The sequence below is a fragment of the Chryseobacterium lacus genome (assembly GCF_003336205.1).
GTDB classification, from domain to species: domain Bacteria; phylum Bacteroidota; class Bacteroidia; order Flavobacteriales; family Weeksellaceae; genus Chryseobacterium_A; species Chryseobacterium_A lacus.
Window position 1 is genome coordinate 115,344 of sequence record NZ_QPIE01000001.1, and the last position, 115,343, is coordinate 230,686.

107 protein-coding genes, 5 tRNA genes and 1 other RNA gene (2 of these 113 cut by a window edge) are annotated in these 115,343 nt (G+C 39.0%); 48 read left to right on the forward strand and 65 right to left on the reverse strand.

Annotated elements, in window-relative coordinates:
* A protein-coding gene (locus DQ356_RS00530) for a S41 family peptidase (RefSeq protein WP_114302521.1) crosses the window boundary here: on the reverse strand, window positions 1-779 show its 5' portion. It extends 658 nt beyond the left edge of the window; only the first 779 of its 1,437 coding nucleotides appear in the window; its start codon is at window positions 777-779; the stop codon falls past the left edge of the window.
* A 352-nt stretch (window positions 780-1,131) separates the two neighbouring features.
* Between DQ356_RS00530 and DQ356_RS00540 the strand changes: the two genes are divergently transcribed.
* The gene (locus tag DQ356_RS00540) at window positions 1,132-1,623 is read left to right on the forward strand and encodes a site-specific integrase (RefSeq protein ID WP_126723211.1); all 492 of its coding nucleotides are present in this window, start codon (window positions 1,132-1,134) and stop codon (window positions 1,621-1,623) included.
* A gap of 224 nt (window positions 1,624-1,847) precedes the next feature.
* Here DQ356_RS00540 and DQ356_RS00545 read toward each other — a convergent pair whose 3' ends face one another.
* From DQ356_RS00545 to DQ356_RS00570, 7 genes are all read right to left on the reverse strand, one after another.
* Window positions 1,848-2,387 carry a hypothetical protein gene (locus tag DQ356_RS00545; protein ID WP_114302524.1) on the reverse strand — a complete coding sequence of 180 codons (540 nt, stop codon included), beginning with the start codon at window positions 2,385-2,387 and terminating at the stop codon, window positions 1,848-1,850.
* Between the two features lie 96 nt (window positions 2,388-2,483).
* The gene (locus tag DQ356_RS11280) at window positions 2,484-3,002 is read right to left on the reverse strand and encodes a transposase (RefSeq protein ID WP_228420576.1); all 519 of its coding nucleotides are present in this window, start codon (window positions 3,000-3,002) and stop codon (window positions 2,484-2,486) included.
* Window positions 2,999-3,841 carry an IS110 family transposase gene (locus DQ356_RS11285; RefSeq protein WP_228420578.1) on the reverse strand — a complete coding sequence of 281 codons (843 nt, stop codon included), beginning with the start codon at window positions 3,839-3,841 and terminating at the stop codon, window positions 2,999-3,001. The genes DQ356_RS11280 and DQ356_RS11285 overlap by 4 nt, the downstream gene beginning before the upstream one ends.
* Window positions 3,842-4,480: 639 nt before the next feature.
* Window positions 4,481-4,858: a hypothetical protein gene (locus DQ356_RS00560; RefSeq protein ID WP_088470034.1), complete on the reverse strand. Its 378-nt coding sequence runs from the start codon at window positions 4,856-4,858 to the stop codon at window positions 4,481-4,483.
* 57 nt (window positions 4,859-4,915) lie between these two features.
* Window positions 4,916-5,434 carry a transposase gene (locus DQ356_RS11290; protein WP_228420576.1) on the reverse strand — a complete coding sequence of 173 codons (519 nt, stop codon included), beginning with the start codon at window positions 5,432-5,434 and terminating at the stop codon, window positions 4,916-4,918.
* Window positions 5,431-6,273, reverse strand: a complete 843-nt coding sequence (locus DQ356_RS11295) for an IS110 family transposase (protein WP_228420578.1) — start codon at window positions 6,271-6,273, stop codon at window positions 5,431-5,433. The genes DQ356_RS11290 and DQ356_RS11295 overlap by 4 nt, the downstream gene beginning before the upstream one ends.
* Before the next feature lie 636 nt (window positions 6,274-6,909).
* On the reverse strand, window positions 6,910-7,419 hold the full coding sequence (locus DQ356_RS00570; RefSeq protein WP_114302526.1) for a hypothetical protein: 510 nt from the start codon (window positions 7,417-7,419) through the stop codon (window positions 6,910-6,912).
* Window positions 7,420-7,723: 304 nt separating this feature from the next.
* Between DQ356_RS00570 and DQ356_RS00575 the strand changes: the two genes are divergently transcribed.
* Window positions 7,724-8,671, forward strand: a complete 948-nt coding sequence (locus DQ356_RS00575; protein WP_228420579.1) for a tyrosine-type recombinase/integrase — start codon at window positions 7,724-7,726, stop codon at window positions 8,669-8,671.
* 257 nt (window positions 8,672-8,928) lie between these two features.
* On the opposite strand, the gene DQ356_RS00580 is transcribed toward DQ356_RS00575, so the two are convergent.
* The gene (locus tag DQ356_RS00580; protein ID WP_114302527.1) at window positions 8,929-9,684 is read right to left on the reverse strand and encodes a hypothetical protein; all 756 of its coding nucleotides are present in this window, start codon (window positions 9,682-9,684) and stop codon (window positions 8,929-8,931) included.
* A gap of 330 nt (window positions 9,685-10,014) precedes the next feature.
* Here DQ356_RS00580 and DQ356_RS00585 point away from each other — a divergent pair, with 330 nt between their 5' ends.
* The 3 genes from DQ356_RS00585 (at window position 10,015) to DQ356_RS00595 (ending at window position 12,503) form a co-directional block, all read left to right on the forward strand.
* A complete protein-coding gene (locus DQ356_RS00585) occupies window positions 10,015-10,995 on the forward strand; it encodes a hypothetical protein (protein ID WP_114302528.1) in 981 nt (326 codons plus the stop codon).
* A gap of 374 nt (window positions 10,996-11,369) precedes the next feature.
* Window positions 11,370-11,567 (forward strand): hypothetical protein, encoded by a 198-nt coding sequence (locus DQ356_RS00590; protein ID WP_114302529.1) that lies wholly within the window; start codon window positions 11,370-11,372, stop codon window positions 11,565-11,567.
* 282 nt (window positions 11,568-11,849) lie between these two features.
* Complete coding sequence (locus tag DQ356_RS00595; protein ID WP_228420581.1) at window positions 11,850-12,503, forward strand: response regulator transcription factor; 654 nt, start codon at window positions 11,850-11,852, stop codon at window positions 12,501-12,503.
* Between the two features lie 151 nt (window positions 12,504-12,654).
* Here DQ356_RS00595 and DQ356_RS00600 read toward each other — a convergent pair whose 3' ends face one another.
* The 9 genes from DQ356_RS00600 to DQ356_RS00640 form a co-directional block, all read right to left on the reverse strand.
* Window positions 12,655-14,157, reverse strand: a complete 1,503-nt coding sequence (locus tag DQ356_RS00600) for a carboxypeptidase-like regulatory domain-containing protein (protein ID WP_114302801.1) — start codon at window positions 14,155-14,157, stop codon at window positions 12,655-12,657.
* Window positions 14,158-14,161: 4 nt separating this feature from the next.
* Window positions 14,162-15,529: a CsgG/HfaB family protein gene (locus DQ356_RS00605; RefSeq protein ID WP_114302530.1), complete on the reverse strand. Its 1,368-nt coding sequence runs from the start codon at window positions 15,527-15,529 to the stop codon at window positions 14,162-14,164.
* 6 nt (window positions 15,530-15,535) lie between these two features.
* The gene (locus DQ356_RS00610; protein ID WP_228420583.1) at window positions 15,536-15,964 is read right to left on the reverse strand and encodes a curli assembly protein CsgF; all 429 of its coding nucleotides are present in this window, start codon (window positions 15,962-15,964) and stop codon (window positions 15,536-15,538) included.
* Window positions 15,948-16,670 (reverse strand): curli-like amyloid fiber formation chaperone CsgH, encoded by a 723-nt coding sequence (gene csgH / locus DQ356_RS00615; protein ID WP_114302531.1) that lies wholly within the window; start codon window positions 16,668-16,670, stop codon window positions 15,948-15,950. The genes DQ356_RS00610 and csgH overlap by 17 nt, the downstream gene beginning before the upstream one ends.
* A 2-nt stretch (window positions 16,671-16,672) precedes the next feature.
* Window positions 16,673-17,071 (reverse strand): hypothetical protein, encoded by a 399-nt coding sequence (locus DQ356_RS00620; protein ID WP_126723212.1) that lies wholly within the window; start codon window positions 17,069-17,071, stop codon window positions 16,673-16,675.
* Between the two features lie 393 nt (window positions 17,072-17,464).
* Window positions 17,465-18,571, reverse strand: coding sequence for a hypothetical protein (locus DQ356_RS00625; RefSeq protein WP_114302533.1), 1,107 nt, complete (start codon window positions 18,569-18,571; stop codon window positions 17,465-17,467).
* A 27-nt stretch (window positions 18,572-18,598) separates the two neighbouring features.
* Window positions 18,599-19,699 carry a hypothetical protein gene (locus DQ356_RS00630; protein ID WP_114302534.1) on the reverse strand — a complete coding sequence of 367 codons (1,101 nt, stop codon included), beginning with the start codon at window positions 19,697-19,699 and terminating at the stop codon, window positions 18,599-18,601.
* Between the two features lie 395 nt (window positions 19,700-20,094).
* Complete coding sequence (locus tag DQ356_RS00635; protein ID WP_114302535.1) at window positions 20,095-20,595, reverse strand: FKBP-type peptidyl-prolyl cis-trans isomerase; 501 nt, start codon at window positions 20,593-20,595, stop codon at window positions 20,095-20,097.
* A 155-nt stretch (window positions 20,596-20,750) separates the two neighbouring features.
* Complete coding sequence (locus tag DQ356_RS00640; RefSeq protein WP_114302536.1) at window positions 20,751-21,233, reverse strand: CinA family protein; 483 nt, start codon at window positions 21,231-21,233, stop codon at window positions 20,751-20,753.
* An 88-nt stretch (window positions 21,234-21,321) separates the two neighbouring features.
* Between DQ356_RS00640 and DQ356_RS00645 the strand changes: the two genes are divergently transcribed.
* The 3 genes from DQ356_RS00645 to DQ356_RS00655 all read left to right on the forward strand — a co-directional run bounded on the left by DQ356_RS00645 (window position 21,322) and on the right by DQ356_RS00655 (window position 25,129).
* A complete protein-coding gene (locus DQ356_RS00645; protein WP_114302537.1) occupies window positions 21,322-22,170 on the forward strand; it encodes an aldo/keto reductase in 849 nt (282 codons plus the stop codon).
* Between the two features lie 424 nt (window positions 22,171-22,594).
* Entirely contained in the window at window positions 22,595-23,488 is an 894-nt protein-coding gene (locus tag DQ356_RS00650; protein ID WP_114302538.1) for a hypothetical protein, read from the forward strand.
* A gap of 117 nt (window positions 23,489-23,605) precedes the next feature.
* The gene (locus DQ356_RS00655; RefSeq protein ID WP_114302539.1) at window positions 23,606-25,129 is read left to right on the forward strand and encodes an FAD-dependent oxidoreductase; all 1,524 of its coding nucleotides are present in this window, start codon (window positions 23,606-23,608) and stop codon (window positions 25,127-25,129) included.
* Window positions 25,130-25,203: 74 nt separating this feature from the next.
* Here DQ356_RS00655 and glyA read toward each other — a convergent pair whose 3' ends face one another.
* A complete protein-coding gene (gene glyA / locus DQ356_RS00660; protein WP_114302803.1) occupies window positions 25,204-26,475 on the reverse strand; it encodes a serine hydroxymethyltransferase in 1,272 nt (423 codons plus the stop codon).
* Between the two features lie 117 nt (window positions 26,476-26,592).
* Here glyA and DQ356_RS00665 point away from each other — a divergent pair, with 117 nt between their 5' ends.
* Both DQ356_RS00665 and DQ356_RS00670 read left to right on the forward strand, forming a co-directional pair.
* A complete protein-coding gene (locus tag DQ356_RS00665) occupies window positions 26,593-26,889 on the forward strand; it encodes a hypothetical protein (protein WP_114302540.1) in 297 nt (98 codons plus the stop codon).
* A gap of 32 nt (window positions 26,890-26,921) precedes the next feature.
* Window positions 26,922-27,389, forward strand: coding sequence for a regulatory protein RecX (locus DQ356_RS00670; RefSeq protein WP_185123758.1), 468 nt, complete (start codon window positions 26,922-26,924; stop codon window positions 27,387-27,389).
* 15 nt (window positions 27,390-27,404) lie between these two features.
* Here DQ356_RS00670 and DQ356_RS00675 read toward each other — a convergent pair whose 3' ends face one another.
* The 3 genes from DQ356_RS00675 to DQ356_RS00685 all read right to left on the reverse strand — a co-directional run bounded on the left by DQ356_RS00675 (window position 27,405) and on the right by DQ356_RS00685 (window position 31,101).
* Window positions 27,405-28,289 (reverse strand): DUF72 domain-containing protein, encoded by an 885-nt coding sequence (locus DQ356_RS00675; protein ID WP_114302541.1) that lies wholly within the window; start codon window positions 28,287-28,289, stop codon window positions 27,405-27,407.
* Between the two features lie 113 nt (window positions 28,290-28,402).
* On the reverse strand, window positions 28,403-30,061 hold the full coding sequence (locus tag DQ356_RS00680) for a ribonucleoside-diphosphate reductase subunit alpha (RefSeq protein WP_114302542.1): 1,659 nt from the start codon (window positions 30,059-30,061) through the stop codon (window positions 28,403-28,405).
* Between the two features lie 65 nt (window positions 30,062-30,126).
* Window positions 30,127-31,101 (reverse strand): ribonucleotide-diphosphate reductase subunit beta, encoded by a 975-nt coding sequence (locus DQ356_RS00685; protein WP_114302543.1) that lies wholly within the window; start codon window positions 31,099-31,101, stop codon window positions 30,127-30,129.
* 387 nt (window positions 31,102-31,488) lie between these two features.
* Here DQ356_RS00685 and DQ356_RS00690 point away from each other — a divergent pair, with 387 nt between their 5' ends.
* From DQ356_RS00690 to DQ356_RS00710, 5 genes are read left to right on the forward strand one after another with little or no spacing between them, the layout of a single operon-like run.
* A complete protein-coding gene (locus DQ356_RS00690; protein ID WP_114302544.1) occupies window positions 31,489-32,181 on the forward strand; it encodes an ABC transporter ATP-binding protein in 693 nt (230 codons plus the stop codon).
* 23 nt (window positions 32,182-32,204) lie between these two features.
* Window positions 32,205-33,437: an ABC transporter permease gene (locus DQ356_RS00695; RefSeq protein ID WP_114302545.1), complete on the forward strand. Its 1,233-nt coding sequence runs from the start codon at window positions 32,205-32,207 to the stop codon at window positions 33,435-33,437.
* 31 nt (window positions 33,438-33,468) lie between these two features.
* Complete coding sequence (locus DQ356_RS00700; protein WP_114302546.1) at window positions 33,469-34,740, forward strand: ABC transporter permease; 1,272 nt, start codon at window positions 33,469-33,471, stop codon at window positions 34,738-34,740.
* 32 nt (window positions 34,741-34,772) lie between these two features.
* Window positions 34,773-35,966 (forward strand): efflux RND transporter periplasmic adaptor subunit, encoded by a 1,194-nt coding sequence (locus DQ356_RS00705; protein ID WP_114302547.1) that lies wholly within the window; start codon window positions 34,773-34,775, stop codon window positions 35,964-35,966.
* Window positions 35,967-35,985: 19 nt separating this feature from the next.
* Window positions 35,986-36,390, forward strand: coding sequence for a hypothetical protein (locus DQ356_RS00710; protein ID WP_126723213.1), 405 nt, complete (start codon window positions 35,986-35,988; stop codon window positions 36,388-36,390).
* A gap of 16 nt (window positions 36,391-36,406) precedes the next feature.
* On the opposite strand, the gene DQ356_RS00715 is transcribed toward DQ356_RS00710, so the two are convergent.
* From DQ356_RS00715 to DQ356_RS00730, 4 genes are read right to left on the reverse strand one after another with little or no spacing between them, the layout of a single operon-like run.
* The gene (locus DQ356_RS00715) at window positions 36,407-37,054 is read right to left on the reverse strand and encodes an HD domain-containing protein (RefSeq protein ID WP_114302805.1); all 648 of its coding nucleotides are present in this window, start codon (window positions 37,052-37,054) and stop codon (window positions 36,407-36,409) included.
* Window positions 37,055-37,058: 4 nt separating this feature from the next.
* Window positions 37,059-37,901, reverse strand: a complete 843-nt coding sequence (locus DQ356_RS00720) for an alpha/beta hydrolase family protein (RefSeq protein ID WP_114302549.1) — start codon at window positions 37,899-37,901, stop codon at window positions 37,059-37,061.
* Between the two features lie 20 nt (window positions 37,902-37,921).
* Entirely contained in the window at window positions 37,922-38,560 is a 639-nt protein-coding gene (locus DQ356_RS00725; protein ID WP_114302550.1) for a DUF4241 domain-containing protein, read from the reverse strand.
* Between the two features lie 52 nt (window positions 38,561-38,612).
* Entirely contained in the window at window positions 38,613-41,231 is a 2,619-nt protein-coding gene (locus DQ356_RS00730; RefSeq protein ID WP_114302551.1) for a valine--tRNA ligase, read from the reverse strand.
* 123 nt (window positions 41,232-41,354) lie between these two features.
* Between DQ356_RS00730 and DQ356_RS00735 the strand changes: the two genes are divergently transcribed.
* The gene (locus DQ356_RS00735) at window positions 41,355-41,768 is read left to right on the forward strand and encodes a DUF1573 domain-containing protein (protein WP_114302552.1); all 414 of its coding nucleotides are present in this window, start codon (window positions 41,355-41,357) and stop codon (window positions 41,766-41,768) included.
* Window positions 41,769-41,845: 77 nt separating this feature from the next.
* On the opposite strand, the gene DQ356_RS00740 is transcribed toward DQ356_RS00735, so the two are convergent.
* Together DQ356_RS00740 and rnpB are read right to left on the reverse strand one after the other, a co-directional pair.
* Window positions 41,846-42,058 carry a hypothetical protein gene (locus tag DQ356_RS00740; RefSeq protein ID WP_114302553.1) on the reverse strand — a complete coding sequence of 71 codons (213 nt, stop codon included), beginning with the start codon at window positions 42,056-42,058 and terminating at the stop codon, window positions 41,846-41,848.
* A 437-nt stretch (window positions 42,059-42,495) separates the two neighbouring features.
* Window positions 42,496-42,815, reverse strand: an RNA gene (gene rnpB, locus DQ356_RS00745) — RNase P RNA component class A.
* 122 nt (window positions 42,816-42,937) lie between these two features.
* On the opposite strand from rnpB, the gene DQ356_RS00750 reads away from it, so the two are divergent.
* Both DQ356_RS00750 and DQ356_RS00755 read left to right on the forward strand, forming a co-directional pair.
* Entirely contained in the window at window positions 42,938-43,432 is a 495-nt protein-coding gene (locus DQ356_RS00750; RefSeq protein WP_114302554.1) for an RNA polymerase sigma factor, read from the forward strand.
* Window positions 43,425-44,120: a beta-carotene 15,15'-monooxygenase gene (locus DQ356_RS00755; RefSeq protein WP_114302555.1), complete on the forward strand. Its 696-nt coding sequence runs from the start codon at window positions 43,425-43,427 to the stop codon at window positions 44,118-44,120. Before DQ356_RS00750 ends, DQ356_RS00755 begins: the two co-directional genes overlap by 8 nt.
* A gap of 210 nt (window positions 44,121-44,330) precedes the next feature.
* On the opposite strand, the gene rpoN is transcribed toward DQ356_RS00755, so the two are convergent.
* The 6 genes from rpoN to DQ356_RS00785 form a co-directional block, all read right to left on the reverse strand.
* Window positions 44,331-45,806 carry an RNA polymerase factor sigma-54 gene (gene rpoN / locus DQ356_RS00760; protein ID WP_114302556.1) on the reverse strand — a complete coding sequence of 492 codons (1,476 nt, stop codon included), beginning with the start codon at window positions 45,804-45,806 and terminating at the stop codon, window positions 44,331-44,333.
* Between the two features lie 83 nt (window positions 45,807-45,889).
* Complete coding sequence (gene asnS, locus DQ356_RS00765) at window positions 45,890-47,338, reverse strand: asparagine--tRNA ligase (protein WP_114302557.1); 1,449 nt, start codon at window positions 47,336-47,338, stop codon at window positions 45,890-45,892.
* A gap of 92 nt (window positions 47,339-47,430) precedes the next feature.
* Entirely contained in the window at window positions 47,431-47,973 is a 543-nt protein-coding gene (gene rimM, locus DQ356_RS00770) for a ribosome maturation factor RimM (RefSeq protein ID WP_114302558.1), read from the reverse strand.
* Between the two features lie 80 nt (window positions 47,974-48,053).
* A complete protein-coding gene (locus tag DQ356_RS00775) occupies window positions 48,054-48,617 on the reverse strand; it encodes a 30S ribosomal protein S16 (RefSeq protein ID WP_114302559.1) in 564 nt (187 codons plus the stop codon).
* 87 nt (window positions 48,618-48,704) lie between these two features.
* Window positions 48,705-49,223 carry a nitroreductase family protein gene (locus DQ356_RS00780; RefSeq protein WP_114302560.1) on the reverse strand — a complete coding sequence of 173 codons (519 nt, stop codon included), beginning with the start codon at window positions 49,221-49,223 and terminating at the stop codon, window positions 48,705-48,707.
* 68 nt (window positions 49,224-49,291) lie between these two features.
* Window positions 49,292-49,741: a GreA/GreB family elongation factor gene (locus tag DQ356_RS00785; RefSeq protein WP_114302561.1), complete on the reverse strand. Its 450-nt coding sequence runs from the start codon at window positions 49,739-49,741 to the stop codon at window positions 49,292-49,294.
* Window positions 49,742-49,882: 141 nt separating this feature from the next.
* On the opposite strand from DQ356_RS00785, the gene DQ356_RS00790 reads away from it, so the two are divergent.
* The gene (locus tag DQ356_RS00790) at window positions 49,883-51,898 is read left to right on the forward strand and encodes a M3 family metallopeptidase (RefSeq protein WP_114302806.1); all 2,016 of its coding nucleotides are present in this window, start codon (window positions 49,883-49,885) and stop codon (window positions 51,896-51,898) included.
* Window positions 51,899-51,971: 73 nt separating this feature from the next.
* On the opposite strand, the gene rpsO is transcribed toward DQ356_RS00790, so the two are convergent.
* Entirely contained in the window at window positions 51,972-52,241 is a 270-nt protein-coding gene (rpsO, locus tag DQ356_RS00795) for a 30S ribosomal protein S15 (RefSeq protein ID WP_114302562.1), read from the reverse strand.
* A gap of 174 nt (window positions 52,242-52,415) precedes the next feature.
* Between rpsO and DQ356_RS00800 the strand changes: the two genes are divergently transcribed.
* The 3 genes from DQ356_RS00800 (at window position 52,416) to DQ356_RS00810 (ending at window position 55,114) form a co-directional block, all read left to right on the forward strand.
* Entirely contained in the window at window positions 52,416-52,979 is a 564-nt protein-coding gene (locus DQ356_RS00800; RefSeq protein WP_114302563.1) for a pyruvate decarboxylase, read from the forward strand.
* A 98-nt stretch (window positions 52,980-53,077) separates the two neighbouring features.
* The gene (gene mgtE, locus DQ356_RS00805) at window positions 53,078-54,382 is read left to right on the forward strand and encodes a magnesium transporter (protein ID WP_114302807.1); all 1,305 of its coding nucleotides are present in this window, start codon (window positions 53,078-53,080) and stop codon (window positions 54,380-54,382) included.
* A 9-nt stretch (window positions 54,383-54,391) separates the two neighbouring features.
* Window positions 54,392-55,114 (forward strand): ABC transporter substrate-binding protein, encoded by a 723-nt coding sequence (locus DQ356_RS00810; protein WP_114302564.1) that lies wholly within the window; start codon window positions 54,392-54,394, stop codon window positions 55,112-55,114.
* Here the strand turns inward: DQ356_RS00810 and DQ356_RS00815 are convergent.
* Both DQ356_RS00815 and DQ356_RS00820 read right to left on the reverse strand, forming a co-directional pair.
* Window positions 55,109-55,558, reverse strand: coding sequence for a GAF domain-containing protein (locus DQ356_RS00815; RefSeq protein ID WP_114302565.1), 450 nt, complete (start codon window positions 55,556-55,558; stop codon window positions 55,109-55,111). The genes DQ356_RS00810 and DQ356_RS00815 overlap by 6 nt on opposite strands.
* 10 nt (window positions 55,559-55,568) lie before the next feature.
* Window positions 55,569-57,005, reverse strand: coding sequence for a TonB-dependent receptor (locus tag DQ356_RS00820; RefSeq protein WP_114302566.1), 1,437 nt, complete (start codon window positions 57,003-57,005; stop codon window positions 55,569-55,571).
* 46 nt (window positions 57,006-57,051) lie between these two features.
* Between DQ356_RS00820 and DQ356_RS00825 the strand changes: the two genes are divergently transcribed.
* From DQ356_RS00825 to DQ356_RS00845, 5 genes are all read left to right on the forward strand, one after another.
* A complete protein-coding gene (locus DQ356_RS00825) occupies window positions 57,052-57,816 on the forward strand; it encodes an MBL fold metallo-hydrolase (protein ID WP_114302567.1) in 765 nt (254 codons plus the stop codon).
* A 70-nt stretch (window positions 57,817-57,886) separates the two neighbouring features.
* A tRNA-Leu gene (locus tag DQ356_RS00830) sits at window positions 57,887-57,968 on the forward strand.
* A gap of 357 nt (window positions 57,969-58,325) precedes the next feature.
* Complete coding sequence (locus DQ356_RS00835) at window positions 58,326-58,856, forward strand: YceI family protein (protein WP_114302568.1); 531 nt, start codon at window positions 58,326-58,328, stop codon at window positions 58,854-58,856.
* Window positions 58,857-58,893: 37 nt separating this feature from the next.
* A complete protein-coding gene (locus DQ356_RS00840; RefSeq protein WP_228420585.1) occupies window positions 58,894-60,237 on the forward strand; it encodes a hypothetical protein in 1,344 nt (447 codons plus the stop codon).
* 65 nt (window positions 60,238-60,302) lie between these two features.
* A complete protein-coding gene (locus DQ356_RS00845) occupies window positions 60,303-60,806 on the forward strand; it encodes a hypothetical protein (RefSeq protein ID WP_126723214.1) in 504 nt (167 codons plus the stop codon).
* Window positions 60,807-60,812: 6 nt separating this feature from the next.
* Here the strand turns inward: DQ356_RS00845 and DQ356_RS00850 are convergent, their stop codons facing one another.
* Both DQ356_RS00850 and queG read right to left on the reverse strand, forming a co-directional pair.
* Entirely contained in the window at window positions 60,813-61,490 is a 678-nt protein-coding gene (locus tag DQ356_RS00850; RefSeq protein WP_114302571.1) for a TIGR02117 family protein, read from the reverse strand.
* Between the two features lie 223 nt (window positions 61,491-61,713).
* Window positions 61,714-62,637, reverse strand: coding sequence for a tRNA epoxyqueuosine(34) reductase QueG (queG, locus tag DQ356_RS00855; protein ID WP_114302572.1), 924 nt, complete (start codon window positions 62,635-62,637; stop codon window positions 61,714-61,716).
* Between the two features lie 77 nt (window positions 62,638-62,714).
* On the opposite strand from queG, the gene DQ356_RS00860 reads away from it, so the two are divergent.
* From DQ356_RS00860 to DQ356_RS00885, 6 genes are all read left to right on the forward strand, one after another.
* Window positions 62,715-63,002, forward strand: coding sequence for a rhodanese-like domain-containing protein (locus DQ356_RS00860; protein ID WP_114302573.1), 288 nt, complete (start codon window positions 62,715-62,717; stop codon window positions 63,000-63,002).
* Between the two features lie 195 nt (window positions 63,003-63,197).
* Window positions 63,198-64,526: an Nramp family divalent metal transporter gene (locus DQ356_RS00865; protein ID WP_114302574.1), complete on the forward strand. Its 1,329-nt coding sequence runs from the start codon at window positions 63,198-63,200 to the stop codon at window positions 64,524-64,526.
* A 109-nt stretch (window positions 64,527-64,635) separates the two neighbouring features.
* Complete coding sequence (locus DQ356_RS00870) at window positions 64,636-65,175, forward strand: nucleotide exchange factor GrpE (RefSeq protein ID WP_114302575.1); 540 nt, start codon at window positions 64,636-64,638, stop codon at window positions 65,173-65,175.
* Between the two features lie 69 nt (window positions 65,176-65,244).
* A complete protein-coding gene (gene dnaJ, locus DQ356_RS00875) occupies window positions 65,245-66,378 on the forward strand; it encodes a molecular chaperone DnaJ (protein WP_114302576.1) in 1,134 nt (377 codons plus the stop codon).
* Window positions 66,379-66,560: 182 nt separating this feature from the next.
* On the forward strand, window positions 66,561-68,186 hold the full coding sequence (gene pruA / locus DQ356_RS00880) for an L-glutamate gamma-semialdehyde dehydrogenase (RefSeq protein WP_114302577.1): 1,626 nt from the start codon (window positions 66,561-66,563) through the stop codon (window positions 68,184-68,186).
* Window positions 68,187-68,306: 120 nt separating this feature from the next.
* The gene (locus DQ356_RS00885; protein WP_114302578.1) at window positions 68,307-68,489 is read left to right on the forward strand and encodes a hypothetical protein; all 183 of its coding nucleotides are present in this window, start codon (window positions 68,307-68,309) and stop codon (window positions 68,487-68,489) included.
* Between the two features lie 51 nt (window positions 68,490-68,540).
* Here the strand turns inward: DQ356_RS00885 and DQ356_RS00890 are convergent, their stop codons facing one another.
* Window positions 68,541-69,563 carry a 3-oxoacyl-ACP synthase III family protein gene (locus DQ356_RS00890; protein WP_114302579.1) on the reverse strand — a complete coding sequence of 341 codons (1,023 nt, stop codon included), beginning with the start codon at window positions 69,561-69,563 and terminating at the stop codon, window positions 68,541-68,543.
* 34 nt (window positions 69,564-69,597) lie between these two features.
* Window positions 69,598-70,713, reverse strand: a complete 1,116-nt coding sequence (locus DQ356_RS00895; RefSeq protein ID WP_114302580.1) for a DNA polymerase III subunit — start codon at window positions 70,711-70,713, stop codon at window positions 69,598-69,600.
* Window positions 70,714-70,876: 163 nt separating this feature from the next.
* Here DQ356_RS00895 and DQ356_RS00900 point away from each other — a divergent pair, with 163 nt between their 5' ends.
* From DQ356_RS00900 to DQ356_RS00910, 3 genes are read left to right on the forward strand one after another with little or no spacing between them, the layout of a single operon-like run.
* Window positions 70,877-72,151 (forward strand): hypothetical protein, encoded by a 1,275-nt coding sequence (locus DQ356_RS00900; protein ID WP_114302581.1) that lies wholly within the window; start codon window positions 70,877-70,879, stop codon window positions 72,149-72,151.
* A gap of 3 nt (window positions 72,152-72,154) precedes the next feature.
* Window positions 72,155-72,742 carry an LPS export ABC transporter periplasmic protein LptC gene (gene lptC / locus DQ356_RS00905; protein WP_114302582.1) on the forward strand — a complete coding sequence of 196 codons (588 nt, stop codon included), beginning with the start codon at window positions 72,155-72,157 and terminating at the stop codon, window positions 72,740-72,742.
* A 46-nt stretch (window positions 72,743-72,788) separates the two neighbouring features.
* Complete coding sequence (locus DQ356_RS00910) at window positions 72,789-73,838, forward strand: anhydro-N-acetylmuramic acid kinase (protein WP_114302583.1); 1,050 nt, start codon at window positions 72,789-72,791, stop codon at window positions 73,836-73,838.
* Window positions 73,839-73,890: 52 nt separating this feature from the next.
* Here the strand turns inward: DQ356_RS00910 and DQ356_RS00915 are convergent, their stop codons facing one another.
* Window positions 73,891-74,283 (reverse strand): SRPBCC family protein, encoded by a 393-nt coding sequence (locus DQ356_RS00915; RefSeq protein WP_114302584.1) that lies wholly within the window; start codon window positions 74,281-74,283, stop codon window positions 73,891-73,893.
* Window positions 74,284-74,315: 32 nt separating this feature from the next.
* On the opposite strand from DQ356_RS00915, the gene DQ356_RS00920 reads away from it, so the two are divergent.
* On the forward strand, window positions 74,316-74,924 hold the full coding sequence (locus DQ356_RS00920; RefSeq protein WP_114302585.1) for an NUDIX hydrolase: 609 nt from the start codon (window positions 74,316-74,318) through the stop codon (window positions 74,922-74,924).
* On the opposite strand, the gene DQ356_RS00925 is transcribed toward DQ356_RS00920, so the two are convergent.
* Entirely contained in the window at window positions 74,921-76,192 is a 1,272-nt protein-coding gene (locus DQ356_RS00925; protein ID WP_114302586.1) for a UDP-N-acetylmuramoyl-tripeptide--D-alanyl-D-alanine ligase, read from the reverse strand. The two genes, DQ356_RS00920 and DQ356_RS00925, sit on opposite strands and share 4 nt — an antisense overlap.
* A gap of 58 nt (window positions 76,193-76,250) precedes the next feature.
* Window positions 76,251-77,849, reverse strand: coding sequence for a gliding motility lipoprotein GldJ (gene gldJ, locus DQ356_RS00930; RefSeq protein WP_114302587.1), 1,599 nt, complete (start codon window positions 77,847-77,849; stop codon window positions 76,251-76,253).
* Between the two features lie 160 nt (window positions 77,850-78,009).
* Between gldJ and porU the strand changes: the two genes are divergently transcribed.
* The 3 genes from porU (at window position 78,010) to DQ356_RS00945 (ending at window position 85,455) form a co-directional block, all read left to right on the forward strand.
* Window positions 78,010-81,891, forward strand: coding sequence for a type IX secretion system sortase PorU (porU, locus tag DQ356_RS00935; RefSeq protein ID WP_114302588.1), 3,882 nt, complete (start codon window positions 78,010-78,012; stop codon window positions 81,889-81,891).
* Window positions 81,892-81,935: 44 nt separating this feature from the next.
* The gene (gene porV, locus DQ356_RS00940) at window positions 81,936-83,105 is read left to right on the forward strand and encodes a type IX secretion system outer membrane channel protein PorV (RefSeq protein ID WP_114302589.1); all 1,170 of its coding nucleotides are present in this window, start codon (window positions 81,936-81,938) and stop codon (window positions 83,103-83,105) included.
* Between the two features lie 88 nt (window positions 83,106-83,193).
* Entirely contained in the window at window positions 83,194-85,455 is a 2,262-nt protein-coding gene (locus tag DQ356_RS00945) for an FUSC family protein (protein WP_114302590.1), read from the forward strand.
* On the opposite strand, the gene DQ356_RS00950 is transcribed toward DQ356_RS00945, so the two are convergent.
* Entirely contained in the window at window positions 85,421-86,086 is a 666-nt protein-coding gene (locus DQ356_RS00950; protein ID WP_114302591.1) for a 4'-phosphopantetheinyl transferase family protein, read from the reverse strand. The two genes, DQ356_RS00945 and DQ356_RS00950, sit on opposite strands and share 35 nt — an antisense overlap.
* Window positions 86,087-86,391: 305 nt before the next feature.
* Here DQ356_RS00950 and ahcY point away from each other — a divergent pair, with 305 nt between their 5' ends.
* Entirely contained in the window at window positions 86,392-87,705 is a 1,314-nt protein-coding gene (ahcY, locus tag DQ356_RS00955) for an adenosylhomocysteinase (RefSeq protein WP_114302808.1), read from the forward strand.
* Window positions 87,706-87,775: 70 nt separating this feature from the next.
* Window positions 87,776-89,164: a BspA family leucine-rich repeat surface protein gene (locus DQ356_RS00960; RefSeq protein ID WP_114302592.1), complete on the forward strand. Its 1,389-nt coding sequence runs from the start codon at window positions 87,776-87,778 to the stop codon at window positions 89,162-89,164.
* A gap of 31 nt (window positions 89,165-89,195) precedes the next feature.
* On the opposite strand, the gene DQ356_RS00965 is transcribed toward DQ356_RS00960, so the two are convergent.
* Complete coding sequence (locus tag DQ356_RS00965) at window positions 89,196-90,779, reverse strand: helix-turn-helix transcriptional regulator (protein ID WP_126723215.1); 1,584 nt, start codon at window positions 90,777-90,779, stop codon at window positions 89,196-89,198.
* A gap of 686 nt (window positions 90,780-91,465) precedes the next feature.
* Here DQ356_RS00965 and DQ356_RS00970 point away from each other — a divergent pair.
* Window positions 91,466-91,987 (forward strand): hypothetical protein, encoded by a 522-nt coding sequence (locus tag DQ356_RS00970; protein ID WP_114302594.1) that lies wholly within the window; start codon window positions 91,466-91,468, stop codon window positions 91,985-91,987.
* 1 nt (window position 91,988) lies between these two features.
* Here DQ356_RS00970 and DQ356_RS00975 read toward each other — a convergent pair whose 3' ends face one another.
* Both DQ356_RS00975 and DQ356_RS00980 read right to left on the reverse strand, forming a co-directional pair.
* Window positions 91,989-92,957 (reverse strand): L,D-transpeptidase, encoded by a 969-nt coding sequence (locus DQ356_RS00975; protein WP_114302595.1) that lies wholly within the window; start codon window positions 92,955-92,957, stop codon window positions 91,989-91,991.
* 52 nt (window positions 92,958-93,009) lie between these two features.
* Entirely contained in the window at window positions 93,010-93,690 is a 681-nt protein-coding gene (locus DQ356_RS00980) for a TrmH family RNA methyltransferase (protein WP_114302596.1), read from the reverse strand.
* A 40-nt stretch (window positions 93,691-93,730) separates the two neighbouring features.
* On the opposite strand from DQ356_RS00980, the gene DQ356_RS00985 reads away from it, so the two are divergent.
* Window positions 93,731-94,747, forward strand: coding sequence for an asparaginase (locus DQ356_RS00985; protein WP_114302597.1), 1,017 nt, complete (start codon window positions 93,731-93,733; stop codon window positions 94,745-94,747).
* Window positions 94,748-94,780: 33 nt separating this feature from the next.
* On the opposite strand, the gene DQ356_RS00990 is transcribed toward DQ356_RS00985, so the two are convergent.
* The 10 genes from DQ356_RS00990 to DQ356_RS01035 form a co-directional block, all read right to left on the reverse strand.
* A complete protein-coding gene (locus tag DQ356_RS00990; RefSeq protein WP_114302809.1) occupies window positions 94,781-97,051 on the reverse strand; it encodes a cation:proton antiporter in 2,271 nt (756 codons plus the stop codon).
* 291 nt (window positions 97,052-97,342) lie between these two features.
* Window positions 97,343-97,429, reverse strand: a tRNA-Ser gene (locus DQ356_RS00995).
* A gap of 44 nt (window positions 97,430-97,473) precedes the next feature.
* Window positions 97,474-98,517 carry an NAD(P)/FAD-dependent oxidoreductase gene (locus tag DQ356_RS01000; protein ID WP_114302598.1) on the reverse strand — a complete coding sequence of 348 codons (1,044 nt, stop codon included), beginning with the start codon at window positions 98,515-98,517 and terminating at the stop codon, window positions 97,474-97,476.
* Between the two features lie 58 nt (window positions 98,518-98,575).
* Window positions 98,576-99,508 carry a type IX secretion system ring subunit PorN/GldN gene (gene porN, locus DQ356_RS01005; protein WP_114302599.1) on the reverse strand — a complete coding sequence of 311 codons (933 nt, stop codon included), beginning with the start codon at window positions 99,506-99,508 and terminating at the stop codon, window positions 98,576-98,578.
* A gap of 23 nt (window positions 99,509-99,531) precedes the next feature.
* A complete protein-coding gene (porM, locus tag DQ356_RS01010) occupies window positions 99,532-101,121 on the reverse strand; it encodes a type IX secretion system motor protein PorM/GldM (protein ID WP_114302600.1) in 1,590 nt (529 codons plus the stop codon).
* 47 nt (window positions 101,122-101,168) lie between these two features.
* Window positions 101,169-101,876, reverse strand: a complete 708-nt coding sequence (porL, locus tag DQ356_RS01015; protein ID WP_114302601.1) for a type IX secretion system motor protein PorL/GldL — start codon at window positions 101,874-101,876, stop codon at window positions 101,169-101,171.
* Window positions 101,877-101,917: 41 nt separating this feature from the next.
* Window positions 101,918-103,336, reverse strand: coding sequence for a T9SS ring complex lipoprotein PorK/GldK (porK, locus tag DQ356_RS01020; RefSeq protein WP_114302602.1), 1,419 nt, complete (start codon window positions 103,334-103,336; stop codon window positions 101,918-101,920).
* Window positions 103,337-103,445: 109 nt separating this feature from the next.
* Complete coding sequence (gene glmS / locus DQ356_RS01025; protein ID WP_114302603.1) at window positions 103,446-105,299, reverse strand: glutamine--fructose-6-phosphate transaminase (isomerizing); 1,854 nt, start codon at window positions 105,297-105,299, stop codon at window positions 103,446-103,448.
* Between the two features lie 14 nt (window positions 105,300-105,313).
* Window positions 105,314-106,843 carry a DUF4270 family protein gene (locus DQ356_RS01030; protein WP_114302604.1) on the reverse strand — a complete coding sequence of 510 codons (1,530 nt, stop codon included), beginning with the start codon at window positions 106,841-106,843 and terminating at the stop codon, window positions 105,314-105,316.
* Window positions 106,844-106,853: 10 nt separating this feature from the next.
* Window positions 106,854-107,624 (reverse strand): glycogen/starch synthase, encoded by a 771-nt coding sequence (locus DQ356_RS01035; RefSeq protein ID WP_114302605.1) that lies wholly within the window; start codon window positions 107,622-107,624, stop codon window positions 106,854-106,856.
* Between the two features lie 190 nt (window positions 107,625-107,814).
* On the opposite strand from DQ356_RS01035, the gene panC reads away from it, so the two are divergent.
* Window positions 107,815-108,672 (forward strand): pantoate--beta-alanine ligase, encoded by an 858-nt coding sequence (gene panC, locus DQ356_RS01040; RefSeq protein WP_114302606.1) that lies wholly within the window; start codon window positions 107,815-107,817, stop codon window positions 108,670-108,672.
* 87 nt (window positions 108,673-108,759) lie between these two features.
* On the opposite strand, the gene DQ356_RS01045 is transcribed toward panC, so the two are convergent.
* The 3 genes from DQ356_RS01045 to DQ356_RS01055 all read right to left on the reverse strand — a co-directional run bounded on the left by DQ356_RS01045 (window position 108,760) and on the right by DQ356_RS01055 (window position 109,055).
* Window positions 108,760-108,832, reverse strand: a tRNA-Lys gene (locus DQ356_RS01045).
* A 34-nt stretch (window positions 108,833-108,866) separates the two neighbouring features.
* A tRNA-Leu gene (locus DQ356_RS01050) sits at window positions 108,867-108,949 on the reverse strand.
* Window positions 108,950-108,982: 33 nt separating this feature from the next.
* Window positions 108,983-109,055 (reverse strand) — tRNA-Lys (locus tag DQ356_RS01055).
* Between the two features lie 104 nt (window positions 109,056-109,159).
* Here DQ356_RS01055 and DQ356_RS01060 point away from each other — a divergent pair.
* A complete protein-coding gene (locus DQ356_RS01060) occupies window positions 109,160-109,672 on the forward strand; it encodes a shikimate kinase (RefSeq protein WP_114302607.1) in 513 nt (170 codons plus the stop codon).
* Here the strand turns inward: DQ356_RS01060 and DQ356_RS01065 are convergent.
* On the reverse strand, window positions 109,669-110,103 hold the full coding sequence (locus tag DQ356_RS01065) for an RNA-binding S4 domain-containing protein (protein WP_114302608.1): 435 nt from the start codon (window positions 110,101-110,103) through the stop codon (window positions 109,669-109,671). The genes DQ356_RS01060 and DQ356_RS01065 overlap by 4 nt on opposite strands.
* Window positions 110,104-110,159: 56 nt before the next feature.
* Between DQ356_RS01065 and DQ356_RS01070 the strand changes: the two genes are divergently transcribed.
* Window positions 110,160-110,870, forward strand: a complete 711-nt coding sequence (locus tag DQ356_RS01070; RefSeq protein ID WP_114302609.1) for a hypothetical protein — start codon at window positions 110,160-110,162, stop codon at window positions 110,868-110,870.
* 65 nt (window positions 110,871-110,935) lie between these two features.
* Here the strand turns inward: DQ356_RS01070 and DQ356_RS01075 are convergent, their stop codons facing one another.
* The 3 genes from DQ356_RS01075 to ctlX all read right to left on the reverse strand — a co-directional run bounded on the left by DQ356_RS01075 (window position 110,936) and on the right by ctlX (window position 114,956).
* Complete coding sequence (locus tag DQ356_RS01075) at window positions 110,936-113,269, reverse strand: ATP-dependent helicase (protein ID WP_114302610.1); 2,334 nt, start codon at window positions 113,267-113,269, stop codon at window positions 110,936-110,938.
* Between the two features lie 139 nt (window positions 113,270-113,408).
* Complete coding sequence (locus tag DQ356_RS01080; RefSeq protein ID WP_114302611.1) at window positions 113,409-113,765, reverse strand: SpoIIAA family protein; 357 nt, start codon at window positions 113,763-113,765, stop codon at window positions 113,409-113,411.
* Between the two features lie 261 nt (window positions 113,766-114,026).
* Window positions 114,027-114,956, reverse strand: a complete 930-nt coding sequence (gene ctlX / locus DQ356_RS01085; protein ID WP_114302612.1) for a citrulline utilization hydrolase CtlX — start codon at window positions 114,954-114,956, stop codon at window positions 114,027-114,029.
* 133 nt (window positions 114,957-115,089) lie between these two features.
* On the opposite strand from ctlX, the gene DQ356_RS01090 reads away from it, so the two are divergent.
* On the forward strand, window positions 115,090-115,343 hold the beginning of the coding sequence (locus DQ356_RS01090; protein WP_166413030.1) for a copper homeostasis protein CutC. Its footprint extends 415 nt past the window's final position; only the first 254 of its 669 coding nucleotides appear in the window; its start codon is at window positions 115,090-115,092; the stop codon falls past the right edge of the window.

Sequence of the window (115,343 nt, forward strand, 5' to 3'; positions counted from 1 at the left end):
TCGTAATCAAAAGTGTTTATTCTGATATAGTTTGTTGCTCTGCTTAATTCTTTAAAATAAGTAGAGTCAGAAGGTGTAAAGTCATCTACTTTTTTAATGTCCTTATCATTTCGATAAAAGGTTAGACTTCTACCTAATTTTAATGTATCACCATTAAGTTCAACTTTATAGGAAGACGGTTTTTGCCCGAAACTCCAAAAAATCGCAAACAACTCTCCTTTATAATTTTTATAAAATTCAATTTTTAAATCTCCTTTATATCCTAAAAATTGATTATTGTTATTAAAATTTTCGGTTAAAACTCCAATATACTCTCTTCCTTTATGTTTGTTTTTTTGTATCTGAACAGAGAATAAACCATTTTTATAATGCCAATTTCCTAGTATTTTTTTTGAATTATTTTTTTTCAGTTTATGATTTTCAACATTTTCTTGTAGGAATTTTTTTACAGATGTTGTATCATTAAAAGATTTAAAAGGGTAATATTCGTTTGTAACATATAGTTCTTGATGAGAATCTCTTAAAAATGATAGATAATATTGTACAATTCCTAAACATTCTTTTTCTGTCGTTATTTCTGTAGCTATTTTTAGTGTCTGAGTTTTATGTTTATTATACTCGTTTTGTCTCTTATATTCAATTACTTGATGAGCATAAGAAGCTGAATTTTTTTCAATTTGATTTGTTATATAATCAAGTACTTTTAGACAATCACATTTTTTTTGTGCAATTAAATAAGTAGAAAAAAAAGTAATTGCTATAGTTAAAATTATTCTCATAGTTTTTTGTAAAATATCGCCTAACGTTTTGGGTATTGCCGAAGGCGGGGAAATCGAAGCTGAAAGTTTCGATTTTGCACCGAGGCGAGCCAAAACGAATTTTTGTGAGTTAAATTTAAAAAATAAAAAACGAATAAAATTCGTTTTTGGCGGAATTGAAAAACGAAAGTTGAGTTTTGCACTTTCGCCCCGCTTTTGGCAATACCGTGTTGAACTAAACCTTCGGTAGCTTTCCCAATTGCATAAATCAGTTACTTTGTAAAGTTAATTAAAAAATCAATAGAATGGCAACAAAAAAAAGAGTTCAGACGAGCTCAGAGAAAACAAAATCATCAATCAGGCAAAGCGCGAAGTGCCTGGTTTTACAGAACTTTTAGGCCGGTTTGAACGTACGGTTTCGGTGCCTGGAAGAAGCCAAAGTACGTTCAGTAATTACTCCAGACACCTGGCTGCGGTGTCGCTGCATTTCGGGAAAATCCCGACAGAATTGGATCCTGAGCAAATCCATGATTATCTTTTTTATCTTCAGAAAAAAATCAAAATCACCCTCGCAATTAAACACACGGTTTACGGGCTTCGGTTTCTGTTGAAATCGGAAGGATTGAGCTACGATTTTCTAAGTCTTCCGGAAATTAAAAAAGAGAAAAAACTTCCTGTAGTGCTCAGTAAACAAGAGGTTTGGCAGATGTTGTCCGGCTGTAAACTTTTAAAACATAAAATCTTAATCGGGTTGCTTTACGGCTGTGGATTGCGCTATTTGGAAGTCAGAAATCTTCGTCTCTGTGATTTGTTCAGTTACAAAGATTACCGTTACGATAAAACCAAGAAAAACCACCAATATTAGTCACAAAAAAAGAGACTCTTCTAGAAGTCTCCTGTAAATCTTTAAAATCCTTCGTCGATAAACCCATAATGCTGAAAAAGCTCCCGAAGCGAGTCTGCCCTGAGCTAGCCGAAGGGTTCAACAGGGTTTTCATTGTTCGTGCTTCGCACGCAACGAAAACTTAGCTATTGGCTGCTGGTGTTATTTCCATGCTTCAATTGTCTTTATTTCTCAACAATTTCGTTTTAAAAACATGCAATTATTTTATTTTTAATTTTATTTGCAACTCTTTTTGATGTCCCAAAGTCAATGAAACCACCATCATTTCCAAAGTCTATTTGTTGGGCATTCAAATAGAAATTGTTCGTGTCGTAAAACATATATATGTCAAAAGTATTCCAAAAACGTCCTACATATCTGAAGTGTCGGTATTGCTCGTCTCTTTCAAGTTCGTTAAGTTTAAAATCGCTAATTATTTGATTTATTATTTGATTTTTTTTATCAATTGAAAACTCAGATTTAATGAAGGTTATCTCGTAAGTTTTGGGAATTCTCCAAAATCCATAAAGTCCTAACAATATTAAAAGTCCGCAAAAAACGTAGATACCCCAAATCGGCATTATATTTTTTGTTGTCACTTTCTTAAGGTCATACCATTCGGTGAAATTAAGCAAATACAGAAAATATAATCCAACTCCGATTACTGCAATAGAGATGAAATAATTCCAATACTTGTCAAACGAGTTTGTCTTCTTAAATTTATTTGTAAAATCTTCGTATGTCATATTTGTCTACTCATACTTTTCCATTTTATGTAAATCGCTTTTAACTTGGGATCGTGTCCTACACTTCTGACTAACGTTAAATTATCTCATTGCAAATCAATCAGTTATTATTTTTAGATCTTCATTAGTCAATTCAAATTTAGTGATTTGTTTTTTGATTCTTTTGATAATACCCAATTTTCTTTTTTCGTCTAAAAAAAGGTATTGAGTGGGAGGATGGTAATTTTGCCCTTTTACCAGCATATTCCAGATGATGACCGCGATTTTTCTTGCCAGCGCTGTGATTGCTGCTGCTCTTCCTTTTTTGTAATTGATTCTTTTGAAGAAATCTACTAACCAGCCTTCTTTTAGATTGCCAATCGCATTTGCGGTGTTTCTAAGTGCGATTTTCAGCCTTGAACTTCCTTTCGGGATGTGATGGGATAGTATTTTTCCCCCGCTGATTTTATTATTGGGAGCCAGTCTGAGCCATGCTGTAAATTGCTTGGCAGTTGGGAATTTCCTAATTCCTTCCAATCCGATTTCAGAAATAAGTGTCATAATCAAGCCTTCATTTACGCCTTCAATCGCCATTAAATCAATTCCTTCAAAATACTGATAGGCGATTAAATTCAAATCTGTTTCTGCAAGTCCATTCTTGTTTTTTCGCTTGTGCTTTTTTTTTCAATGATGTGTTGCTTTTTATGGTCATTTTTCTCAATAACTTCTTTGAGTAATTGGTCAATTTGAATATCTGTGTGTTTTATTTGTTCTTGAAGATGCTTATAAGAACTCCACTCTTGTTGCAAAGCGAAAAGGTAATCTTTGCGACCATTAAACTGCAATGCTTTTGCAATCTCTTCTTGAGATTTTTTACAGTTGTAGTGACGCAGTTTTGCCAATTCTTCTCCTTTGTATTCTCCATTCAAGAAAGCTTCAATAATGGAAGAACCAGTAAGTCCAACAATGTCCCTTACCACCACTTCCAGTCGCATATTCATCAATCGCAAATACTTCTGCATTCTTTTGATGCAGGAAGCGCTTTGGTTGAGTAGATTTTGTCTGTGGCGAGAATAGGTTCGTACCGTATCGGTGTCTGAATCGGGCAGGAAACTGGCACTTAAAAGTCCCAGCGAATGAAGCTTCTGTATCCACTGGCAATCTTTGATGTCGGTTTTTTTTCCTTTGATATTTTTGGTTTGTCTGCCATTGACCAAAATGACATCAAAACCTTGTCCTACAAGTGTGGAGAATAAATTTTGCCAGTATGTTCCTGTGCTTTCCATGGCAATGGATTGTACATTTTTGGAACGTAGCCAATCACACATCTCGATTTGGTCCTGACTGTAAACACCAAACTGTTTGACATCTTCTGCATTTTGTCCTACCGCCACCCAATGGCTGCGACTTCCAATATCAATTCCCGCAGCATTGGGATTGACCACTTCTAATGAAATTTGCTTTTTTGTTTCCATTACTGAATTTTTAAAAATAAATATTAAACAAAAACTCCAGGGGTCATGTCTTCGAGACTTGAAATTATTCTGATCGGGATATTTGCCAAAAGCAAATTCACCATTAAACTCTAACACAGCCAAAGATATCACTATCCTAGGCTTTTACACGACCTAACCTTGATTGCACGAGGGGTTCTAGGACACCATTGTTTATACCGGCCTTAACAAGGAGCAGTGTGAAATTAGTGAAATTTGTTGAAGGAAAGAGGACTTATTGGGTCGTTAGCTGGAAAACTCAACCTTTTTTCTATGGTAGGGGGATTGCAGCTAACGGCAGACTGTGAAAAAACTCACAATCCTTTGTTAACAAATATAGTAAAATAGTTGTCAGAAAGATACGAAATTCGTATTTTTAAATATGCAGTATATACAAGGAACTCCCCGGAATCAACTATTGGTAAGCAGCTTGGAAGAAAAGATTACAACTGATAATCCTGTTCGGTTTATTGAGACTCTTCTAGAAGTCTCCTGTAAATCTTTAAAATCCTTCGTCGATAAACCCATAATGCCAAAAAAGCCCCCGAAGGTTCCGTTCAACAGGCTTTCATTGTTGGCTTTTCAAGCCCAACGAAGCTTAGTTATTAGCTGTAGTTGCAATTAATCAACCTTAATCAAATATTCTGGAATTTCATTCCAGCCGTTTATTGGAATTTTCACTGTGTCAGGAATTTTATAACCCAACAATATTTTAGAATTTTTGTAGTTTGTACTATCATATTCAAGTATAATATTTTTTCCAATTACTGAATCACGCTCATTTCTCCACAATAGTTTTGAGTAACTATTCATTAAATTTCCATTTAATTCAAAAGTGTATTTCGTATTATTTTTCCCATGTACTTGGGCGTCAAGAATTTTTACGATTGTGTATTTTCTATTTTTGGTTAGTGCTTTGGATTTTTGGTTGTTATACATTACAATTAAAAAAATTATAAATGCAAAAATTATTGTAAATACAATCTTATTTTCTTTCATTTAATACGGAATCTTGTTTTTGCAATTCTGACTAACGTTAAATTATCTCATTGCAAATCAATCAGTTATTATTTTTAGATCTTCATTAGTCAATTCAAATTTAGTGATTTGTTTTTTGATTCTTTTGATAATACCCAATTTTCTTTTTTCGTCTAAAAAAAGGTATTGAGTGGGAGGATGGTAATTTTGCCCTTTTACCAGCATATTCCAGATGATGACCGCGATTTTTCTTGCCAGCGCTGTGATTGCTGCTGCTCTTCCTTTTTTGTAATTGATTCTTTTGAAGAAATCTACTAACCAGCCTTCTTTTAGATTGCCAATCGCATTTGCGGTGTTTCTAAGTGCGATTTTCAGCCTTGAACTTCCTTTCGGGATGTGATGGGATAGTATTTTTCCCCCGCTGATTTTATTATTGGGAGCCAGTCTGAGCCATGCTGTAAATTGCTTGGCAGTTGGGAATTTCCTAATTCCTTCCAATCCGATTTCAGAAATAAGTGTCATAATCAAGCCTTCATTTACGCCTTCAATCGCCATTAAATCAATTCCTTCAAAATACTGATAGGCGATTAAATTCAAATCTGTTTCTGCAAGTCCATTCTTGTTTTTTCGCTTGTGCTTTTTTTTTCAATGATGTGTTGCTTTTTATGGTCATTTTTCTCAATAACTTCTTTGAGTAATTGGTCAATTTGAATATCTGTGTGTTTTATTTGTTCTTGAAGATGCTTATAAGAACTCCACTCTTGTTGCAAAGCGAAAAGGTAATCTTTGCGACCATTAAACTGCAATGCTTTTGCAATCTCTTCTTGAGATTTTTTACAGTTGTAGTGACGCAGTTTTGCCAATTCTTCTCCTTTGTATTCTCCATTCAAGAAAGCTTCAATAATGGAAGAACCAGTAAGTCCAACAATGTCCCTTACCACCACTTCCAGTCGCATATTCATCAATCGCAAATACTTCTGCATTCTTTTGATGCAGGAAGCGCTTTGGTTGAGTAGATTTTGTCTGTGGCGAGAATAGGTTCGTACCGTATCGGTGTCTGAATCGGGCAGGAAACTGGCACTTAAAAGTCCCAGCGAATGAAGCTTCTGTATCCACTGGCAATCTTTGATGTCGGTTTTTTTTCCTTTGATATTTTTGGTTTGTCTGCCATTGACCAAAATGACATCAAAACCTTGTCCTACAAGTGTGGAGAATAAATTTTGCCAGTATGTTCCTGTGCTTTCCATGGCAATGGATTGTACATTTTTGGAACGTAGCCAATCACACATCTCGATTTGGTCCTGACTGTAAACACCAAACTGTTTGACATCTTCTGCATTTTGTCCTACCGCCACCCAATGGCTGCGACTTCCAATATCAATTCCCGCAGCATTGGGATTGACCACTTCTAATGAAATTTGCTTTTTTGTTTCCATTACTGAATTTTTAAAAATAAATATTAAACAAAAACTCCAGGGGTCATGTCTTCGAGACTTGAAATTATTCTGATCGGGATATTTGCCAAAAGCAAATTCACCATTAAACTCTAACACAGCCAAAGATATCACTATCCTAGGCTTTTACACGACCTAACCTTGATTGCACGAGGGGTTCTAGGACACCATTGTTTATACCGGCCTTAACAAGGAGCAGTGTGAAATTAGTGAAATTTGTTGAAGGAAAGAGGACTTATTGGGTCGTTAGCTGGAAAACTCAACCTTTTTTCTATGGTAGGGGGATTGCAGCTAACGGCAGACTGTGAAAAAACTCACAATCCTTTGTTAACAAATATAGTAAAATAGTTGTCAGAAAGATACGAAATTCGTATTTTTAAATATGCAGTATATACAAGGAACTCCCCGGAATCAACTATTGGTAAGCAGCTTGGAAGAAAAGATTACAACTGATAATCCTGTTCGGTTTATTGAGACTCTTCTAGAAGTCTCCTGTAAATCTTTAAATCCTTCGTCGATAAACCCATAATGCTGAAAAAGCCCCCAAAAGTTCCGTTCAACGGGCTTTCATTGTTGGCTTTTCAAGCCCAACGAAAGCTTAGTTATTATACGACGTTGCTATTTTATTCTCCAATTACTCAAAACTAAAGTTATTATTACATCATTCCACATTTCAAAATTCATTAGTTTTGGCTTGATAGGAATAATGCTTGTTTTTATCCAATCTTTATGTCCAACAATATACATCATTGCGTCATAATTCAGTTCTTTGTCAAAAGGATTTTTAACTTCTAACATCATTTGTTCGTGCTTTCTTCCGTCTGTTGTTTGGTAGAATTTTATCTCAATAGTTTTTTCAGGATTTAGATTTTCTTTTACAATCTTCATTGCCGTAATTTTATTTCCATCAGTTTCCGTTTCGATAAATAAATTTTCTCCTGGAAAAATTTGTAAAACACCTTCTTTTACAAAATATTTTGATTTTTGAACCTCTTGCTGATAGAATTGAACCGAATCAACAGGAATTTTTAGCGTAAATTCTTCTCGATATTCTTTTTCATTTTGTGCAAAAGAGAAAGTTGAAAAAAGACTGATTATGAATAAAAATAATATTTTAGATTTTGTCATTTTTGTTTTATGTATAGTGTTGGTTTGCAATGTCGTATAACGTTTTGGGTATTGCCGAAGGCGAGGATTTTTAGCACTATCGCCCAATAGAAATATCACAGTTTAAATTTAGTAAAAAAGTACAATCGAAGCCGTTTAACCCCGCTTTTGGCAATATCTTGTTGAACTAAACCTTAGGTAGCTTTCCCAATTGCATAAATCGGTTACTTTGTAAAGGTAATTAAAAAATCAATAGAATGGCAACAAAAAAAAGAGTTCAGACGAGCTCAGAGAAAACAAAATCATCAATCAGGCAAAGCGCGAAGTGCCTGGTTTTACAGAACTTTTAGGCCGGTTTGAACGTACGGTTTCGGTGCTTGGAAGAAGCCAAAGTACGTTCAGTAATTACTCCAGACACGTGGCTGGGGTGTCGCTGCATTTCAGGAAAATCCCGACAGAATTGGATCCTGAGCAAATCCACGATTACCTTTTTTACCTTCAGAAAAAATCAAAATCACCCTCGCAATCGTATTTTAAACACACGGTTTACGGATTTCGGTTTCTGTTGAAATCGGAAGGATTGAGCTACGATTTTCTAAGTCTTCCGGAAATTAAAAAAGAGAAAAAACTTCCTGTAGTGCTCAGTAAACAGGAGGTTTGGCAGCTGTTGTCCGGCTGTAAACTTTTAAAACATAAAATCTTAATCGGGTTGCTTTACGGCTGTGGATTGCGCTGTTTGGAAGTCAGAAATCTTCGTCTCTGTGATTTGGATTTTGACAGAAAACAGCTGAAAGTGGTTCAGGGAAAAGGCAAAAAAGACCGCTACTTACCACTTTCCGAACATTTGATTCGGGGTTTAAAAAAATACATTGAAGCGGAAAAACCGGAAGATTTTCTCTTTGGAGCACCCCGTGCAAATCGTGCGGGTGGAGAATTCGATTCAAGATATTCGCAACGCGACGTACAATGGGCGGTGAAACAGGCTTCAAAAACGGCAAAAATAGGGAAAGAAGTGAGTGTTCATACGCTTCGCCACAGCTTTGCGACGCATCTTTTGGAGGATGGGATGAACATTGTGAGCGTCAAAAATCTCCTCGGCCACGAAAACATCGAAACTACCCTCGTTTACCTTCAAATCGCCCAACTTTCTACCCAAAAAATATTCTCCCCACTGGATACTTTGTTTGAGGAATGTCGTCGAAAAAAGCTTCTTCGGGGAAAAGTTCAACCTGCATTTTATACAAAATTCCCTCTACCTCTTTTGGAAAACTGAAAACCCCTTTTAAACTATCATTGAATATAAGATTAGTCATGAAACGGGCGCTCACAATTTCTGATGCTGCCAAAACATTTGGAAATGTAAGGACAATTTGAGCATAAGAGGTTTTAACGAGAATCATGTTTATTTTCAGAAAGAGAATAACAGCGAGTACATTGAACAAATTTTGCTGACCTGACCCTTAATTGTAACCACCCACAACCAAAAAAACCGTCCATGCGGACGGCCTTTTCTTTCTGCACGCAATATTCCTATTGCTGCAGATATCCAATGACACCTAAACCGTTGTACTGCTTATTCTTTAGCGGATATCGACCTCCGTTCATCTGCTGATAAAACTCCACCAGCAACAGATAAAAAACAGGATGTGGCCCGCTGGGAATAGACGGCACCGCCAGTTCCAGCTGCACAGATTCAATCTGCTTTTCAATGGTCTGCACGGCACTCTCCGTCAGTACATACCTCTCTTCCGCAAAGTCCACCTGCACTGCGATCAGCTGCAGGTTCGCATCGGTAGAACTATCAGGAAAGTTTAAATGGCGCTTCGGAATAAAATCCGCATACTCCAAACTTCCTGTCGCAGGATCCAGCGCCTGCAGCTGCAAAAAAAGCGAGGCAACAGGTGCGCTGGCATTGAAATCAAAACCATTCAGTTGCTTGGGTCCGTCAGGTTTTGCAATACCGATAGCCACATTCCGGTTTCCCCTTGGCGATTCTGTATCCAGCGCTTTTATCAGATGCATCACCCGGTTCAGCCGGCTGCTGGTGTGGTGATCTTTTGCAAGATCTACCTTATCTGATACACTGCTCCGGAAAAGTTTCGCCATTTTCGCACAGTGCGAAAATTCTAAACCGTTCTCACGCGTTCGTTCAAATGCCGGATCCTTTGCAATCCGCTCTTTGCTCAAACTTCCCTTGGTGCGGATCATGGATCCGTCTTTTGTTTTGTAAAAGGTCATCCCTTTTAATGTACCCTCAATATTGAAGATACCATCGAATTTGGCCATAATATTTTGTTTTGTAAAGCGTCCTTCCGAACAGGCCTATTCGTCTGGAAACACTTTGGATTAATAAAAAAATTGATCTGTTCCGGAAACATTTACAAAGATAAAAGCCCGTAAGTGACTGTACAACAGGAGGGTTCCGGAATGACTGGATATGACCAAATTTGTCCTGTTATTACGTATTTCTGTCCTGTTTTGACACCCTGCAAAACAAATTTTTGGAAATGATGAAAACGAAGTTCATTTCGTTTTAAAAAAATTCCATAAAAAACAGAGGTATTTGCATATCTATAATTTATTCCCGACTTTTATATCGAATTCAAAAATAATTTTATGAAATTCATTATTTCAAATGAAGAACTTCGGAAAGCACTGGAAACAGTCGGTAGTGTTTTCACAGCCTCACAACAGAAACCTATCTTATCTGCAGTTAATGGCTTTATTAAAGACAACAAAAACCAGTTTCGGGCGACTTCCGATGTAGAAAACTATGCTTCAGACCTTAAGGAACGCTGGGAAACTTATGAGGAAGTAATGGAAATCTTTATGGAGAAATATCCGTTGGGCGTCTTTGGAAATACGGTTTTCCCGGAGTGGGAATTGTATGAGAATAAAATACAGGAAGTGGTTAAAAAATTGCTGACAGAAGTTTTTGTACGAAACGAGAAACTGAATTTTAAAAAAATAATCGCAAAAATTCTAAAAGAGCAAAGATGGAAGCACTTTGCAGGCCTTCACTTCCTCTCCGTAATGAATCCGGATGCACATGAAAAAGCCGTTGAATTTTTGAATAAAATGATTCGTGCTTTTGAAGCACATTACATTGCCTTAGAAATTGAATCACACCTGAAACCTTATCTCACGGGAGTCTTACAGTTACTTTCATCCATGAAAACACAGGCGGGAGAAATATTGGAAACAATAAAAAACAAAAATATTCTGCGGCAGGAAAATCCAGAGCAGGAAGAAATTACACGCCCGGAGGCTTTGGTATCATCCGAAAAACCGGAAACTCAGAAACCCGCATACCCTGCCTGGGTATTCAGATCACTGGAACATTTCAGTTATTTTAATCATATTCACAATCATTTTTGCACCTCTGAAAGAGATGTGGCCTACCTCTACAGAAAATTGGCCGATGCCAAATGGATCGTCAGTAAAATGTGTACCTTCAGGGAGTGGTACAACGATTGGGAAGAGTGTCACACCCCAACATGGAATCAGTTTAAAACATTAGATAAGCTGGAAATTTCTTCCAGAAAAAGCCGCTTTAATTTGGCATGCGCTGCCATGGGAATAACACCTCCCTGCTAAGCAGTGTGGTACATTCTCTTCCGCTTTCCTTGGCAGATTTGAATAGCAATGTACAGCTGCATAGATTGCACTAGTCAATAGATTTTGTTTGGATATCAGAGTAGAACCAAAGGAGTACATAAAGAGTACATAAAGGGTACATAAAGGGTACATAAGGAGTAAATGATGTATATGAATGAAAGGCAATACAGAAACGAAACATTGGTCTTTACAATTTTACCGGCGACAAGTCAGATGCTTTCACCACATGACACCACTTGAAAAAAGTCTTTTTTTTTCCTGTAAAAAATTCCTTAATGTCCTCAAAAGAGGACATTTTCGTTATATGAAACCTCCAAGTCATTCAGGAAATTTGTATTACCAAATGATACAAAATGAGAAAAATTGTAAAAGCAGCCGATATTATGCTGCTGGCGGGCAAGAGCAGGCGACAGGCTTCCCGGATACTGGCCGATATAAGAAAAGAAACCGGAAAAGAAAAACACCGGCATATTACCGTCCGGGATGTAGCCAAATATTACAATCTTGATGAAGACGAGGTACAGCGAGTTCTGGATTATAATGATAACTGATCCTAAATAACCATTACCATCTCGAAAAACTGGGCTATCTTTATATAGAAAATTTCGCATTTCAGCATAACAACTCAGCTGATAACTATGGCTTAATGCCTATTCTAAACGTAAATATTTTCAGATATTGTTCTTCTTTTAAAGTTAAAAAAATCATCAGCTCTTTAATAGAAATCTACTAATACCCTTATTTTAGTATCGCAATGAAGGTTAAAATATGTTTTGCATTATGTTTTTTTGCAGAATCGTCATATTTTTCATATCTTTGTGAAAACACAACACATGAAAAAAAACTCATTAACCATTATTGAGACGTCCTCCCTATATGCGGAAACGATGTCGACACTCTTCCTACAGACAGACTTGTTCAAAACTGTAAACATCATTAATTATACTGATTCGCTCCTCGATGATGTAAAGCAAAACACTCCCAATTTTCTTATGATAGGGAGTAGTGTTTTTGCACGAACGGAAATCTATGAAATCGTTGATTCTATTCTGAAAATTGATCCGAAAATCAAAATCATCATTGTGGGTCAGAATTACGAAGTGCATGTCATCCGTAAACTTTTTTCCAAGGGAATCCGCAGTTATTTGGATCAGGACAGCAATTATGAAGAATTCCTGAAATGTGTGCAGACGCTGCATCAGGGGAACGTCTATATCTGTGAATCCGCTAAGGAACAGATGATCAGTTTTCTCAGTAACGACAACAAAAAATACACCCGTTGCAACAAGGAACCCATTACCAAAAGAGAAATGGAAGTACTAAAACTGGTGTGCGACGGACTGAGCAGTAAAGATATTGGGGACAAACTGTTCATCAGTGTGAATACCGTTGAAACCCACCGCAAGCGTATCCTAATGAAACTTAACGTAAAAAACACCGTGGGTGTGGTAAAATATGCTTTGGAAAATAATATTTTCGAAGACTGAAGCGGTTTCTCTCATTTCAAATAAAGTAAAAGTCCGTCGGTGATTCCGACGGACTTTTTGTATAGTGCCATTCATTTAATAAAATGCAACCATCTCATAATAAAAAACCCACACAGTAAAACTGCATGGATCTTTCATGGTTATTTTAATTCTATTCGAAGTCCGGCATCTCTCCGTTGTTAAAGGCAGGCACACGTAAAAAGTTGGTACCCGAACTGTTCATATTGATAAAAACAATATTTCGGGCAGAGATATTATCATTGGAAGTATTCATCAAAATAATCTGTGAATTATCTGGAGAAAATCGGGGATCCAGATCATTAGTTCCCTGAGGTTTAGAACTCTCAACAGAGATATCAACACTGGAATTGGTCTGAAAATTATACAAAAACAGCCTGCTGTCCAGCTGACGGTAGCTAGTATCAAGATGTCCGGAAACATCGTAGGTATAGAGAAGTTTTTGTCCGTCTATCGAAAAATTGAGACCGCCCGCTGCGCCTGTGGCAGCTGTGAAGACATTTTCCACGGTATTTCCAAGCAAATCTATCACAAATATTCTGATATTATACCCATTCACATCATTGGTCTTCAGCGCAATGTGAGCACTGTTGTAACTCCAGTCACATTCGGAAATAAAACTTCCGTCAGGGGTGGTATACAAAAGTTGTAAACCGGTTCCGTCTTTATTAATCTGGTAGAGTTTATCAAAATGAGTATAAATTAACTTGCTGCCATCGGTATTCCAGGAAAAATCCAGTTCGCTGTTATGAAATCCCGCCACCGGTGTGGTTGTTACTTTAAAAAGATCAGAACCGTCAGGCTTAACGGTGTAGATATGACTGCCCGAACCTTCAGTTCTCAAAAAAGCGATACGGTTGGCATTATTATTCTTCCGTGGCCTCCAGCTGTTATGAGTGGGTTGGGTAAGATTAAAACTGTTGCCCTGAAGATCGGAAGAAACAATATAAAAATTTCCGTTCTGCTTCTTTACATAGTGATACCTATTGGAAGGAGTAGCTGTGGTTGTAAACTTAAAGACAGAACTGAAAACTTCCGGATGAATACCATCCGACACGGCTACCTGCCAGAAATAACTTGTGCCATAACTCAGATTATCGAGTGTATAAAATTTATCAGAAATATCATTAATGGTGATGATGTCGGTATTGACATTATTTTTCACAATCAGTTTATAAGTGAGACTGTCGCTCTTATCCGGGTCTGTAGAATTCCAGCTCAGCTGTACACTAAGCGGCTGGTCCAAGGCATTATCTATAGGACTGAGCAATTCAGGAGCCGATGGTGGTGAGTTTAGTGACTGATCATCACTGAGTTCAATAATAACGCTGACTTCCTGACCCGTCTGTATTGTAACCGCCTCATAACTGGTGAGAAATCCATTAAGTTCAGCTTTTACGGAATAATTCCCTGTAGGAATATCTTTAATAACAAACATCCCATCCTTATCTGTAAATAAAGTTTGGGTACTGGGTGCAGTTGAAATCTTTACATTGGCAACAGGTTCATTGCTTCCCTTTTTAACAACTTTTCCTTTCAATACTCCCTGCTCGGTATGTTCCACAAGATCTTCCGCACAGGAGGATACTGTAAAAAAGAGAAAAAGAAGAGAAAGTATACAAATAATATTTTTCATTTTATTAGTTTTTAATTTTTCCAAAATAATAGTTTATACCAAGGCCAAACCGCAGTGCGTGATCATTGAGTTTACCCTGCACCAAACGATCCCAGTCATCTGAAAATCCAAGATCATACTGAGTAGATACCCTCATTCCAAAATTATCAGAAATGAGATATTCCAAACCGCCTCCAAACTGGCTCTTATATTTTACTTTCTGTTTAGAAAAAAGAGCACCTAACCCGGCATACATATAGGGAGAGAGGCGTCTTTGTGGAAGCACAAGATATTCCAGATTAACCTCCCCAACGAGATACCTCTGTTTCAGTAAATTGCCGTTTTGCATCTGGAAGAAACTGAGGTTGCTTTCTAAATTGAAACTCGAATTCAGAAAATATTTCGCCCCCAGTTTACCTCCAAATGTTGTGGTGGGATTCACATAGTCTCCTCGCCCCTGTTGAGCCTCCGCTTGTCCAAATACAGAGAAAGGCCGCCTTGTCACAGGATTATCATTACCGATCAGACGCTGGGCGCTGTGTTTCTCTTCTGCATTATACGAAGCGATCAGCGATTCATACTTTTCGGGCTGATCCAGTGCTTTACCCCATATTTTACTTTTTATCCCTTCAATAATAAGAGATTTGACTGCTTTTTCTATCGCATCAGTTACTGCGAGTTGCACAGGTTCATTCTGGGTAACCCCCGCTTCAGCTTCCAGCAGCTTTTCTGTATCTACATATCGAAAGAAACTACCATTAACACTGGTGGATAAAATCGTTTTCGAGACATATACGGTTTTAAGAATTTCGCCGTTAAGGGTGGATACCGCTCTGAGGTAAATGGTAATTCTGTCCTGCCGGTATTGTGAGGAGGCTCCAATACCAAAATACCTCGCCCCAACTCCGCCGGTCATTATATTACTGTCGTAAGAGATAACTCCTCCTTCCAGCAAAATACCAGCAAACAATAATGGAGGCAATGCAGGGGTATTGGCGTCAGCATCTTTTATATATTCCTGTTTCGTTGAGCGGATAATCTGTCTTTCATTGAGGAGATTGGAAATATTTTCCCTTTCAATAGGGGTAAACCATTTACTGTCTTCCAGTGCTTTTATCAGGATGGTGGTGGTTCCCTGTGGTACTGCTGTACTCCAGTTATTACCATTTTCGGAAGGTTTATACTGACCGGTCTGATCACGGAAGCGATAAACGCCTACAACAATTTTCTCCTTAGGAGAAGGCATATTCTTAAGGTCTGAGGTGTAAGGTGTAGATTCACCTATGATAGATTTTTCGGGATTGCCCGGGAGCCCGAATACCGGCCCGCAGGCCTGGAAGGTCAGAAGGGCAACGGCACAAAATGCGAGCCGCAGGTGAGTATTGATTTTCATGGTGTTTTATTTAGGAATAACGATTTCGGATTGATCTCCGGTAGAGGTGTCAAGGATACTGATCATCATACCCTGAGCCGTTTCAGTAACCTGCAAATAAATAGAGCCGAAAAGATAGTTTCCCGCCTCTACGCTTCCACTTCCAAACTGTTCCTGAAATAGCTTCCTGGAAAGCTCACTCAGCACCTGACGGTTAAGACTCTGCGCAAAACTGTCTAAAGAGTTGATGCCAGCTCCCTGGGTTTTACTATCGGCGTTATCAAACTGGTTTTGAGCACTGGCTGAACTGAGAAGCCACTGATAATTAAAAGTATCTCCTCCGAAGGCAGGATTTACGGGTTTATAAACAAACTGCTGTGCACAGAATCCTGCAGTTCCAAACAGGATTAAAACCATCATGGTAATCCCGAGTTTAAGTTTAGTATTGAAATTCATTTTTAATTAGTTTTTTTTTGGCATTGTAGTCGTTAATATATCTAAGAGCGATGCCCACCTGTTCCCTTAAGAATTCATCACTGGGATTGGTCATAAAGCCATAGATTATTCTGTCGTCTATTTTGATGTTAACCTGCCCGCTGCTTCCTCTGGCCGGCTGCTCTTCGATAGTAACAGCAGAAGCATTGTCCGGCAATCGATTAAACTCCATGTAGAATATATCATAGAAGTCTTTTCCTACTTTGCTTTTCGTTTCATCTATCGCCAAACCGGAAAGCTCAGAAGATCTTCGGATACGGGTTTCCTGCTGTACAGGATTAAACTGAGACTGGTTGATCTCGAGACTGTCTTTACTCAGGAGAGTCTGGTCCTGCTCGTCTCTGATATAGAGGTACGCTTTCATAGCGTCTCCCTGCTCCAGATTAATATTGATCTGTGAAAGACCCTTCGTTTCACTTGGTCCAATTGCGAAGCGGCCTCCCTGTTTATTGTTGGAGAGGTTATTGGTTGCCCCTCCCTTTTTAATTACTATAAGCAAATAATTCAACTCATGGTGAGTGGATGATTGATTGACCGCTATTCCCGTAATCTGAATCTGATTTTCCTGTATGGAGTGCTCAATCCTTGCCTTAATTTCATCAAATGACTGAGCCTGTACTGAAAAGCACAGGAATAAAAAGATCAGTATGAAAGAACGGAAAGTCATGATTAATAATTTCGGACAAACACCGTTACATTTTCACCTTTTACATTCATCTTAATACCATCAGATATACTGTTTGTACCGGTAAAATCCACCGTGTTATTGTAGCCCATAGTGGCAATCGCTGTAGAGGATTTACCCGCCGAATGGGTGTTGTTAAAATATACATTATTTTGTCGGCCATCCTGACGCACGGTAACTTCACTCTGTGAAGACATAAGAATAGTAGCATTGTTTTTGTCACCTTGCTGTACAACGACAGAACCGAGAGAGTCAAGACTCATCTGCTGAAGGTGAAACATGTCGATAGCCACAGTACTGTTGATCTGAGGCCATGCAATCTGCTGGCCTTTGCAGAGCGCAAATACACACAGCATGGGAAGGAATAAAAGAAATTTTTTCATGATCATCATTTTTTTTATAAAGGTATCAGATTGATCTTCACTGAGAAACACAAAAATCAGGTATAAATAATTTGTCACTGTAATCAGTTACTGTTAGTCCCCATGACCTGATATCACGGCGATGCCGGGATACAGTTCTGTCAGTCCTTTCCTGAAGTTTCATTTTACGGCTCTTTAAAACTTTCTTTGATCAAAAGAAACGAACTGTGATTGCAATGGTTTAACGATAGAAAATCGGATTCTGTTTTTTACCGGTCACTTCAGGTCTGGATATAATAAATTGCGACTTTGATGATGTTTTGATATAGATCCCACTTTGTTAAATATACCTTGCGGAATAAAAAAGAGAAGCCAAAAAATGGCTTCCCCCTTCTAAAACACATAGGATGAAAATCAATTCCCCTGTTTCACTAATATGAAGTTACCATGACCAGTCTGGGTTCCCACATGAGAATGTCCTGTCTGACTTTGAGTAACTGTTGATACATTCCAATTTCCGGTTTGCGCACTTACGGAGCTATGACCACTTCCGGATTGTAGATTGGTTAAAATATTGTGGTCACCAGACTGAGCATAAATAGAACTGTGATGAGTTCCTGATTGATCTACTGAAGCCCAGTTAGAAATTCCAGATTGTACACCAATCAATTCATTCTCACTTCCCGCCTGAACACCATAAGCAATGTTACTGCTTCCTGTCTGGCTCTGAGTAGAAGAGTTTTTATCTCCAGTTTGAGCAAGGGAAGCATAGTTTCCGGATCCTTCCTGATACTGAATCGCTTCATTCTCATCCCCTGTCTGAGATGCTGCAGCCGTATTCCAATCACCACTTACTTGATATTGAGCGAGGCTGTTTTCGGCACCTAACTGAATACCTGATACAGTGTTTGAGTTTCCTTGCTGAACCTGATAAAGATCGCTTCCCCATCCAGTTTGCGAAGCTGTAGCAAGATTGAAATCACCAACTTGAATCTGATCAATATCATTTCCATTATAATAATAAGGATCCGACACCCGGTCTTCTACCTGGGCAGCAGTAGCAATATTATTATTCCCTGCCTGTACTTGATCAATCCATGTTCTGGCCCCGTCATGCTGGCTTGCTGTCATTTGATTCCCGTCACCATACTGAGTTTGGGTAATCTGAACATCATAAGTACCATTGTTTTGAGTGGCATGAGCAGAATTCCAGTCTCCAACCTGAGTTTGAACTACCCGGTTATCATAAGTTGGCCCCTGAATTGAAATGGCACTGTTATGATCTCCTTGCTGATAAGCAGTCGTTTGACCAAAATAATAAGTCTGTCTTACCAGTACGCTGTTGCTGTTTCCAATTTGTGTAGATTGGTTTTCATGTTTACCAACGGCAATCTGACTGATGTCTGCGGTATTGTTGTCACCACTTTGGCTTACTGCATTGGTGTTGGCGAAAGGCGCTGTTTGTGAATAGGCAGTAGCTGCCATTAATACAGCACATGTACCTGAGATTAATTTTTTCATAATAATTTAAGAATTTTAGTTATATAATTAGTTTCCTTGTACTGCTAAGATGCTGTTTCCGTTTCCGGATTGAGTACCTGTGTGAGTATGTCCGGATTGCTTTTGTGTAACAGTAGAAACATTCCAGTCTCCTGTTTGAGAACTGATAGAAGAATGTCCAGTACCAGATTGTGTATTGGTCAAAATATTATGGTCTCCAGTCTGTGAGTAAACTGAACTGTGCATCGACCCTGTTTGGCTTACAGAAGCCCAGTTGGCATCTCCGTATTGACCTCCTGATATTATGTTTAAATCACCGGATTGTAGTGCGTAAGCTGTATTTCCACCGCCTGCTTGTGCCTGAACCGCTTTGTTTTCATCTCCGGTTTGTGACATGGAAGCATAGTTCCCATCCCCCACCTGAGACTGTGTTCCTTCATTATCGTCTCCGGATTGAGTTATAGCAGCGATATTCCAATCACCTTCCTGATACTGTAGAGACATATTTTGAATACCATCTTGGGCAGCACTCATCGTGTTGTAGTCTCCTACTTGAACTTGGTCCAGATCATTACCCCATCCTGATTGAGTTGCAGCTGCTGAATTGTGATCTCCCATTTGGATCTGATCCACATCATTATTAGTAGCCCAGGTTGGTACAGAAGGTCCTACTGCAGTCTGAGAGGAGCTAGCAGTATTGTTTGACCCAATCTGGATCTGGTCTGCATACATTCTAGCACCGGCTATCTGGTAAGCATGTGCGGTGTTACCATCACCATCCTGAACCTGAGTAATATATTCATCCCAGTTTTGATATTGTTCTGCAGTTGCCTTATTCCAGTCACCCACCTGAGATTGAATAACCTTGTTATTGCTTCCCCACGTGGTATGCCCCTGAAGAGATGTTGCCTGATTAAAATCTCCTTCCTGATAAGTTGTAGTTTTGTTCAAACCTGCACTCTGTCTTACCAACACTGAGTTCTGATCCCCTACCTGTGTAGACTGATTGCTATGGTTGCCTACTCCGGTTTTCTGAAGAATATCAGCACTGTTATTGTCTCCTGTTTGAGCAACAGTGTTAACACTTCCTGCTTGAGCGAATGCGAAAGTCCCTAAAACGATCGCTGCTGCTGATGCGAGCTTTTTCATAATTATTAATTTTAAATTGTTAGTCCTGCAAATCTATGAGCCTATCCAACATCTCGAATCACTGAATATCAGCAAATTATAAATATCATCAAGAGCAGTTGCATTTATCACCAGATGCCGGACTTTAGTATATCATGGATATTTTGGAGAACATGTAACAAGATATGGGTAGAAAAAAACTAACCGTAATTGGGTAGATTTTATTTCAAGTGCTGCTACTATTCGTATTTTTAAAAAGTGAATTTTATTTTCTAACAAAGTGAATAATCGTTGCAACACGATTTTGAAGAGGCTGTTCTTTTACACCATTTTTAAATTTAAACACAAAAAAAAACTGCTTTCCAAAATGAAAAGCAGCCTGAGGTTTCAACTAACTATTATTTTTTTCGATAAAATTAATGTCCCGCTGTGCCATCCACACCATGAGCATGGCCATGGGAAAGTTCTTCTTGAGTTGCAGGGCGCGTTACCACAATTTCTACATCGAAGTTCAAGGTTTTGCCCGCCATCGGGTGGTTCAGATCTACGGTTACTGCTTCCGGATTTACATCCATCACCACTGCGGTCAGCTGATTTCCATCCTGATCCTGCAAAGGCAAAATGGCACCAACTGGCGGCATACCAGACTCCTCAAACATTTCAGCAGGAAGTTGGGTAGTAGCATCTTCGCGTTTCTCGCCATATCCTTCCGCTGCGGAAAGCGTAAATGATTTCTTGTCTCCTGCTGCCATGCCCTGGATTTCTGTTTCAAATCTCGGAAGCATCATCCCCACTCCATACAAAAATGTAAGCGGAGTTTCATCCTCGGTCCTTTCAATGAAAGTGTGGTCTCCGTTTTCTTCAATGGCATTCAGCGTATAATGAAGTGCTACAACGTGGTTTTTTTGTATTGTCATATAATAAATTTAGCAAGGGAAATGAACCCTTCAGATTAAAAAAAGATTAACCAATACCGTTTAGATATTAGTCGGACAAAGGTAATGTTTTAAGAATAAATCAGGTAAAGCAAGCCATTTTTGATATTCAAAAATAATTTGGGGCAGTAACATTTTTATTTTAAGACCTTAATGATTTCATCCAAAATTTTTTCAATAAAAATATATTGATTCTCAACCAGCTTTTTTTTAGGATCGCCTTTTATTCGTTTTGAAAACATAATTTCCGAACTGCGGATGAGTGAAACGAATGCAAAACAATCTTCAATTCCCTGTTCTGGAACGGGCTGCGCATATCCCGTAATGGCCAAACCAAGTTCAGAATTAAACCGTTTCGAGACTTCCAAAGCCATTTTCTCAGCAATTTCTTTTGATACCGAATTGCAGTTTTCGGCATGAATAGGGTTGATATTGAGCTGTTTTGCTTTTTGTCCGGCATTATATGCAGTAATTCCGCCCTGAAAGAAGGCCATCGCATCCTCTGCCTGTGAAAATACATTCTGAATAAGACCGGAAGTACAACTCTCTGCCACTGCTATCGTTAATTTCTTGCTTGTCATCAGTTCAGCAGATTGATTGAGTTTTTTTTGATCTATCATATTTTTAAACCTAAATACTGCGTAAATTCAGCCAAAATTATTCCAAATAAATCCGCAACTTTAACGTTTCATCTAACAGCTTATCATCATGAAAACTATTCAGCTTAATAACGGTGTCACCATTCCTGCGATCGGATACGGAACCTATAAAACCGCCGAAAATGATGTTTCGATAATCCTTTCTGCACTCGAATGCGGGTACAGACTTTTGGATACCGCATCCATCTATAAAACGGAGCAACAGACCGGTGCTGCCATCCGGGAATCCGGCATTCCGAGAGAAGAAATTACAGTGATTTCTAAAGTCTGGCGAAATGATCTCGGATATCACAAAACGAAAGAAGCATTTGCCAAATCGCTGAAACAAACGGGGTTGAATTATCTGGATCTTTATCTGATTCACTGGCCTGCGAATGCCCGGAATTTCAATAACTGGCAGAAAACCAATGCCGAAACCTGGCGCGCAATGGAAGAACTTTTGGAAGAAGGAAAAATAAAATCCATCGGAGTCAGTAATTTCTGGCCGGAGCATCTGGAAGCACTTTTAGATTCTGCCAAAATAAAACCAGCTGTCAATCAGATCGAATTTCATCCCGGATATTGGCAACCGGAAACCACCCAATATTGCAAAGAAAAAGGAATTTTCTTGCAGGCATGGTCTCCTTTGGCAAGAGGCAGAATTTTTGGAAATGAAATATTAATAGCAATAGCCAACCGTCATCACAAAACTGTTTCTCAAATCGCACTGCGCTGGATTGTTCAGCAAGGCGTGATCCCGATTCCCAAAGCTGCAAGCAAAGAAAGAATGAATGAAAACTTCGATATTTTTGATTTTGTACTTTCCGATGAAGAAATGGAACTCATCAACAATTTGCCGGAAACAGGTTTCAGTGGTGAACGGCCGGATTTATGGCCGGAAAGAATGCCGCAATCATAGTTTCGCCTTCTTTTCAGTGCTTTCCGGATTTCTTGAATTCTTTCTTGTTTAAAAGTCTGGTAACGCAACTTGCCGTCTTTTAAAAATCAATACAAAAGCCTTTTCTCTTAATAAAAGTTAACGGTTTTCCAATTTTAAATCCATTTTTATATAATCACATTTTAAACCTTATAAGATTATTATTTGTCGCATCATAATACCACAATTCTGTTAAAATTAATATGAAAATTTTAGCTTGTAAGTTTAGAAATCAGTTTATTATTCTCCTAATAACCATAACAGAAAAAACAATAATTCGACGTTGAAATTGATAATTTTCAAACATAGCTATTAATAAATGAAATACTTTTAACATTTTACGACTATTTTTATTATTGACATAATTTAGTAATTTTGGATCACCAAATCATTAAAAATAAAAGTTATGTCACATCACAGAAACTGGGACGACAGAAATCAGTCTCAAAACAGAAATTCAGAAAGAGAAGAAAGTCAACATGGCAATCCAAACAGAGAAGGATACGGCCAGAATTACAATGACAGAAGATCTGACCAATCAGGTAGGAATTACGACGAACGATCGTCAGGAAATTATGGAAACAGCCAGAACAGGCATCGCGATCAGTACGAAAATGACTATGAAAACCGCCAGCACGGAGATTCGAGAGATCAGTACCACCGTCAGTCCGGAAATGATTATCAAAACAATAACAGAAGTGGTTATGATTCCCGTTCGTCCTGGCAGCATGACAACAGAGATTCCTATCAGGACAGAAACTACGGAAATCGCGGCTATCACGAGCGACACAGCAATTATGGACGCGACAGACAATACAGCAATTACGGAAACGACAGCCATGAAGACAATTATGGCAACCAGAACCGCAACCAGAATTGGGATTCCGATATGAGGGGAAATAACAGAGGTTTTGGAAGAAGCTATGAAGATTCCAGAAACCGAGGTTATGAATCACAATTCGGACAGGATCAGTATTCCGGCAGTCATCGTCAGTCTGATAATTTTGGATCAGGACGTTATGACTCGAACAGCGAAAGTGTTTCAAGGCCTTACCCCGATCGGGATGATCAACAAAGAAGATCTTCAGAACAGCATGACCGCTACTCCAATAACAGAAATTCAGAGTATTCTGAGGACCGTTATAACAACAGAAGTCAATCTTCCGGATACGAAGAATACAGCAACAGAGGTTCACAAAACCAAAACCGCCACGAGGACGATTACCAAGAAAACCGAGGCAGTTCCGACAGAAACCAAGGTTCTCGCCACAGAGAGCAGAATCAGAATAATAATTACTAAATCCTTTATCCGGCTGCGTTTGCAGCCGGTTTTTTTATACAATTTGATACAATTATTACATATAAAAAAAGTAATGACTTGAGGTTTATTTACATATCGTATTTTTAAATAAAAAATATGAAAAGAGACGGCGATCATATAAGTTTCTGGCAGAATCATCAGTATCAGAACGAAAATAAAAAACCAATCGTTAACGACTTTGACACCATTATCGTAGGCGCAGGAATCACAGGATTAACCCTTGCTGTGGAATTACAAAAACGGGGACAAAAATGCCTGATTCTCGAGCAACAGGAACCCGGCTTTGGAACTACGGGAGGAACAACTGCGCATCTCAACAATTTTTTTGATGAATCTTATGACAATATCATCAGCAAATTCGGAGAAGATAAAGCTCAAACGATTGCTGATCACGCAAAAAAAGCCAAAGATATCGTCCGAAGTAATGTTCAGCAATTCAACATCGACTGCGATTATGAGGAATGTAACTTTTATCTTTTTAGTGCTGAAAAGAAACAGGATAAAATGGTGGATAACATTCTGGATGCTCATCAAAAACTGGATGTGGAAACCCATTATGTAAGTCAGATTCCTTTCAGCATTAATTTTCGGAAAGCCATCGAAATTACAGGCCAGGCTCAGTTTCATCCCATGCGTTACATCGGTGGTCTTGCTGAGGTTTTTGAAAGAAGAGGCGGTTTACTTCTTACCAAAAGAAGAGTAAAAAAATACGAAAAGCTGAATGACACCATCAGTATTACCACGGCAAACGGTGAAGTTTTCACAGCCGGATCATTGGTTTGGGCGACTCACATTCCGCCGGGAAACAACCGGTTTAATATTCTTTTGGCTCCTTACCGAAGTTATGCATTATCAGCGAAGATTCGCTTCACGCCCGAAAAGATGGCTCAGGCTGCAGACCTTTATGATCCGTATCATTATTTTAGATATCACCGAAAAGATGAAAATAACTATTTGATTATCGGAGGATTTGATCATAAAACCGGACAGGAAAAAGATACGACGAAACCTTTCAAAGATCTTGAAAACTATACACGGGAGAATTTTGATATTGAAGAAATTACCCATCAATGGTCTTCTCAGTTTTATGTTCCGGTCGACGGGCTTCCTTACATCGGGAAAATGCCCGGCGAAGAAAATATGTATGTAGCCACAGGTTACAATGGGAACGGGATGACGTGGGGAACTCTCGCATCAGAAATCATTGCCGATTTGATTCAAAGAAAAGACAATGAACTGGCAGAAATTGTTTCTCCTTCACGGATAGAAATTCAGGCCAGTGCAACCACAGCGATTCAGGAAAATGTCAACGCAGTTTTTCATTTAGTGACCGACCGTTTTATGGCAGACAGCAAAGCGGAATTGGATGAAATCCCGAAAGGTGAAGGAAAAGTCATTCAATATCAGGGAGATCAGGTGGCAGTTTATCGCGAAGATACCGGCGGATTTGTATTTGTTTCGGCGATCTGTCCGCACATGGGATGTACAGTTCAGTTCAATACTGCCGAAAAATCGTGGGATTGCCCGTGTCACGGATCCAGATTTGATACCGACGGAAATCTGATGAATATGCCGGCGACGGAAGGTTTACAGAAATGCACTCCTTTGAATAAAAGTTAAAAACATGATTATTTTAAAATGGAAAACCGGAAATGATTTCTCAGTCCGGTTTTTATGTTAGCTTTAAAGTACTATTAAAACTGAAAGAGCGGCAAACCGTCCATCATTGTATTTACTTCTCTCCTTACTTCTTTCAGAAGCGATTCATTTTCCAGATTATCAACTACTCTCGAAATAAGTTCAGCAATTCCATCCATATCATTTTCCTTCATTCCACGCGTGGTGATAGCTGCGGTACCCAAACGGATTCCGGAAGTTGTGAAAGCCGATTTATCATCATAAGGAACCATATTTTTATTACAGGTAATGTCTGCTTTTACCAGAGCATTCTCCGTTTCTTTTCCGTTTACATTTTTATTGCGCAAATCAACCAGGAAAAGGTGATTATCCGTTCCTCCACTTACAATGTCAAATCCGCGGTCCATCATCGACTTCGCCAAAGCACGGGAATTTTTAATGACCTGCAGTGTATATTCCGTGAACTTATCATCCAAAGCTTCTCCGAATGCTACGGCTTTTGCAGCAATCACATGTTCCAGCGGCCCGCCTTGTATTCCCGGGAAAACGGCACTATCCAATACTTGGCTCATCATTTTAATTTGTCCTTTTGGCGTTTTGTGTCCGTAAGGATTTTCGTAATCCTTACCCACCATAATGAGTCCGCCACGAGGCCCTCTTAGCGTTTTATGAGTTGTAGTTGTCACTACATGACAGTGAGGAAACGGGGAAGACAAATGTCCTTTCGCAATGAGACCTGCTGGATGCGCAATATCTGCCCACAATGTAGCACCTACTTCATCCGCAATTTCCCTGAATTTCGCAAAATCAATATCCCGTGAGTAGGCTGAATATCCCGCAATCAACATTTTAGGCTTCACTTCCAAAGCTTTTGTCCGAACGTGATCGTAATCAATTCTTCCTGACTCCCGTTCTACTCCATAAAAATGGGCATTATACTGAATTCCGGAAAAATTAACCGCAGAACCATGAGTTAAATGTCCACCCATCGAAAGATCGAGGCCCAGAATATTATCGCCCGGCTTCAAAACGGAAAGATAAACAGCAGCATTCGCCTGCGAACCTGAGTGCGGCTGTACATTGGCATATTCTACACCGAAAAGCTGCTTGACTCTTTCGATAGCGAGGGTTTCAATTTCGTCCACCACTTCACATCCGCCGTAATATCTTCGTCCGGGATAGCCTTCCGCATATTTATTAGTTAGCACACTTCCCATCGCTTTCATCACCTCATCTGAAACAAAATTTTCAGAAGCAATCAGCTCTACGCCGTGGGTTTGTCTTTGTCTTTCTTTTTCGATCAGATCGAAAATAATTGCATTGCTCATATATTTGGTATTTACAAGTATCGGAACTTTATCGTTCTTCACATCTATGTTTCAAAATTAAACAAAAAAAACATCATTCATGAATTTTGAATATCTTTACATCACAAAAAAAGAAATATGGGACTGAGGAAAAAATATAAAAAAGAAGTGTTGAAATCTCTGAAACATCTAAATTCATCAGAACACAAACTTTTGGAAACCATGACCCAACTGATGCTGCTGAAAGAAATGAAAGAAAGCGGTATTGTTCTGCAAAAAGGTGACACTTTTTCTTTCAATGATGATATTTTCGATTACAGCCCTGATAAGACCGTCCGCAAAATTGCCAAACTGCGCAGGAGAATCCAGAAAACTATGCTGGATCTGGTGGAAAGCAATGAACTGAAGGACGAAGAAATCAAATTTCTGGCATAAATCCATTTCGTAAAACAACTTGCATTTTAGGGATGGAAAAGAAATTTTTTCCTTTTCATGAAATCAAACAGAAAATGGTAAACTACTGTGTTTATCAGGATCGATGCCACAAGGAAGTGGAGCAGAAAATGTGGGAATTTACCCTGATTCCCGAAGCTAAGGAAGAAATTCTTCTTTATTTGATGAAAGAGAATTATCTGAATGAAGAACGCTTCACCCGAAGCTACATTCGCGGCAAGTTTTACATGAAATCCTGGGGACGCAACAAAATCCGGCAACATCTGAAACAAAAAGGAATTACAGAGAAACTGATTCAGAAATGCATGGACGAAATTGATGTTGATGATTACGCAACCACGCTGAAAAAAATAGCCACAAATTACGCTGCACAACAGAAAGGGCTACAGAATTATCAAAAAAAAATAAAAACCACGCGCTACCTCTTGAGCCGTGGTTTTGAATATGACGAAATTCTGGAAGTGCTGAAAGAACAGGAATAATATTTCCTTTCTCTTTTAAAATTTTGTTTTAATTTCTGCCATTTCAGGAACGTGAATCGCTGTCCCCCAACGGGTGTTCATTTCGGCAACAAAATGTGCGGAAAGCAATGGCGAAGCTTTTTCAACATTCTGATGTACAAAGAAATACAAGTGCTCCAATCCTTGCTCTTTCCAAATAGAAAGACGTTCCAGCCAGTCTTCCAGACGCTGATAATCACTCTCATGATTAGCTCCTACATAACGTACAAAAGCTACAGGAGTTGTGAGCCGCATGTGAAGCATATCGCGCCTTCCGGCCGTATCCACAATGATATTGGTGATGTTGTGCTTTTCAAAAAGCTGCATGGTATTTTCAAAAATTTCTTCGTCAGAAAACCATTCGTTGTTACGAAGTTCGATAGCTAAAGGAATCTCACGCGGCCATTCTTTAACAAATTTTTCCAGCCTGTCTGAATCTTTCGGTTTGAAATTATCGTGCAACTGCAAGAAAACCATTCCCAGTTTTTCTTCAAAATTCATCACGGCTGAGGCAAACTGCGTCACAGGATCTGTCACATTCTGTAATCTTCGGAAATGCGATACTGTATTGGTAATTTTCGGGAAAAATTTAAAATCAGAAGGCGTTTTTTCTTTCCAGATCAACACTTGTTCCGGACTCGGCATTCCATAAAATGTCGCGTTCAGCTCAATGGAATTAAACTGTGTAGCGTAATACGTCAGTTCATCTTTGGTTCCTCTTGGATAGAACCCTTTGAGGTCGGTCTTATTCCATTTGGCACAACCAACCGATATTTCCAGATTTTTCCCTTTGGAATTTTTTAAAATTTCCGCTGTTCCGGGATGATCTGGAGGAAGTGTAAAATCGATTTGTGAAGGATCTTCTACCTGTCCGAATTTCATAGTATTGAATATTAAAAAAAATAAGAATCTAAAGTTAAGAATTTCTTCAAACTGATCATTAAAAATAAACCGCAGAACGACTGCGGTTTATTAACATATTTACATTGGCATCTTTAAGCCTCACATGATGAGCAACTTACAAAGTTTACCATCATTTCTTTGGAAACTGATGAACTTCTCTGATAATACAAAGTTTTCACCCCTTTTTTCCAGGCTTCGATGATGACATAATTCACATCTTTCACCGGCATTGTGGAGGGAATCTGCAGGTTGAGCGACTGTGCCTGATCGATATATTGCTGGCGTTGTGCGGCCTGAGTAACAATTTCCATCGGAGAAATTTCCCTGAAGGTTTTGAACACCGCTTTTTCGTCGTCTGTCAGTTCCTCCAAATGCTGTACAGAACCATGATTCAGCATGATGGTTCGCCACGTTTCTTCATTATCAAGGCCTTTTTTCTGAAGGAGATCTGCCAGATATTTATTCTTTCTCATGAAATTTCCTTTGGCCAAACCGGCTTTATAATAATTGGAAGCAAAAGGTTCAATTCCCGGCGATGTTTGTCCCAAAATAGCGGAAGAAGAAGTCGTTGGCGCTATCGCCATCAGCGTTGTATTACGCATTCCGTAGCCTTTCAGCAGTTCCGGTTCGCCATAAATATTGGCCAGTTCTTTAGAGGCAATTTCTGCCTGATCCCGAATATGCCTGAACGCACGCGCATTGAATTGTGTAGCTTCAAAACTTTCAAACGGAATCATATTTTTCTGAAGATAAGAGTGATACCCTAAAACTCCCAACCCAAGCGCACGGTGACGAATGGCAAAATTTCTGGCTCCGGTGAGGTAATAATTTCCTTCTGTTTTTTCAATAAACTCCGATAACACGGCGTCTAAGAAATAGATAGCGAGTTTCACAGCATTGGTATCTTTCCATTCGTCATAAAGTTCGAGATTCATGGAAGAAAGACAGCAAATGAAGGATTCATCCTTGCTGGAAGGCAACATAATTTCGGAACACAGATTGCTCGCATTCACTGTCATGCCGAGATCTTTGTAGACCTGAGGTTTATTTCTATTCACATTATCAGTAAAGAAAATATAAGGCAATCCCTTCTGTTGGCGGCTTTCCAGCACTCTGGCCCAGATTTTCCGCTTGTCCATATCTCCGTCTATCATGTCCTGCATCCAGTAATCGGGAACGCAAACGCCCGTGAAAAGGTTCTGAATGGGACTTCCAATATCTTTAATAGAAAGAAATTCCTCAATATCTCCGTGGTCGATATCCAGATAAGCGGCAAAAGCTCCCCTTCTGACGCCTCCCTGAGACACGACATCCATTGCAGTATCGAATAATTTCATGAAAGAAACCGCTCCCGATGATTTTCCGTTATCCGTAACCGCCGTTCCGCGATGGCGCAATTCCCCGAAATATCCGGAAGTTCCGCCACCAATTTTGGTTTGCATGATGACTTCTCCCAGTTTGTGGGTAATTCCTTCGATATGATCCGGAACATGAACGTTAAAACAGGAAATGGGCAAGCCGCGCTGCGTTCCCATATTGGCCCAAACCGGCGAGGAAAAACTGATCCAGCCTTTGGTAATCATTTCTTCAAAAGCAGGCTGAAGTTCAGGCTTATAAAGCCTTTTGGCCGCCGCCGTGGTGATTCTTTCGATGGCGCCTTTCACGGTTTCTCCTTTTAAAAGATAACCGCGGTTCAGCATTTGTTCCGACTCTTCATTGAGCCACCAGATATCGTTGTTTAGTTCTTCCATTGTTGTTTAATAGTTAAAATGACGGATTGATTTACAGAGCGCATATTTTGAAGTAGAAGTTTCAGTTAAAACAAATCGTTCTCCGTAATACTTTTATCGTGTTTGGTATAATCTACGGGTCTTTTCGCAAAGAAATCGTCCATAGAATTGGCAAAAACTTCTTCTTCGAACCAAACCATCGGGCGATATTGCTCCGGCGTAATCTGGTATCGTGTTTTCATGCCAATTTTTCGCAAACTGTCGTCCACACGATATTTCATGAAATTCAGTAAATTTTCTTTGGAAAGATGGTCTATTTCTCCCATTTCAAAAATCCAGTCCAGAATTTCGGATTCTAATTCAATCGACTGATCCACCAAGGTGTAAATATCTTCAATATCACTGTCGGTCAACAGATCAGGCTGTTCTTCTCTTATTTTATTAATCAAATAAATTCCGGCATTAGCATGAATCTGCTCATCAACAGAAGTCCAGGCAATGATATTGGACACATTTTTCATGTAGCCTTTGAACCTTGTAAAAGACAAAATAATCGCAAACTGTGAGAAAAGCGACACATTTTCGATTAAAATACTGAAAAGCAAAAGAGCAGATACATACTCTTTCGGCGTAGCAGAGTTGGCGTGTTTCAACACATTCGACAGAAAATCAATTCTTTTTTTGATTGCCGGAATTTCCACAACATGTTTAAATTCATCATTGTATCCCAATACTTCCAGCAGACGGGAATAGGCTTCAGAATGACGAAACTCGCATTCTGCAAAAGTAGCGCCCAACCCGTTGAGTTCAGGTTTTGGCAGGTGATGATAAAGATTTCCCCAAAAAGTTTTCACTGAAACCTCAATCTGCGCAATGGCTAAAAGTGCATGTTTCACAGCATTTTTTTCGTGCGGTTCCAACTGTGAATGAAAATCCTGAATGTCCGCTGTAAAATCAACTTCAGAATGCACCCAAAACGACTTGTTAATCGCTTCTATGAATTGTAAAACTTCCGGATACTCAAACGGTTTGTAACTAATTCTCTTGTCAAAAATTCCCATTGTAAAGGTTTTCAGATTAAACATACTTTGCTCACAAGGGTGGTTCCGACCCGATCCTGTGTCCGCAAAAAATTAATGATTGATAGGCCGAAGCTGTGAAAACAAAAATAGAGAATCCATTTCAGATGCCCAAGGTGGATAATGTAAAAACCTGAACAATAAGCCTAAAAGTTTTCCACAAAGACCCAGAGGCATCATTATCATTGAATTACCGGATGTAATGCGGCGCAAACGCCCTGTTTCATTTTTAAAAGTTAAACAAAGTTTATATAATCACCTGTATCAAGGGCTTTACGAATAAACGGAGAGACTCAGGATTTTAATTTTCAATTGTAACAAATCAAAAAAAATAAAGACTTATCTTTCAACTATCAAATTTTCCGCTCCATGTTAACAATTAAAGACCTGCATAAATCCTACGATACCGGTAAAAGCAAGCTGCATGTTTTGAAAGGCATAAATCTGGAAATCGGGGAAGGGGAATTTGTTTCCATCATGGGAAGTTCCGGTTCCGGAAAATCTACGCTTTTAAATATCATCGGTATTCTGGACGAAAAAGACAGCGGAACGTATGAGTTAGACGGCATTCCCATAGAACATCTTTCAGAAACCAAAGCCGCAGAATACCGAAGCCGGTTTTTGGGATTTGTATTTCAGTCGTTCAATCTTATCAGTTATAAAACCGCACTGGAAAATGTTGCGCTTCCGCTCTATTATCAAAATGTAGCTAGAAAAGAGCGAAACCAAAAAGCCATGGAATATCTGGAAAAAGTAGGCCTGGCACAATGGGCAGGACATTTGCCCAATGAACTTTCCGGAGGACAGAAACAGAGGGTTGCCATCGCAAGAGCACTCGTCACAAACCCGAAAGTTATTCTTGCTGATGAACCCACCGGAGCATTAGACAGCAAAACCACCCATGATATTATGAAACTTCTTCAGGAAATTAACCGTGAAGGAAAAACGATTATTGTCGTCACCCATGAACCTGATGTAGCTGCAGAAACCAAACGGAATGTTCTTTTGAAAGACGGCATTATTGAAAGTGACCAATATATTGAGCAGCGTGTACTCAGCTAAATATTAAGAAAAGATCATACACCATGTTTGACATCGACCGCTGGCAGGAAATATTCGCATCCATACGAAGTAATGTACTGAGAACTGTACTTTCCGGTTTTACAGTGGCTTTGGGATTGTATATTTTCATTGTACTTTTCGGGATCGGAACAGGTCTTCAAAATGCTTTTACCCAGGGATTTGCACGCGATGCCCAGAATCTTGTTTCTATTTTCACAGGAAAAACTTCTATTGCGTATGCCGGGCTTCAGGAAAACCGAAGTGTAACACTCCGCAATGAAGATTATGAAGAAATATTAGCCTCAGATCCTGAAAAAATAGAATATTCAGCACCGAGAAATAACGCAAGCTATCTTGTAAAATACGGCAAAGAAAGCGGCTTCTACCAAATCAGCGGTACTACGGGTGAAGAAATTTACATCGAAAATCGAAAAATGACCAATGGGAGATATATCAGTCCCGGAGACTTGGATCGAAGACTGAACGTGGCCGTGATTGGCAGGATGGTACAGCGAGACCTTATAAAAGACGGAAGCCCGATAGGAAAAGACCTCAACATTAACGGAACCATGTTCAAAGTAATTGGAGTGTTTTCCGATGAAGGCGGCGGCGATTGGGAAGAACGTATGATTTCAATTCCTATTACCACCCTTCAGCAAATGAAAAAAGGATCCGATTCGCTGGACAGAATTTATATCACTTATAATCAAATCCTTTCACCCGCAGAAGCTTTGAAATATAGTGATGAACTCCAGAAACAACTGAAAGCCAAACACAAAGTTTCTCCCGATGACGAAAATGCCATCATCGTTCGTAATAATGCGAAGAACCTTGGGGACACCTTCCAGTTTATGTTTATCTTAACGCTTATTGTAGGATTCATCGGGATGGGAACGTTATTGGCGGGAATTATTGGAATCAGCAATATCATGGTGTATATTGTGAAAGAAAGAACTCAGGAAATCGGAGTAAGGAAAGCCATCGGCGCAAAACCGTCGAGTATTGTAGGCCTTATCATTCAGGAAAGTATTATTATCACCCTGATTTCCGGTCTTATCGGAGTAGGATTAGGCGTACTCACTCTTTCCTTAATCGGCGATAGTCTGGAAAAATATTTTATCTTGGATCCGAGTGTGGGCTGGGGAATTATATTGGCTGCATTTTTCTGCCTCATTATGTCCGGACTTATTGCAGGTTTTGTTCCCGCATACCGGGCAAGTAAAATAAAACCAATAGAAGCGCTGCGCTCAGAATGATGGAGAAAGTGAATTTATAAAGAATGACATCATGAACATCATTTTCAAAAAAGATACCTGGCAGGAAATCTACCATTCGTTGCAGAAAAACAAACTCCGCACCTTTCTAACTATGATTGGTGTTGCCTGGGGAATGTTTCTCTATGTCTCATTACTGGGTGCTGCCAAAGGAATGGAAAACGGCTTCAACAAACTGTTCTCGGGTTTTGCAACCAACTCTATTTTTATGTGGGCACAGAATACGAATATTCCATACGCCGGTTTTCCCAAAGGAAGACAGATGAATATGCACCTGAGCGATATGGAACTTCTGGAAAAGAAAATTCCTGAAATCGATTATATTTCACCGCAAAACTCAAGAGGAAATTTCGGAAGCGCCGGCGAACAGATGTCCAGAAACGGAAAAACTGCCACTTATACTCTAAATGGCGATTATCCTATCGGCAATAAAATTTCAGAGAAAAAACTGATTTACGGAAGGTACATTAACGATGCGGATGTTTCGGGCAATAAAAATGTCATCGTCATCGGAGAAGAGATTTATAAAAACTTTTTCGATCATAAAAAAAATGAAAATCCACTGGGGAAATCCGTGAATGTAAAAGGTACTTTTTTCAATGTCATTGGTGTTTTCCGGGTAAAAAGAGAAGGCGGCGGAATGGAAAACGACCAATCGGCTTATATTCCGCTTTCCACTTTTACCAAAATGTATAATGACGGTGATAAAGTGGGATATTTTGCCATCGTTAGCAAACCCGATGCTGATGTAAATTTGGTAGAAGAAAAAGCAAAAGCCGAACTCCGAAAAAAATACAATGTTTCCCCGGATGATTCCAACGCTTACGGAAGTTTTAATCTGGGTAAAGAATTCGCAAAACTTACAGGATTTCTCAGCGGAATGCAACTATTGACCATTGTTGTAGGAACGCTCACCATTCTTGCAGGGGTTATTGCCATTTCAAATATTTTGCTGATTACCGTAAAAGAACGAACCAAGGAAATCGGTATCAGAAGAGCTATCGGCGCCAAACCCGCAGAAGTCCGAAATCAAATTCTGCTGGAAAGTGTAGTCATCACTCTTACTTCGGGAATGTTAGGATTTATTTTCGGCATTACTCTGTTAATGATCCTGGATGCCGCTACTAAAAATCAAGACGAATTCCCGTTTTATAATCCAACGGTGGATTACAGCAATGTTTTTTCCGCCATGGCAGTGATGGTAACTCTTGGATTGATTGTGGGAATGATTCCGGCCCAGCGTGCGGTTAAAATCCGGCCAATAGAAGCATTGAGATCTGAATAAATAGTAAATTTAAAATAAAACTAAAAAATTATATGAAAAAGAAGTTCACTTTTAAGAAAGCAATTTACATCTTTCTCGCACTGTTGCTGGCATTTGGGCTTTTCTCGGGAATTGGCTATCTGATACAGTCCAATTCTGCAAAAAGCGAAATTTTCCTCACCAAAAAACCTGTGGTAGAAAACATGGAAGACAAAGTAATGGCGACAGGGAAAATTGTTCCTAGGGAAGAAATTGAGATCAAACCGAACATGTCTGGAATTATCGATAAAATATTGGTAGATGAAGGCGATCAGGTAACCGCTGGACAGTTGGTGGCCACCATCAGAATTGTACCGAATGTTCAGAATGTGAATGCTGCACAACAAGAAATCAATAACGCACAATTGCAAATCAGCAACGCCAGTATGAACCTCGAAACGCAGCAAAAGCAATTTGCAATGCAGCAAAATCTTTACAATCAAGGCGTTATTTCCAGACAGGAATTTCTCACTGCTCAGCAACAACTTCAATCGGCGCAAATCCAACTGAAAAATGCGAGACAGCAATTGAGCACCGCTCAAAAAAGTTTGCAAATTGCGAGAACCGGCGTCACTCCTGAACTTCAGGGATTGGCCACCACACAAATTCGTTCCAAAGCGAACGGAACTGTTCTGGAAGTTCCCGTAAAAGTGGGAAGCCAGGTGATAGAAGCCAATTCGTTCAATTCCGGAACTACCATTGCTTCTATTGCAAATCTGAATTCTTTAATTTTTGAAGGAGAAATTGATGAAGCGCAGGCAGGAAAACTGAAAGAAGGGATGAACATGAATATCGTGATCGGAGCGTTGCAAAACAAGAAATTTCCGGGAAGGCTCACCATGATTGCACCCAAAGGAAAAGACGTGAGTGGAACCATCAAATTCCCTGTGGAAGGCGAAGTTTTCAATCCGGATAATGAATACATCCGCGCCGGATTTTCTGCCAACGGAGAAATTGTCCTCAGTTCACAAAAAAACGCATTACTCCTGGAAGAATCTCTGATTCAGTATGAAAAGAAAAACGGAAAAGACACGCCTTTTGTAGAAGTAAAACAACCGGACGGAAGTTTCAAAATAGCATTTGTAAAATTAGGAGCCAGCGATGGCATTCATGTTCAGATCCTTTCGGGAATCGACAAAGACGCAGAAGTAAAAGTCTGGAACCCAAGCGATAAAGACAAAGAAGCACTGAAGGAACAGAAAAAGTAATACAAGAAAAAATAATTTCATGAAGGCCTTTTCACTTTCCTTACTGTTTATGCTGCTGTTTTGCCAGACAAAAAGTCAGGATTCGGTGATTGGCGAATATTCCTCGCCCGAACGTTCCACGTTAAATTCATTGCGACATGGAGCTTATGCGCTGGATCTCAATTTACAACTTCAGGAAAACGGCGAGTATGTTTATTCCACCTGCGCGCAGATTGCAAAAGGAACATGGACTGTAAGAAATAACGAATTAATACTGAAATGCCGGGAGAAAAGAATGGCTATTGATAGTTTGAATCAGGTGGAGAAATATGCCAAAGGTAAAATTTGTGGCGAAGATGAGGTTTTTGAAATTAAAGGCAAGAAACTGTATCGGGAAGAAATGTTAAAGAACAAAAAATTCAAAATTATCCTTTTTAAGAAATAAATATTTGACCGATACATTATATTTCTCCATTCCATTCTTTCAGGAACTGTTCCAGAAAATGAAGCATAAAAGCATGGCGCACTTCGGCCATGTTTTTTGCTTTTTGGGTGTGCAGCAAATCTTTCAGCAACAATAATTTTTCATGAAAATGATTGATGGTAGTTCCGGCTGATTTTTTATATTCTTCCTTCGTCATGTTCATCTTGGGAAGAATTTCCGGATCGTACAACGGGTTGTTTTTAAAACCTCCGAAATGAAAAGCCCGCGCAATTCCGATCGCTCCCATTGCATCCAATCTATCTGCATCTTGTACAATTTTCATTTCAATGGGAATTTCAGACGGAATTTCTTTCCTATTTTTAAAGGACTGATGCTGAATGATAAACAAAATCTGATCAATAATCTCCGAGGAAACTTCTCTTCCCGACAAGAATTCATTTGCGATTTTCAAAGCTGCGGTTTCATCTCCATGATGAAATTTAGGATCGGCAATGTCGTGCAACAAAGCAGCGAGTTCCACAACATCTTGATTACAAATTTCTGTGGAAGCGATTTGTTTTGCCAGTTTCCAGACCCTTTCCGTGTGAGACCAATCGTGGCCGGCTTCTGCATTCTGAAGTTTTTCTTTTACAAAAAATGCGGTTTGTTGTAGTATTTCATTCATCATTTCAGGAAATAAAATCAGCAATTACTTTCCATAAATCCCGGTTGTAGCTTCGGAAAAAATTGACATGACCGATGGTTCTTTTTTTGCTTTCAACAGTGCGCATCAATCTATACTCAGGTTTCATCGCAGGATACGTTTCGGACATCAGTTTTTTCACGCCCTTATCGGTGAGCCAGGTATCATCCTCTGCCCGAATAACGAGAACTTCCTGATTTAAAATTCTGGAATACTCTTCATTGATTTTTTCAAGAAGTTTATTGGTCGATTTTTTATTTAAAATTAAAGTGCGCCAGTCTTTCGCCGAACCTGAAGGCAAACTTTCGCCCAAACCAAAATATTGAGCAGGAAAATAACCGAAAATCCGGGTAATAACAGGTTGTAACACACCAAAACCTAGGTAAGCCAAAGCTTTTGTCTGAACATTCAGATGGCCAACAAAAGCTTTTTGAGTTCCCACAAAAATGAATTTTTCAAACTTCTGGGAATCCTTGTTCATTCCTAAAATGAGCGCGCCAACCGAATGTCCTACTGCATATTTTTTGTAATGTGGAAAATGGTACTGAATATAATCCGTCACCGCTTTGAAATCCTGCGTTCCCCAAATTCGCATGGATGCCTGGAAACCTTTCAACTTCTCGGGTTTCGACTTACCAATTCCACGGTAATCGTAAGTGATAACGGTATATCCAAATTGCGCCAGATATTCAGAAAATGCAAAATAAATCTGCTGTTTCACGCCCGTCGCTGAGTTTACGACAACTATTTTTCCGTTCGGATTTTCAGGTTCAAACAAATGACCTGAGAGTTCAAAACCATCCGAAGTCTGTAACGAAACTGCTTTCATTGAGGATTCATTCAAACAGATCAGTTCAGGATTTCTATAAATTCCGTAACGATTTTAACAGGATTTTGATGTTGATCAAAACCAATATAGCTGGCATAAAAACCTTCGCCATATCCAGTTTCAAAAGCAAAGAGTCCGGCTTCATCATCTTCTGCAGGTTTCAAATAGGCAAACTGATCGATAGCGCCGTTTTCATCAAAGAAATGATGATGAAAGAACTCTTCATAAATTCCTTTGAAATCTGCTCCTTTGCGCTGATACAATCGGTCTTCCAAACGATTCAGGCTTTCCTGAACTTTTACATCCATCAAACATCCCATTCCACTTTCCACAGGATAACCGAAGATTTCCCCAGCTTTCAGTTGTCGGATTTCCTGACCTTCGGTGAGAGCCATTTCCCAATAATCAACAAATTCATTCCGGAAAACCACTTCCACATACGCCACACAATGGCTTTGTCGTTCTTTGTGAATCAGCACCGGAAATTCACCAATGGGAAACTGAACCAAAAAGGAATTCATATCCCGCGTAATCAGCGGATCGCAGGCGACGAGTTTTCCGGTCGGCAGGTGAATTTTTCCGGCTTCAAAACTTTCCACCAACGGATTTTCAACAAAACTTTTGCTGAACATTTTTTGGATGTTTTCGATATGTTTCATTTCTGGATGAAATTTCGGATTTCCACCGATTTTAGATTTATTGAATTTTAAATTAAAAAGAATTCATTTTCGCTTCCAGCAGAGCTATTTTTTCTAATGCATCTTTTTGTTTCTTTCTTTCATTTTCCACGACCTGAACGGGCGCTCCGCTGACAAATTTTTCATTCGACAGCTTTTTCTCTACACTGATTAAAAATCCTTTCAGATATTTTATTTCTTCTTCAGTTTTCGCTTTTTCTTCTTCTAAATCAAGATGTTCACTGAATGGAACTGAAATTTCTGTTGCGCCAACCAAGAAGGTAAAACTTGGTTTCTCCGTTTTCTGAGTATAATGAATTGCAGAAACATTAGCCAGTTTTTTAATCACGGAATCGTTAGGAAACTGAGCCGCATTGGTGAAAATCTCTACTCTATCCTTTGGCGAAATTCCTTTGCTCTGTCGATAATTTCTGATTCCCGAAATAATTTCTTTGGAAATCTCAAAATTTTTGATGGTTTCCGAACTGAAATCGCTTCTCTGTTTTTGCTGAGCAATGATGAGAGCTTCCTGCGGTGTTCTTACTGCGATATTCTGCCACAATTCTTCTGTAAGAAAAGGCATGAAAGGATGCAGAAGTTTCATTAATTCTTCAAAAAACGCAATCGTCTTTCCGTACACTTCTTCAGAGACTGGCATTCCATACGCTGGTTTTACCGCTTCCAGATACCAAGAACAGAAATCGTCCCAAATGAGTTTATAAATTAAATGCAACGCATCCGAAATACGGAATTTCGCGAACTGATCTTCGATTTCTTCTATGGTTTTGTTCATCTGGTTTTCAAACCAAACGATGGTTTGCAGATCCGCCTGTTGAGCCGGAACATTTTTATCCCGTTCCCAACCCTGAACCAAACGATAAGCGTTCCATATTTTTGTGGCAAAATTTCTTCCTTGCAACATCAGATCTTCATCGAAAAGAAGATCGTTTCCGGCTGCGGAGCTCAATAAAATTCCGACCCGAACGCCATCTGCACCATATTTGTCAATCAATTCCAGCGGATCCGGAGAATTCCCAAGCGATTTCGACATTTTTCTTCGCTGCTTATCTCTTACAATTCCTGTGAAATAAACATTTTTAAAAGGAATTTCGTTTCGGAATTCTAGTCCGGCCATCACCATTCTGGCTACCCAAAAGAAAATAATATCGGGTCCTGTCACCAAATCAGAAGTTGGATAATAGTACTGAATATCTTTATTTTCCGGATCCAATATTCCATCAAAAACCGACATCGGCCATAGCCAGGAAGAAAACCATGTATCCAGCGCATCTTCATCCTGACGAAGCATATCCATGGAAAGTTCAACATTTCCCGATTTTTCTTTTGCCAAAATCAGGGCTTCTTCCCTGTTTTCTGCTACTACAAAGTCATCCTCTCCATTGCCAAAATAATACGCCGGAATCTGCTGTCCCCACCAAAGCTGTCGGGAAATATTCCAGTCGCGGATGTTTTCCATCCAGTATTTGTAGGTATTTTTAAATTTTTCGGGATAAAACCTTACCTCATCTTTCATCACGATATCCAGAGCTGGTTTCGCCAGATCATTCATTTTCAAAAACCACTGAACAGAAAGTTTCGGTTCGATAACGGCGCCCGTTCTCTCGGAAGTTCCTACTTTATTGATATAATCTTCGGCTTTTAACAAAAGATTTTTTTCCTCTAATTCTTTGGCTATCAGTTTTCTAACTTGGAAACGGTTTTTGCCTGCGTAATGCATTCCGTGCTCGTTCAAGTTACCGGCATCATCCAGAGAATCAATAACTTGCAAATTATGTTTCTGTCCGATTTCGTAGTCGGCAATGTCGTGCGCAGGCGTAATTTTCAGCGCACCGGTTCCGAATTCCAAATCAACATAATTGTCTTCAATAATTGGAATAACCCTTCCCACAACAGGAACGATGACTTTTTTGTTTTTTAAATGCAGGTATCTTTCATCCTGAGGGTTCACACAAATGGCGGTATCTCCAAAAATAGTTTCCGGACGTGTGGTAGCAACAGAAATAAACTCTTCGCTGTCTTCAATTTTATATTTTAAATAATAAAGCTTTCCGTTCTGTTCTTTAAAAATAACTTCTTCATCAGAAATATTGGTTTTTGCTTCAGGATCCCAATTAATCATCCGGTGTCCGCGGTAGATGAGTCCTTTCCGATACAAATCCACAAATGATTTAATGACCTGAGCAGACATTTTTGGTTCCATGGTAAAACGCGTTCTGTCCCAATCGCAGGATGCGCCAAGTTTTTTCAGCTGTTCCAATATAGTTCCGCCGTACTGATCTGTCCATTCCCAAGCATGTTTCAGGAATTCTTCTCTGGAAAGATCGGCTTTGTTAATTCCTTCAGATTTCAGTTTAGCTACTACTTTGGCTTCGGTCGCAATAGAAGCGTGGTCGGTTCCGGGGACCCAACAAGCGTTGAAACCCTGCATTCTTGCTCTTCTTACCAACACATCCTGAATTGTATTGTTTAGCATGTGGCCCATGTGCAGAATTCCGGTTACGTTGGGCGGAGGAATCACAATGGTGTAAGGCGGCCTTTCGTCGGGAACGGAATGAAAATAATTATTTTCCATCCAATAGCTATACCAGCGGGATTCTGTATCTTTGGGATTATATTTATCTGAAATCTGCATACGACTTTCTTTTTGGCTTTATTTTTGCAAAAATAGGCAAAAGAAAATTTCGGTCTGTATTTAAAAATATTTTTAACTTTGCTTTTTCAATACAATCCAACATTTTATAAAACATCGAACAATATGAAAAAATTACTTGCAGGTTTTGCAATTTTAGGAACAGTAGCCTTGGCTTCAGCTCAAACGATCTCCTTTGACAATACGGTATTAGATTATGGTACTATTAAACCAGGTTCTGATGGCAACAGAGTTTTTGTTGTGAAGAATACTGGTGATAAACCTTTAATTATTTCCAACGTAAAGCCAAGCTGCGGATGTACTACACCTGACTGGTCCAAAGAACCCATTTTGCCAGGAAAAACCGGACAGATCAAAGTTCATTATAATACCACACCGGGTCCTTTCCAGAAAATGATTGAAGTTTTCACTAATGATCCTGTAAACAGCAGATCTGTAATCCACATCAAAGGAAATGTAGATGCGAATGCTGCAGATGCCGTAGCTGTGAAAGCATCAGCACCAAAAAAAGGAAAATAATCAAGCAGTTTTATCGGACTGAGAAACACAACCGTTCCTTCCTTAGGAGCGGTTTTTCCATTTTCATATAGTAGTATTTATTGTAGTATATCATTGTCATCCGGAAAATATTTCCTGAAAATTTCTTCAGAAGTCTGATTAAAAAACTTAACTCTTGCAAGTGGACTTATATTGTTAATTCCTCTGATGGTTTCGCCAAGCACTGTTCTGCTGCTGGTAGTCTCTTCCATATTTACAATTCCTCGGTTTTCTAAACTCGTAAAATCCAAAAAGGAATCTTTGTATCCCATAAGAGTTTCCCGGCTTCGCTCATCGAACTCTTCAAAATAAATTGGTATTATTCATTATATTCATTATTAAAAAATTAGAAAAGGCAGAGCAGGAATTGCTCTGCCGGTTGTAAATAATACAAGGCCTAAACCCCCATTGCGGATTTTATTTCCTCTAAAGGAATCCATCAGGTATAGCATTAGGCATTCTTACAAATTACATACAGATACTTAGCGTATACTTCTAGGCAGGGTCAAGGTAGGTAACCTGCTCCTAAGTCCAATACAATTGTAATACAACTGCAATACAAGTATAATAAAAAGGATTAAAGATTACTGTTGGTAATGGTTACAAAAATGCACGGAACGTAAACAGCACAGAAGGAAGGCTGACAGCAATAGAAAAAGAATGCTGTTTTACAAGGGTTGGCACTCCTGTAGCACAATAATCGCGAAAAAACATAAGAAACCCTGTAAGCCGGATTCTGTTCTCCCGTTGCCGGGATGCCTGTTATTTATCTGTGTTTTACATTGCTGCAAAACTTGAGCTGATTACCCCTCGGCATTGGACGGGCCGCCCTTAATTGCCGATATACTTATCATTGCACCACATAGAGTTTACCTGGTTTCACTACAGCCGAACTGTACATTCTTTCTGTTGCACTGGTCCTCGTATCACTACGGGCGGACGTTATCCGCTATGCAGCCCTGCGGTGTCCGGACTTTCCTACCCTTTTTCTGCGGTTGCAAAAAAAGCATCAACAGGCCGGATTTCTTATGACTGCAAAGATACATATTCTTCCAATTAATACTATTTCGCATTGGAATTTTAGAAAAACTTATTCAATCATTGTTTTCATATCTGTTATTTTTTATCTTCGTTTTCTGAAAAATAAATAATTGGTTTCCAAAGAAAAAGAATTTTCCCAACTCATTAAAGAACATCAAGGGTTGATTATCAAGGTTTCCCGTCTCTACACCAACACGCTGGAGGACGAAGAAGATCTTTTTCAGGAAATCGTGTTACAATTGTGGCGCAGCTACGACACATTCAAAGGAGGAAGTAAAATATCTACATGGATGTACAGAGTAGCACTCAATACCGCTATTACCCTGTTCCGAAAAAAAACCAGATCTCCCCAAACTGATGAACTGAAAGATTTTCATCATAAAGATTTCATAGAAGATGATGATGAGAAACAGCAAAAAGTTTCCCTGCTGTATAAAGTCATTAAAATGCTGCCAAGAGTAGAACGGGCTATTGTGATGATGTATCTGGACGATCTTCCGTACCGTGATATTGCTGAAAACCTGGGAATCAGCGAAGTAAATGCACGGGTGAAGATGAACCGGCTAAAAAAAACACTAAAAGAACTGATGGAAAAACATGCCTGAATTCGATTTAGATACCATTAAAAAAACATGGCAGGAACAGGAAGTTCTGCCAAAATACCGTGACAGCGAAATTTCGGAAATGCTGAACAAAAAATCACGCAATTATGTGAAATATATTTTTTGGATCAGTGCTGCCGAGTTCCTGTTGTTTCTGGGAATCAGCGTTTCTTACATATTGAAAAATGAAGATACCAACAGCTTTCTAAACATCATGACGAGGTTGGGAATCCGAAAAACTGAAGAATTGGAAAGCGATTTCTCTCTGTTGTATTTTACGTTGAAAATACTGAGTCTCGTGGTAACCCTGTTTTTTGTGATCAGGTTTTACCTGAGCTACAGAAAGATACACGTAGAAGCAAGTATGAAAAAGTTCATTCTTCAGATTATCAGTTTCCGGAAAACGGTGAATCTCTTTATTTTCACTAATATTTTTCTGCTGGTTGTTTTCACAGCTGCATTAACTTTCTTCATTCTGAAAACCATGTCTGACCAGAAGGTACAGATGGATCATCCGACTTTTATCGGTTTTATCACCGGCTTGATGATCACCACATTGCTTACGGGAGTTCTCATCTGGATTTATTACAGAGTGGTGTATGGCATTATCAACAAAAGACTGGGCAGAAATTTGAAACAGCTGAAGGATATTGAACAAAACAACGAAACCAATGGAGAACTTTACCTTTGATAATTCCATCTTTTTTCTCTCTAAAGACAACGCGGAGTTCTGATTCAATTGACTCAAGCGATACGAAAAAAGGAAATAAAAATGGTGATGTAGTTAACGGAACTTTTACAAACAGTTGCTGGCTTCAGGTTGTATTTTCAGGAGAAAGAACTTTATGATGAATAAAGTAAATCCTTCGCTGTAATAACGAAGGATTTTTTTATTTAGGATTTACAATTCTTTCCTCAGCCGCGCCACAGGAATACTGAGTTGTTCCCGGTATTTGGCAATCGTTCTTCGGGCAATATTATAGCCTTTTTCTTTCAGAATTCCGACCAATGCATCATCTGTATACGGTTTCCGTTTGTTCTCTTTCTCAATAGCTTCCTGAAGATGCATTTTTATTTCTTTGGTGGAAACTTCTTCTCCGTCATCGTTGGTTAAGCTGTCCGAAAAGAGGTTTTTCAGATAAACAATTCCGTTTGGTGTATCAGCATATTTACTTTTTACTACTCTTGAAATTGTTGAAATGTCGAATCCAGTAATATCAGCGACATCTTTCAGAATCATCGGTTTCAGTGATTTATCATCGCCAGTGATGAAGTAGTCTTTCTGAAGTTTCACAATGGCTGTAATGGTTTGCAACAGGGTATTTTGCCTTTGATTAATCGCATCAATATACCATTTTGCTGCATCTAATTTCTGTTTAATGAACAATGCCGCCTGCTTATGTTCAGCTGAATTTTTGTCGTGAGAATAGGTGGTAAGAATCTCTTTGTACTCATCCGAAACGCGAAGTGTAGGTGCATTCTTACTGTTCAACAGAGGAATCACCTCTGGTTTCCCTGTCTTGCCTTCTTTCACCTGAATAATAAAATCGGGGATAATTTCCTGATTGATGGTGATGGTTTGAGTATCGAAATTACCGCCAACTCTGGGCGAAAGTTTTGAAATTTCTTCCAAAGCATCTTTCAGATCTTCCTCATCCACATCATATTTCTGCATGATTTTGTTGTAATGCTTATTGGTAAGCGCATCAAACTGATTTCGTAGAATTTGTGCTGCCAAAGTAACTGCTTTGTCTGCGCTTACTTTTTTCTCGATCTGGAGCAACAGACATTCCTGAAGATTTCTGGCACCAACACCGGGAGGATCGAGTTTCTGAACATAATTTTCAAGGATTTCCTCCAATTTTTCAGTGGTTGTATAAAGTCCTACGGAAAAAGCAAGATCGTCTACAATGGATTTTAATTCTCTTCTGAGATAGCCGTCTGTATCCAGATTTCCGATGAGATATTCTGCAATTTTCCGGTCTTCTTCTTCAATATTGATGAGTCGGATCTGTTCCAGAAGATAATCGTACAATGATTGTCCTTCAGTGAGCAGGCTTTCATTATCAAACTCTTCATCATCTGCGGAATAATTATTGGAAGCCGTTTTATAGCTCGGTTCATCATCAAAAATATATTCTTCTACATTAAAATCTGTATCGATATTTTCGGTTCCTTCATCTTCAAAATCACCCACGGGTTCTTCGTAATCATCTTCTTTTTCTTCTGCAGCACGTTCCAATGCGGGATTTTCCTCCAACTCACGTTCCAGTTCCTCTTCAAACTCCAGTGTATGCAACTGTATTAGCTTCATCAGCTGTATTTGCTGAGGAGCCAGTTTTTGTCCGAGTTTCAGTTGCAAGTTTTGTTTCAGCATAGTCTTTCAAATGGTTACGGCGCAAAATTAGCCGTTAATTATATCCCTAAATTACAAATTATCTTTTTAATATTACAAGATTCTTAAAATTCGGCACTATTAGGTGTTCTTGGGAAGGGGATTACGTCGCGGATATTGGTCATTCCTGTTACAAAAAGCACCAGTCTTTCCAATCCCAACCCGAATCCCGCATGCGGAACTGAACCGAATTTCCGGGTGTCAAGATACCACCAGAGCTCGTGTTCATCTACATTCATTTCCTTCATTTTATCTTGAAGAACACTCAGTCGTTCCTCCCGTTGCGAACCTCCGATAATTTCGCCGATTCCCGGGAAAAGAACATCCATTGCAGCAACGGTTTTTTGATCGTCATTCAGACGCATATAGAAAGCCTTGATTTCTTTAGGATAATCGAAAAGTACTACAGGTGCGTCGAAATGTTTTTCCACCAGATATCTTTCGTGTTCGCTTTGCAAATCTGCACCCCAGGCTTCCACCGGAAACTTGAATTTTCCTTTTTTATTCTCTTTAGAATTCATCAAGATTTCAATGGCTTCAGTATAAGAAACTCTTTTGAAACGCTTGCGAATCACATTTTCAAGTTTTTCTATCAGGCCTTCTTTTGCTCTGTCCTTTTCTGGTTTTGATTTCTGTTCTTCCGCAAATCGCTTGTCTAAAAATTCAAGATCGTCTTTGCAGTTTTTCAAAACGTAAGCGATAATGTATTTCAGGAAATCTTCCGCCAGGTCAATGTTATTTTCCAGATTATTGAAAGCCACTTCCGGCTCTACCATCCAGAACTCGGCGAGATGTCGGGTTGTATTGGAGTTCTCGGCACGGAAAGTAGGCCCGAAAGTATAAACCCTTCCCAATCCCATGGCTGCAGCTTCTGCTTCCAGTTGCCCGGAAACGGTAAGATTTGTTTTTTTACCGAAAAAATCTTCGGAATAATCCACCTCTCCGTTTTCGTCTCTCGGAATTTGGTTCAAATCAAAGGCGGTAACGCCAAACATTTCGCCAGCACCTTCTGCATCTGCTCCGGTGATAATAGGCGTATTGATATAGAAAAAATGATTTTTATGGAAAAACTCATGAATAGCAAAACTTACTGCACTTCTCACTCGAAAAACGGAACCGAAAAGATTGGTACGGAACCGAAGATGTGCCTGTTCGCGAAGCACTTCTAATGAATGTTTCTTGGGCTGCAGGACGGTTTTTTCCATGTCCTCGGTAAAATGATCGCCGAGAATCTGAATTTTTTTAGCCAATATTTCAATGCTTTGTCCAGCACCCTGACTTTCCACAACTTCTCCGGTAATCTTGAGAGACGAAGCTGTTTTGATGTTTTTGATTACCGATTCATCCAATTTATCAAAATCTACTACGATCTGCAGATTGTGAATCGTGGAACCATCATTCAAAGCTATAAATCTGTTAGAACGGAATGCGCGAACCCAACCCTGAATGGTAATATCGTGGTGTAGAATCTTTTTGTAATCACCTAAAAGCTCCTTAATAATCATCTTTTTCATGTCTTTCAATCAAAACGCAAAAGTACGAAATTCCCTATGAATTTGGAGTGAAAACACTGACTATTTGCTTCAGAGCATCATGCACGCAAAGGCTATTCGTCTTTTATCACAGGCTGAGTAAATACTTCCAGTAAGCCTTCAGGAAGCTGCATTTTGATTTCTTTTTGTTCCCTGTTTACCTCCAAAATCCAATCTTTGATGATGGGAACGATGATTTGTTTTCCATGGAGAAAGTTCACAAAATAATGTTGTGCAGTTTGATCATTTACTGATTGTATTTCTCCAAAATCGACATCATTCTCATCCAGCAGACGAAATCCGATGATTTCATGATAGTAAAAACTGTTCCCAGAGAGCACAGGAAGAGTGGAAAGCGGAAGAAAAACATTACGCCCTATCGCCTGATCAACCATGGCTTCAGTAGAATTTTTAAAGAAAATCAGCTTAGTATCCTCCTTCGACCATTGTTGTTTTTCAATAAAGAAAGGCACCAGCAATCCATTGATTTCGACGAGAATATTGTCAAGTTTATTGTACAATTCAGGCTGATCCGTATCCAATTTCAATACAACATTTCCCGCGAGGCCGTGTCGGCGAGTAATTTTCCCCAATAAATAGCAATCTTCTTTTTTCACAATTCTTTTTTTACGAAAATAATATAAAAAAATAGAGACACCAAAAGTATCTCTATTCTTATTTCATGTATGTGAACAGCTTATGCTTGCTCTTCAGTTCCTTCTTCTGCAACAGGAACTTCTGTATTTTCTTCTGCTGCGGCTTCTTCTGCAGGAGCGTTTGCGGCTTCCTCAGCGGCTTTTTCTTCTGCAAGTAGTGCTTCTTTAGCAGCAATACGGTCAGCATTTACTTTCGCTTCAGCTTCCAAAGCTGCTTTTTTAGCATCTTCTTTAGATTTTAGTAAACCATCCTTCTTGCCTAATACTGCATTTTCTTTAGATTCCTTCCAAGCGTTGAATCTTTTTTCTGCTTCAGCTTCATCGAAAGCGCCTTTCGCTACTCCACCCTGAAGGTGTTTTTTCAAAAGAGCACCTTTGTAAGAAAGGATTGCACGGGCAGTATCGGTAGGCTGTGCACCATTGTTCAGCCACTTTACAGCTGCATCTACATCCAGTTCGATAATCGCAGGATTGGTGATCGGGTTGTATGTTCCAATTTTTTCGATGAATCTACCATCTCTTCTCGTTCTGGAATCGGCAACCACAATGTGGAAAAAAGGTTTTCCTTTTTTACCGTGTCTTTGTAATCTGATTTTTACTGACATATTGTTTGAAATTATGAGGAACTCGTCCCCGGTTAATATTTTAAGTCTGCAAATGTAAGGATTTTTTGGAAGCCAACAATACTGTTGTTATTTTTTTACAGCTGACCCCATATAAAATAAGCCGAGACATTGTTGATTTTCCTGAATTTGAACTGCTTTTTCCAGATAATTTACCAGTTTCGGAGAACTCCAGTAGCAACCAATTTGGTGAGCAGTACAGGTGAGATACATATTCTGAACCGCCATCGCTGTGGCTGCAATTTCTTCCCATTCCGGAACCAGTTCGCTGAATTCTACTACAATCGTGATAATGGCTCCAGCCTTCTCAGCCTTAAAAAGAATGTCATCATATTTCTTTTGCAGAAACTGAAATTCGGGTGTTATTTTTTTATAAATCTGCTGCAATTCTTTTCCCAGTTCGAGTTTCTCATTGTTTTCAAAAATTTTAAAACGCCAGGGTTTTGTCCTTTTATGATTGGGCGCCAGCACTGCGGAATTTAAAATTTCATCCAGAATTTCTTTTGGAATAGGTGTTTCGGAATATTCTTTTGGAAAAATACTTCTTCGGGAAGTAATGATTTGCTTTAAAATTTCTGAATTCTTCATAACGGATTTGAGATTGATTCGCCTTTCAGCAAAGGAACGAAATATTAAAAATACCGAATCTTACCTGATCAAAGAATTTTATCTATTTTCTGATGAATATTATTCAGAATAAATTCCTCGCCTGTTTTCCTCCCTTTCATTATCTGTGCCATCGGGCTTTCCTCGGAAATAGCGTAAAACCTGACATCGTCGTAGAAAAATTCTCCCAGAGAAACCGAAATATAAAACCGCGCCTTATTCGTGATCACCAAAGAACCCAACTGAACATAACCCGTTTCAGATGTAGAAACTTTTTTCATTTTCTGTTGCATCGCTTTCAGGGTGGCCATTCTTCTATCCAAATGATAAATTTCCTCCTGCATTTCCTCGCGAAAACTGTCGTATTTAGCGGTTTTTTTAAGGTCTTTGCTGGCATCCAATGTGAAATTGAGATAAAACTCCAGTGTTTTTATTTTTCCTGAGATCAGATCATTGATGTGATTCTTAAGCTTAATTTTGTCATAGTTACCCGTCAGCATAATTTTAATTCATTATCATGTTCCTGAACTTCATCAAAAAGCAAACCTTTTTAAATTCTTTCCACTTGTGACAATATGGATATTTATTTTGAAAAGGAACAGCATTTGAAATAAATTCGGATTAATATTAAAATGACGATTATGCCTAATATTCTTACTCAGAGGTTTTCTACACCTTATAATTCCGTGCCTTTTCCACAGATTCGCGAAGAACATTATTTGCCAGCTTTTGAAGAACTCATCGCTCAGGCAGAGCAGGAAATAAATGAAATCACAGAAAATCCTGAATCTCCCACTTTTGAAAATACCATAGAAGCACTGGCCTATTCCGGAGAAAAACTGGAGGTAGTTTCCAGCACTTTTTTCAATATTAATTCCGCAGAAACCAATGATGAAATCCAAAATATCGCACAGAAAGTTTCGCCGATGCTCACTGAATTTTCATCAAAAATTTCTCAGAACGAAGCGCTTTTTGAACGCATCAAAACCGTTTTTGACCAAAGAAATCAATATGCACTAAACCCGGAGCAGCAAATGCTTCTGAATGAAACCTACAAAGGTTTTGTACGCAGCGGCGCATTATTAAATGAAAGCGACAAGAAAAAACTGGAGAAACTGAACATGGAACTTGCTGTAAAATCGCTACAGTTCGGGCAAAATGTTTTGGCTGCAACCAATGATTATTTCCTTCACATTACTGACAAACAAAAACTGAAAGGAATTCCCGACGCTGTTTTGGAACAATACACTCAGGAAGCCGCGGAAAGAAATCTGGATGGATACGTGATTACGCTTCAGTACCCGAGTTATTTACCCGCCGTCACCTATGCTGAAAACCGTGAACTAAGAAAAGAACTCACCATAGCCAATGGAAAAAAATCTTTTGATGGGAAATCATGGGACAATCAGGAACTCATCAAAGAAATCGTGTCATTACGGCAGGAAAAATCACAACTGTTGGGTTATGAAAATTATGCAGCATTTGTTCTGGAAGAAAGAATGGCAAAATCGCCGCTCGCTGTACAAAAATTCCTGAATGAATTGTTGGAAAAAGCCACTCCTTTTGCTCAAAGAGAAATTGAGGAGCTGAAAACATTGGCCAAAGAAGATCATATTGAAGAACTGCAAATCTGGGATCATGCGTATTATGCAGAAAAATTAAGAAAACAAAAATTCGATTTGAATGATGAAGAACTGAAACCGTATTTCCAGCTGAACAAAGTAGAAGAAGCAGTTTTCGGATTGGCCGAAAAACTTTTCGGGCTCACTTTTCTGGAGAGAAATGACATTCCGAAATACCATCCTGAGGTAAAAACCTATGAAGTGTTAGAAAATGGCCATCACAAGGCTCTTTTATACACCGATTATCACCCGAGAAAAGGAAAACGCGCAGGAGCATGGATGACGAGTTATACCCAACAATACAAGAAAAACAACGGGAATCATCGTCCTCACATTTCCATTGTTTGCAACTTTACTCCGGCCACAAAAGAAACACCTAGCTTGCTCACTTTTCAGGAAGTGACCACGCTTTTTCATGAATTCGGCCACGCCCTGCACGGTATTTTAGCAAACACTCAATATCCGACGCTTTCAGGAACTTCTGTAAAATGGGATTTCGTGGAATTGCCTTCCCAGTTTCTGGAAAATTATTGTTATGAACCCGAATTCCTGAAAACCTTTGCAAAACATTATGAAACGGGCGAAGTTCTCCCAGATGAAAAAATCCGGAAATTAGCAGAAAGCAAAAACTTTATGGAAGGTTATCAGACTTTGCGGCAAATCGGGTTCGGGCTTTTGGATATGGCCTATCATACAAAACCGGGCAATATCAGCAATATTAAAGAATTTGAAACCGAGAAAACCAAAGCAACCAATCTCTATCCTATTCATCCGGAAACGGCTGCCAGCACGAGTTTTTCACATATTTTTCAAGGAGGTTATTCCGCGGGATATTATTCTTACAAATGGGCTGAAGTTTTGGATGCAGATGCTTTTCAGTATTTTAAGGAAAACGGAATTTTCAATGAAAATCTGGCTGCGAAGTTTAAAAATCTTCTTGCTTCAGGCGGAACACAGGATCCTATGGAATTATATAAAAATTTCCGCGGAAGCGAACCGAAAATCCAAAACCTTTTGAAAAGAGCTTTTGGATAAGAACTTTTTAGAAAAAAGTCCAAAAAAAAGAGGCTATCTTTACGGACAGCCTCTTTATTTTTTCACAGAAAGATTATTTTCTTAATCCTAATTCCGCAATGATTGCTCTGTAACGGGTGATATCTTTCTTTTTAAGATAATCCAGAAGGCTTTTTCTTTTTCCTACCAGTTTCACCAGCGATCTTTCGGTAGCATAATCTTTATGATTTGCTTTCAAATGACCTGTAAGATGATTGATTCTGAAAGTGAATAATGCAATCTGACCTTCAGCAGAACCTGTGTTTTCTGCTTTTCCTCCGTGTTTTGCGAAAATTTCCGCTTTTTTCTCTGATGTTAAGTACATGCCAATATTATTTAATGATTATTATGTAACGAGGTGCAAAAGTACAATAATAATATGAACCCGCAAAAGCATTTTTATTCTTACAAATACAGCCTTTTAAAAAATGTTAAATATTTCTTAAATTTTATATAATAAATTTCCGAATTGGCTGTAAATTTGCACATTATCATAACCATGAAAAAAACCGTTAGTATTTTTCTAAGCATGTTGATCCTTGTAACAGCATGCAAAAATCTGGATGCCCAAGTTCCACAAAAGAATTCGTTTCGTGAAAAAATGGAGGAAAGGACGATTCTTTATTTTGCTCCGGAGATTTCACCTTATGTCGAAGAAATAAAGGATGCAACTTATGATTCTTTTTTTTCGGCTGTCACCGATAGATTCGCCAAATTAAGAAATCACACGCTTCTCACGGTGAACACGCCTATTTCCTACGAAAATACAGATGCCGAACTGATTCGCGATATGTGCAAAAACAATAATGCACACTTCGCTGTAGTCCCGAAAGTTAAGTTTTTTAAAGTCGGAATCGGGCAATTTGTATTTTCCAGCCAAGTAGTAGTGAGCATGAAATTGTATGATGCCGACGGAAATATGCTTTCTGAAAATACTTATGATACATTCCGCAGAAAAGCCAGAGTTTTAGGATCTGCAGAAAATTCCATTAAAATAGGAACAAATGGAGTACTAAAAAACCTTGTAAAAGATCTGAAAAAACAGAAAACAATTCCGAATTGAATTTCAGTTGAGGAAAAACCTCAGCTCACCTCTTCTCCAGTTTAGATATTTTCAGCTATTTTTGCAACACCTAAAGAAAAACAGTGGAAGCAAAAGAAATGGTATTCAATGCGGCTGATATTGCTGAACGGCTCAGTGAACTGCGCGCCGATGAAAGACTGTTGGCTTTTCTGAAAGTTCCAAAAGAATATAAAGCAGATGTATTCACGCATTTAGATGCGAATTTTCAGGAAGAAACTATACGGAGTATCGGCAGCGAAGAAGTTTCTGAACTTTTGAATGCCATGCCGCCGGATGACAGAACCATTCTTTTTGAAGATTTTCCCGATGAACTGATTAAATATTCCATCAACCTGCTCAATCCTCAGGAACGCCGAATTGCGCTGAAACTATTGGGTTATCACGAGGACAGTATTGCGAGGATGATGACTCCTTATTACATACAGATTCGTAAAGAATGGACTGTAAAACGCTGTTTTGAACAAATCAAAAAAGTAGGCCGGAAAGTGGAAACACTCAACTATTTGTATGTTGTAGACGAACGCAACCGGCTCACTGATGATCTTGATATCCGAAATCTCTTATTGGCCGATGAAGATCAGCTTGTATCAGATCTTACCGACAGCCATTATGTTGCCATCACCACGACTACTTCAAAAGAAGATGCCGTTCAGTATTTCGAAAAATACGACCGAAACGCTCTTCCTATTGTTACGGAATCCGGCGTATTGGTAGGAATCGTAACGATAGATGATATTCTGGATCAGATTGAACTTCAGAATACCGAGGATATTCAGAAATTCGGAGGTATGGAAGCGCTGGACGAACCTTATCTTCAGACTCATTGGTTTGAGATGATAAAGAAAAGAGGGTTTTGGCTTATTGTCCTTTTTTTTCTGCAACTTATTACAGCTTCGGTGATGGGACATTATGAAGTGGAAATTGAAAAAGCCGTGGTTCTGACTCTTTTTATACCATTAATTATTTCGAGTGGCGGAAACTCCGGATCTCAGGCTGCGACCCTTATTATCCGTGCGATGGCGCTTCAGGAAGTAACGCTGAAAGACTGGTGGACGGTGATGAGGAAAGAAGTCATTACAGGTCTTTTTCTGGGAAGTTTATTAGGAATTTTCGGTTTTATGAGAATTATGGTCTGGCAGAAACTCGGCTGGTTCGACTATGGTGAATATTGGTTTTACATTGGTTTGAGTGCTGCGGTTTCCTTAGCGATGATCGTTCTCTGGGGAACGCTTTCAGGCTCTATGGTTCCTTTTATTCTGAAAAAATTCAATCTGGATCCTGCTACTTCGTCTGCACCTTTTGTTGCTACTTTGGTGGACGTTACCGGACTTATCATTTATTTTACCATTGCTGCCATGCTGCTTACCGGAAAACTTCTTTAACAAAGCTACATGAGGATTATTTCTTTAGTTCCTTCCATCACAGAAACTTTGTTTGATTTCGGCCTGAACCCCGATCAGATAGTAGGAAGAACAAAATTCTGCATTCATCCTGAAGAGAAAATAAAATCGGTGGAAATGATCGGCGGAACCAAAAATCTGAACATAGAGAAAATAAAAGCACTGAAACCCGACCTCATCATCGGCAATAAGGAAGAAAACACCAAAGAACAGGTGGAAATTTTGATGAAGGAATTCAAAGTCTGGATTACGGATATACAAAATTTAGAGGATAACAGAAACTTTATATCAGAATTAGGATATATTCTTCAGCAGCAACCCGTTGCCGAAAAAATAAATTCTGAAACGGAAGAAATATTCAGTGAATTTGAGATCGAAAATCGCAGAAAAGCAGCGTATCTTATTTGGAAAAATCCTTATATGACGGTGGGTTCAGATACCTTTATTCACGATATTATGAAGAAACTCGGATTTGAAAATATCTTTAGAAATCAATTGCGATATCCTGCTATTACTTCTGATGAACTACAAAATGCAGATTACATTTTACTTTCATCAGAACCTTTTCCTTTCAGGGAAAAACATGCTGAGGAACTCAAAAAAATACTTCCTGAAACTAAGATTATTCTGGTAGATGGCGAAGCTTTTTCCTGGTTCGGATCGCGGCCTTCAAAAAGCGGTGCTTATTACCGATCGATTCTTGAAAGTTTATAAAATTTCTGAAAGTTTATCACACAGCCATTCCATCAGATGACGGTCTTCTTCGGTAAAAGGATTGATGCTGTGAGAATCAATATCAATCTGCCCGATATTTTTCCCATTTCTAAAAATCGGAACCACCAATTCAGCTTTGGTTTCTATGGAACAGGCAAGGTAATTATCTTCCGCTCGCACATCCGGAACCAAAAGTGTTTGCCCAGAAACTGCAACCTGACCGCAAATCCCTCTTCCATAAGGAATTACGGTATGATCGGTAGGAGCGCCAACATAAGGACCCAGAACCAACTCGTCTTTCTCTCCGTTTTTAAAATAAAATCCCACCCAATTGAAATACGGAATTTCCTGATTCAGAAGATGGCAAATTTTCTCCAGCTTCTCCTCAGTATTCATTTTCGGGCTTTCGATGAGTGTGGAAAGTCTTTTTTTAAGATGTGACATTTTTTTAAATTTAGGTGAATTCGCGCAACGATACCTCTTCTTTATATCCGAACATTCCTTTGTCTTTTATCATTTCAGCAACACCTTCAGGAACCTGATTTTCCCAGCCGGTTTCAGCGTGTACGATTTTTTTGAGGATTTCTCTGGAATATATTTCAGAATAATTCGGATTATAGAACTTAATATCTTTTATTCGTTTGTTGTGTTTGAAATATTTATAAAGTTCTTTCAGGTTGTCGTTCACTTTCAGGTTGTTGGAATCCAGCAATTCCCCCGTTTCAGGATCTTTATAAGGGTACAGATAAACGGTCATATCATTTCTGAAAAACTTACCGAAAGCCTCTAAAATTCCTCCCGATAAGTTTTTATAATAATTCTCATCGAACACCATTAGCAGGTTGTTCACTCCCATTGCAATTCCGATTTTATGCCCAGTAAAAGTGGAGAAATAATCGATAAGACGATAGTATTCTGAAAAATTTGAGATAATAACGGTGTAGCCCAACTGCGCCAGAACATCTACCCTGTCGAGAAAATCACGCTCATCAATATCGCCATCTCCTTTCAGATTAGAAATAGTAATTTCGAATAATACTTCCGTATTTTCCGGCGTACAACCGGTATCTTCCCGAAAAACTTTCAATCCGCTTTCGAACATATCGATATTCACTTTCGTAACAGGCCTAAAACTCCCTCTCACCGCAAAAATATTTTTTCGGTACAGCATATCTGCGGGCAACATATTTTTACCATCGGGATTAAAAATAACGGCATCCGTCATTCCGTTTTTCACCAGCTGCAGGCTCATCAATCTGTTATCAACATATTCAAACGCAGGACCTGTGAAATCAATCATATCAATTTCCAGATCATCCAGAGCAATATCATCGTACAGAGATTCTATCAACCTCCGTGGATTATCATTATAGAAAAAAGCTCCATAAATAAGGTTTACACCCAGATTTCCGAGCGTTTCCTGCTGTAGTGTCGTATTATTCTCTTTGAATTTGACATGAATTACCACTTCGCTGTACCCTTCATGTTCATCACGCTGGAAACGGACTCCAGCCCAGCCATGGCCTTTGAATGTTTTTTCAAAATTAATCGTAGTAACCGTATTGGCATACGAAAAAAAACGTCTTCCAGGATGATCTTCTCTCGAAAGGCGTTCTTCAATAAGTGCTACTTCATACCGAAGCATCTTTCGAAGTCGGTTCTGCGTGACATAACGGTTTTGGGTTTCCTTTCCATAAATTGCATCTGAAAATTCCTTATCATAGGCAGACATTGCTTTGGCAATTGTTTTAGAAGCGCCACCAGCACGGAAAAAATGGCGAACCGTTTCCTGTCCGGCTCCTATTTCTGCAAAAGTTCCGTAGATATTAGAATCGAGATTTATAGCTAAAGCTTTTTGCTTTGGAGTAAGTTTTTGCTTAATCAAAGACATTTTTGAAATTTTTGTAAATTTACGAAATTAACACAACATTAAAAGAATGCAGCTGAAATTTTTAGGAACCGGAACTTCCCAGGGAATCCCAGTAATAGGCTGCAACTGCAAGGTGTGCCTTTCTCAGGATCCCAAAGACACCCGTTTTCGCGCGTCGGTTCTTATTACCACAGAACAGGACAGGAAAATTCTGATCGATTGCGGCCCGGATTTCCGGCAACAAATGCTGATGAATAAGGAACAGAATGTAGATGCAATCCTGCTTACTCACGAGCATAACGATCACCTTATCGGGCTGGACGATGTGCGGCCTTTGATTTTCAAAAATAAAAAAGACATGCCGGTACATTGCAGCAAGCGCGTTGCGGATGAAATAAAACTGAGGTTTCCCTATGCTTTTGCCGAAGTGAAATATCCTGGTGCGCCTTCATTTGAACTGCATGAGATCAGCGAACGGTTTCAGATTTTAGATGCTGAAATAGAGTCGGTGGAAGTGATGCATGACCAACTGCGAATTCATGGATTTAAATTTAAAAATCTCGTGTATATAACAGACGCCAGTTTTATTTCTGAAAAAGAAAAACAGAAACTAATGAATCTAGATCACTTGATCCTGAACTGCATCAGGAAGGAAAATCCGCATCCGGCACATTTCATTTTGTCTGATATTTTGCGGCTGGACGAAGAATTGAAACCGAAGAATCTTTATTTGACGCACATCAGTCATCATTTCGGAAAGTACACTGAAGAACATAAACTGCTTCCCGATCACATTCATATTGCTTTCGACGGACAGGAAATTAATTTTTAAACCATAAAAAATTCCGATAAAAAATTAAATTTTTCTATAAAATTATTATATATTTGCACACCATTTTCAAGCCCAGATGGCGGAATTGGTAGACGCGTTGGTCTCAAACACCAATGCCGCGAGGCGTGCCGGTTCGATTCCGGCTCTGGGTACTACACCGAAAAGTAATTTATGCTTTTCGGTTTTTTTATTTTCTAAAACCAATAATTTAATCATTTTCTTTTTAATAATATACTATTTATTACTGATAGTTGTCATGTAATTATAATACTCCTCTCCAATACACTGATAAATTGATAATTAATGGGATATTTATTTTTGAAATCCTCATACAATACGATTAATCATATGAATAATTCAATATTATTCTGCTTTATTAATGCCATACTGTAACAATATACAGAAATTCAAGATATATATCATAAAAAAAAGCATCATCTAATTATTATATCTCAATGAATCAGCATACCTTTGAATAAGAAAATTAGAAACAATTAAAACCTTTTATTATGAAACCGAAAGTAAATTTAAAAAGACTGATGTTGGTATTCGTTTTCTTCGCAGGATTATTTTCCGCACAAAATATAACAGGAAAATCTGTTAAGATCACGGTATCCGGAACCTCTCCGATGCATGACTGGAGCATGACTTCTTCTTCGGGCGATTTCAGTGCTTCTGTGAACGGTAACATTATTAATAATGTTAAATTCAGTACTCCGGCAGCACAACTGAAAAGCACAAAAGGAAAAATGATGGATAATAAAGCCCACAAAGCTTTGAAATCTGATAAAAATCCCAATATCACTTTTACTGCTTCTTCCTTGAACTTCGGTAAAAGTACGTTGGCAGGAAAACTGACCATCGCCGGAGCAACCAAAGATGTAAATTTCCCGGTAACTGTAGTAAAAAATGGTAATTCTTACACGATCTCCGGTACAGAAAGCATTTTACTCTCATCTTTTAATATGGAAAGACCCGGATTTATGGGAGTGAAAACAGGAGACGGAGTTACAATCGCTGTAACCATCAACGCTAATTAATGTTTAATAAAATAAATTTAAAAATATGAAAACCTCAATGATTAAAATCTCCGCCGCAGCTTTTATTTTTGCCGCAGGATTAATGAACGCGCAGGAAGACACTCCCTCGATGAGATCATATCTTGCACCGGAAAAATACAGCAAAAACGTATTTGAAGATCCCAAAATTGAAGCTCCCGATTATAGTGGAGTGAAAGTAACCGTAGGTGGCGATTTCGCCCTTCAGTTCCAGTCTTTGAAACACAGTACAGAAGCAGCTTCTCTGGGAACCCTCAACACAACCGGAGGGACAACAGGACTTCCCCCAGTACCCAACACACTGAGAGTAATGGGATCAGATTTTAACCTTCCTACAGCGAATCTGGATGTGAATGCTTATCTTTCTAAAGGGGTAAAACTTCACCTAAGAACGTATCTTTCTGCAAGACACCATAACGAAGCCTGGGTGAAAGGTGGTTATCTGCAAATAGACAATCTGGATTTTATTCAGGAAGGATTTGCATCTGAAATCATGAAACATGCCCGTGTTAAGGTAGGTATGGATGAACTGAACTACGGTGATGCCCATTTCAGAAGAACTGACAACGGAAAAGCACTTACCAATCCTTTCGTAGGAAATTATATTATGGACAGTTTTACTACTGAAGCATTCGGTGAAGTATATGGTTTTTATAACAACTTCGTAGGGATGATTGGGGTTTCCAATGGTAAACTGAACCAAACTGCTGTGAAAGGTGTTAGTGATAACGCTCCTTCCATTTATGCAAAATTGGCGTATGACAAGCAAATTCAAAGTGATCTGAGAGTAAGACTTTCCGGATCTGTAATAAAAACAGACGGACTTTCCACAGGACAGTATCTTTATAGTGGCGACAGAGCAGGATCCAGATATTATTATGTTTTATTAACTGAAAATGACCTGATGGGAACCAATAATTACGCAACCGGAAGATTCAACCCTAATTTCAGAAAAATGCTGGCGTTCCAGATAAATCCTTTTATTAAATATCAGGGATTGGAATTCTTCGGACTTTTTGAACACGTATCCGGTAACAGGCTCGTCAACGCGACTACCGAAAGAGATACTGACGGTTCTTACACCCAACTGGGAGCAGAATTGCTGTACAGATTAGGAAATAAAGAGCAGTTTTACTTAGGCGGAAGATACAACAGCGTTACCGGTAAAGACTGGAAAGACGCTCCGGAAAGAAAAATAAACCGTTTCAATATCGGCGGCGGCTGGTATATGACTCCCAATGTCCTGGCAAAAATAGAATATGTAAACCAAGAATATAATAACAGTGATGTATGGGGACCAACCAACGCACTGAAGGGAGGAAAGTTTAACGGTGTAATGCTGGAAGCAACTATCGGTTTCTAATAAGTAGTTTTTTCATGATGAAGGGGGCATATTTCTTGTGCTCCCTTTTTTTAAAAATTATGGTGATGAAAAATTTAGCATTTCTATTGTCACTCCTTATTTCAGGGTTACTTTTTTCTCAGGGGAACAGTGTGGTTGTGAATGGAAAAACAAATGTTAACACATTCAAATGTACCCACGACAAATTCAATCAGGCCAGCAATAATTATTCTTTTAAAAAAGATCAATTACCATATTTACAGTTGGAGGTCAATCATTTCGACTGCAAAAACCGAATCATGACACAGGATCTGAGAAAAACCTTAAAAGCAGACCATTTCCCGACAATGTATGTTCGGTTTCTAAGTTTTCAGAAAGTAAGTGAAAAGCAATATACCGCGACCATAGAAGTGAAACTTACCGGAAAAATCCGGAATTATACCACCAGTTTTTATCCTGTCAATAATACTTTAGTTGGAAGAGAGTATGTTCGTTTTAGTGATTTCGGCCTGAAAGCTCCCACCAAAATGGGAGGAATGATCGTTGTGGAAGATCAGCTCAATCTCATTCTCACCCTCAATCATTTATAAAACATTTCAGGGATAATGCCTGAAGATTCCAAAATCGGAAGGCGTCCACAAAGCCGCTTTTTGTCCCGAAACTTTCAGCGCATTATTGGTCCATGTGTTACAGGTAAATAAGAAACTGTAAGATCCATTCGCTTCATAAAACGCATCATTATCGTCATATTGCGCATCGGTAGGAATAAAAATATAATTTCCGGCTGCATCTTTTTCCATAGTTTCATCTACGAAACGAATCAATTTCAGGTACTGTCTTTCCGTCATTACAAAAGATTTCACCGAATCATTTACTTCTATTTTATCGTAATACGTTGCATGCACCGCTGCATCACCAAGCCAGAAAGCCGCTTTGAACGCAGTTGAAAATTTCAAATCAGCCCACGTTGGCGTATTCAGATAAAAACCTTTGTCTCCCCAGCCGATAGAAAGGTAACGATAATGTTCGCTTTTAGACAACGTATTTTCAAAGGGAAATTTTTCACTCCAGTCGATATAGGTAGATTTCACCGGAACCACAACATCCGTGTGCATTCCATTGGTTTTTATAAATCCGCGAATTACTTTGGGTTCTGGTGTTGCTTCTGCCTGAACCGGAATAAAGGGAAGAAAATATCCCAAAAACAGATATAGTAATATAGCTGCTATGAAAACGGCAAGGCTTTTAATTATAAAAATGAATGTTTTTCTCAACTGCCTGGTTTATAAAGATTAATTTCTAAAATTACGGAATTATTAATTCTGACAAAACATTTGGACATTCTGAAATACTTTGTATATTTAATAACCAAAACATCATATTAATGCGTAAAAAATCTACAACGAAGAAGAAAATCAAAATCCGAATAAAACAGCACCTAAAAGAGTTCAAAAAAAATACTGATGAATCAGAACAACTGAATTCGAAAAAGCTAAACTATTCCAAAAATCCGATATTCCTCTTCAACCCTGAAAACTTCGTTCTTTTTACAGGAGATTTCCGGAAAATTTCTGAAAATAAATCCTGGGAAAGTTCTTTCCATTCTTTTTTTCGGTGGGTTTTCAGAAAACCATTGGGAGCAAATCTGGGTTGCTGATGAGGTAGCGAAAAACGGTTCCACGGGCAAACATCCTGACAAATATCGCAGCCGAACATCCAGTCTTCCATCTTTTCAGAGAAACTTTCAGGAATTTCATTTTTCAATTCAATGGTAGCATACGAAATACACTGGCTTCCGTTGATGATTTTCGCATCTACAATCGCATTCGTAGGACAGGCATCAATACATCTTGTACACGTTCCGCAATGATCTGTTGCCGGAGCATCTTGCTCCAACTCGAGATCGCAGATAATTTCTGCCAGAAAAAAAAACGAACCTTTATTTTTGGTAATCAGATTGGCATTCTTCCCAATCCATCCGATTCCGGAGCGGCTTCCCCAACTTCTTTCCATTATGGGAGCGGAATCCGTAAAAACCCTGCACTGAAAATCCCCGATTTCTTCTTTCAGTTCCGAAACCATTTCTCTTAATAATTCCTTAATAACATCGTGATAATCTTCACCATAAGCATATTTGGAAATTTTAAAATTATCCAGAGTTTCAATCTTTTCTTCAGGGAAATAATTATAAGACAATGAAATCACAGATTTAGAACCTTCTACCAGCTGTCGTGGATCCAGTCTTTTATCAAAATGATTTTCCATATACTGCATTTCGCCATGATAGCCTTTTTCCAGATATTCTTCTAAAAATCGGGCATCATCTTCCAAAAAATCAGCTTTTGAAATACCACAATCCTGAAATCCAAACTTTTTTGCTTTGGATTTAATAAGGTCTGAATATTTCTGAGAGTTCATCATAAACGAGATGCAAAACTAATAATTTTTATACTTTTGTCAGGTGCAATACAGAAGAGTTTTAACATAACGATTTACAAATGAACTTAGAAGAAATATTACAATCAGGAAATTATGAATTAATTGACGTTCGGGAACCGATGGAACTGATGATGGACGGCGAAATAGAAGGTGCCAAAAATATTCCTTTGGGAGAAATAGAAAACCGTGAAAGTGAAATTTTAGATCTGGAAAAACCCGTGATTCTTTTCTGCAGAAGCGGAAACAGAAGCGGAAAAGCTTTGGAATACCTGAAATCTAAGGGTTTGCAAAACGGCTATAACGGCGGTGGCTGGTTCGAATTGAAAAACACGATAAGCTCTATTTAACAGAATTTATTGAAATCATATTATAGGCAGACAAACCTTTGTTCCTGCCTTTTTTTGATTCCTTACATCAAGATATTTATTATTTCTGCTTAATTTTCCGTCCGTTCATTTGCCCAAACGAAGAATTTTTTCAAGATAATTTGCGCAATAGAAAACAATTATTAATTTTGTTAGATAAATCTAACATTATTTATAATGCATCAACATTCTCGTAAAGCCTGGCGTTCGGAAAGGAGTTCAGACTCTCTTTCGGAAGTTTTTTCTTCCATCCATGTTCCCAAAAACGCAGGCTTTTGGAGGAAATTATTGGCATTCACAGGGCCGGGCCTCATGATTGCCGTTGGATATATGGATCCCGGAAACTGGGCTACCGATATTGCCGGAGGCGCGCAGTTTGGCTACACACTTCTTTCCGTTATTCTGATTTCAAATCTTTTCGCAATGGTGCTCCAACACCTTTCGCTGAAGCTGGGAATTGTGGCCGAAAGAGATTTGGCACAAGCGTGTAAAGATCATTTTAATCCAGTTGTCAATTTTATTTTGTGGATTTTCTGTGAAATTGCCATTGCAGCAATGGATTTGGCGGAAGTGTTGGGAACCGCCATTGCGCTTAATTTACTTTTCGGAATTCCTCTTACGTGGGGCGTCGTCATTACGATTGTAGATGTATTTCTTATCCTGATGCTTCAAGCCAAAGGATTCCGGTGGATTGAAAGTATTGTCGCCGGACTTATTTTCATTATTATTTTGTGTTTTGGATATGAACTTATTATTTCTAAACCGGAAATTTTCCCCATTCTTAACGGCTTGGTTCCTCAGAAAGAAATTGTTACCAATCCTTCTATGCTTTATATTGCGATCGGGATTTTGGGAGCAACAGTCATGCCTCACAACCTGTATCTTCACAGCAGTATTGTACAAACCAGAAACTACGACAGAACTCCGGAAGGAAAAAAAGAAGCCATCCGTTTTGCCACTATTGACAGTACTGCGGCGCTTTTTATTGCGTTTTTTATTAACGCTGCCATACTTATTGTCGCCGCTGCTACATTTCATACTTCAGGAAATCACGATATTGCAGATATTCATGATGCGCATAAAATGCTGGAACCACTTTTGGGAACCAGTTTAGCGAGTATTGCTTTTGCCGTCGCATTATTAGCTTCCGGTCAAAATTCTACACTAACCGGAACGCTTTCTGGCCAGATTGTAATGGAAGGCTTCCTGAACATCCGGTTGAAACCCTGGCTCAGAAGATTAATAACCCGTCTTATCGCTGTAATACCTGCGCTCATTGTAACTATTCTCTACGGAGAAGAGGGCACCGCCGATTTGCTGATTCTCAGCCAGGTGATCCTCTCAATGCAACTAAGTTTCGCAGTAATTCCTTTAGTAATGTTCACCAATGATAAACTGAAAATGGGTGTATTGGTCAACCGCAAATGGATGAAAATCACCGCGTGGATTATCACTTTCATTATTGTAGTATTAAATTTATATCTTCTATTTATTACTTTTTTCTGAATATAAATTCTACATTTCAAATAATTCCTGATTACGTTTCCTGCCGAATTGTCCCGAAATTCCGTTTGGCAAATGTTTTGAAAAACATCAGATATTAAAAGTAAAAAGTATGTCAGACAATCACGATAATACAGAAAAACTCAATACTGAACAGGAAGAGATCATTCAGGACACGCAACAGGAAGCGGAGGAAATAATGACAGACAAGCCTTCTGTAGAGGAAGTTTTGGCAGAAGAAAAAAACCGTTATCTCCGTTTGTATGCTGAGTTTGAAAATTATAAAAAGAGAACCACAAAAGAGAAAATGGATTTCTTTCAGTTTGCCAATCAGGAAATGATGATTTCCATGCTGGGAATTCTGGACGATTTTGAAAGAGCGTTGAAAGAAATTGCCAAAAACGGAAATGAAAAGGACTTGCAGGGTGTAGAATTAATTTATCAGAAATTCAAATCTACCCTTACCGAAAAAGGACTGAAAGCGATGGAAGTAAGATCTGGAGATGATTTCAATGTTGATTTTCATGAAGCCATCACTCAGATTCCTGCACCTGCTCCGGAACTGAAGGGGAAAATTGTAGATGTTATCGAGACAGGATATACGCTTCACGATAAAGTTATTCGTTTCGCTAAAGTAGTAACCGGAAATTAAATAAAGACCGATTCTTGCAGAAATCAATCAGATTTGCGTGCAAAAATGAGTCTAAAGAAATCATAAACTATGTCGAAAAAAGACTACTATGAGGTATTGGGCGTAAACAAAGACGCTACTGCCGACGAAATAAAAAAAGCCTACAGAAAAATGGCTTTGAAATACCATCCGGATAAAAATCCGGGTGACAAGCAAGCTGAAGAAAATTTCAAAGAAGCAGCTGAAGCCTACGAAGTGCTGAGCGACAGCGACAAAAAAGCACGTTACGACCAGTTCGGGCATGCCGGAATGAGCGGCGGCGGAGGATTTGGCGGTGGCGGCGGTTTCGGTGGCGGAATGAGTATGGAAGATATTTTCTCTCAATTCGGAGATATCTTTGGTGGTCATTTCGGTGGCGGCGGTTTTGGCGGCTTCAGCAATGCCGGAGGAAGACAACAGGCTCGAGGATCCAACCTGAGAGTAAGAATCAAGTTGAATCTGGCAGAAATGGTAAACGGAACTCAAAAAACAATTAAAGTTAAAAAACTGAAAGCTGCTCCCGGCGCAACTTCCAAAACCTGCACGACCTGTAACGGAACCGGCGCTCAGGTAAAAGTGATGAATACCATGTTCGGGCAAATGCAAACCCAAACAACCTGTAGCACCTGTCAAGGATTAGGAAAAATAGCAGACAAAGTCCCAGCCGGAGCCAACGAGCACGGACTAATAAAAGAAGATGAAGAAGTCACCATCAATATTCCTGCAGGAGCGCGCGAAGGAATACAACTGAATGTTCGCGGCAAAGGGAACGATGCTCCTTTTGGCGGAACTCCAGGAGATTTGCTCGTCGTAGTAGAAGAAGAGGAAGACAAAACAATAAAGAGAGAAGGCGATAATCTTCATCAGGAACTGTACATTTCATTTCCAGAAGCAGCTTTAGGAACCTCAAAAGAAATTCCTACTGTAACAGGAAAAGTGAAAATAAAAATAGACCCCGGAACCCAATCCGGAAAAATTCTTCGTTTGGCCGGAAAAGGGCTTCCAAGTATCGACAGTTACGGAAAAGGCGATATGTTTGTCCACATCAATGTATGGACTCCGCAAAAATTGAATCCGGAACAAAAAGAATTTTTCGAGAAACAATTGAGAAGTGGTGAAATGGCACCCGAACCGTCTGGCAGAGAGAAAACTTTCTTTGATAAAGTAAAAGATATGTTCAGTTAAAATTTATGAGGCTTTTATTGAGCCTCTTTTTTCTATATTAATCAGATTCACCAATTGTTGACGTATGTTTTTCAGAACAAACAACTTGGAACATCACCCGAAATCCGTTAACTTTGTGCGGCGGATATTTCTGAAGTTCAGGATAATGTCCTTTCATTTATTTATACTTAAAAATTAAAAATATGTCAAAAGCTATTTCTCAGGTTCCGTTTGCTGTAAACGAAACAGTAAGAAGCTACGAGCCCGGATCTCCGGAAGTAAAATCTTTGATCTCCACCTATCGCGAAATGTGGAAACAAAACACAGAAATCCCAATGGTAATTGGAGGTAAAGAAGTAAGAACAGAGCAAAAGACATCTTTGTTTTCGCCACAGGATCACAGCCATGAAATAGGTTTTTACCACAAAGGAAATATGGATCATGTGGATCAGGCCATCAATGCAGCACTGGAAGCCAAGGAAAAGTGGAACGCATTGGGATGGGAACACCGCGCTGCTATTTTTCTGAAAGCGGCCGACCTTATTGCCGGACCTTATCGGGACAAACTGAATGCTGCGACGATGATTGGGCAAAGTAAAAACGTACATCAGGCGGAGATAGATGCAGCCTGCGAACTTATCGATTTCCTGAGGTTCAATGTAGAATTCATGACCGAAATGTATGCGGAACAGCCTGTTTCGGACACCGGAATCTGGAACCGCGCGGAATATCGTCCTTTGGAAGGTTTCTGTTTTGCTGTAACGCCGTTCAACTTTACGGCAATTGCCGGTAACTTGCCAAGCTGTATGGCCATGATGGGAAATGTGGTGGTTTGGAAACCTTCCCATTCACAGATTTATTCTGCTAAAGTGATCATGGATATCTTTACAGAAGCCGGACTTCCTGCAGGAGTGATTAACATGATTTTTACGGACGGAGCGCAAACTGCTGAAAAAATATTATCACATCCTGATTTTGCGGGACTTCATTTTACGGGTTCTACAGGTGTATTCCAGGGAATGTGGAAAATGATCGGGAACAATATTCATACATATAAAACGTATCCGAGAATCGTGGGTGAAACGGGCGGAAAAGACTTTGTGATGGTACATCCGTCAGCAAATGCGGCAGCCGTAGCTACTGCCTTGGTACGCGGAGCGTTTGAATATCAGGGACAGAAATGTTCTGCGGCTTCACGAGCTTATATTCCAAAATCTCTTTGGGAAGAAGTAAAAGAGATTATGGGAGCTCAACTGAAAACTGTGAAAGTAGGAACACCTGAAGATCCTTCCAATTTTGTGAATGCTGTGATTGATAAAAAATCATTTGAAAAATGTAAAAATTATATCGAAAGAGCTAAAAATTCAGGCGACAGCAAGGTGATTTTTGGGGGAACCTGCGATGATACCAAAGGCTGGTTCGTACATCCAACCGTTATTGAAACCACCAATCCCCAGTACGAAAGTATGTGTGAGGAAATTTTCGGGCCTATTCTTTCTGTCTATATTTACGAAGATGCTGATTGGCAGAAAACCCTGAAACTTGTGGATGAAACCTCTCCTTATTCTCTTACAGGCTCTATTTTCTCTCAGGATCGTTATGCGATTGCAGAAGCATATAAAGCGCTGGAAAATGCAGCGGGTAATTTCTATATTAATGACAAACCGACCGGTGCGGTAGTTGGCCAGCAACCTTTCGGCGGAGCGAGAGCTTCGGGAACCAATGATAAAGCAGGTTCTAAAATGAATCTTCTGAGATGGGTTTCAGTTCGTTCTATCAAAGAAACATTCGTGTCACCTAAAGACTATAAATATCCTTATCTGGGATAATTTTCCTAAAAGAAGAAGCCGTCTCAAAATAAATTTGAGGCGGTTTTTTTATTTTCCTTTTTGACTGATTTAATTTGCACCATTTTTGCACAATCATTTCCCATTAAAAAATCTTACATTATGAAAAGTCTGTATTTAGCTGCTGTACTATTATTTTTCGCTGCCTGTGCTGATAAAAAAGAAGATCGTGAATCTTATAAAGAAGATCACAATGCGCGACATATGAACACTGAACTAGGCGAAACCGCAGCCACAGTTTCGGATAGCGCAGGAATTAAAAATGACAGTATTTCTACGGATTAGAAAGCCGATTCTGAGGAAAGCGGCTTTGATTTTTATTATTTTGCGCGAGACTTAATATTCGAAAAGAACACTCCCCCACGTAAAGCCGCTTCCGAAGGCAGAAAGCAAAATTAAATCGCCGCGTTTTATTTTACCACTTCCAATGGCTTCGCTTAGAGCAAGCGGAATAGAGGCCGCCGTGGTATTTCCGTATTTTTGAATATTATTAAAAACCTTCTCATCCGGAAGTCCCATTTTTTGTTGTACAAATTGAGCAATTCTGAGATTGGCCTGATGCGGAATAAAAAGATCTAAATCCTCGATCGTTTTTCCGGCACCAGAAAGCGCTTCCATCATGGTTTCAGGAAAACGGGTGACAGCGTGTTTGAAAACAAAATTTCCATTCATTACAGGATACACTTCAGCATCGGTAACGTTTTCCGGTTCCAGTCTCATCCGATCGCTCCAGCCGTATTTGGATCCCGGGAATTTCGTACAAAGTTCTTCGGCAAATTTTCCTTCGGAGTGCATATTTATAGAAAGAATATCGCCATGCTCATCACCTTCCGTTGCGGAAAGCACTACTGCGCCTGCTCCGTCTCCGAAAATGACCGAAACACCTCTTCCTTCATCAGAGAAATCAAGGCCGAAAGAATGAATTTCAGCTCCTACCACCAGAATATTTTTATAAATCCCTGACTTTATAAATGCGTGCGCAACACTCATCGCATAAACAAATCCGGAACACTGATTACGCACATCCAACGCACCAATGGTTCGGCAGCCCAACATTTCCTGAAGAAGCACACCACATCCGGGAAAATAATAATCCGGAGAAAGCGTGGCAAAAATGATATAATCTAATTCTTCCGCTTTGATACCGGCATTTTGAAGAGCCATTTCCGACGCTTTAAATCCCAAATACGCTGTGGTTTCTTTCTCGTCGTTACGATTGGCACGATGATGACGTTCTTTTATTCCGGTACGTTCTGTGATCCATTCATCGTTGGTATTCATCCGTTTAGACAAGTCGTGATTGGTCACTATATTTTCCGGAACATAATGCCCGGTTCCTTTTATGGTAGTTTTAAACATGTGGTTTATTTTTTAGAATCTTGTTTTTCTCTGATTATACAGATTTATGTATGTATCTCGACAGTTTAATTCCAAGGTCTGTCCAGATAATTTTGGCATTTCCGTTGCGCTGCAAATGATAATCGGCTTCGCTGATTTCATCGAGAATACTTTCAATATTTGCTCCATGGATGAATTTTGAGAATCCTTCCCAGTTGAAACCTCCGGAATCAATTTTACGGTAAACAAGGTTGGGAAGACCATAATTCTGAAGCAAAGCCTGCCGGAACATTTCAGAACAAAACTGAAGAAAATTCTTTTGTTTTTCGCGGTTCCAGCTCGAAATATTTCTCGCCCAAAGAATAATATTTTTAAGATATTCCGGTTTTTTCTTTACCTGAAAAGCATCTCTCACCCATTGTACAAAAAGGGTTTCATATTCCGATTGGCCTTCCGGATGCAGTGATTTTATGGCATCATTCAGATTTCCCTGCACCTGATGAACGATTTCCTTACTCCTTTCTTCCGATAGGTTCGTTTTTGTCTTCAAATATTGAGCAATATCTTCATCTTTCAGCCTTGGGATTTCTGTAATCTGAGTTCGGGAAAGAATCGTTGGGAGAAAACTGTCCGTATTTTCAGCTGTCAATATAATAAGGGTTTTGGCAGGCGGTTCCTCTAAAAACTTCAACAGTTTATTGGAAGCTGAAATATTCATTTTATCTGCTCTCCAGACGATGAGGATTTTAGTGCCTCCTTCGAAGCTTTTGAGCGCAAACTTCGCATTTTGTTCATCAATTTCATCTGCAGAAATAAAAAGCTGTTTGTTTTCAGATTCCAAATAAGTACTCCAGTCATCGAAATCGGCATACGGATTGTCAAGGATCATTTCTCGGAAATTCGGAAAAAATCTCTTGCTCAGCGAATTACTTTTTTCAGTAAAAACAGGAAAACTAAAATGAAGATCAAGATGATTCAAATGCTCGGCTTTCGCACCGGAAGCTGGATTTTCTCTGCTCAAAATTTCTTTCGCATAAGCCAAAGCCAGCGGCAGCGTTCCATATCCTTCTTTTCCTGCAAACAACTGCGCATGTCCTACCCTGTTTTCATCAATACTGTTTTTCAGCCTTTCCTTTATAGTCCTTTGGCCTGCAATATGATCCCAATTCATCTTTCAAAGATACTTTTTTAGAATTATTTTAAGATACATTATTTGCAAATGTACCTTATTTTCTGATCCTTCGCATCACTCCTGCTTAACAAAACTTTACGAAACTAAATTTTCTCAATTCAGTAATAATTAAGATATTTGCCCATTATTTTAAAAAACGGGAATGAGAAAAATTTTCATCTTATCGTTCATCACAGCAGGCTTTTTTCTGCATGCGCAGAACATTGGCAATTCACCTTATGCTGCATACGGAATAGGAGATGTGAAATATGACAATACTGTAGAAAACTCTGCCATGGCGGGAATTTCTACAGCTTATATTACAGATTTCACCAGCAGTTTCAATTTTAAAAACCCTGCTGCCAATGAAAATCTGCAACTGACTTCCATTAAAATAGAAGCTACCAACGAAAATAATTATTTCAGTTCCAATTTTAATAATTACAAGGACAACAAGCATTCAACTTACTTATCCAACATTTCTATAGCATTTCCTTTATCCAACAAGGTGAAGTTCGGATTAGGATACCAACCATACAGTTCTAAAAGATATGACGTTTTAGTTTCTGAAACCTTGGCTGACGGAACCGTGAAAGCCAACCGCTACCGTGGCGAAGGAACTGTGAGCACTGTGCAAGCCGCAGTTTCATATCAAATAAGTCCGGAGTTTGCGTTAGGATTACGAACCAATTATTATTTCGGAAACCTGCATGATATTGATGAATTGGCTTACTCGAATGCTGAATTGATCAATGGATATGAAACCCGAAATGAAATCGCAAATTTCAATTTCACAGCGGGAACTACGTATCAAAAAAAATACAGTAACGACCGCAAAATGACGCTGGGGGCTACGGCAACTTTTGGAAATACTTCAAATCCTCAATCTTATTATACCAACAGTACTTACTTTTACAACGGTAATGGTGTCAAAGTAAACGAAAGTATTGTAGATCAGGTAGAAACCAAACAGGACAACCTGTTGCCGGTCGAGTTTTCTTTAGGTGCCGGATTCGGGCATACTGCAAGATGGTTTGTAGGGACTCAGGTAGATTATCGCAAAGGAGAAGACCTTCAATTCCTTGGCCATAAAGCACAATACAAAGACTCTTACCGCGTTTCCGCAGGAGGATGGATTTTGCCGGATGCCAATAATTTCAGAAACTATTTCCAGCGTGTGGTGTACAGATACGGAGCTTATTATGAAAAAGGAAACCTCAGTATCAACAATACCGATATCAATGAATTCGGAATAACTTTAGGAGCTAAATTCCCTTTCAAGAATGCGTCACTGAACAGGATGACCGGTTTGGATGTTGCCATTGAACTCGGAAAAAGAGGAACCAAAGACAACAACTTAGTCAATCAGAATTTTATCAACCTGAAAATCGGTTTCAATTTTGCTGATAAATGGTTTATGAAGAGATTGTACAACTAAAACATGAACAAAACTTCACAGATACCTTCAAAAATTATAGCATTACTTCTTAGTTGTGCTATATTTTTTATATCCTGTGATGATGATCTTACGGCGATGAATGCTGCTGATAAGAAATTAAACTTCCCGTCACAGATCATTTATGATGCCAATATTATTCAGCGGGATTCCGGCCTGATAAAAATGCGCGCTACAGCTCCTCTTATCGAGAAATTTGAGCTGATAGATACTCCGTATGTTGTGGCGAGAAAAGGTATTAATATTCAGTATTTCGATAAAAAGAACCCCAAACAACCCGGAACCATTACGGCGAAATACGCCAAGATGACGGAACTCAAAAACTTTTATGAAGCCAAAGGAAATGTGAAAGTAGTCACTTCTGAAGGACAAACTTTTCTGATGGAAACCATTTTCTGGGACCGGAAAAAGAAAGAAATTTACACTTCAGATACGGTATATGTTACCGATAAAGACGGTTCTACTTTGGTGGCAACACAGGGAATGCGGGCGAAAGATGATTTTTCTGAATACACTTTTTACAACAATTCCGGAGATATCAGCACCAAGAAAATCCCTGAAAGTGAAAAGTAATTCTATACTTTCCTGAAAATAAGTATTTTTATCCAAAATAAAACCCATGCATTTCTCCGCCATCGGACTCATGTCCGGAACCAGCCTTGACGGACTGGACATTTGCTATGCTTCTTTTGAAAAGAAAAATAATGCAGATTGGAGTTTCAAACTTTTGATTGCTGAAACTCTTCCTTACGATAGTTTTTGGGAAAATAAGCTTCGCAATGCGATGACTTTGTCTGCGGAACAACTTTGTGCTTTGCATTCTGAATATGGTTTCTATTTAGGCCAAATGGTAAAAAGATTTATTGATCAGAATCAGCTTACAAAAATAGATGTCATCGCCTCGCACGGGCACACCGTATTTCATCAGCCACAAAATAAATTTACCCTTCAAATCGGAGACGGAAGAGCCATCAAAATTCTGAATTCTCTTCCTGTGGTATATGATTTTAGGAGCCAAGATGTCTTGATGGGAGGCAATGGTGCTCCCTTAGTTCCCATCGGAGACCAGCTTTTGTTCAGCGAATATGACGCTTGTCTCAATTTGGGCGGTTTCTCCAATATTTCATTTATTCATCAAGGAAAAAGAATTGCTTTTGACATCTGTCCGGTGAATATGGTGATGAATTATTTTGCTGAGAAAAAGGGAGAAAAATTTGATAAAGACGGACAGTTAGCATCAGCCGGAACGGTGAACCAGGGAACGCTGGAAACCGTGAATAGCCTAAAGTTTTATCAGCAAGCGCCTCCAAAATCTTTGGGTGCAGAATGGGTGATTACCGAAATTCTTCCTAAACTGAATCCCTTAAATCCTGAAGATGCATTGGCTACTTTTACGGCGCATGTTGCTGAACAAATCGCAAAAGTATTGACAAGGTTTGGTTTGAAAAACACATTGGTGACTGGAGGTGGAGCTTATAATAAAAATTTAATTGAAGAAATACAAAAACTTTGCGACACTACTTTGGTCATTCCTTCTTCGGAAATTGTGAATTTTAAAGAAGCTCTTATTTTTGCACTGATGGGAGTTTTAAGAATTAATGGAGAAAACAACGTGCTGAGCACTGCTACCGGAAGTCCTGAAAATCACTGTTCCGGAATATTGGTTTAGAAATTAAAAAACCACCTGGGACGGGTGGCTTGTTATCCGAATCAAAAATGCTTTATGCGTAGCGTTTTTCAATTTTATCCGTAAGCGCATTCATGAAATTCTGAAGAGGTTTTTCCACCATCATTTTAATAAACGGGTTGAATTTTCCTTCAAAAAACATTTGGATCTCAGTTTGATTTTCAGAAACTGCGTTCATAGCTGTAGTCAGTTCAAAATCTAAACTGGAACTTGCGGATCTCAGTATCGCTTTGTTTTCATTCACTTCTCCGACTTTCAGTGCAATTTCCGGCATTCCTTTCAATGAAAATTTAAAACCATCAGCTATGGCTTCAAATTTCTGTAGTCCATCCGGCATCAATTGTTCATATTGTTGCGGATCTTTGAGGAGTTCCACAAGTTCGGCAACGGGTTTATTTAATATTATTTTTCTTCCTTCTAAATTCATTTTTATATTTTTGTAAGATTAAAGTCATGCAAATGTATAAAGTTTTTGTGAACGAGAAAAAATTAACCCTCAGTAAATATCCTGAAGAAATCGAAAAAAAGCTTCGTTACGAGGGATTTGCGACTTTAGAAATTGCTGTAGACCTTTTGCAAAACACTTCTTGTCCTGAATTGAATGTGTACAGTGAAAATCTGGCTGAACTTTGGGAAGATTTTACCCATCTTTTTACCGTTGTGGAATCTGCCGGCGGTATTGTGAGCAATCAGAATAATGAAATTCTTTTTATAAGAAGGTTGGGAAAGTGGGATTTACCGAAAGGAAAAATAGAGAAAGGTGAATCTTTAGAACAAGCCGCAGTGCGTGAAGTTCAGGAAGAAACAGGCCTTGAGGAGATTATTCTGGAAGATTTCATCAATAATACTTTTCATATTTACACCGAACGAAATGGAGATCGGATATTGAAAATTACGTATTGGTTTAAGATGAGTTATGTAGGCAACAAAAATCCGGTGCCGCAAACTGAAGAGGGAATAACTGCTGTAGAATGGAAAAATAATCATCGTATTCAGCAGGAAGTATTTCCTTCTACTTTCCACAATATCAAATTGATTCTGGACGAAGTTTGGGAGAAAAACCTTTAAATATACTCCAGGATTCTTTCCAGAGCAATTCCCCGCGACGCTTTCAAAAGGATATTTTTGGAAAGTATTGGTTGATTTTTAACTGCTGAAATCAGGGATTCAGTATTTTCATAAGATTTCTCAGAAATACCCGTTTCCGAAAAATGTTTTCCGACGGTAATAATTTCATCAAATCCGAGATCTTGAGCCATTTCCAGGATAGCAGTATGCTCGTGCAGACTCTCTTCGCCTAACTCCAGCATATCTCCGATGATGATGGTTTTAGAACCTTCAAAACTCTGAAAATTTTTCAGCGCTTCAGCCATAGAACTTGGGTTGGCATTATAGGTGTCCAGCACCAGAAGTTGATCATTTTTCTCTACGATTTGTGACCGCATATTTGTGGGCATATATTGCTCTACTGCATTCTTAATCCTGCTTACAGATACTCCGAAATACAAACCTAAACTGGCTGCTGCACAGAGATTCGAGAAATTATAATTTCCTGTAAGGTTACTTAATATTTTCTCACCTTTATATTCTATACCTACAGAATGTTCTTGAGAAAAATGTTCAAAATAATAATCAGATTCTGGGCTTCCAAAGGTTATTTTGTTATGATAACCCTCAGTTTTTTCAACCTGAATAGGATCATTTTCATTCACCAAAATGGTTTTATTATCAGCTTTCAGGAAATCATAAAGTTCAGATTTTCCTTTGATCACTCCGGAAAAACCACCAAATCCTTCTAAATGGGCTTTTCCGAAATTAGTGATGTAACCGATATCAGGTTGCGCAATTTCACACAGCAATTCTATTTCTTTTTGATGATTCGCACCCATTTCAATTACTGCCATTTCGTGTTCGGGTTTTATGGATAACAGCGTCAATGGAACCCCAATATGATTGTTCAGATTACCGAAAGTGTATTGGGTATTAAATTTCTGAGAAAGCACAGCATGAATCAGTTCCTTAGTTGTAGTTTTTCCGTTACTTCCGGTCAATGCTATTACAGGAATTTGTAACCGATTTCGGTGGTATTTTGCAATTTCCTGTAAAAACAATAAAGTAGAAGGTACATAGAAAATATTATTAGCGATATTCTCATATTCCTTTTGTTCTACAATCACTGCCAAAGCTCCATTTTCTACAGCTTCTTGTGCTGTGGCAGCCGCATTAAAACGTTCACTTGAAAAGGCAAAAAAAATATCATTTTTCTCAACTGCTCTGCTATCTATAGAGACTTTATTGCATTGAAGAACGAAAGGATAAAACGCTTCTGTATTCATGTTTCAAAAATAAAAAATCCTTCCAAAGAATGGAAGGATTCTGTTATTTAAAAGACTTTTATCTTCTTGTTCTGTTCTTATCAGCTCCTCTCGCATCCTGTGCTACGCGGAATCCGATCCATTTATATCCAGTGTGTTGATTTTTGAATCTTCTTTGTCCCGGATCTAGCCAATATGCTGTATCCTGCCAAGATCCACCTTTTACAACTCTCACCTCATTAGAGATTGCTGAAGTTCTGGAAGCAGTATCATTCTGAAGAACAACTCTACCATTCGCATCTACAAAGAAATCTCTTCTTGGTGCGTTATACATGTTGTAGCTTCCGTTAGCACTGTCTGCCTGTGTTCTGAAATCCAAAGAAGACTGTCTGTCGCCATCTCTGAAATTACTGTAGTCAGCAATGGTTTCTCTTTCAAACTGTCCTGGAAGACTTCTGTAAAGCAATTTTCCATCCGCAAGCGTATCGTATTGGATGCTTCCGTCATCTACTCTTCTGTAAGAGCCATCGCCATTTCTAACGATTCTTTGCGGCGCATTTCCTCTGTAATAATTGAAGTCACTGTAATCAGCATCTATGATAGGCCTGTAAACATCGGCTGTCCATTCCGCAACGTTTCCGAACATTCCATAAAGCCCAAGATCACTTGCTGGGTATTGTTTTACGTCTGATGTGTACGCTGATCCATCATTTTTCCATCCTGGAACTCCTGAGTAATCTCCGATTCCGTTTTTGAAATTCTCAAGAAATAACCCCTGATTTCTTCCTCTTTTACCTCGAAGGTTTTCAATTTGAGGGTTTTTACCTAAGATATTATTATACTCTCTGTTCTTTTGAGTTCCCAATGCTGCGAATTCCCATTCTACTTCTGTAGGAAGTCTGAATTTTTGAACTAAAGGTGCCGCAGGAGACCTGTTGGCAGCCAGCAATCTTTGATTTGCTGTTCTCATTCCAGATTTTTGAGCGAGTCTTTGTTCATTGATGTAAGCTGCCATATCCGGATCGTTTGCTTTAAACTTATCCATATTGAAAGCTGTACCTCCTTGGTTATTTGACTCGTTAATATAAAGATCTTTGGAAATAATTCCGGCATCCATCAGTGCTTTTTCGTTGGCTCTGTCGGTTAGCCATTCACAATACTTGTTTGCCTGGCTCCAACTTACACCTACTACCGGATAGTAATCAAATTCCGGCGATCTGAAATAGGTTTCTGAAAAATCGTTACGGGAAAGCTCGTTATCCCAAAGAAGGGTATCGGGCAAAGCTCCATTATAGATTTCGCGGTAACTTGGGTCAGACGGCGGGAAAACATATTTTAACCAGGTAAGGTATTCCCGATATTCATAATTGGTGATTTCAGTTTCTCCAAGGTAGAATGAACTCACCTGCATTCTGCGGGGAGAGTTATTCCAATCATGCATTACATCATCTTTCACTAATCCCATTGTAAACGTTCCACCTTCTACGTATACCATTCCGGGCCAGCCTTTCTGTTTCTGCATTTTTCCTGCAAAAAACCATCCTCTTGATTCGTTAGGTTTCCATCCTGTTTTACTTACAAAACTTTTGGTACCTCCTCCGGATGCTGATCCCCCACAACTGGTTAATACGAAAGCTGAACTTAATGCTATTAATGAAAACAACTTTAGTTTTTTCATAGTCAGTATAAATATTTTCAAAGTACAAAGAAATAATAAATTTATCAATTAATCAAGAATTGTTTTGATTTTTTTCAAACGATTATAAATTTATTTTATTGTATCACATTATTATTTTAAAATTTTCGTTTAATTTGTATTCCTGAAATTAAATTCAAAAATGAGACGTTATCTTTTTATTCTTTTTTTATTTCAATCCATCGCGCTTCTTTTCTCCCAGAAAATAACCATTCAGTGGGAGGGTGCAAAAATTAATGACTTTGGTCATGTAAAAATAAATCTGCCCAGCTTCCGAAATAATGGTTTTTCATTTGACCAAAATAATATATTTATTCACACCAAACAAAATATCCGTGAAAAAGATATAAAAATTACCAACTTACAATGGGAAAATGTAGCAGAAAGAGAGCTTTATGACCTGGACAGAAACAACCTTCCGGAGTTTGAAACTACCGATGTTTCCTATGTAAACGGAGAAAACGGCAGAACTGCACTGGTGAGTGTTGGCTTGTTCAAAAAAATTGACGGGAAAATCCTCAGGCTTTCTTCATTCGAGATGACCGAAACAGAAAAAGGCGGTAGTATGCTCCAGAAAATTGGCAGCACAGACAATCCGTTGGCCTCAGGTAATTTTTATAAAATTAAAGTCGACAAGTCAGGGATCTTTAAAATCACCAAAGATTTCCTACAAAGTATAGGCATAAATGCAGGCAGTGTGAATCCGAAAAATTTAAGAATTTATGGCAACGGTGGCCTTATTCTTCCGGAACACAATCAAAATAAACGATACAGTGCCCTTCAGGAGAATGCGATACAAGTAACGGGTGAGGATGATGGCGTTTGGAACGACGGCGATTATGCTCTTTTTTACGCTCAGGGGCCGGACGGATATAATCTTTATAATACCACCAACGGAAATGGCTTTAAAAGAACCGATACAAGAACCGACCGAAGCAACAATGTAAAAAATATTTACGAAGATTTTTCTTACTACTTTATTACTTTTGACAAAGGACCGGGTAAAAGGGTAACCACCATGGATGCTGCACTTCCAGCGAATCTTATTACCAGGTATGATGAATATCAGGTCATCAATGAAGAAAAGAGAAACCTTTTGAAATTAGGAAAAGTTTGGGTAGATGACCAACCGTTTACCAATTCTAAATCAGTCAGTATCAACACACTTTCTGCTCCTCTGCCGGGAGAACAAGTTCTTTACAGAACGCAGGTGATAGGCTATAAAGCGCAGGGAAATTCGCTGGCTTTTAATATTAACAATCAGAATCCTGCCACGCAAACCATATCTACCACCGCCAACACACCAGATTTTGTTCCGATGCGTTTTACCGGAACATTGAATAATGCACAGGGAACCACTTTTACTTTTAACTATGAGCCCAATATTTCTGTGAACCCTAATGGTACTTTTTATTTCGATTATTTAGAAATTCAGTATAAAGAAAATTTAGCATTTAACGGTAGTCAAATGAATTTCAGGGATTTTTCTCTGGTGAGTGGATCCGGGCAGACGTATGGATTTTCGGTTTCCAATGCATCTGCAGTGGAGCAAATATGGGATGTGACGGATATTACCAATGCGAACCGAAGAGTGAACAAAGCTTCCGGAAGCAGTATTTTTAATTTTGGATACATTACCAATAATCCTGACTTCAATAATGAATTTGTCGCTTTTCGTGCAGATGCAGCTTATCAGCCAACATTTGTAGGAAAAGTGGAAAACCAGAATCTCCAGGCGCTGCAGAATGTAGATTATCTCATCCTCACACGTCCTGAAATGATGATGCAGGCTCAAAGACTGGCCAATTATCATCAGACAAAAAATAATTTCAACACCCAGATTGTTGATATTCATAAAATATATAATGAATACAGCAGCGGCGGGCAGGATCTTACTGCCATCCGAGACTTTGTCACGCATCTCAACACTCCTGCGGGAAGCCTGAAATATGTTTTCATTTTGGGAGATGCTACTTATGATTTCAAACACAAAACACCGAACAGTTATAACATCGTACCCAGTTATCAGAGCGAGGAAAGCGGCAATTATGTAACTTCCTTTGTGACGGATGATTATTTCGTAATGACATCACCACAAACCACTACTAATTTAGGGTTTGTAATTCCGGATCTTCCGATTGGAAGAATTCCTGCCGCCAATCCTCAGGAAGCCAAAACCATGATAGACAAGACCTTAGCGTACTATAACAGTTTACCGGGGCAATCTTCCCCTTTCGGGATTTGGCGAATGAAACTGGATTTTGTAGTAGATGATGACAAAGACGGCGGAACTCCTTTTCATACTATTATGAATACTGCGTTGGAAGAAGTTTTTGAAGGAACAACAGATAAACCGGAATACAATGTCAGAAAATTATATATGGACGCTTTTCCCGCAGAAAGCACTGCTGCTGGACAAAGATATCCACAGGTGAACCAAGCGATTGCGAATGATATCGGTAACAGTTTATATTTATTTTATTTCGGACATGGCGGTATCAACGGTTGGTCTCAGGAAAGAGTTCTGACTACCAATGAAGTGCAAGGCCTCAATAATTTTTCATCCGTCTACAGCCGATTTCCGTTTGTTTCCACCATAACCTGTGAATTCACGCTCTGGGATGATCACGATACTTATTCCGTTGGTGAACAATTCATCAAGCATAAAAGCGGCGGAGCGGCTACGATGATTACTTCCAGCCGTGCCGTAAACGTAGGATATGGTGAAACTTTTTCCGGCGCTTTCACCAAATCTATTTTTACGCTGAATGCTGCTGAAGATTTTGAAACCTTAGGAAATGCTCATTTAACAGCCAAGAAAAATTATGGAGGCAGCAGCGATCACCTGAAGGTAAACTACCTCGGCGACCCTGCAATGAAACTAAGCCGCCCTAAAAAATTATTATTCATTGATAATATCGAAAGTCCGGTGCCTGGCCAGATAAGAGCTTTGGATTTTGTTAAAATTACAGGGCATATCAACCATCCAAACGGAACAGTAAACACAGGTTTCAACGGAAAAGTGATTGTCAATATTTTTGATAAAAGAGTCAATAAAAGCACTTTGAATAATGATGGAAATCTTACTCCGATTTTGCATTATACCGAAGAAGGAAGCCCTATTGTAAAAGCTTCCGGAACGGCAGTCAACGGACAATTTACTGTGGAATTTTATGTTCCGAATGATATTAATTACACGGTTGGAACCGGAAGAATTATCGCTTATGCAGATAATAATGTAGAAGATGTTTTCCAGAACCAACCGTATCAAATTGGTGATATTAACCCGAACGGTATTAATGACAATGAACCTCCGAGAGTAAAATTATATATGAATAATACCAATTTTGCTGATGGTGGAATTACCGATCAAAATCCCATGCTTTTAGCTTGTGTTACCGACGATACCGGAATCAATTCAACTGGAGCCGGAATTGGCCACGATATCATTACCTATCTTGACGGACAAATTATCAACACCACTGTACTGAATGATTTCTACAATCCGGGCGACGGAAATGGCTGCCTGAATCCTACGCTGGCCGAATACCAGAAAGGAAGTGTTACCTATCCGTTCAGAAACCTTGCTCCGGGTGAACATACATTAACCTTCAGAGTTTGGGATATTAACAATAATTCTACTACTGAAACGTTAAGGTTTATAGTAAAAGATGAAGCAAGCCAAAATCTCGTGATCAACAGGCCGCTGAACTGGCCTAATCCGTTTACGGATAAAACCTATATCCATTTTGAGCATAACTGCGACGATATCCTTGACGTCAATGTACAAATCTTTACCATCACTGGAAAACTGGTTAAAACGATCAGCCAGACCGTAATGGCAGAACCTTTCCTGCAGGGATTCAGAACTCCGCGCCATTCAATTGGCTGGGACGGAAAAGATGATTTCGGAGACGCTGTAGGAAAAGGAACCTATATTTTTAAGATATTTGCACGAAGCCAAAATCAGGAGAAATGCAAAGGAGGTGCTACAGCAATAGAAAAAATGGTATTATTACGATAATATTTTAAAATAATTTATATATTTGAAAGATTAAAAATAACTATATGGATTTTACAAAAAAACTGCTTTTAGGATTGGGTTTAGGAGCCAGTGTAACGGTTTTTGCACAAGACTTAAGCAAAATCAGGCCTGTACTTACAGGGGCGCCTTTCCTTAGAGTAGCTCCCGATGCACGTGCAGGAGGTATGGGTGACCAAGGTGTTGCTACCTCCGCTGATGTTTTTTCACAATTCTGGAATGCAGCAAAATATCCTTTCAGCAGAAGTTTATCCGGCGTTGGGGTGAACTATACACCATATATGGGCAAGCTTACTAACGATGTTTTTTTACTTTACGGTTCCTATTTCAGATTTCTGGGTCAGGAAGAACGCTCTACTATTTCTGCCAGCCTTTATTATTTCAATATGGGAGAGGTTCAATTAACAAGTTTAACTTCACCCAACGTGGTCAATGATGAAGGGGTCTCAAAACCTAACGAATTTGCAATAGACGTTGCCTATGCGTTGAGACTTGCCGATTCTTTTTCAATGGCAGTAACCGGTAGATTCATCCGTTCAGATTTTTCAGGTGGTTTCAATACCGATACTACACTGAAAGCTGCGAATTCTTTCTCTGTTGATATTTCCTCTTATTATACCAGTCCACGTTTCTCCGGTTTAGGCGGAATGGACAATAAAATAAATGCCGGATTGGCAGTACAGAATTTAGGCCCGAAACTGGATTATACCGGCGACGAAGAATCCAGAAGTTATCTTCCAACGATGGCAAGATTGGGTGTAGGATACGATGTTTTCATTGATGATGTCAATCGCATAGGATTCAGTGCAGAAGCTTCCAAACTTCTTGTTCCCGGTGCTGAACTGGTAAGAATTGACCCAAGAACTGAAAGGCCGATTTATGAAGTTCCTAATGTAGGAGTGCTGGAAGGAGTTGGGAAATCATTCAAAAATCCAAACAGCATTATGTTTTCGGGTGCATTGGAGTACGCTTATGATAACGCGTTTTTTGTAAGAGGAGGTTATTTCCATGAAAGTGAAGAACAAGGAGCAAGACAGTTTGCTACCGCCGGTGTCGGATTAAAATACAACGCTTTTTCACTGGATGTCTCTTACTTGCTCAATACGTCGAAACTGAATACAGCATTAGACAATACGTTGAGATTTGGCCTCACCTGGCATATTGGTGACGACACAATGAACGCCAACGATTATTAAAAGATAATATAAACACTTTATAAAGCTCCGTAAACGGGGCTTTTTTTGTAAAAATAAGGCTAATTTTGCATATATATCTCCCATTTTCTTGAACTACAAATCCGAAATACAGAAATTCATTACCAGCCAGTATATTTATTCCGGGGCGAGGGTTGCATTGGCGATCATTATTCCCAGCGTAATTCTGGCTTATTTCGGTTTGCTGAAAGAGTATTTCCTATTTCCGCTGGGAACCAGTTTCGTAGGGCTCACGGATATGGCAGGTCCTTTTATCCGAAGAAGAAACTCCCTTATTTTAGCCATCATTTCCTTTCTTACTGTCATCTCTGTTGCGAGTTTCATTCAGGGATACCCTGCTTTGGTTTTTTTAGGAATTGTTGTCTTCGGGATGTTTTTCACTCTTTTAGGTGTGTATGGACAAAGATTGGCTGCGGTGGGCGGATTAACTTTGGTGGTTTTCTCCATTTTTATTGATGTACATTTCTCACAGACTTGGGAATTTAAAAATATAGTCACGTTTATTGCGGGCGGAATATGGTTTTTACTAATTTTTCTGCTGGTTTCACGACTTCAGCCGTACAAGCTTGCCAGCCAGATGATTGGTGAAAATTATCTGGAGCTGGCAGAATATCTGAAAATAAAAGCGAAATTTTATCAAAAAAATGCAGATCTGGATGCACTGTATCAGGAAGTGATTTCCAAACAAATCGTGATTAAGAATCTACAGGAGGAAACAAGAGAAATGGTTTTTAAGACCAGAACCATTGTAAACGAAGCTACCACCACCAGCCGGCTCCTGATGCTGATGTTTCTGGATGCGATCGATTTTTATGAAAAACTGATGACCAGCGATCAAAACTATGCGAATTTACACGCTCATTTCGGAAAAACCCCTATCCTTCCTGCGATTCATCGCTTTCTGAATGATCTCGCAGAAGAAGTGACCCATATTGGAATTGCCTTGCAGAGCGGAACCAAAAGCCATCCTTCGCGAGACATAGATGCGGAACTTCAAAAGGTGTACAATATTTATTTCCATCTGCGCAAAAGAAAAATGTCAGCGGAAACTTTGGAAAATTTCATGGCGCTTCGGCTCATTCTTTATAGGATAAGTGAGGTGGCCGATGATGTTAAAATTATTCACAAAGTTTTCTCTCAGGATCTGAGGAATATAAAAAGTCTTTCCTCCGGTCTGGATTATGACAAATTCGTTCCGAAACAGGAACAGCTCAACTCAAGAGTGCTTCTCAATAACCTTTCTTTGAAGTCGTCCCATTTCCGGCATGCGGTACGGTTGACGACAGCCTTGCTTATCGGATATGCCGTTTCACTGTTGGGAACATCAGAAATTGGCCATTCCTACTGGATTCTCATTACTATCGTCGCCATCATGCGGCCCGCTTACAGCACTACAAAACACCGGAATCTGCTGCGGCTTTACGGAACCGCATCCGGCGCCGTAGCAGCATATCTCCTGCTTATTTTCGTAAAAAATGACACCTTGCTTCTCGGTATTTTGTTTACCTCTATGCTTCTGTGTTTCACTTTATTAAAAGAAAAATATGCCACTGCTGTTTTCTTCATGACCATCTATATTTTTATCACTTTCAATTTTCTGAATCCCGGAAATGTAAATCTTATTTTCCGTGACCGGATTCTGGATACCACCATTGCAGGTATTATCGCTGCTGCAGTTTCTTATTTTATTTTACCTGTTTGGGAACATACACAGAACAGTAAATTAATGGAGAAATCTACATTGGCTAACCTCAGATATTTCAAAAATGTGATCAAGAAAATAGAATACAAAAGCCCTGATGATGAAGAATACAGAATGAGAAGAAAAGACGCCATCATCAGTCTGGCGAACCTTTCCGACAGTTTCCAGCGACTGCTTTCCGACCCTAAGAATCAGCAGAAGAAAATGGAAAGTGTACATCAGTTTGTCACCACCTCCCATTTAATTACCGCTTACACTGCTTCGCTGGCGCAGTATTCTCAATCACCTCATCATTTTTCAGAGATTGATTTTGAAAACTGGGAGCGCAAAATCCTTGCTGAACTGAGCCACACACTGGATCTGCTGAGCGGCAGAGAAAGCCAACCGGATTCTGATCGGATTTCGATAAAAACGGACGACCGTGTTCAGCAGCTTTTGGTAAAAAGAAAAGAGGAAATTCTGGAAGAAGAATTCTTTGACCGCCGCGACCCGAGCCGGATATCAAGACTTACCGAACTTACCAGCATTCAGGAAATATTAGAACTTTTATATGATGTCGCTCTGGAACAAAGGAGAGTTACCGAGAAGTATGCGGTTATAGATGGAGTACATCCTTCGGAGGAATCTTAAAATTGATCTGATGCTGTTCTTCAATAATGGCAAAATAAAAATCCTCAATTTTAGTAACGGTGGCGTCGTAAAAGTCTTCAAAATTTTCATCAAAAACACGGCATCGAACTTTTGAAAGATCATTTAGACTGAATTGATCCACTTCATAATGCTTTTTTAAAGACCAATATTTGCTGGGGTGCAGTTTGTATAAAGCTTCTTTGATAACCCAGATTACCGTAAGAAATTCCACCTCATCTTCATTTTCAGTCCATGAAATTTCTGAAGGATGCAAAAACTTGTGTTTGATTCTCAGAATTTTGGGCATTATCCGCTCAATATCAATCCCTACCCTTTTTTTTGAAATCGCCAAAGACGCAAACGGAAACGAATGGGTGATGGAAATAAAATAATCCTTAGGAAAAAGATACGGCTGCCCGATGGTTTTATAAAGAATTTTATGTTCCGGAAGCAGCTTCTTCAGCATCTGGCGGATCATCAGATACTCCTGAAGTTTCTTGGGATGATAGTTTTCTACTTTGCCGAAATTTTCAGCTTCTATAAGTTCTTCATGATTAAACCGGTCTTGCTCATCATATTTCCAGAAAAGAATTGTCGCATTTTGATCGGTAAAATCCTGATAGAAGGGCATATTGCATTGCTTTTTAAACCCTGCAAATTTGCAAAAGTTTAAGCACAAAATCAAAATATTTAATTCATGCTGATAACGAATGATCCTGAGAATAGCTGAAAAATACTTATCATTTCTTATCCTTCATCATAACCCTGCCCAGCTTTTTTAAATCGCTGACCAGCCTTTTGAGCACTTGTACTAAATTAGAGAGATGGATGACGGATAAATCAATCTTAGAAAGTGGAAATTACATATTTATTTCCGTAGGAGGAAGGGAAATCAGTTTAAGGAATTTGTTGTATTTTTGCACAAATATTAATTCAATGGACACTACAACACAATACATTCCTTATAAAGTAAAAGATATTTCTCTGGCTGAATGGGGAAGAAAAGAAATCGAACTTGCCGAAGCAGAAATGCCGGGCCTTATGTCGATTCGTGAAGAATACGGACCTTCTCAGCCGCTGAAGGGTGCCAGAATTGCGGGATGTCTGCACATGACGATACAGACTGCTGTTCTGATTGAAACGCTGATTGCACTGGGCGCGGAAGTTACCTGGTCTTCCTGTAATATTTTCTCCACTCAGGATCACGCCGCGGCGGCTATCGCTGCTGCCGGAATTCCGGTGTATGCCTGGAAAGGGATGAATGAAGAGGAATTCGACTGGTGTATTGAGCAGACTTTATTTTTTGGAGAAGACAGAAAACCTCTTAATATGATTCTGGATGATGGCGGCGACCTTACGAATATGGTTTTTGACCGTTTTCCGGAACTAACCAAAGACATCAAAGGCCTTTCCGAAGAAACCACCACAGGTGTTCACCGCCTGTACGAAAGAATGGCCAACGGAACTTTGGTAATGCCTGCTATTAACGTAAATGATTCTGTAACCAAGTCGAAGTTTGATAACAAATACGGATGTCGCGAATCTGCAGTAGATGCAGTACGAAGAGCGACCGACGTGATGCTTGCCGGAAAAAGAGTAATTGTTTGCGGATACGGCGATGTAGGTAAAGGAACAGCCGCTTCTTTCAGAGGTGCAGGATCGATCGTTACTGTTACTGAAATCGACCCGATTTGCGCGCTTCAGGCCGCAATGGAAGGTTATGAAGTGAAAAAACTGGATACTGTTATCGAAACTGCGGATATCATTATCACGACTACCGGAAATTTCAATATCGTAAGAGGTGAGCATTTCAAAAAAATGAAAGATAAAACCATCGTTTGTAACATCGGACATTTCGATAACGAAATCGATATGAAATGGCTGAACGACAATTACGGTTCTACAAAATCTACCGTTAAACCTCAGGTTGATATTTATAACGTAGATGGAAACGACATCATTATTCTTGCAGAAGGAAGATTAGTGAATCTGGGTTGTGCAACAGGACACCCGAGTTTTGTGATGAGTAATTCATTCTCGAACCAGACTTTGGCTCAAATTGAACTTTGGACAAACAGCGACGCTTACGAAAATAAAGTTTACATGTTACCAAAGAAACTTGATGAAAAAGTAGCGATGCTTCACCTGAAAAAAATCGGTGTGGAACTTGAAACTCTTTCCGAGGATCAGGCCCAATATATCGGAGTAGAGGTTGAAGGACCTTACAAGCCGGAATATTACAGATACTAAGAATTTTCAACTTTAAACAATATTTTCTCCGGATGATGTCCGGGGAATTTTTATATCTTTAACAAAAAATATGATGAAAATTATACTTTTTCTCATCACCTTTCTGTCGTCTCTTGTATATTCTCAAAATGAATTCATTACCGTATGGAAACCGGCGAATGCACAGTCGAAAACAGTTGCCAATGTACCTGCTCAAAGCACAACACAACAAATTTGGTTTCCGGGAAGAGGCAGTAACTTTAATGTATACTGGGAAGAAATCGGATTCCCGTCTCATAACGGTGCCATGAACGGAATAAGTTCTTCGCAGCATTTTCTTGTTGATTTCGGAACTCCTTATCATCCGGATCCTGCGCTTGCAACTTATCGTATAAAAATAAGTAATGGCAATGGAAATTTTGATGCTGTCCGTTTTTATAATGAATATTTTGTTTCGCCAAATCTGGGCACTCCTATATTAATGAATCTTTTGGGAGATACCGATAAACTGCTGGAAGTCCAGCAATGGGGAAATATTAACTGGCTCAGTATGGAGACTGCTTTTACGGATTGTTCCAATTTGGATGTAAGTGCAACTGATATTCCTATACTTGCTAATGTTACGAATGCGGCGCTCATGTTTCATAACTGTACTTCTCTTTTAGGAAACCCAACTTTCAACCAGTGGAATACTTCTACTATTACGAATATGAGTCATCTGTTTTCCAATGCAGGAAACTTCAATCAACCGTTAAATAACTGGAATACCACCAATGTGACGGACATGACCTGGATGTTTCATTATTTATCATCTTTTAATCAGCCACTATCATCATGGAATGTTTCCAATGTGACTACCATGCTGCACATGTTTCATCTCTGTACCAGTTTCAATCAGGATTTGAGTAGCTGGAATGTTTCGAATGTAACAGAATTCCGTGATTTTCTGAGTGGAGCGACAAGCTTTAACCAAAGTTTGGAAACGTGGAATCTCGCCTCCGTTGTACAGGCGAACAGTATGCTCACAAACACAGCATTAACCTGCAATAACTGGGATAAAACCCTCTATGGATGGCGCACGAATCCTACAACGGCCAACAATGTAAACTTGGGTAATGTGGCTCCGCTTCAGTATAAAGATCCTTTGGCAATAGCTGCGCGAGAGCATCTTATTAATGTTAAAGGTTGGACAATAACAGGTGACGTTTTAGGCAACGAATGTGAATCGACACTTTCAGTTGCTGAAGCAAACCGCAATAATTTAATCACAATCTATCCTATCCCGGTAACGGATTTTTTGCGGATTCAATCACCTGAAAAAATAATACGTGTTACGATAACAGATTTTTCTGGCAGAATTATGTATCGAGAAAAAGATGATATCAAGATGATCCCTGTTTCACATTTCAAGGCCGGAAGCTACATGATCAGCATAGATACTGCCAAGAGAACACTCATCAGAAAGTTCATTAAAAAGTAAAATAAGATTTTTATTTTCGGGCGACGCTTTTTTATAATTCAGCGTTGATCATTTCAGAAAGTTTCTCATATCGCTCACCAAGTTTGCGCTTCAGCCTTTGACGGGACTTTTTCACGGCATCCTGCGTAATGCCTAACAATCTGGAGATTTCTACTTGGCTGAATCCCAACTTTTGCAATAGAATGACACGCAGATTCGCTGGTGTAATTTCCGGAAATTCCAGACTGAGATTCCCGTAAAATTCCGGATATTCTTTCTGGAACTGCCTGCGGAAAATCTGCCAGTTCTCTTCTGTCATGAGATGAGACTCTAATAATTGATGGAGTTTACCTTCTTTTTCCTCAAGATGAGATGAAGCTGAGAGACGGATTGTTTCAATTTCAGAATTTAGTTGTTCAATATATTGATTTTTACTTTTCAAATACTGCACCTGATCTTGGAGTGTTTGTCGTGTTTCCATGAGTGTTCTTTCGAAACCAACTTTTTCTTTTTCCAGTGCTGTAATCAAGCTGTCATATTGTGCCTTACGTTGGGCTTCATTCTTTTTCAGCCTCAGGAGATGCCACCCGAACAAAACAAATCCGATTCCTGCTACCACCACAAAAATTACAAACAGATTATTTCTGGATGATAATTTTTCATTGGCTTTCGTAATTTTCTGTTGATACAGCGTTTTTTGCGTCATCAGATGGGTCTTGTTCAGGGTCTGTTCTCCATCAGTCCACCGCAGTGAATCGTCGAGCATTTTGATCTCGCGGCGGATATCAGGTATTTCCGAAATACGATTTAAAGCTTGAAACACATCCAGTTTTATCTCCGCAATCCTGCGCCTTGAACTCATGTAATACGGTTTTGATCTGGAAATGGTCTCCGCCTTTTGAAGAAGGGTTGCCGCTTCTTCCCATTTGCCGGCTTTTATAAAGACTCTAACAAGGGCAATTTGGGCAAACATCGTATTTTGCTGTGCACCAAGCCGTTCAGAAATATCAATATCTTTTTTCAATAAAAGAGCCGCACTGTTATAATCTCCTTCATCTTTCCGTATCAGCGCAAGATTTCCAAGCGTTTTAGCATATCGAAGTTCGTCTTTTATCTGAAGAGCGGTGATGCTGGCACTTGTATAATATTTTTCAGCCTGAATATAGTTGCGGGCAAGATAGTAATACTGCCCTATATTATCAAGAAGTTCAGGAAGTTCAGAAGAATTACGATCGGCATAATGTTGTGCCCTTTTCAGAAAATTAACAGCTTCATCATAATCTCCGATCGTTCCCATATAATATCCGACAATCTTGAATGACCAACATGGAAAGAGAAGTTCATTTGCCGGTATCTTCTCTGCTGCATTCAATGCATTGAGGAAAACGGGCATTGCTCGAGTCATTTCCCTGTACCGATACAGATATTCTGCATAATTAAGTTCAGCCCAAATCGCCAAAGCAGGGTTGTTTAATTTTACAGCCGTTTCTATAGAATTTTTGAAGTGAAACTCGCTTTTTGGGTTCTTGCCGTCTAACGCCCGAAAATAGGCCTGTGCCAAAAGCGTTTCTGAAATTATCTTTTTAATTGAACTACTGTTCTGCAATTCTTTTTTTAGAATTACAGTATCGTTCATAAAGCGTTTTTTATTCGTAATGATTTGCTCCAAATTCTCTCTGGATAGTGAGGAAGAGGTCAGCCAGGGAGCAGCTGAGAAATGATGAACAGAAAACAGAAAATAAAATAAGATCAGATACCGCATTCAATAACATTAAACCCAATCATCCCATAAGACCATAAGATTGAAGGCAAATTAATAAAAAAAGATTGCTTAAAGCATCTTTCAGTCACTAATTTTTACAAGGAATGCATAAGAATTTCGTTCGTTATATCAATTTTCTGGAAAGAAATCGAAATAATAATAAAGTAAAATGAAACAAAAGTGAAAAGATATAACAGTATTAATCAAAAGGTTACATCCGAAAAGACAATGTCCCCTTTTTGTCCCTTGCTTAATTATTGTTTAAGTTCAAAATTATAATACATTCGCAGTCTCAATGTAGAAAACTACTATTAATAACCATGAAAACACAAATGGTAAGAACATTGATTAGATCTCTGGAATGATTCCGGGGATCTTTTTTTTTCGGAATACACGCAAGTAAAAGATTGAGCGATTAAAATAACATTAATTGATCAAAAATTAACAGCTATAGCGAAATGATTTATTACTTTTCAACTTTGGTTTCTTGCTTTTTTGTAACTTCATTTCATGAAAATCAGGATTATCCTGAAAGACCCAATACCTTATGCTGACAAACGATGAAAACTGAAGAAACTACCCTTGATAAAATGCGGCTGCGCCCGCGATTCAAAATGTACACGGGACTTTCTGCAGAAGAATATTCGGAAAATATAAAGAAATTCCTCAAAAAAAATGCTGAGGAATTTTCAGGAAATGTGAACACCGAAATGGCTCTTATTACGGTGAACACTGAACAGGATCATTACTGGAAACCCAATCTCTCGTTGCGGACTGAAATGGAAGACCAAAGAACCGTCATCCGCGGAATTTTCGGGCCAAGTTCAGCAGTGTGGACATTTTTCATGTTTTTGTATTTCCTGTTGGGAATTATATGGATGGTACTCATCACGCTTTGGTTTGTGGGCGAACAAATTAATATTCAGGATTACAAATGGGCACTTCCTGCTTCTATCGTTACGGTAGTATTGGGTTTAATAATGTATGCTGCCGTAAAAATCGGACAGAAAAAAGCCAAAAAAGAAATGGAAAAACTCCGGTCATTTGCTATTCTTTCAACATTGCCTTTTGAAGAAAAATAAATTATACTGCACGTTTTCCGTTGTCTGATTTACTAAGACTCAGATAAGCATGCCGGCGGATTTTCTCGCTGTTTTCCTGTTCTTTCAAAATTTTATCCAGATGCGGAACAAAAGTATCATTCATTTCTTCCACAGAAATATCATTTGCAGCCGGATCATCCGAAAGCTTCAGCCAGGGTTTCGTTTTAAAATCAGATTCTCCGAAAATGATGACAGGTGTTCCTTTGGCCTGCTCCGTTTGTCCATTATTCGTAAGCACCCACGTATCTGCCCAGGAGTACATCCATTTCGCATCTTCTTCCAGCATTCTCAGGCAGGAATGTGACGCATGAAAACCCGGCAAATCATACTGATGCCAGCCAATGCCTAAAGTATTGTGAATATTGAAATTCCAGCGGAGAATCCATTCGGAATTGGACGTGGAAATGGCCACTTCTTTTTTCCAGTTGCTGAACATCAAACCCGTTTTAGTAGGTGTCGCTTTTTTTCCCAGACTTGATGGGCCCCATTTCTTAAGATTTCCGTTTTCATATACTGCAAACGCATGAATCGCATAAGAGAAAAACACCATTTTATTCACCGGTTCCAGTTCATCCAACCGTTTTGGGAAAGGGCTGTATTTCAAAAAATCATTTTCAATTTTTTCTGGAATGACCAACGTGTCTGCACGCCATCGGTTTTTATTGTCAAGACGGTTCAGTGCCAGAATAATATATCGTTCCTCTTCCGGATATTTCTTCAAAAAAGCACTCATTACCGAATCTTTTTTATTCTTGGGAAATACAAGCGTAAAAAACCGGATTCTTTCCTGAGCTCTTTTTATAGAATCCTCACGGATGGAATCGCGTTTTTGTTTTTCAAGATCCTGTTGTGTATTGGAAGCAGTTTGAATCAACGGGGTTTCTTTGGCGCACTGCACCGTACTGAATGTGAAAATTCCAATGATCAGAATTTTAAATAATTTATTCATGAATGTGGTTCCTTTAGCGCAATCTTTCTCAATAATGATACCAAAGAACTGTTCACCATTGGAATCCTTCGTATTGAGAATCGTCCAGAATCTTTTTCAAAATAGCTTCTCCGCTTTTTATGGAATTCACTGCCCATCGGATTTTGAGTTTCAACCGTTTTTCTTCGCTCAAAAGATAATCGAGTTTTGATGAAATTAGTTTCTGCTTCATTTCGTACATACAAATTGCCGCAGCTACCGAAACATTGAAACTTTTAGTAAAACCATACATTGGAATCGCCAAAGTTTCATCCGCAAAATCGAGAATTTCCTCGGTCACTCCTTCCCATTCTGTTCCGAAGATGAGAGCAACAGGCTGAGTGATGGTATAGTCCGGAAGTAAAACAGCCTTTTTTTCCGGCGAAACGGCAACTATTTTATAACCTCTTTTTTTAACTTGCATTATGGTCTCCATTGTAGGCGGCATTTTCTCCACTTCCACCCAAGTTTCTGCACCTTTGGTTACCGTCAGATTCGGATCAAAAACATTCTGCTTTTCCAAGGCAATGACTTTATGAAAACCACACGCTTCAGCGCTTCGGAGAATTGCTGCCGCATTCCGGAACTGATAGACATCTTCCAGAACCGGAAGAATAAAATCTGAACTTTGATGTGAGTGATGATTTATTTTATCGCATCGCTCAGGCGTCAGGAATGGTTTCAAATGATGGAAAACGCGTTCTAATTGATTCATGAATTTTAAAATCTTTACAAATTAACGTATTTTTACACTTATGAAAAGAAAAGTCCTGCTCATCTATACCGGAGGCACTATCGGAATGGAAAAAGATTATGAAACCGGAAGCCTGATGCCTTTTAATTTTGAGAAAATTTTCAATAAAATCCCGGAAATGAAACTTCTGGAATGCGAGGTTACCGTTCATTCTTTCGATGAACCTTTAGATTCTTCAGATGTAGGGCCGGAGGAATGGAAGATGATCGCCAAAATTATTGGAGATTTTTATGATGACTTCGATGGATTCTTGGTCTTACATGGAACGGACACGATGTCTTACACCGCTTCAGCTCTCAGTTTTATGTTGAAAGGATTGCGTAAACCTGTAATTTTAACCGGTTCCCAGCTTCCGATTGGCGATCTGAGGACTGATGCGAAAGAAAACCTGCTTACCAGTATTTACTACGCCAGCCTTTATGAAAATGACACACCCGTGATTCAGGAAGTGGCGCTTTATTTTGAATATAAACTTCTCCGCGGAAACCGTTCTCTTAAGTATTCTGCAAAATATTTTGATGCCTATCAAAGCCCGAATTATCCGTTATTAGGACAATCGGGAGTGCATCTTAATATTGAAAAACAGCTTTTGTACAGAGCTCCTGAACATGAGGAATTCAAAGTTGATTTCCATCTTTCACAAGACATTATTTTCTGGAGAATTTTTCCCGGGATGACACTGAAACATTTTGCGGAAATTCCCAAAGTAAAAGTTTTGATCCTTCAGGTTTTCGGCAGCGGAACAATTTTCAACAATAAAGGCACAGAAAATGTCCTTCAGAAATTACGCCGGAACGGAACGGAAATCGTGGTGGTAACCCAATGCATTTCCGGAGGAATAAGTTTCGGAAAATATGAAAACAGCACTGTTTTCAATAAAATAGGAGCCATCAGCGGAAGTGATATGACTGCGGAATGCGCAATAACCAAAGCGATGCATGTATTTGAGAATCCTGCTTTTAACGGAAAATTCGCAGAACATTTCACTGAAAATTTGCGAGGAGAAATGTCTGTTTAAGAAAGAAGTTGTTTACATTTTACAGAAATCTGATTATTTTGGATCTGAAACAATAAGTGTGGAAGGCACATCGGAAAGCCATGAACTTTTACTGTCCAAAAGGTTTTTCCAGCTGCGGTTGCTGATGATCATCAGATCCTGGGATTCAAAAAAGGTTGTCTCCAACGTGCTATCGTTTTGCAAAGAAATCGTATTGGGTGCTAACTGTTCAATATCTTGAATCAGTTCCTGAATTTCAATATTTCCCTGAATTTGTCCTGCAATATCTAAAATAATTATCTTCGAATTATTGTTATTCATCAGTCTTTTTGCGTACTCCATCAGGTAAAGATCTGAAAGGTCAAAAATCGGAATGCATATTTTCTCCGCTGTTTCAAAACCTTTATCAATCATAATTCCCACGGGAATACTCGATTTTTCCAGAATGCTCATGTTGAAATCATCAAAAGGTGAAACATTGAAGATATTCATTTTTCCTTTTACTGTGTTGAGGATTTTCTCGGGATTAATGATATTGGTGGTAAAGCCCAACAATCGGCCCAAAAGGCTTCCTTCATAAATAGATTTCCCTAGCATGATGAGCAGGAAATCATAATTGCCTTTTTTTGTAGCGATAATAACATCTGTTTCAATGTCATTCGATGCTTTAAACATGGTAGTGACAGAGGTTTTGAGTATTTGCGCCGTTTCAATCACTTCAGCAAACTGTTGTTTTTCATAATCTGCAAGAGCGAAATTATGAAGATCATCCACAGGCCCGAAATTCATCGCAGTGATAGATTTTTCCTCCATTTTATGGGTCAGATTATCTGCAAGTTTCAGAAGTGTACTTCCGGTTTTAGCTTTCTCAAAAACCAGAAGAATTTTATATTTTGATTCATTTTCCTGATGGTCTTCAGCAGATTTTGACTTTTTAAATATCAAATTGATGAGGTCTAACGCCGGGCCGGTCATAAGAGTAGTTACCAACGCCATTATCACCATCATGGCAAAGATCTCAGGACTAAGAACACCCAAATCGTACCCGATATTCAGAACGATAAGTTCCATCAGTCCACGGGTATTCATCAGCGCACCAATGGAAAGACTGTCTTTCCAGTTCATTCTCAGAAATCTTGCTGTAAGTGCGCTTCCGAGAAATTTGCCGATTACAGCGACAAGAATAATAAGTCCGGCTGTTTTCCAAAGATGAAAATCATTAAGAAGCCCGATGTGAGTACGCAACCCGGTAAAAACAAAGAATAAAGGCAACAATAACACGAGAGCCACATCTTCGATCTTTTCGATAAAAATATTCCTGAATTTTGTATTCTCCGGCATGATAGCTCCTGCCATAAAAGCTCCAAACAGCGCATGAATTCCGATGATTTCGGTAGTGTAAGAGGAAATGATAAGAATAAGAAAGAAAATGGCAACAATAGACTTGCTGATAATTCCTCTTCCTGCCTGCAAATCTGCCACTCTTTTTACAAATGGCCGCACTACTTTTATCATTAAAATAACATAGGCGACAGCCATTGCAATAACATACACGGAACTGACGAAAGAGCCTGCTTTTACAATGGCAATAACGGCTGCCAGAATACACCAGGCTGTAATATCATCCGCAGCTGCGCAAGTAATGACTACGGAGCCAAGTTTGGTTTTCTGTAAATTTCTTTCCTGAACAATACGAGCAAGAACCGGAAAAGCGGTAATGCTCATCGCAATGGCAATAAAAAGTGCAAATGAAATGAACGGAATTCCTGCCGGAGCGAAATCCTGATAAACGTAATACGCCAATCCTGTTCCTAATGCGAAAGGAATAATAATGCTGGCATGACTGATCATAATGGCATCCTGCGCTTTTTTCCTTAACACGCTTAAGTCCAATTCCATTCCCACGATATACATGAACAATATCAAACCGATCTGGCTGAGAAATTCCAGATTGCCAAGAGATTCTTCGGGAAAAAGAAAAACGGAAACTTCAGGAAAATGCATTCCCAAAAGCGAAGGTCCCAAAATGATTCCGGCAATCATTTCACCAATAACAGAAGGTTGGCGGATTTTGATGCAAACCCAACCGAAAAGACGGGCAACCAATAATATGGCCACAATCTGAAGAAGAAGCAAGCCTAAAGGATGGTGTAAATTTTCTGAAAGTGAAGTGAGGAAATTAGTCCAAGCTGAAGCAGGATTGGTATGGGCCATCAGGATTTCTTCGCCCTGCAAGCTTTTTCCATGAACGAAAAACCAATACATAACGCCTGAAAAGACGATGATGGTTTCGATATAAAATAACAGATTTCTGTATTTCTGCATCTGCGTATCTTTATAAAAATCAAATTTCGGAAGAAATTCAAACGGAAACCTCTCTGTATCAGCAGAAACATTTCCTTTGATCCGCATCGAAATGATGGCGCAAATTAGGAATTAATTATCTTATTTCTGAGAAAAACTTCATCACATGATGATTATCACATTTTACCCAAAAATACATTTATAGGAGTACTTGGGGAGAATTTTAGTGCTCAAAATAACCAAAGTACAGACTTTAACAAGAAGCTGATATAAATTAAGAAACCTTACCGAAGCGGCAAGGTTTTTTGTCTGCAGAGAGGATGGGATTCGAACCCACGATACAGTTACCCGTATACTACCTTTCCAGGGTAGCTCCTTCAACCACTCGGACACCTCTCTAATTAGGTTGGCAAAAGTAGGTTATTTTTTCAATAAAAACAAAATTATTTGGTTTGTGTAAATCTTTCCAGACTCACTTCTTCAGGCAAAGGTTTGCCATATTCAATAAGTTGAAAGAGTTCGCCCGCAAAATAATTACCATTCAAAATACCGCGTGCTCCCAATCCGTTGAATACGAATAAATTCTTAAATTCATGATGATTCCCCAGTATCGGCCTTCTGTCTTTTACTGTCGGCCGAAATCCAAACTGAACATCCACCACTTCAAAAGGTTCCGGATAAAACTCTTCTAATCCTTTTACTAACTGATCTTTTGCCGTTTCATCTATCTCATGATGGGATTGATTTCTATCGTATGTTCCTCCATAATAATAAAGATCGTCTTCTAAAGGAAAAAGAAAATGTTTCTTTTTTAAAGTTACTTTAGTGCGAATTGGCTTGGAAATTTTCACTTTTAAATGATGCCCTTTATTGGGCTGAAGCGGAATATCTTTAAAAAAAGGATTTTCCACCACGCCCATTCCTTCACAGAAGACAATATTTTTATATTCAATCGTTTTGTATTGATTTTGAGCCGGATTTAAAGCGATATAATCAAATTGTTCAGGAATTAAACGATCATTTTCCGATAGAAATTTAAAAAAATCATGAAAAAAAAGAGAAACATTCAGCCGTGCAGATTGATCAACCGTTCCTGTCCCGAAAGGATTCAGAATGGTATCGAACGAGACAAAAGCAGTGCTAAGAAAACCGGAAAGTGTTTCATCATTCGCTTTCTTTTGCCACAATTCTCTTTCCTTTACGTTATGAAAGATGCGGTGGATAGGCTCATCAATCCAATAATTTCTTCCGGTGTACTCCGCCATTTCCGAAAGTGTTTTCTGCAAATCATGAATTTGCTCCTGAGCCAGCCAGAAGGTAGTAAATTTCTTAAGAACAACAGGATTGATAATGCCGGCTGACACCCGGGAAGCACTTTGTTTATTTTCCGAAAACAGGTAAAAGCTTTTGTTTTCCATGATCAGCCTGTGAGCAAAAAACAGCGCTGCATAACCATCTCCCACGATCAGATAATCTGCTATTTTCATTATTAGTGATAAAAAAACCTGAGCATAACTCAGGTTTTTTATTATAATTTAGAATTGATTAGTAATTCCACATTTCGTTTTCCATCGCCAGGATCTGCCCTTTGATTCTGTTGCTTTCTTCAATCTGCTCTTCAGCATTTCTCGGAACATAATCTTTGATCAATCCTTCGCCTAAACCAGCAGAAGATTTGTAGATAACAGAAGAGAATCTTCTTGCGTTCAGCAGATCATCGAAACTGAGATCAGCGGACTGATTTTTTCTGTTATACACTTCATTATTAGCCAAGATTTCTCTTGCATCGGGATAGAAAATCCAAAACAGATCTACTAATTCTTCTTCATCAGACATGATCAAACCTCTTGCTTTTTGAGCGGTAAAAGTAGGATCCGGACCCATTGCAGCTATACCAAGCGGCCTGTACTTCAGTTGTCCGTCTCTTTTATCGATAAACCACATCCCCATCATTTTGATCATTCTTACTTTATCATTGGTGGTTTCGTACACATCGGTATAACGGATGACTTCTTCAGGAGTTAGCTGACGGCCGGACTCGATGATATCGAGAGCTTCATCAGCAATTACTTCGTAGCTCAGTTTTCTTTTAATTCCGTCTGCGTCCAATTTTGTAGTGAAGTTTTCATCGTCGTACACTTCAGTAAACTCCCCGTTCAATGCGCCTTCAAGAAGAATGGTGTACAGAGATTTATTCTGGCGTGAAAATGCATTGGTATTGTTATAATAGAAAGGTTGGTTTACCTTATCATTCAGATCGATAACTTCCCAAACATAGACACTTTTTAGAACATCTCTTTCATCAACATAACCATAAGAAAGCGGCGTTACTTTATTAGAAACCACACTGTCTCCTACGATTTTCATATTGTCGTCACGCAGTTTTCTAAATTCTTCCGGGGATTTAGCGTTGAGAATTGTTTGAGAGAACATCATCCCAGAAACAACCACTAAAAGCGCGCTGATATACTTTTTCATACTGAATTTATTTTTTTACTTTATTACTGAACATTAATCACAATATGGGTAGCTTCTCTACCTGGTGTTACAGGAATTCCCTGAGCAGTGTATTTAATTCCATAAATATGAACAATATCACCTGCACGCAGATTTGATACTACTCCTCGTACAGAAGATAAATCATTTCCTGTTACCGGGATTGCGGCTCTGCCAGGTACTTTTACCAAAAAGCTTGTTACATTAAACGTTACCGGGAAATCGAAATCCGGAATTGCTGCTGTAATTTGCTGATTCGCTATAGATCCAGGAGGCAGGCCTACCGTACCTCTTCCTCTTATTTGCCCTTGTGGTGGCGGAACAGGTTTCACACGGAAATCAAACGTTTTACTTTGCGTTCCTCTTGGGCCGGTTCCGGAGATCGTTAATTTCACTATGTTAGTAGCTCCAGGAACAACAGTCCATTTGCCTGGACCTGCACTTCTTACTGTAGCACCAGAAGCACTAAGAGAAAGTCGGGAATTATCAACACCCAAGATGGAACCTGAAATCGGGTTATCCAAACCACGGTACATTACATTCATTTTATCTGCCGAAACTAAGGCTCCTGTTTCATACTGAACTTCTTTTTGCCCAGCAATAACATTATAAGTATGAGTGAAAGGAACTGTTTCGGTTTTTCCGTCAGCCATCAATACTGATATGCTTCCGCTGAATTTCTTTTCACCTAAACCACTTGTATTCAGGTTAATAAACCCTTTACCATTTTCTTCTCGTTGTACACCAGACATGCTAATCTTATTACTGTTGGAATACGAAGCGAGGAAAACCTCAGCTTCAGCTTTTTCCCCTTGAACGATATCAGTAGGTGCTTTTACAATAGCTTCATACATATTGAACTTAATGCTTGCATCCACTTTTTCCTGTAACATCAGTGCCAATGCATCTGACTGTACATTTCTTGCATCATTCTGGATAATTTCCAGATTTGACAATGCAGCAATGAGGGGCTGATGATAAAACTTAGATTGTAACCAAGTTTTATCTTCCAAAACATTTTCTTTAGGAAACTCTGTTCTTAAAGATTTATTAGCTCTATTCACCAAACTGGCCAGGTTTGCATTCTTACCGAAAGTCTGATTGATATAATTCCTGATATCACTCATCAAAACCTTCAATTCTTCTGCTTTACTGGACTGTTTGGTTTCGTCTCCATCTATGAAGAAATATCTGGTAGTAGGTTCGTTATTATTCAGCGATGCAAAACTTTCACTTAAATCTATCGGAGCTCCAGTTTCAGGATCGGTTTCAAAAAATTCTGATTCTTTCTTCAGCGTAGTCTTAATTCCATCTACATGCGAAACTAAAGCATCAATCTTTTCCTTTAGAACCTGATACTGTTGCCAAGGTTGTTGGTAAGTATCCGGAACTGCGGCAGCTTTTGCTCTCAAAGTTTCCTCAAAAATAACCGTATTCTTTTCTTCGGTCAAAGCCCTAGTCTCTTTAAGAGATTGTGTGGACTCGTAGTATGACCTGATAATTTCCGCATCAATATTGAGGGCCATCATCGCGATGAATACGAGGTACATGAGGTTAATCATTTTCTGACGCGGAGTCTGTTTTCCTTGTGCCATTATTCTCTTTTCTTTTAAATTTTGTTAAATTAGAAATGTACGGGAAATCAGGACTTCATTGCGCTCAGCATACCACCATAAACTCTGTTGAGGCTGTTTAGATTTGAAGTTAATCCTTGTAGTTCTTGATTAAATTTCTCAGATTGTTGGGCAGATTTTTCCAGATCTGCAATATATTTTCTATTATATTCAGACTGCATCTGGCTGTTTTCGATTTGCATTGCATACAGCTGATTCATACTTTCCATGTGCGATGCTGCTTTGTTGAGCTGCTCATTATATTTATGAGTAGAAGCGGATACGTCAACTGTTTGATTGATCTGATCTACAGAACTGGAAAACTTATCAATTCCAGCTCTTAGTCTTTCAAAAAGACTAACATCCAGTTTCGCATCTTCAAGCATTCTGTCCAATTTCTGAGAAAGTGAATTTTCCATTTCTATCATAAGTTCGTGAGAGTTTAATCCTGCAGATACGTTTGCATGAAGCGGGTTTGGTTTGGCATGTTTATCCAATAGTTCCGGATAAACATTTTCCCAAGCATAGTTTTCTTCAGATTTCGGAGGGTCAAAAGCAAATACCGTAAAGATGAATGCTTCTACGAGAAGTCCCACTGTAAGGGCTACGTTACCAGTAATAAAACCGAGATTGATGTGGGTAATTTTCAACCAAGCACCTAGAATTACGATGGCTGCCCCCATTGAATAAATGAAATTATATATTCCTTCTTTTGTTGCAAAAACTTTTTTTAACATATGATTAGGCTGTTTTTAATGATGATTTATTTGAGTTTAAATTAGTTGCTTCTTCTTCTTGGTTTTACTGCTGCTTCAGGAATATCTTGTACTGTTCTGAATCCGATATAACTTCTCGCAGAATCTTTACGTTCCCAGTCTCTGGAACCTGTCATCAGCATGTAACCGATATCTTTCCAAGAACCTCCTCTTACAGATTTTCTGGTATCTGTATGATTTTTAGTAGATGGATTCAATGTATTGGAGAATCCATAGGAAGAATTACTGTATTGAGAATCTGTCCATTCGGCTACGTTACCCGCCATGTCATATAATCCATATCCATTCTTTCTGAATTTCTTCACCGGAGCAGTATAGGTATAAGTTCCTAATTTATCATCTTCAATATAACTGCCTCTTTTTGGTTTGAAGTTGGCCAGATAACATCCTCTGTCATCCATTAAATAAGGTCCTCCCCAAGGAAAAGTAGCATTTTCAAGACCTCCTCTCGCTGCATATTCCCATTCTACTTCTGTAGGAAGACGGAAACTCATTGGTCTTTGTTTTTTTCTTCTTAAACTCTGGTTGTAATCTGTTTTCAGCTTGGTACGGAAATCACAGTACGCTCTTGCCTGATCCCAAGTTACTCCTACAACCGGATAATTTTTATAAGCGTTATGCCAGAAATATTGTTCAAATAAGGGTTCATTATAAGAATAATTGAAATCTTTTACCCATACTGTCGTATCAGGATAGATGGCCAAGCTTTCTCTTTTCAGGAAATTAGCACCTCTTTCGTTTTGTTGGATAGCAGTGTTGTGATCTTCCCATACATAAGAATAGGTAAGTTTGGAAGCATCAATAATTCTCTGATTGCCAATTCTTTGAGATGCAGGAAGATACATGGATTCCAATACTTCCGCATATTCTACATCCGGGTAATTTGAAGTATTCCAATGAAGCGGAATGCTCCAGTCCAATCTTCTGGAACCGTTCACACCCTCATCTCTTCCTCCCTGAGATTCAAGATATTCCTGATAAGGGCTCATTTCTTCGTCTTCTTCAAAAATCATGTAAGCATAATCTCCGATGCTTTGTCCTCTTCCGGTACCATCGCCACCTTCACCTGCAGCTTCCGCCAACAGTGTTCTTGCAATAGAATCCCTTACATAGTTTATAAAAACCCTGTACTCTGCATTGGTTGTTTCTGTTTCATCGATAAAGAAAGAAGACACTGTAACAGTTTTCAGAGCGGCTCTTTCAGGCATATTCATCATATCCTGATCTGCCATTCCTACAACAAAAGATCCAGAAGGGATTGAGACCATTCCAAAAGGCCTTTCCGCTACGAAGCTTCTTGCTCTTTCCTTGGGTATCAATTCTCCTTTTGTTCCGGGTTTTCCGGCAGAACTTCTGCCTCCTGAACAAGATACTACTACAGTTACTGACGCTGATAATAATAAAAGAAATATCCTTTTCATGTTAATTTTTATAATTAAGCGGTAAATATATAATTTTTTTAAGAAACTTTTAAGATTTATTTTGAAAAACGAAAAAAATCTTAGATTATTTTGCTCCCTCAGGCTTTTTTTACTCTACAGTAACGGATTTTGCGAGATTCCGAGGCTGATCTACATTGGCTCCCCGATACACTGCAATATAGTAAGACAGCAACTGAAGCGGGATGGCTGCTACGATGGGAGAGAAACATTCCGACGTGTCCGGAATTTCAATTACATAATCTGCGATAGCACTTACCTGAACATCTCCTTTGTTTACGACTGCAATAATTTTTCCTTTTCTTGCTTTTATTTCCTGAACATTACTTACAATCTTATCATAATGTCCTCTTTTCGGTGCGATGATCACAATCGGCATATTCTCGTCAATAAGCGCAATAGGACCATGTTTCATTTCTGCCGCGGGATAACCTTCTGCGTGAATGTAAGAAATTTCTTTCAGTTTCAGGGCGCCTTCTAAAGCTGAAGGATAATTATATCCCCGTCCAAGATACAGAAAATTCTGAGCATTGATGAAATCTTTTGAAATTTCTTTTACTTTATCGTGTGTAGATTCAAGAACTTCTTCTATTTTTTTCGGAATAGCGTCCAGTTCAGTAATCAGTTCCACGAATTTCACATTGCTGAGCGTGCCGTTGTGTTTTCCAAGTTTGATGGCAATCAAAGAAAGAATGGTAAGTTGGGCAGTAAATGCTTTAGTAGAAGCTACTCCGATTTCCGGACCTGCATGGGTATAGGATCCTGCATCCGTAATTCTGGCGATAGAGGAATCTACCACATTACAAATTCCATAAATAAAAGCACCCTTTTCTTTGGCCAATTTCAAAGCCGCCATTGTATCGGCGGTTTCTCCCGATTGTGAAATAGCAATTACAACATCTTTTTCAGTAATAATCGGATTACGATACCTGAATTCAGAAGCGTACTCTACTTCCACAGGAATCCGAGCAAATTCTTCAATAAGATATTCCCCGATGAGCCCGGCATGCCACGAAGTACCGCAAGCGATGATGATAATTCTGCCAGCATTGCTGAATTTCTCCAGATGATCCCAAATTCCGGCCATTTTGATGATTCCTTCATCTACTAAAAGCCTTCCTCTCATGGTATCCTGAATGGATTTCGGTTGCTCGAAAATTTCCTTCAGCATAAAATGCTCATACCCTCCTTTTTCAATTTGCTCAAGATTAAGCTTCAGTTCCTGAATAGCAGGTTCTATTTTTGAATTATCAGTGATAGATCTTATATCGACACCATTTTCTAACGAAATCGTTGCCATGTGTCCTTCTTCAAGGTAAATGGCATCTCTTGTAAACTCCACGAATGGGGATGCATCGGAAGCAATGAAATACTCATTCTCACCCAAACCGATGGCTAGTGGAGAACCTAATCTTCCTACTACCAAAACGCCGGGGAAATCTTCGTGCATCACAGTGATAGCGTAGGCTCCGTAGACTTCGTTCAATGCATAACGTACCGCCGTAGGAAATTCCAGCGCAGGCTGGGTATCCATGAAATATTGAATAAGATTGACAAGAACTTCCGTATCTGTTTCTGACTGAAAGGTAAATCCATGGCCTGAAAGCATGGTTTTGATGGTATCGTAGTTTTCAATAATACCATTGTGTACCAGTGCTATTTTGCCGTTGTTGGAAAGATGCGGATGCGAATTTCTATCGCTTGGCACGCCATGGGTAGCCCATCTTGTGTGTCCCATTCCTACATGAGCTCTTCCTTTCAGATGTTCTGATACTGCAACTAGATCATCAACTTTTCCTTTTGTTTTCGCCACAGCAAGGGTATCCTCATTACTGTCCAGCACAATGCCGGCACTGTCATACCCTCTATACTCAAGTCTCCTAAGGCCGTTAATTACTACAGAATACGCATCCTGAAAGCCTGTATATCCTACAATTCCACACATAGTTATTGTTTTTTTTATTTAGTTCCGTATATAACTTTTAATTGAATCTTTTTAGTATTCCCGGGATCTGTTCCTACTAAAACAACGCGATTTGGAGTATAAGAACGGCTGTCAAATCGATAGCCATAATATTTACCTGTATTGGGATCTACCCTGAATTCTCCAGCATGAATTATAAAATCTTTGTTAGGTGCTTCTGACTCTATAATTTCTTTTAAAGTCTGCGTAACAGTGAAATCGTAATAGCCGGGATTTTTATCCAGATCAAAAGCCTTTACCAAACTGAACTGAGGAAGCTGAGCAAAAGATGCGAGTTCCGGAAGAAAATCGGTTGCTCCTTTTTGGAGAAACACGAAAGATGTAGGTTTCTGAAACTTGTTGTTCCAAGCAATTTCATCAGTATATACTCTGATTTTGGCACCCATGATGCCAATTTTATCATTTTTGAATTTATCTTTTAACGTTGCAATTACTGAAGCCGGAATAGAAATACCTGCACTTGGGCCTCCCATTCCCTGTAAATACAATTTAGGATCGCCCGTTACTGTATTGCTGGAAGAAGCTGGAGGAATGGTAGCAACAGGAGTATCAATTCTATTGTAGGTATACAATCCGATGTGTGCATTCGGTGCGCCCATGGTAAATTTGAATGAACTCTGCGGACGGGTAACCGTTCCGTTTTCGGTTTTATCAGATTTATAATACATGATAATTTCCGCAGATTCAGGAGTGAATCTAAACAAATACCCATCATTTTCGTCCACGGAAAGTCTCACTCCTCTGAAATAGCGAATGAAACTGGCCGCGTCTTTCAAGTCTGCTGATCCTTGTTTGGCAATAATTTTAGTCTGAAAAAACGTTGGATTCATGGGAATTCTAAGGCTGGCTTCATGGCTCCAGATACTGCTGTTATCAGCATCTTTAGTAATAGAAGTGGAATACACTTTTCCATCGAAGAGTTTGTGGCCTATTTCTGAACCATAATTCACGGTTTTATTAGAATATGAAATATCAGAACCTGCTGCTAAAAAATCTGTTACTTCGTGCACTCTGATATTGAAATTGGTATTGCCATTTATTTTGGTTTTTCCATATTTATAAACCGGATAAGCATTCACTATTTTTTTTGCAGCGATGTTGCCATCTGGATGAATATAATTTTCATCGGTGCTTGTCGTTACTGAATCTGAAGCATACAAAGGTTTAATAACCATCACAACAGAATCTACCACTGCATTGTCCCCAAAAACGGGATCGAAAAGTGAAGGGCGAAGTTGTGACACAAACGCCGTTTTCTGCATTCCGAAAATTCCTTCTGAAAACGCACCCAGAGTGGCCAATGGAATCTCCTGTGCATCACTCCTCACGGTATCATTATTATTAATATTATAAGCGATAAGGTCATACTGCACTTCCGTTCCGTCTGCGCCGTCAAAAAACTGTTCACCTAACGCATCAGCTTCGGGTTCACAATTATATAAAAAAACACTTCCGAAAACAATTACAGAAGCGATTTGAAAAATATTTTTTATATTTTTAATCATCAATTCAAATTTAGTATAATTTTTTTATAGAATTTTCATCCAGATATTCAGATTTTTGAGCAGTCGTATTTTCAAAAGCTTTATTCAGTTCGCCTTCCAGAAACTCATCCCCTTTCACAACTACGTCTGCATAGCTCATGCTTTCTATTACAACATTTTGAAAATCTGGCGCTTCAACAGCGTTGAAATTACTGATTTTATCGAATTTTAATTTTTCTTTAATATCATCTTCCAAAAGTAAATTTTCCTCGTTGTAAAGGGACATTACAATTTTGGTGTCTTTAAAATAATAGTCGCTTTTATAATAATTCTTAAGATAAATAGGAATGAGCGACGACATCCATCCGTTTAGGTGAATAACATCCGGAACCCAATTTAGTTTCTTTATGGTTTCGATTACCCCTCTTGCGAAGAAGATTGCTCTTTCACCATTATCATCATAAGTATTCCCTTCTTCATCTTTATAAAAATATCTTCTTTTGAAATACTCTTCATTGTCGATAAAATATACCTGCAGACGCTCCCCTGGAAGTGAAGCTACTTTAATGATAAGAGGCTGATCCAGATCATTGATAATAATATTCATTCCGGACAAGCGTATAACTTCATGCAGCTGGAACCTTCTCTCGCTAATAGAGCCGAAACGAGGCATAAATACTCTCACATCATTGCCTTCACCATGCATTTGAAGAGCCATTTTGCTCACCATCGATGCAAGATTACTCTCTTCTTGATAAGGGTATAATTCGGTAGTAATGTACAATATTTTCTGATTCTGCATATGTTCTTTCTTATCGGTCTTTTAGTGTATAGACCCATTAAGTTGCAAAAATACAAAATTTTAATGTATTTAATTCTAATTAACATATTTTAATAGTAGATACTATGAACGCCGAACAAATAAAAAAAGAAAAAAGAAAGCTACGGCGTACTTAATATTTTTATAATTTTACCCACTTTAATCGTACATCATGCAGATTATAAAAAGCCGGAAAGAATTAAAAAGATTCATTCTACAGCATAAGAAATCCAAAAATACCATAGGATTCGCACCAACGATGGGAGCCCTTCATCCCGGACATATTTCCCTTTATGAAGTGGCCAGAACAGAGAACGATGTGGTTGTATCGTCCATTTTTGTCAATCCTACACAATTTAATAATCCTGATGACCTGGAAAAGTATCCACGAACTTTGGAGAACGATCTTCAGACACTCGAAACCTCCGGATTTGTAGACGCGGTTTATCTTCCAGAAATAAAGGATCTGTATCCAAACGGTGCAGTAAGTCGACAATACAATTTTGAGGGCATTGAAATGGAAATGGAAGGTGCTTCCCGCCCTGGCCATTTTGATGGTGTAGGTACGGTAGTGGAAGAGCTTTTTCGACAGGTGCAACCGGATAACGCTTACTTTGGCGAGAAAGATTTCCAACAGTTGGCCATCATCAAAAAATTAACAGAAATCACCCAGCTTTCTGTGAAAATTCATGGGGTACCTACAGCCAGAGAAACGGATGGGGTTGCTATGAGTTCCAGAAATAAAAGACTTACGGAACACGGGCGAAAAACAGCTGAAATTATTCCCAATACTTTACATAAGGTTCAACAATGGTTTGGAAAGCTCAGCATTCCGGAAATCAATCAAAAAGTAAAAGAAATATTTGAAAATGAACCGGAGATCAGGATGGAATACTTCACCATTGCTGATGAACAGACGCTCAGAAAAGTTGAAATTATACAAAAAGATCACCAGTACAGAGCCTTTCTTGTAGTGGTGATAGGCGACGTAAGATTAATTGACAATATGCAATTGAGCTATAACCTATAAAATATCAAAAGCCCTCCTGACGGAAGGCTTTTGAACACCAAATCACAAAATATTAATATGAAAAAAATTTACTTTTCAGCAAATTCGTGACCTGGCTGGGATTCGAACCCAGGACCCATACATTAAAAGTGTATTGCTCTACCAGCTGAGCTACCAGGTCTTAGAGCGTGCTCTAAATGATCGTTTTTGTGTTGTGCCTGCGACTGGACTCGAACCAGCACATCCATAGGAAACCACCCCCTCAAGATGGCGTGTCTACCAATTTCACCACACAGGCAAAAACCGTATTAAATACGGATTTTGTGGATCGTGACCTGGCTGGGATTCGAACCCAGGACCCATACATTAAAAGTGTATTGCTCTACCAGCTGAGCTACCAGGTCGGCCATTTTCCTAACAGAATTTCTTCTGTTTTTAAAAGTGGTGCAAAGATAAAGATTTTTTTAGTTTCTCAAAATTTTTTAGGTAATTTGTACAAACAAGACAAATGATTATTTCGCTACTCGGCTATATGGGCTGCGGCAAAACACACATATCCAAACGGTTGAGCCGTGAATTGAACTACAATTTTATCGATCTGGATACAGCGATTTCCCGGAAAAACAAGCTCAGCATTCCCGATATTTTCAAACAAAAGGGAGAAATATTTTTCCGACAGCAGGAAAGAGCAGTTCTGGAAGAGATTTTAGCCACTCGCAAAGATGGTATATTGAGCTTGGGCGGAGGCACTCCTGCATATTACAATAATATGGAAGTTATCAATCAAAATTCTGTGAGTTTTTATCTGCAGACTTCTGTACCGATATTGACCGAAAGACTTTTGAGACAAAAGCACAAACGCCCACTGATTGCTCGGATTCCGGATGAAGACCTTCCTGAATTTATCGCTAAACATTTGTTTGAAAGAATTCCTTTTTACAGCAAAGCTCAGTTTACAATTAACACATTAGGCAGAGAATCGGATGCTATCATCGCGGAAATTATTTCCAGAATATATTAAAGCTCATTCTCAGCACTGTTCCCTCCGAAAAAAAAATCTTCCCAATCGGTGTTATCATCATCCGGACTGTCCGAAATAAATTCGCTGAGTTCTCTGCGGTCTTTCTTGGTGGGCCTGCCTTCTCCTTTATTTCGGTAATAACTTTGCTCAGACCTACGCATTTTCAACAGTTCGTACTGGTCTTTTTCGGTGTGATCTTCGATGTACAGCGGAACAAGCTTGGCTCCCACTCTGCTTTTTGGAATCTGAACAACTTTAATCGTATACAGTATCTGGTTTTTTCTGATCCTGATAATTTCGCCTGCTTTCACCTCTTTAGAGGACTTTACAGGACTATCTCCGATGGAAACCCTGTTCTTTTTTATTTCATCTGCAGCCAAAGACCGCGTTTTATACAACCGGATACACCATAAAAATTTATCAATTCTCATATTTTTTTATACTTTTGCCTGATACAAATTTTCAGCAATTTAATTATTAATTTAAAATGAAAAAATTATTCCTATATAGTTGTTTGGTACTGGCAGCCGTTTCCTGCAGAAAAGAAGATGATGAGGAGCCCTACAAGGAGCCTGAGAACATTGAAACGCAAAATGCTTACGACGACCAGGCTATTCAAAAATATCTGGAAGGCCATTATTTGGACGATCGCGGGCTTATTGTCCCCTTCAGCGCTACCGATCCTGCGGATGACAATAACACCAAATTATCTGAAATGAATCCTCAGAAACTCAGTTCCGGTGTGGTGTATATCGTTCGTCCCAATGCACAGCCCGATCCGGGAACTGCCATCGGAAGCACCGATATCATCAGAATCATGAGCAAAACATACTCTCATCTGGCTGTTGAATCCAATGGTTCTGTATCTTTCACTTCGCCGATAGCTTTCAGAAGCAGTGTGGACGGTACCGGAGTTCCGGAAGTTGATCCTAAATATTATTTTGTGAGCGACTCTGAAGCCAGCAATGCAGGGAAAACAAAGGATTATTATGAGATTGAAGGTTTTAGGGAAGCTTTACAACATTTTCGTGCTTTCAACATGGATGATGTTGATAATTATAATATGCAGGGAATTATCATCGTTCCATCACGTGCTGTTTTCGCCAGAGACAGCTATTATCCTTACGTGAATTATTCCATGAGAAACAGAAGTCTGGTTTTTAATTTCCAAGTGTATAAAACCACTCCAAGACCATAAAAAAATAAGGCTGCTCGGTTTCGGACAGCCTTTTATTTTTTGCTTAATTCCTTCTGAATTTTTCTTTAAATTTTTGTAAGTTTTGCAAATTTCAGGATCAGATTTTTCTCTCCTTCATGCTGAAAAACCACTTTGGCTTTAATGTTTTGAGGATCGGTACCGTCTAAAAAGGTAACTTCTCCGATGCCAAAACGATCATGGCGAACCTGATCGCCCACTTCAATATCCTGTGAACTTTGTCCGCTTGGATTAATAATTCTGGCCGTAGCTACCGGTTTCAGATTCCGGGACATGGTTTTTGGTGTTTCCTCGTTCCGTTCTATTTTCTTCTTGGGATCCAGCTTTTTGAAAGAACGGGCATCTGCCGGCATTTCATCGAATATGTTTGATTTTAAACCAGAATGGTTCACAAATCTGCTTTCCATAGCAGGATTGATGAATTCCAAAAACTCACTGTTCACTTCGCTCAGGAAACGGGAAGGTTCGGCATCCGTAATTTTCCCCCATTGAAACCGCGAAATGGCATACGTGAAAAACGCCTGTTTTTCTGCGCGGGTAAGCGCAACGTAAAATAATCGCCGTTCTTCTTCCAACTCTTCGCGGGTGGAGGAACTCATAAAACTCGGAAAAAGATTTTCTTCCAATCCCACCAAATGAACCACCGGAAATTCCAATCCTTTCGAAAGGTGAATGGTCATCAGCGAAACTTTATCCCTGTCATCATCTTTAGTATTATCCTGATCTGTAGACAGGGCAATGCTTCCTAAAAAATTGCTCAGTCCCGGATCGCCATCTTCCACCTGTTGCTGTTCATCGATAAATCCGCGCATGGAATTCAGCAATTCCTGAACATTTTCTACACGCGAAATGCCTTCGGGAGTTTGATCGTCTTTCAGGAATTTTATCAGGCCGCTTCTTTTGGCCACTTCCATTGCGACGGTGTAAGCATCTTCAGTTTTCAGCATCACCTCGAAGGCTTTAATCATTGCCCAAAAATCTGCAAGTTTAGTGAGAATCCCGTTATTCAGGCCCAACTGAGGCGAATAAAAACCCAGATTATCCAAAACTTTCGATACCGAAATATTCTGAGAATCTGCAAAAACAATCAGTTTATTCTGTGAAGTTTCTCCTATTCCCCGTGCAGGATAATTGATGACTCTCGACAGCGCTTCGTTGTCATTTTCATTCACCAAGAGACGAAGATAGGCCAACAAATCTTTTACTTCTTTCCTTTGATAGAACGACAAACCGCCATAAACACGATAAGGAATATTTTTTTTTCGGAGTGAATCTTCAAAAGCTCTCGTCTGAGAATTGGTGCGGTAGAGAATCGCAAAATCACTGAATTTTCTTTGCTGAGAGTTATGAAGTTCCCAAATATTGGCGGCGACAAATCCGGCTTCATCGGCATCAGAAAGTGCACGATAGACCTTTATTTTTTCGCCGGTTTCATTTTCACTGAAAACATTTTTTTTAAACTGCTGTACATTCTTCGAAATCACCGCATTGGCCGCATCCACAATATTCTGAGTGGATCTGTAATTCTGTTCCAGCGAAACAGTGACCGCATCTGGATAATCTTTTTTAAAATTCAGAATATTATAAATATTGGCGCCCCGAAATGAATAAATAGACTGCGCATCATCGCCTACCACACAAATATTTTCAAATTTAGAAGCCAGCGCTTTTACAATGAGATATTGCGAATGGTTAGTATCCTGATACTCGTCTACCAAAATATAACGGAACCTGTCCTGATATTTCGCTAATACTTCAGGAAACCTTGTTAGCAACTCGTTGGTTCGCAACAGTAAATCATCAAAATCCATCGCTCCGTTTCGAAAACAGGATTCTACATACTTTCCGTAAATCTGTCCAAGATATTTCATGTTGGCTCTTTCATCAGCCTCCATCAGTTCGGGATTATTGAGATAGGCTCTTACGGTGATAAGATTATTTTTATATGCTGAAATCCTCGACATAACCTTTTTTGGTTTATAAAGATCAGCATCAATATTTAATTCTTTGATTACTTTTTTCAAAACATTCAGGGAGTCCTGAGTATCATAAATGGTAAAATTGGACGGAAATCCCAGAAGATGTGCTTCGCTACGCAGAATTCTTGCAAACACGGAGTGAAACGTACCCATCCAGATGCTTTTCGCATCGCTTTCTCCCACGACTTTTCCGATCCTTTCCTTCATTTCACGAGCTGCCTTGTTGGTAAATGTCAGCGCCAGAATATGAAATGGACTCACCCCATTGGTAATAAGATGGGCAATTCTCATAGTGAGAACTCTTGTTTTCCCAGAACCGGCACCGGCAAGAACCATAAGCGGCCCTTCGATCATGGTAACGGCTTGATACTGTGCTTCATTTAACCCCTGAAGATACTTCATTTAAGAACAATTTTGAAATACAAAAGTAGGCTTTTGAAAGGAGAATTCAAAGTTGAAGAACCAGCGCATGGATTGCTTAAAAAAAACAATTGCAGGATCGTAAAACCTGCAATTGATTGAGAAAAGAGAGAGAGAAATTTTAATTCATAAGCCAAGTAATGGCATCTTGCTCTTCAGATTTTTTGAAAATCTTATAATCTCCAATCATGAATTTTTGGAAATTCTTCACGTGAGTCGATAAACGGTCACAGTCGGTAATAAAAGCGGTTTTGTTCCAACAGCAGCGTTTCTGTACACGACGGATGGCATCTTCAAACCAAACTCCGAAGTCACCTTCCGGATCATTTTCAATAACGTACATGAAGTGCAGTTTCGGATTTTTTTCCGTTTTCTGAGATACTTCCGGGAGTATTTCCTTTGCAAAATCGTTTCGGGAAATTCGGGAAAATTTGAACCCAAGAACGCTTTCAGGAAGATTGATTATTCTTTTAACCATGGCAATGTGATTTGATGCCTAAAGATAGTCAATATTTTTCTACACAACGAAACAAGTAACAAAACTTAACATTGATAACTATCTATTTAACAATACGTTAACATCATAAAATATTTGCAGATTATAATAAATAATCAATATTATGTAAATTGATGAGGATTGAATTTTCTTTTTTAAGTATCAAAGACTGGGCAAATATGCAATCCGCCAAAAAACAAAAACCGCCAGATCGTGACGGTTTTGCAATTATAAATTTTAAATTTATCCTCGTGTTTTGGGAAGGAAAACCTCCGCCAACATACAGCGGGCGCTGCCACCTCCATTGGTTTCTATCGTGCTAAGATTGGAATAAATAATCTCACAATAACTCTGAATTCTATCAATCTGGTCCTGTGTTAAAGAATAATAAGCCGTTTCGCTCATGACAAGAAATTTCTTGCCTTCAGAATTGTGAACCTGCAGCATATTTCCGGCAAAATTCTGCATCTGTTCTTCTGAAATTTCGATCAATTCCTTTCCTGATCTCTTAATGGTTTCCTGCACTTTTTCACGTTCTATTTCATCATCAATAGAATCCAGGCAAATTACTACAAACCGATCCGCAACACACATCATCACATTGGTATGATAAATGGGCAATCTTTCATTCCCCGCATTTTGAAAGGAATGAAAAACAATAGGTTCATAACCGATTTTTTGGCAAAAATCCATGAAAAGTTCTTTATCCAAGCGCAATGAAACAGATCCATACGCTAACTTATAATCATGGTCGAAAATAATACTTCCCGTTGCTTCCAGAAACTTTCCGTCGGATTCCGTATGGGAAATATCAATGATTTCTTTTATTTGAAAACCGTGGCTTTGCACTTCCTCCAGAATTTCTGGCCTCCGTTCGTCCCGTCTGTTGGGTGCAAACATTGGATAAAGAAATACCTTTCCGTCGCTGCCAAAACTCACCCAATTATTAGGAAAAATGGAATCCGGAGTATGAGGTTCCAAAGTATCTTTCACGGTAATTACGTTGATTCCTTTTTCCCGGAGCTTTGAAACAAAGTTCTGAAATTCCTCTAAAGCCTTCCGTTGGGTGTTTTCGTTTTCAGTATTGATTTGGAAATAATTATTTTCTGCGGTTTGTTCATTATATCCGAACGCTATCGGCTCTATCATAAGAACAGTATCTGTTGTTTGCATATTTGATTTTATATTGAAATACAAAATTACTCATAATAAACCAGAAACAGAAACAGGGCAGCGGCTGAAATCCTAAAAAAAAACTTCCTTTTCCAAACGCAATTCATTATCTTGCATACCATAAATATTCCCGGTGAAAGGCTTTCTTGAAATTATTTGTTTTGAAATCACTTCTGCGGAAACTGCATTGCAGTCGGTGGCCGATCGAATTGTTTTCGCGGCGGAACGTTCGTGGGGAGGAATTACGCCTAATATTGACGAATTTCGCTATCTGAAAAACAAATATACAAAACCAATTTACGTACAGATTTCTCCGCAAAGTGAAGCTTTCCTATGTTCAGATGCAGAATTTCATCAAATGAAAAGCGACCTTCTCGATTTTAAAAA

Excerpts from the sequence above, each read along its gene's own strand:
- DQ356_RS01080 (WP_114302611.1), bottom strand. The coding sequence starts at position 113,765 with ATGGTTAAAAGAATAATCAATCTTCCTGAAAGCGTTCTTGGGTTCAAA.
- DQ356_RS01030 (WP_114302604.1), bottom strand. The coding sequence starts at position 106,843 with ATGATTAAAAATATAAAAAATATTTTTCAAATCGCTTCTGTAATTGTT.
- DQ356_RS00895 (WP_114302580.1), bottom strand. The coding sequence starts at position 70,713 with ATGAATTGGGATCATATTGCAGGCCAAAGGACTATAAAGGAAAGGCTG.
- ahcY (WP_114302808.1), top strand. The coding sequence starts at position 86,392 with ATGGACACTACAACACAATACATTCCTTATAAAGTAAAAGATATTTCT.
- DQ356_RS00645 (WP_114302537.1), top strand. The coding sequence starts at position 21,322 with ATGAAAACTATTCAGCTTAATAACGGTGTCACCATTCCTGCGATCGGA.
- DQ356_RS00730 (WP_114302551.1), bottom strand. The coding sequence starts at position 41,231 with ATGCAGATTTCAGATAAATATAATCCCAAAGATACAGAATCCCGCTGG.
- DQ356_RS00585 (WP_114302528.1), top strand. The coding sequence starts at position 10,015 with ATGAAATTCATTATTTCAAATGAAGAACTTCGGAAAGCACTGGAAACA.
- DQ356_RS00655 (WP_114302539.1), top strand. The coding sequence starts at position 23,606 with ATGAAAAGAGACGGCGATCATATAAGTTTCTGGCAGAATCATCAGTAT.
- DQ356_RS00590 (WP_114302529.1), top strand. The coding sequence starts at position 11,370 with ATGAGAAAAATTGTAAAAGCAGCCGATATTATGCTGCTGGCGGGCAAG.
- lptC (WP_114302582.1), top strand. The coding sequence starts at position 72,155 with ATGAACAAAACTTCACAGATACCTTCAAAAATTATAGCATTACTTCTT.
- porK (WP_114302602.1), bottom strand. The coding sequence starts at position 103,336 with ATGAAAAGGATATTTCTTTTATTATTATCAGCGTCAGTAACTGTAGTA.
- DQ356_RS00635 (WP_114302535.1), bottom strand. The coding sequence starts at position 20,595 with ATGACAATACAAAAAAACCACGTTGTAGCACTTCATTATACGCTGAAT.
- DQ356_RS00990 (WP_114302809.1), bottom strand. The coding sequence starts at position 97,051 with ATGCAGAAATACAGAAATCTGTTATTTTATATCGAAACCATCATCGTC.
- DQ356_RS00755 (WP_114302555.1), top strand. The coding sequence starts at position 43,425 with ATGCCTGAATTCGATTTAGATACCATTAAAAAAACATGGCAGGAACAG.
- DQ356_RS00650 (WP_114302538.1), top strand. The coding sequence starts at position 22,595 with ATGTCACATCACAGAAACTGGGACGACAGAAATCAGTCTCAAAACAGA.
- DQ356_RS00800 (WP_114302563.1), top strand. The coding sequence starts at position 52,416 with ATGAAAAAAACCGTTAGTATTTTTCTAAGCATGTTGATCCTTGTAACA.
- DQ356_RS00775 (WP_114302559.1), bottom strand. The coding sequence starts at position 48,617 with ATGTCAGTAAAAATCAGATTACAAAGACACGGTAAAAAAGGAAAACCT.
- DQ356_RS00825 (WP_114302567.1), top strand. The coding sequence starts at position 57,052 with ATGCAGCTGAAATTTTTAGGAACCGGAACTTCCCAGGGAATCCCAGTA.
- DQ356_RS01035 (WP_114302605.1), bottom strand. The coding sequence starts at position 107,624 with ATGCAGAATCAGAAAATATTGTACATTACTACCGAATTATACCCTTAT.
- porN (WP_114302599.1), bottom strand. The coding sequence starts at position 99,508 with ATGAAAAAGTATATCAGCGCGCTTTTAGTGGTTGTTTCTGGGATGATG.
- glmS (WP_114302603.1), bottom strand. The coding sequence starts at position 105,299 with ATGTGTGGAATTGTAGGATATACAGGCTTTCAGGATGCGTATTCTGTA.
- DQ356_RS00580 (WP_114302527.1), bottom strand. The coding sequence starts at position 9,684 with ATGGCCAAATTCGATGGTATCTTCAATATTGAGGGTACATTAAAAGGG.
- DQ356_RS00680 (WP_114302542.1), bottom strand. The coding sequence starts at position 30,061 with ATGGAAGAACTAAACAACGATATCTGGTGGCTCAATGAAGAGTCGGAA.
- DQ356_RS01070 (WP_114302609.1), top strand. The coding sequence starts at position 110,160 with ATGAAAAAATTATTCCTATATAGTTGTTTGGTACTGGCAGCCGTTTCC.
- DQ356_RS00835 (WP_114302568.1), top strand. The coding sequence starts at position 58,326 with ATGAAACCGAAAGTAAATTTAAAAAGACTGATGTTGGTATTCGTTTTC.
- DQ356_RS11285 (WP_228420578.1), bottom strand. The coding sequence starts at position 3,841 with ATGGAAACAAAAAAGCAAATTTCATTAGAAGTGGTCAATCCCAATGCT.
- DQ356_RS00735 (WP_114302552.1), top strand. The coding sequence starts at position 41,355 with ATGAAAAAATTACTTGCAGGTTTTGCAATTTTAGGAACAGTAGCCTTG.
- DQ356_RS00725 (WP_114302550.1), bottom strand. The coding sequence starts at position 38,560 with ATGAAACATATCGAAAACATCCAAAAAATGTTCAGCAAAAGTTTTGTT.
- DQ356_RS00560 (WP_088470034.1), bottom strand. The coding sequence starts at position 4,858 with ATGAAAGAAAATAAGATTGTATTTACAATAATTTTTGCATTTATAATT.
- queG (WP_114302572.1), bottom strand. The coding sequence starts at position 62,637 with ATGATGAACTCTCAGAAATATTCAGACCTTATTAAATCCAAAGCAAAA.
- DQ356_RS00675 (WP_114302541.1), bottom strand. The coding sequence starts at position 28,289 with ATGAAATTCGGACAGGTAGAAGATCCTTCACAAATCGATTTTACACTT.
- DQ356_RS00605 (WP_114302530.1), bottom strand. The coding sequence starts at position 15,529 with ATGAAAATCAATACTCACCTGCGGCTCGCATTTTGTGCCGTTGCCCTT.
- mgtE (WP_114302807.1), top strand. The coding sequence starts at position 53,078 with ATGGTATTCAATGCGGCTGATATTGCTGAACGGCTCAGTGAACTGCGC.
- pruA (WP_114302577.1), top strand. The coding sequence starts at position 66,561 with ATGTCAAAAGCTATTTCTCAGGTTCCGTTTGCTGTAAACGAAACAGTA.
- asnS (WP_114302557.1), bottom strand. The coding sequence starts at position 47,338 with ATGAAAAAGATGATTATTAAGGAGCTTTTAGGTGATTACAAAAAGATT.
- DQ356_RS00820 (WP_114302566.1), bottom strand. The coding sequence starts at position 57,005 with ATGTCTTTGATTAAGCAAAAACTTACTCCAAAGCAAAAAGCTTTAGCT.
- DQ356_RS00720 (WP_114302549.1), bottom strand. The coding sequence starts at position 37,901 with ATGAAAGCAGTTTCGTTACAGACTTCGGATGGTTTTGAACTCTCAGGT.
- DQ356_RS01075 (WP_114302610.1), bottom strand. The coding sequence starts at position 113,269 with ATGAAGTATCTTCAGGGGTTAAATGAAGCACAGTATCAAGCCGTTACC.
- dnaJ (WP_114302576.1), top strand. The coding sequence starts at position 65,245 with ATGTCGAAAAAAGACTACTATGAGGTATTGGGCGTAAACAAAGACGCT.
- DQ356_RS00695 (WP_114302545.1), top strand. The coding sequence starts at position 32,205 with ATGTTTGACATCGACCGCTGGCAGGAAATATTCGCATCCATACGAAGT.
- DQ356_RS00690 (WP_114302544.1), top strand. The coding sequence starts at position 31,489 with ATGTTAACAATTAAAGACCTGCATAAATCCTACGATACCGGTAAAAGC.
- DQ356_RS00620 (WP_126723212.1), bottom strand. The coding sequence starts at position 17,071 with ATGAAAAAATTTCTTTTATTCCTTCCCATGCTGTGTGTATTTGCGCTC.
- DQ356_RS00790 (WP_114302806.1), top strand. The coding sequence starts at position 49,883 with ATGCCTAATATTCTTACTCAGAGGTTTTCTACACCTTATAATTCCGTG.
- DQ356_RS00595 (WP_228420581.1), top strand. The coding sequence starts at position 11,850 with ATGAAAAAAAACTCATTAACCATTATTGAGACGTCCTCCCTATATGCG.
- DQ356_RS00570 (WP_114302526.1), bottom strand. The coding sequence starts at position 7,419 with ATGACAAAATCTAAAATATTATTTTTATTCATAATCAGTCTTTTTTCA.
- DQ356_RS00700 (WP_114302546.1), top strand. The coding sequence starts at position 33,469 with ATGAACATCATTTTCAAAAAAGATACCTGGCAGGAAATCTACCATTCG.
- porM (WP_114302600.1), bottom strand. The coding sequence starts at position 101,121 with ATGGCACAAGGAAAACAGACTCCGCGTCAGAAAATGATTAACCTCATG.
- glyA (WP_114302803.1), bottom strand. The coding sequence starts at position 26,475 with ATGAGCAATGCAATTATTTTCGATCTGATCGAAAAAGAAAGACAAAGA.
- porU (WP_114302588.1), top strand. The coding sequence starts at position 78,010 with ATGAGACGTTATCTTTTTATTCTTTTTTTATTTCAATCCATCGCGCTT.
- DQ356_RS00715 (WP_114302805.1), bottom strand. The coding sequence starts at position 37,054 with ATGAATGAAATACTACAACAAACCGCATTTTTTGTAAAAGAAAAACTT.
- DQ356_RS00640 (WP_114302536.1), bottom strand. The coding sequence starts at position 21,233 with ATGATAGATCAAAAAAAACTCAATCAATCTGCTGAACTGATGACAAGC.
- DQ356_RS01065 (WP_114302608.1), bottom strand. The coding sequence starts at position 110,103 with ATGAGAATTGATAAATTTTTATGGTGTATCCGGTTGTATAAAACGCGG.
- rpoN (WP_114302556.1), bottom strand. The coding sequence starts at position 45,806 with ATGCTGAAACAAAACTTGCAACTGAAACTCGGACAAAAACTGGCTCCT.
- DQ356_RS00980 (WP_114302596.1), bottom strand. The coding sequence starts at position 93,690 with ATGAATCAATTAGAACGCGTTTTCCATCATTTGAAACCATTCCTGACG.
- DQ356_RS00890 (WP_114302579.1), bottom strand. The coding sequence starts at position 69,563 with ATGTTTAAAACTACCATAAAAGGAACCGGGCATTATGTTCCGGAAAAT.
- DQ356_RS00710 (WP_126723213.1), top strand. The coding sequence starts at position 35,986 with ATGAAGGCCTTTTCACTTTCCTTACTGTTTATGCTGCTGTTTTGCCAG.
- DQ356_RS00865 (WP_114302574.1), top strand. The coding sequence starts at position 63,198 with ATGCATCAACATTCTCGTAAAGCCTGGCGTTCGGAAAGGAGTTCAGAC.
- DQ356_RS00625 (WP_114302533.1), bottom strand. The coding sequence starts at position 18,571 with ATGAAAAAATTAATCTCAGGTACATGTGCTGTATTAATGGCAGCTACT.
- DQ356_RS00815 (WP_114302565.1), bottom strand. The coding sequence starts at position 55,558 with ATGTCACATCTTAAAAAAAGACTTTCCACACTCATCGAAAGCCCGAAA.
- gldJ (WP_114302587.1), bottom strand. The coding sequence starts at position 77,849 with ATGAAAAAACTAAAGTTGTTTTCATTAATAGCATTAAGTTCAGCTTTC.
- DQ356_RS00810 (WP_114302564.1), top strand. The coding sequence starts at position 54,392 with ATGAGGATTATTTCTTTAGTTCCTTCCATCACAGAAACTTTGTTTGAT.
- DQ356_RS00970 (WP_114302594.1), top strand. The coding sequence starts at position 91,466 with ATGAAAACTGAAGAAACTACCCTTGATAAAATGCGGCTGCGCCCGCGA.
- DQ356_RS00785 (WP_114302561.1), bottom strand. The coding sequence starts at position 49,741 with ATGCTGACGGGTAACTATGACAAAATTAAGCTTAAGAATCACATCAAT.
- DQ356_RS00685 (WP_114302543.1), bottom strand. The coding sequence starts at position 31,101 with ATGGGAATTTTTGACAAGAGAATTAGTTACAAACCGTTTGAGTATCCG.
- DQ356_RS00545 (WP_114302524.1), bottom strand. The coding sequence starts at position 2,387 with ATGACATACGAAGATTTTACAAATAAATTTAAGAAGACAAACTCGTTT.
- DQ356_RS00900 (WP_114302581.1), top strand. The coding sequence starts at position 70,877 with ATGAGAAAAATTTTCATCTTATCGTTCATCACAGCAGGCTTTTTTCTG.
- DQ356_RS00950 (WP_114302591.1), bottom strand. The coding sequence starts at position 86,086 with ATGCCCTTCTATCAGGATTTTACCGATCAAAATGCGACAATTCTTTTC.
- DQ356_RS00630 (WP_114302534.1), bottom strand. The coding sequence starts at position 19,699 with ATGAAAAAGCTCGCATCAGCAGCAGCGATCGTTTTAGGGACTTTCGCA.
- DQ356_RS00665 (WP_114302540.1), top strand. The coding sequence starts at position 26,593 with ATGGGACTGAGGAAAAAATATAAAAAAGAAGTGTTGAAATCTCTGAAA.
- porL (WP_114302601.1), bottom strand. The coding sequence starts at position 101,876 with ATGTTAAAAAAAGTTTTTGCAACAAAAGAAGGAATATATAATTTCATT.
- ctlX (WP_114302612.1), bottom strand. The coding sequence starts at position 114,956 with ATGCAAACAACAGATACTGTTCTTATGATAGAGCCGATAGCGTTCGGA.
- panC (WP_114302606.1), top strand. The coding sequence starts at position 107,815 with ATGCAGATTATAAAAAGCCGGAAAGAATTAAAAAGATTCATTCTACAG.
- DQ356_RS00870 (WP_114302575.1), top strand. The coding sequence starts at position 64,636 with ATGTCAGACAATCACGATAATACAGAAAAACTCAATACTGAACAGGAA.
- DQ356_RS00840 (WP_228420585.1), top strand. The coding sequence starts at position 58,894 with ATGATTAAAATCTCCGCCGCAGCTTTTATTTTTGCCGCAGGATTAATG.
- DQ356_RS01060 (WP_114302607.1), top strand. The coding sequence starts at position 109,160 with ATGATTATTTCGCTACTCGGCTATATGGGCTGCGGCAAAACACACATA.
- DQ356_RS00925 (WP_114302586.1), bottom strand. The coding sequence starts at position 76,192 with ATGAATACAGAAGCGTTTTATCCTTTCGTTCTTCAATGCAATAAAGTC.
- DQ356_RS00740 (WP_114302553.1), bottom strand. The coding sequence starts at position 42,058 with ATGGGATACAAAGATTCCTTTTTGGATTTTACGAGTTTAGAAAACCGA.
- DQ356_RS00845 (WP_126723214.1), top strand. The coding sequence starts at position 60,303 with ATGAAAAATTTAGCATTTCTATTGTCACTCCTTATTTCAGGGTTACTT.
- rpsO (WP_114302562.1), bottom strand. The coding sequence starts at position 52,241 with ATGTACTTAACATCAGAGAAAAAAGCGGAAATTTTCGCAAAACACGGA.
- DQ356_RS00920 (WP_114302585.1), top strand. The coding sequence starts at position 74,316 with ATGTATAAAGTTTTTGTGAACGAGAAAAAATTAACCCTCAGTAAATAT.
- DQ356_RS00960 (WP_114302592.1), top strand. The coding sequence starts at position 87,776 with ATGATGAAAATTATACTTTTTCTCATCACCTTTCTGTCGTCTCTTGTA.
- DQ356_RS00780 (WP_114302560.1), bottom strand. The coding sequence starts at position 49,223 with ATGAAGAATTCAGAAATTTTAAAGCAAATCATTACTTCCCGAAGAAGT.
- csgH (WP_114302531.1), bottom strand. The coding sequence starts at position 16,670 with ATGACTTTCCGTTCTTTCATACTGATCTTTTTATTCCTGTGCTTTTCA.
- DQ356_RS00965 (WP_126723215.1), bottom strand. The coding sequence starts at position 90,779 with ATGAACGATACTGTAATTCTAAAAAAAGAATTGCAGAACAGTAGTTCA.
- DQ356_RS00885 (WP_114302578.1), top strand. The coding sequence starts at position 68,307 with ATGAAAAGTCTGTATTTAGCTGCTGTACTATTATTTTTCGCTGCCTGT.
- porV (WP_114302589.1), top strand. The coding sequence starts at position 81,936 with ATGGATTTTACAAAAAAACTGCTTTTAGGATTGGGTTTAGGAGCCAGT.
- DQ356_RS00600 (WP_114302801.1), bottom strand. The coding sequence starts at position 14,157 with ATGAAAAATATTATTTGTATACTTTCTCTTCTTTTTCTCTTTTTTACA.
- DQ356_RS01000 (WP_114302598.1), bottom strand. The coding sequence starts at position 98,517 with ATGAAAATAGCAGATTATCTGATCGTGGGAGATGGTTATGCAGCGCTG.
- DQ356_RS00610 (WP_228420583.1), bottom strand. The coding sequence starts at position 15,964 with ATGAATTTCAATACTAAACTTAAACTCGGGATTACCATGATGGTTTTA.
- DQ356_RS00985 (WP_114302597.1), top strand. The coding sequence starts at position 93,731 with ATGAAAAGAAAAGTCCTGCTCATCTATACCGGAGGCACTATCGGAATG.
- DQ356_RS00705 (WP_114302547.1), top strand. The coding sequence starts at position 34,773 with ATGAAAAAGAAGTTCACTTTTAAGAAAGCAATTTACATCTTTCTCGCA.
- DQ356_RS00910 (WP_114302583.1), top strand. The coding sequence starts at position 72,789 with ATGCATTTCTCCGCCATCGGACTCATGTCCGGAACCAGCCTTGACGGA.
- DQ356_RS00915 (WP_114302584.1), bottom strand. The coding sequence starts at position 74,283 with ATGAATTTAGAAGGAAGAAAAATAATATTAAATAAACCCGTTGCCGAA.
- DQ356_RS00975 (WP_114302595.1), bottom strand. The coding sequence starts at position 92,957 with ATGAATAAATTATTTAAAATTCTGATCATTGGAATTTTCACATTCAGT.
- DQ356_RS11295 (WP_228420578.1), bottom strand. The coding sequence starts at position 6,273 with ATGGAAACAAAAAAGCAAATTTCATTAGAAGTGGTCAATCCCAATGCT.
- DQ356_RS00670 (WP_185123758.1), top strand. The coding sequence starts at position 26,922 with ATGGAAAAGAAATTTTTTCCTTTTCATGAAATCAAACAGAAAATGGTA.
- DQ356_RS00860 (WP_114302573.1), top strand. The coding sequence starts at position 62,715 with ATGAACTTAGAAGAAATATTACAATCAGGAAATTATGAATTAATTGAC.